This window comes from Corallococcus sp. M7, from assembly GCF_054512695.1.
The window spans coordinates 6,614,926-6,729,725 of record NZ_CM137252.1; the positions used below are offsets into that span (position 1 = coordinate 6,614,926).

A 114,800-nucleotide genomic window follows, 5' to 3' on the forward strand; every position below is an offset into this window, starting at 1 on the left:
TGCGCGAACGCCTGTTTCACCGGCCGGTAGCGCGTGATGACGAGCGACCAGCCGTCCGCGGTCTCCACGACGTAGTTCGTCTTCGAGTACAGCGCCCGGAAGTCAACCTCGTCGACGGTGGGCATCGGAGGTCCCGGAAGCGCTGATCTCCAGTCCGGCAGGCGCATGTCGCAAAGTTACTGCTGCTACCGCATCGCGCCAAGGCTTCGGTCAACCCATCGCTTCACGGCGCCTACCAGGAACAGTGAGCCTGTAGCGAGCACGACGCCATCTGGACGACCCACTGCATCGGCCCTCGCTCCGGCAAGTGCCTCCTCCAGGGAGGCGTGCGCGACGACCCGTGAACACAAAACCCGTGCTTCAGCGATGTATCGCTCCGGAGCAAGCGAGCGCGGCGTGTCCAGCGGCGTGAGGTGCACGGAGGCCGCCAGCGGAAACAGGGCCTGCATCATCGGCCCCCGGTCCTTGTCCGCCACCACCCCGAAGACGAGGTGCAGCGGCCGTCCGGCGTAGAGGGTGCGCAGGGCCTCCAGCAGCACCGCCACGCCCGCCGGGTTGTGGGCTCCGTCCACCACCATCACCGGAGCCTGGGACACCTCCTCCAGCCGCCCCGGCCAGCGCGCGGTGGCCAGGCCCTGCCGCGCGGCCTCCGGCGTCACCGCCACGCCCCGGGCCTGGAGGGCCTCCAGGCAGGCCAGGGCGACCGCCGCGTTCTGGTGCTGATACGGCCCGCGCAGCGCGAGCGTGAGGCCGTCCAGCGACCACCCGGAGCCGCGATACGAGAGCGTCCCATCGGACCCGGGGACGATGCCGAAGTCGCGGCCCTCCACCTGGACGGGCACGGCGAGCTGCTCCGCGCGGCGCAGGAGCGCGTCCAGGGCCTCCGGCTCCTGCCGGGAAAGGACCACCGGAACGCCCGGCTTGAAGATGCCGGCCTTCTCCCCGGCGATCTCGCGGAGCGTGTGGCCCAGGTACTCCATGTGGTCGAAGGAGACGGGGGTGACGCAGGTGACGACGGGGTTCGCGGCGGTGGTGGCGTCCAGCCGGCCGCCCAGCCCCGTCTCCAGCACGGCCACGTCCACGTGCTCGCGGGAGAAGTGCCAGAGCGCGACCACGGTGCCGAACTCGAAGTACGTCATCGGGTCCGACAGCGCGGAGGGGTAGCGCTCCAGGACCTCCAGGATGCGCTGTCCGAAGACGTCATCCGGGATGTCCGCGCCAGCGACGCGGATCCGCTCGTTCACGCGCACCAGGTGCGGGGACGTGTAGAGCCCCACGCGGTGCCCGGCGGCCTCCAGCGCCCGCGCCACGAAGGCGCAGGTGCTGCCCTTGCCGTTGGTGCCGGCGACGTGCAGCGCCGGATAGTCGCGCTCGGGATGGTCGAGCGCGGCGAGCGCGTCCTTCACCCGCTCCAGCCCCAGCTTGATGCCGGAGGGGTTGAGCGCCTGGAAGAAGCGCAGGGCCTCTTCGGAAGTGCGGGGCGCGTCCATGGCTTGGAGGCCCGCCGCCCTACCCCAGCATGCCGAGGATCTGTCCCAGCTTCGCGCGCAGGTCCTTGCGGTGGACGATGGCGTCGATCATGCCGTGGTCCAGCAGGAACTCCGAGCGCTGGAAGCCCTCCGGCAGCTTCTGGCGGATGGTCTGTTCAATCACGCGCGGGCCGGCGAAGCCGATGAGGGCCTTGGGCTCCGCGAGGATGATGTCGCCCAGCCAGGAGAAGGACGCGGCCACGCCGCCCGTGGTGGGGTTGAGCATCACGGAGACGTACGGCTTGCCGCTGGTGCGGAAGCGGGCAATGGCCGCGGACGTCTTCGCCATCTGCATCAGGGAGAAGATGCCCTCCTGCATGCGCGCGCCGCCGGAGGCGGAGAACACCACCGCGGGGCACTTGAGCTCGAAGGCGCGCTCGAACACGCGCGTGACCTTCTCACCGACGACGGAGCCCATGGAGCCGCCCATGAACTCGAAGACGAAGCAGCCGATGGAGACGGGGTGGCCCTCGATGCGGCCCACGCCGGAGATGAACGCGTCGTTCTCCTCCAGGTTCTTGCGCGTGGACTTGATCCGGTCCTTGTACTTCTTGGTGTCGGTGAAGCCGAGCGGGTCCTGGGGCTCCAGCTCCTTGTCGAACTCCTCGAAGGAGTCCGGATCCAACGTGGCGGCGAGCCGCGCGCGGGCCGTCCAGGCGTGGTGGTGCTCGCAGTGCATGCACACCATCCAGTTCTTCTCGAGCTCCTGGCGGTAGATGATTTCGTCGCACTGCTCGCACTTGGCCCACAGGCCCTGCATGCGGGAGGGCTGGGGCTCGGCGGCGGGCTCGGAGTCAACGGCGATGCGGGGCTTCTTGGAGAACCAGGCCATGAGGCCCGGGGGTTAATCCGGCCGCCGCGGGCCGTCAATACCTCCGTACGGCGCGGCGCGGCACGAAGGCCCCTAGAACTGGAAGGTCTCCCCCAGCTCCAGGACGTTCACGGGCAGGGGGGCCAGTTCCTTCTTGAGCTGGGTCACGAAGGCGGGCTTCAGGTGGTAGAGCATCACCTGGGCGCCGTTGCGCTCGAACTTGCGCAGCTCCGAGCCCACGGTGGCGGGCGTCAGGTGGCCGGAGATGTCCGCCAGGGCCTGGAGGCTGTTGGGGAAGCTGGTCTCCAGCAGCAGCGCCTTCAGGTTCTTCGTGGCGTTGAGCGCCTTCCACAGCTTGTCCGTGGGGCCGGTGTCGCCGCTCATGGCCAGCGCGGACTTCCCGTCGCTGATGATGAAGGCGCACGACTCCACGGGGTGGCTCACCGGGACGCTCTTCACGGTGTAGGGGCCCACCTGGAAGGTGCTGCCGGCGCGGAAGGTCTTGATGGCCAGGACGGGCTTGTGGCGCGTGGGGATGCGCGTGAAGTCCGGCCACAGCGCGTTGTTGAACATGTTCTCGCGCAGCGCCTTGGCGCACTCGCGGGAGGCATGGATGGTGACGGGCTTGTCCCTGCGGCCGATGACCAGGTCGGCCAGCAGCGGCAGGTCCTTCACGTGGTCGAAGTGGCTGTGGCCGACGAGGATGTCGTCGACCTTGCAGAGCTGATCCAACGAGAGCGTGCCGGTGAGTGCGCCCGCGTCGAGCGCGAGCACGTCGTCCACGAGGAAGCAGGTGCTCCTGCACGTGGGAAGCTCGCCGCCGTGGCACCCGAGGACTTGCAGCTTCACGCTAGAGGTCTCCGAACTTCCACTTCATCTCGAGGTAGTTGAGGAAGTCATGCAGCCGGGCCGTGTCGTACACGGTCACCCGGTCACCGCTTCGCTCGATGAGGCCCGCGCGCTCCAGGCGCTCCAGCATGCTGCGCACGGCGGGCTCGCCCACGCCGATCTGCCGGGGCATCTCCCGGATGGCGAAGTCCACCTCCACGCCCTCCTCCAACGGACGGCCGCGCGTCTGGCAGGCCTGGAGGATCTGGTGGACGACGCGGCTGGCGGGGTCGCCGTGGAGCAGGTTTTCAATCTGGGCGTCCGCCTCGGAGAGGCGCTCGGCCAGCTTCTTGATCATCCGCACGGCGATCTCCGCGTTGCCGCGGATCATCGCCTCGAAGGTCTTGGGGTCGATGACGAGCAGCTTCGCGTCGTCATGCACCACGGCGGAGGCGTTCCGGGGCTTGTTGGAGATGATGGCCATCTCACCGAAGAATTCGCCCGGGCCCAATACGGCGAGCACCTTCTCCACGTCGCGCACGCGCTTGGAGATGGCGATCTTCCCGGACTGGATGACGAACATCTCCTTGCCGATCTCTCCCTCGCGGAAGAGCTCGGTGCCCTTGGGGAACTCCTTGCCAAAACGTTGAAAGAGGGTTTCCTCGGCGCCCATCTGGCCCGCGAGTCAATCAGCCCCCACCCCACCGGTCAAATATCCCAGACCGATATCGCCTCCGTGCCCGAGGGCGTGACGGCGCCGCAAACCCGACACGTCCCTTCCGAGGCCCGAGACAGGGGCCCCCGGGAGGGGTACAAGGCCGGCCCGTGGGAACGACCTACAAGCAGTCCGGAGTAGACATCGAGGCCGGCGACGCGTTCGTCGAGAAGATCAAGCCCCATGCCGCGCGCACCACGCGCCCAGAGGTCCTGGGCGGAGTGGGCGGGTTCGGCGGCCTGTTCGCACTGCCGCCCGGCAAGTACCAGGCGCCGGTGCTGGTGGCGGGCACGGACGGGGTGGGCACCAAGCTGAAGGTGGCCTTCCTGGCCGGGCGCCACGACACGGTGGGCATCGACCTGGTCGCCATGTCGGTGAACGACATCCTCACCTGTGGCGCGGAGCCGCTCTTCTTCCTGGACTACTTCGCCACGGGGAAGCTGGAGGTGGACGCCGCGGCGGAGGTGGTCAAGGGCATCGCCCTGGGCTGCGAGCAGGCGGGGTGCGCGCTCCTGGGCGGGGAGACGGCGGAGATGCCGGGCTTCTACGCGCGGGGCGAGTACGACGTCGCGGGCTTCTGCGTGGGCGTGGTGGAGCGCTCGGCCATCATCGACGGCAAGACGGTGAAGCCGGGGGACGCGCTCATCGGCCTGACGTCGTCGGGGCTGCACAGCAACGGCTACTCGCTGGCGCGCAAGGTGCTGCTGGACGACGCGAAGCTGCCCCTGGACATGACGCCGCCGGGGCTGGACCGGCCGCTGGGTGACGCGCTCTTGGAGCCCACGCGCATCTACGTGAAGGACGCGCTCGCGCTGTGCCAGGCCGTGAAGGTGAAGGGCATGGCGCACATCACGGGCAGCGGCATCCCGGGCAACCTGCCCCGCTGCCTCCCGGACGGGACGCGCGCGGTGCTGAGCGAGTCCACGTGGAAGAAGCCGGCCATCTTCGACCTCATCGCGAAGACGGGCGGCGTGGCGCGCGACGAGATGTTCAGCACGTTCAACATGGGCCTGGGCCTCATCGTCGTGGTGGCGAAGGAGGACGTGGCGAAGGCGCTGGAGGTGCTGCGCGCCCGGGGCGTGGAGGCCTCCGAGGTGGGCCGGGTGGAAGCGGGCCAGGGCGAGGCCACGGCGGTCATCGACCCATGAGCGCGCGGCGGGCGCGGCTGGGGGTGCTCGTCAGCGGCGGCGGGAGCAACCTGCAGGCGCTGCTCGACGCGGCCGGGCAGGCGGACTACCCGGCCGAGGTGGCGTGCGTGCTGTCCAACGTGCCCACGGCGTTCGCGCTGGAGCGCGCCCGGAAGGCGGGCGTGCGCGCGGAGGTGGTGGACCACAAGGGCTTCGGGTCGAAGGCGGACTTCGAGGCGGCGGTGCTCGGCGTGCTGGCCGACGCGGGCGTCGAGTGGGTGTGCCTGGCGGGCTTCATGCGGCTGGTGAGCGCGGACTTCCTGAAGCGCTTCCCGGGGCGCGTGCTGAACATCCACCCTTCCCTGCTGCCGGCGTTCCCGGGCCTGCATGCGCAGAGGCAGGCGCTGGAGCGCGGCGTGAAGGTGGCCGGGTGCACGGTGCACTACGTGGACGCGGGCACGGACACGGGCCCCATCATCGCGCAGGCGGCGGTGCCCGTGCTCCCGGAGGACGACGAGGCGAGCCTGAGCGCGCGCATCCTCGCGGAGGAGCACCGGCTGTATCCGCTGGCCGTAAGGCTGGCGGTGACGGGCGCGGTGACGTTGGACGGGACGCGCACGAAGGTGGACGCGCGGGTGACGGGAGACGGCACGGCGCTCCGCAGCCCGGGGGCCCCGAAGTGACGAAGGCCGTTGAGCCGTCGCCTTCCGCGACGTCCGCGGAGGCGGCTGCACCGCGGCATGCCGCGCCCGAAGTGCCGAACCCGGCCGAGCAGGCGCCCTCGAACGAACGCGAAGCGTCTGCCCGTGATGCGCGACGGGAGGCGCTGCGTGCGGCCCCCACGGTGATGGTCAGCGCGTGCCTGTTGGGCGAGGCGTGCCGCTACGACGGACGCTCGCAGCGTTCGGAGCGCGTGCTCGCGGCGCTGGAGGGCAAGGCCGTCATCCCCATCTGCCCGGAGGCAGCCGCGGGCATGGGCATTCCACGGCCTCCCGTGGACCTCGCGGGTGGCACCGGCGTGGACGTCTGGGCCGGCCGAGCACGGGCCCTCACGCGCGAGACTCGCGAGGACCGCACCGCCGCGTTCCAGGATGGCGCGCGTCAGGCCCTGGAGGCCGCTCGGCGCTTCGACGTCACGGTGGCGCTCCTGAAGGAAAAGAGCCCCTCGTGCGGCAGCCAGCGCGTCTACGAAATGGGCGTGCTGCGCCCGGGTGAAGGCATCACCACCGCGCTGCTGCGCGCGGATGGACGCACCGTCGTCAGCGACGAGGACCTGTAACCTCAGCCCAGCGCGGGCAGTTCCAACTCGTCACCTGGTCGAGGCGCGAAGCACGCCTCCACCTCCGCGTCGCGCACCTCCGCGAGCGTGGCCGGGCTCCAGCGCGGCTTCTGATCCTTGTCCACCAGCACCGCGCGGATCCCCTCCTGGAAGTCCGGCCGCTGCGTCAGCGCCTGGCTCAAGCGGTACTCCATGCGCGCCGTCGCGTCGTAGTCCTGGCCGCGCCCGATGCGCAGCTGCCGCAGCGTCACCCGCAGGCTCGTGGGCGACATGCGCAGCAACGTCGCGCGAGTCTCCTGCGCCCACGCCGTCCCCTCGCGCTCCAGCGCCGTGAGGATGTCCTCCACGCGGTCCCCCTTGAAACACCGGTCGATGACCTCCGCGCGCACCGCGAGCCCCGATGCACCGGTGTCCTGATGGAAGCCCTGCAGCACGCGCGCCGCCACTTCGCGCCCCGGTCCGCTCCAGTCCGCGGCCTCCAGCGCGCCCACCACGTCCTCCAGCCGCGAGGACTCCACCCGATGCGTCGCGTAGCCCAGCCACATCGCATCCGCTGCGTCACATCGCGCACCCGTGAGCCCCAGGTACGTCCCTGCCTCGCCCGGGAAGCGCGGGAGGAACCAGCCACCGCCCACGTCCGGGAAGATGCCGATGGCCGTCTCCGGCATCGCGAGCACCAGCTTCTCCGTCACGGCGCGGAAGGTCCCGTGCACGGACAGCCCCACCCCACCGCCCATGCAGATGCCATCCACCAACGCGATGAACGGCTTCGGGAAGTGGTGGATCCGATGGTTGAGCGCGTACTCCGCGCGGAAGAACTCGCGCGACAGCGACGCGTCCGACCGTGCGACCGAACCAGCCACCGCGCGCACGTCCCCTCCCGCACAGAAGGCCCGGCCGCCGGCTCCGCGGATCACCACCGCCTTCACGGACGGATCCGTCGCCCAGGCGTCCAGCCGGGGATGCAGTGCCCGGCACATCTCCAGGGAGAGCGCGTTGAGCGCCTTCGGTCGGTTGAGGGTGACCAGGCCCACGGCCCCCCGAGTCTCCAGCAGCACGTCCTCGCTCATGCCGTGGGGGATATCAGCCCGGAAGGGGCTCGCACGGGAGATTCAGGGGTGACATGGCGGAGGAAATCGGTATTGGGGAGAACATGACTCCCGCAGCCGCCCCCCTGCTCGCCGCCGTCTTCGACATGGATGGCACGCTCGTCGACAACATGGACTTCCACAACCGCGCCTGGGTGTCGCTCGCCCGGAAACTCGGTCTGGATGGCCTGACCGCGGAACATTTCCAGAACGAGTTCGCGGGAAAGAAGAACGAAGAGATCCTCCCCGCGCTGCTGGGCCGCACCCTCTCCGTCGCGGAGCTGAACGCGCTCGCCGAGGAGAAGGAGTCCCACTATCGCGCCATCTACCGGCCGTACCTGGCGCTGCACCGGGGCGCGGAGGGCTTCCTGCACCGCCTGCGCGAAGCGAACCTGCTCCTGGCCGTGGCCACCGCCGCGCCGCACGGAAACCGCGAGCTGGTGCTGGACGGGCTCTCCGTGCGTCCGCTCTTCGCCCATGTCGTCGGCGCCGAACAGGTGACGCGCGGCAAGCCCGCGCCGGACATCTTCCTCGCGGCGGCGAAGGCCCTGCAGGTGCCCCCCGAGTCGTGCCTCGCCTTCGAGGACGCCATCAACGGCGTGCTGTCCGCGCGCGCCGCCGGCATGGTCACCGTGGGCATCACCACCACCACGACCGCGGAGGCGCTGAAGAACGCGGGGGCCCACTACACCGCCCCGGACTTCGACACGCTGCCTCCGGAGCTGCTCGCGCGCCTCTTCACGTCCAGGGCCTGAGGGGGGCACATACGCCCCACCCCGGACCCGCCCCGGGGCGCCAAAAGGGCGCCAGACGCGGTGACGTTGTGTAGTGTTCGGCGGCCATGTCGACGTCCGCCGCCAAACTCAAGCTCCCCTCGGGCCCGTCCCGGCACGTGTACGACGTCATCGTGCTGGGCAGCCAGGTCGGAGGCGCGCTCGCCGCCGCGCTCCTGGCGAAGCGCAACCACCGCGTGTTGCTGGTGGAGCACGACGGCATGGGGCCCGGCTACGAGCACGACGGCTTCGTGCTGCCCTACGCCCCCTTCGTCGCGCCGCCCCTCAAGGCGATGCCCGCCGTGGACGAGGCCCTCAACGAGCTGGGCCTGTCCACCGCCATCGGCCGCGCGCTGCGCCCCCACGCGCCGGAGCTCCAGCTCGTGCTGCCCCGGAACCGGGTGGACCTGACCGCGGACGCCGCCCGCCGCCGCGCGGAGCTGACGCGCGAGTTCGGAGAGGCCGGCGAGGGCATCCAGGGCGCGCTCGCGGGCAGCGCCGCGCAGCACGAGGCCACCGACGCCTTCTTCAAGGCCGGCCCCCAGCTGCCGCCCGACGGCTTCTTCGAGGGCTGGAAGCTCAAGGGACAGATCAAGGAACACCCGGCCCTGGACGCCACGCCCCGGCTCGCGGGCGAGGATCCGGCGCTGTCGCTGGTGCGCGGCCTCCTGCCCTTCCTCGTCCACCTGGAGAAGGCCAGCGCGCCCCTGGCGCAGACGCGGGCCCTGTCCCAGGTGCTCACCGCGCCGTCCACGTACCCCGGCGGCATGGACGCCCTGCGCGACGTGCTCACCCGGCGGCTGACGGAGCTGGGCGGCGACGTGCTGGGCCGCGACAACCCGGCGGGCTTCATCGTCGAGGAGCTCGCGTTCGACGGCAGCAAGTTCTCCGGCGTGAAGCTGGTGCGCTCGGACACGCTCTACCGCGCGTCCTGCCTGGTGACGGCCACGGACTCCGGGGCGCTGCGCCGGCTGGTGACGGACAAGAAGCACAACCGCGGCCTGCTGGAGCACCTGGATCAGTCCAACATCAAGTCGCTGCTCTTCAGCGTGAACTGGGTGGTGCCGGAGGCGGCGCTCCCGCGCGGCATGGGCGAGCTGGTGCTGGTGGACACGCAGGACCCGGAGCTGGGCCCGCTGCTCGTGCAGCAGCACCCGGCGCGCACCTCCGCGGCCTCCGGCCACAAGGACGTGGAGGGCGTGCGCGTGGTGTGCGCGGGCGCCTTCGTCCCGGCCTCCGCGCGCGAGGAGGGCGAGGAGCACCTCCAGGCGCTGGCGAAGCGCATCGACGAGCACCTGGACCGGCTGATGCCCTTCACGAAGCAGCACCGCGCGCTGCGCTCGGTCCCCTACCTGGACGCCGGGGGGGTGCGCGGCAGCCGGCTCATGCCCCACCCGCTCTACAGCTTCGAAACGGAAGCCTTCCTGGGCGTCACGGGGTTGAAGCAGCGCACGCCCGCGAAGAACGTGATCCTGGCCGGCCGCGAGGTGCTGCCCGGCCTGGGCCTGGAGGGCGAGCTGCTCGCGGGGATGCGGGCCGCGAAGCTGGTGCAGGAGATGTTGAAGAAGAAGGATCCGCTCAAGGGATAGGCCCCGGGTCGGATCCGGCTGGATTTCCGGCCTGTTTCTGGTAGGGTCCGCCGCTCTTTTATGGGCTGCTGTCGAACGCCCCAGTTTTCAAGGAGTTAGCAGTCATGGCGTGGAAGTGCGACCTCTGTGGGAAGCGTCCGCTGGTGGGTAACAACGTCAGCCACGCGAACAACAAGACCAAGAAGCGGACCCTGCCGAACCTGCAGAAGGTGCGCGCGAACGTGAGCGGCAGCATCGAGCGCGTCCTGGCCTGCACCCGCTGCATCAAGGCGGGCAAGGTGACCAAGGCCGCCTGAAGTCCGGGAGCCTTCCGGTGGGCATGACGCGCGCTCGAAAGTCCGCGCTTCCGCCCACCGAACGGCTCCATCCCCGCGCGGATGACCTGGACCTCCTCCCTGTCGAGGCGGTCGTCCGACGGTTGCATCAAGAAGACCTGATCGCGCTCCGCGCGGTCCGTGAGGCGTTGCCGTCCATCGCGGCGGCGGCCCGGGCCGTGGCGGAAGCATTTCGTGCTGGCGGCCGGCTGCTCTACGTGGGCGCGGGAACCAGCGGTCGGCTCGGCGTGCTCGACGCGAGCGAATGTCCCCCCACCTTCGGTGTCCCGGCGACGTGGGTCCAGGCGGCCATCGCGGGCGGCCGGCGGGCCCTGACGCATGCCGTGGAGGGCGCCGAGGACGACGTCGCCGCGGGGGCCCGGGCGGTGCGGGCGTTCCGGGCCACGGCGCGGGACGTGGTGTGCGGCATCTCCGCGTCGGCCTCCACGCCCTATGTCCGGGGCGCGCTGGACGAGGCCCACGAGCGTGGGGCGCGCACGGTGCTGGTGTGCTGCAACCCGCCGGGGCCGGCCATGCGCGCGGACACGGTGGTGCTGGCGCGCACGGGGCCGGAGGTGGTGGCGGGCTCCACCCGGCTGAAGGCGGGCACGGCGACGAAACTGGTGCTCAACGCCATCACCACCGCGGCCTTCGTGTCGCTGGGGCACGTGTACCGGGGGCGCATGGTGGACGTGCGCCCCACGAACACGAAGCTGCGGGCCCGGGCGGCGCGGATGGTCGCGGAGCTGACGGACCTGCCCCCGGCGCGGGCGGAGGCGCTGCTCCAGGCTGCGGGACATCACGTGAAGCTGGCGCTGGCCATGCACTTCACGGGGCTTCCGGCGGCCCAGGCCCGGCGGCGGATGAAGGACGCGGGCCTGCGAGGGCTCGAACGCCCGGCGGTGGCACGAGCGGCTGTAGTCCAAAGGCCACGTCAGCGCGCCCGCCCCTGACGCACCAGGCGCCGCACGACTCGGAGACGAGCCTCCGGAATCCGACAGGGCGGACGTCACTCCCGGACACACGGGGTGCCCTCCGGGCCGGGGTCCGGCGGGCGTGGGAGCCGGCCTTTAGACTTGGGGCATGCGCCCCGCCACGCCACCCTCCCCCTCCCTGCCGCCCCGGCTGTGCGTGGGCGTGCTGTCCGGCACCAGCGTGGACGCGGCGGACGCGGCGCTGTGCCGGGTGGACGGCACCGGCGCGGACGTGAAGCTCCAACTGCTCGCGCATGTGTCGCAGCCCTTCACGCCGGACCTCGTCGCCCGGGTGCTGGGCCCGCAGGACGCCCGGAGCCTCTGCGCCCTCAACTTCGAATTGGGGGAGCGCTTCGCCGAAGCCGTGCTGGCCGTCATTGCGCGCGCGGGCGTGAAGCGCGAGGACGTCCACGTCATCGGCTCGCACGGCCAGACGATGGCCCACCTGCCCTCGGACCTGTCCGTCATCGCCTCCACGCTCCAGATTGGCGAAGCGGCCGTCATCGCCGAGCGCACCGGCCTGCCCGTCGTCAGCGACTTCCGCACCCGCGACATGGCGGTGGGCGGCCAGGGCGCGCCGCTCGTGCCTTACCTGGACTGGGCCGTCTTCCGGAACCGCGAACGGCCGGACGTCACGCGCGCGTTCCTCAACCTGGGCGGCATCGCCAACATCAGCGTCGTGGGCGAGCACGTGGACGACACGCTCGCGTTCGACACCGGGCCCGCGAACATGGTGCTGGACGGCCTGGCGCGCCGGGTGACGCAGGGACAGCTCGCGTGCGACCGGGACGGCAGCCTGTCCTCCCGGGGCCAGGTGATTCCCGCGCTCCTTGAGGAGCTGCTCGCGCATCCGTTCCTCGCGCGGCCTCCGCCTCGCAGCGCGGGCCGCGAGGGCTTCGGCGAGCCGCTGGTGGACCGGCTCTGGGCGGCGGCCCCGGAGCGGCCCCACGACCTGATGGCCACCGCGCGCGCCTTCACCGTGGAGGCCACCGCGCGCGCCTTCGACACCTGGGTGCGTCCCCGCTTTCCCCGGCTGGAGGCCGTGTATGTCTCCGGCGGCGGGACGCGGAATCCTGTGCTCATGGCGGATCTGAAGGCGCGGCTGGCCCCGGTGCCGCTGGAGCGGCTGGACGTGCTGGGATTCCCCGAGGAGGCGAAGGAGGCGGCCCTCTTCGCCCTGCTCGCGGCCGAGCACCGGGCCGGGACGCCCGCGAATGTTCGCCCCGCAACTGGCGCCGGGCGCCGAGTCGTTCTAGGTAAGCTGACACCGTGAGCAGCGTGAACCTGATGGCCCGCGAAGTGGCCGCGAAGATCGTCTTCTACGGCCCCGGCCTGTCGGGGAAGACGACGACCCTGCGAAAGGTCTACGAGACCGTTCGCCCGGCCCACCGCGGCGAGATGATGTCCATCGCCACCGAAGGCGACCGGACGCTCTTCTTCGACTTCCTGCCGGTGAAGGTGGAGCGCGTGGGCGACTGCTCCGTGCGCCTGGCCCTCTACACCGTGCCCGGGCAGGTCTTCTACAACGCCACCCGCAAGCTGGTGCTCCAGGGCGCGGACGGCGTGGTGTTCGTGGCGGACTCGCAGGCGGAGGCCATGGACGCCAACCGCGAGTCGCTGGCCAACCTGGAGGAGAACCTCCTGGAGAACGGCATCCGCCTGGACCGCTTCCCACTGGTGATGCAGTGGAACAAGCGGGACCTGGACAACATCCTCTCCGTGGAGGAGCTGCGCCGGGAACTCAACCCGCGCGGCGTCCCCGACTTCGAGACGGCCGCCGCCAATGGCCGGGGCGTGATGGACGCGCTCAAGACCATCACCCGGCTGGTCATCAAGGACCTGCGCGCCAAGCGCATCGTCCCGCCGCCCCGCCCCGCCCCGGGCGAAACAGCCCCCGCCGCGGACCTGGAGGCGCAGCTCTCGCAGCACCTGCACCACCGCCAGCCGCCGGCCGCGACGCCGCCCGCCACCAGCCCCACCGCCGCCACCATCGCGGCCACACCCGTGCCCCGCACGCTGACAGCGCCCGCCCCGCCGCGCGTGGAGCCCGCCGCCGTGGCCCCGGTGCCGGCCACGAGCACCAAGCTCCTGGGGCCCACGAGCGCGCTGGCGCCGGGGGACCTCTTCGACCACGCCCGGGCCGCGGAGGCCGCCTTCACCGCCGGGGACTACACCACCTGCGTCACCGCCTGCACCGACGCCGTCCGCCGCGCCATGGCGTTCGCGGGTGAGGGCTCCCTGGCCCAGCAGGCCTTCCTGCTGCACGTGGACGGTTCGGACCTGCTGCGCCTCCAGGGCCTGTCCACGGTGCCGCAGCTGCGCGTGGACGACGCGGCGTTCGCGCTCTACGTCCTCATGCAGGTCTTCGTGCGGCTCAACGCCGTGGGGCTTCCGACCGCCGGGTGATTCGCGCGGGGCACGGCTTTCCGGGCCGTGCCCCCACGGGCTTCAGCGCGGGAGCGTGAGCTCCAGGAGCCCCATGCGGTGCAGCTTCGCCAGCGTCTTGAGCGTCTCCAGCTCTCGCGCGGGGCTGGCCAGCACCAGCGTGGACACGTCCCATGTCCCGCTGATGAGCCCGGCGATCTGCCGCTCCTCCGGCTTGAGCATCACCATCGCCTGCGGGGACTGGATGAGCCGCGGCACCACCAGGGGCGGCAGGTCCGCGTAGAGCGCGGCCACGTGCTCGCGCTGCACCAGGCGCGCGAACTCGCGCACGCGCCGGTCCGCGGGGTCGCTGGCCAGCAGGGACGCGCACACGATGCCGGCCGCGTCGTACTGGCCCTCGCGCATCAGCACCGCGCCCTTCTCCAGCATCTCCGCCACCGGATCCGCTTCCACCTGCGGCGCGCCGTCCACCTCCACCAGCTTCGCGCGCAACAGCTCGTGCACCCGGCGCGTCACCGACGAGCGCGACACGCCCATGGACAGCCGCAGCCGCCCCAGGTTCTGCGGCGTCGTCGTCAGCGCCAGGATGATCCGGTGCATCAGGGGCTGGCTGGGGCTGGGCGGCGACAGCGCCTTCACGCTCAGCGCGTCGATGGGCAGCGCCTTGTCCACGTCCCCCTGCTCGTCCACCCAGCGCAGGGACTCGAAGAGCAGCTCGCGGATGCTCATGTCGGACGGCACCCAGTCCTCACCGGTGCGGTCCGCGTCCTCCGTCCAGTGGAAGGTGCCCTGCCCCGCGATGGTCAGGTCCGTCATCGCCGCGAACAGCTCCTCGCGGCCCAGGTCCCGCACCCACCGCGCCTGGACGCCGTGCGCGTCGAAGGCCGCGTCCACGTCCGGCGTGCGCGTCAGCTCGTCGAACGCGGCCAGCACGCGCGTGCCCGCCGCCAGCTTCGGCAGCGACAGCAGGCGGGCCACCCGGCCGCGCAGGCCTTCGCTCGCGGTGGCCCCCACCTGGCCGGACAGGAGGAACAACTTGCGCTCGCCTGCCTCCCACGACAGCTGGAGCGTCCCCGTCTTGCGGGAGCTGTCCAGCCATTGAAGGAACTCGGGGAGCGGGTAGCTGAAGAGGTCGCCGTGGATGGCCATGCGTGTCGGATTCGAGGATACAGTTCCAGGCCGTGCGCGTCGCGGTCCTGTTCATCGACGGGGTGGGCATCGGGCGGAAGGACCCCGCCGTGAACCCGCTCGCGGACCGGGACCACCTCCTGGCCTGGTTCCAGGATGCCCCCATCCCCGCCCTGCCCCACGGGGGCATGGGCCTTCCGGTGGACCCCACCTTCGGCGTGCCCGGCCGGCCCCAGTCCGCCTCCAACCAGACGGCCATCCTCACCGGGGACCCCGCCCCCGTCATCGTGGGCGGCCACGTGCTGGGCTACCCCAACACCGCCCTGAAGGACCTCCTCGCGGAGCGCTCCATCGTGCGGCGCCTCAAGGCCGCGGGCCGCACCGCCACCTTCGCCAATGCCTACCCCGCGCCGTACCTGGACGCGCTCGGCGTCCCCCGGCGCCCGTCCACGTCCCCGCCGGAGTTCACCCTGTCGGAGCGCCACGCGCGCAAGGTGCGCCCCTCGGCCGCGAAGCTCGCCTTCGCCGCGGGAGGCGAACTGCTGCGCACGCTGGACGACGCGCGGGCCGGCGACGGCCTCACCCATGACATCACCGGGGCCGCGGCGCGCGCGCACGGACTGGACGTGCCCCACCGCACGCCCGGCGAAGCCGCGGCCCTCTTCTGGCGCATCGCGGGCCAGGCGGACTTCACCTTCTTCGAGCACTACCTCGCCGACGAGGCCGGCCACGCCCAGGACTTCACGGCCGCCCGCCTGGCGCTCGACACCTTCGACGCCTTCCTGCGCGCCGTGGCGGCCACCCGGCCGGACGACGCGCGCGTGTTGGTGTGCAGTGACCACGGCAACGTGGAGGACCTGTCGGTTCGAGGACACACCGTGCACGCCGTACCCATGCTCTACTTCGGACCCTCCGCCCCGGAGGTAGCCTCGTTCTCCACCGTCGCGGACGTGGGACGCGCGGTGATCCGCTGGCTCGGGGCCAACTAGAAGGACGTACGGATGCGGGTGGGCGGTACCGGACGATGGAGCCTGTGGCCCGCCCTGCTCGCCTTGCTCGGGACGACGCTGCTCCTTTCCGCGTGCGCCGCCGCCCCGAAGGCCATCGACCCCGCCGCCACGCTGGCGCTGCCCGGCGGTGAGTTCCGCTTCGAGCACTCCGCGAAGGACACCGAGGCCGCGGACATGGTCCGCCGCGCGGTGGAGAACGCCTTCCCCCGCCTGGCCCGCTGGGGAACCTTCCAGGAGCCCGTCACCCTGGTCATCCACCCGAACCACGCCGCCCTGGAGCGCGCGGCCCGCCGCTCCGGCTACGACTTCCTGCGCGCCTGGGCCCGCTACGAGCAGGTGGAGGTCCAGAGCCCCCGCACCTGGACGCGCGCCGGCGCCACCCAGAAGCAGGTGGACGAGCTGCTGCTGCACGAGCTCACCCACAGCCTCATGTGGCAGGCGTCCGCATCCATGTCGGACTGGACGAAGAAGGGCATCCCCCTGTGGTTCAGCGAGGGCATGGCCTCGTACACCGCCGGCCAGGGCTACCGCGTCCCCAGCCTGGAGGACCTGGCCCGCTTCCTCCACCAGCACCCCCAGGCGGATCCGCTCGCGCGCGCCGAGTCGCTCTACGAGACCGAGAACGCCACCGTCTACGGCGCCGCCCACCACGCCTTCACCTTCCTCATGGAGCGCTACGGCGAAAGGCGCGTCCGCGGCGTCCTCACCGCCATGCGCGGCGGACAGGACTTCACGGGTGGCTTCCAGCAGGCCATCGGACTGCCCGTGGACGCCTTCCTCCGCGACTTCCGCCGCTACGTGTACCTGCGTGGCTTCAAGGGGGGCCGGCTGACCCCACCCCCGGCCCTTCCGCGCCCGGAAGTACGCGGAGTTCCTGGGAATCCCCAGCCTGTACCGTCATCCGCCCCACATTCGCCCACTTCCACGCCACCGGACACAACTCCGGAGGCCCCAAGCCCGACAAGTTGAGCAAGCCCGCTATGCGTGGGCCGCCGGAGGATTGCCCCGTGACTGATTCCAAAATCAACCGCCCGAAACTCTCCTCGACCCCCGCCACGGGTAACACCACCACCTCCGCCGCCACGCTGGCGGAGCGTCAGAAGGCCGCCGCCGCGAAGGCCGCCGCCGTGAAGCGCAACCAGTCCGGCTTCGAGTCCGCGCCCGCGGCAGGCGCTCGCACCCCGGTGGCCGGCACCGGCAACCTGGCCCGCTCCGCCAACGCGAGCGCGCTCTTGGGCGCCGCGCCCACGTCCGCGGTGAAGAACGGCGCGACGGTGGCGAACCCCACGACCCGCACCATCACCTTCACGTACGACGCGGACCCGCACGCGGCGCTCACCAACCCGAAGCTCAAGGGCAGCTGGGGCGCGGACGGCCGCTACGACGCGCAGTGGTCCTCCGGCGGCATCCCCATGAAGCCGCTGGGCAACGGCAAGTACGAGGCCACGGTGAAGGTGGCGGACGACGGCCTGGCCCACAACTGGGAGTGGGGCGTCAGCGTGGACGGCCCGTCTGGCAAGGACCAGTGGGCGGTGATGGGCGAGGGCAACCTCAAGCTGGATCTGTCCAAGGCCACCGCGTCCTACTCGCCCACGACGTACCACTCGATGGGTGCGCAGAAGTCCGGCCAGGACGTGAACTTCAAGTTCTGGGCGCCGGACGCGCGGGCCGTGCAGGTGAAGGTGACGGACAAGGAAGGCCGCGAGCAGCGCATCCCCATGACGCGCGACGAGGGCGGCAACTGGACCGCGCAGGCCAAGGGCGCGTGGGCGCAGATGGAGGGCAAGGCCTACGTCTACGAGGTGGTGGACTCCACGGGCGCCGTCAGCGACCGGCCGGACCCGTACGCGCGCCGCATGATGGGCGAGCAGCGCGGCCTGGACCGGCTGTACCTGGACCCCACGCGCGGCAAGGAGGTGGACCGCTACTTCCCCGGCGCCACCGGCCTGATGCGCTTCGACATCGACAGCGCGGAGGACGCGGACAGCGCGTTCCTCATCCTCAAGGACGGCGACGGCAACCCGCTCAACAAGCAGCAGCTCCAGGAGCGCCTGGGCAAGTTCGACGACACGCTCATCGACAAGCTGCACGGCGGGAAGCTCAACGACTTCTGGTCGCGCAACGTCACCGATGACGGCCGCATCAAGATGACCAACCAGGCCGGCGCGTGGACCGCGCTCGTCAACGACCCGGACAAGCTGGCCGGCCTGCGCTACGAGTTCCAGGTGTTCGACAAGGACGCGCAGGGCAAGCTGCACCTGCGCGACGACGTGAACAACGACGGCAAGCTGTCCGACGTGGAGCGCCGGGCGTCAGCGGAGAACGACCCCTGGAGCAACCTCATCACCAAGGGCAGCGGCGTGGACTTCCGCGGCTCCATCCTCACCGACCCCACGACGTTCCAGTTCAAGAACGACGACGTGCCGCGTGAGAAGGATCCGTCCAAGTGGGTGGTGTACCAGCTCCACGCGGGCAGCTTCCTGGGCGAGGCGGGCAACGCCAACCGCTCCACCATGGAGGACCTGATCAAGAAGCTGGATTACTTCAAGGAGCTGGGCGTCACCACGCTGGAGCTGCTGCCCACCAACGAGGTGGAGGGCGCGCGCAACTGGGGCTACCTGGGCGTCAACAGCCTGGCCACGGAGAGCTCCTTCGGCTTCGAGGACGAGAACGGCCAGTGGGTGGAGGGCGACGAGGCCCTCAAGCGCTTCATCGACGCGGCCCACGGCAAGGGCCTCAACGTGGTGTCGGACGTCGTCTACAACCACGTCTTCGGCGACCACAACGGCCTGTGGAACGTGGGCGGCCCCAGCAACCCCTACTTCAACTGGTCCAAGGAGCCCGGCCAGTTCGAGCAGCGCGACACGCCGTGGGGCGCCGTGCCCGCGTACAACACGCCGCAGGTGAAGCAGCTCTTCGTGGACCACGCCGTGCAGCAGATCGCCGAGCTGAAGTTCGACGGCCTGCGCTTCGATTTCACGGAGCCCATCAAGGGCACGGGCGGCAAGGACGGTTGGGAGATGCTCCGGGAGATCAACCGCCAGGTGCACTTCCTCAACCCCAACGCGTGGACCGTGGCGGAGCAGTTCGACTACGAGCCGGACATCTCGCGCCCGGCGAAGCCGGACGGCACGGGCGGCGGCTTCGACGCCCAGTGGTACACGGAGTTCCAGCACAAGCTGGTGCGCGACAACAGCAAGCCGGGCCTCATCCAGGCCGCCGCGCGCGGGATGAAGACGGACGTGGACGCGTTCGTGAACCTGATGACGAACCCGCGCGGCCTGGACGGCTGGAAGCACGCGCTGTCCATCATCAGCAACCACGACGAGGTGGGCAACGCGGAGCGCACCCTGGACACCGCCGAGGGCGCGAACCCCACCGACTTCCCGGACGACTGGGCGCGCGGCGCCGCCCGCTTCGCCGCCGGCATCGGCATGGCCGGCCCCGGCATCCCCATGTTCTTCCAGGGTGACGAGTTCGGCGCCCAGAACCCCTTCAAGTGGGGCAACCCGTCCACCTGGGACAGCGACTGGAGCTGGCAGGACCTCGGCAAGGGCGTGGACTTCGGCAAGGTGACGTTCAACGACACCACCAAGGCCACCTACGAGCGCCTCTTCAGCCTGTCCCCGGACGCGCGCGCGAAGGACAGCGCGTACAAGGCCTTCTCCGCGGACGACAAGAAGCTGTTCGCGGAAGTGGCCGCCCTGCCCGCCTCCGAGCGCAGGGACGCGATGATCGACATCACGCGCCGGCAGTCCTTCAGCTTCTACAAGGACTCCATCGGCCTGCGTAACAGCAGCGCCGCCTTCAGCGCCGCGGCCGAGGTGAAGCGCGTCTACACCCACAACGACGACAGCGTGATGGCCTTCACGCGCAAGTCGGGCAACGAGGAGTTCCTCGTGGTGGGCAGCCTCAACAAGAAGAACCTGGAGGGCTACTCGCTGCCCCTGCCCCCGGGCCAGTGGAAGGAAGTGCTGAACAGCGACGCCGCGGTGTACGGCGGCGGCAACTTCGGCAACTACGGCGCCACGCTGAACGGCGGGAACACCCCGGTGAACATCCCCGCCGGCGGCTACGTGGTGATGAAGAAGGTCGGCTAGTCCTTCTTCGCCTCCGGTCCGGCCGTCCCCTTCTGAGGGGCGGCCGGGCTGGGCAGAAGCGGAGGCCGGTCCTTGCCCTCCATGGTGCGCTGCAACTCCAGCTCCTGGAGCAGCACCGCGGGCGCCACGGTGGACACGGGCACGTTGCCGCTCTCCGCGCCGCAGAAGCCGTTGAACACACCCAACCGCTGGCCCGTGGCGAGGATGCGGTTCACGGACGACAGCGGCGTGCCCACGATTTCCACTCCGCGCACCAGCGTCTCCTCACCGGTCTTCACGTCCACGCGGAACACCATGCGCGGCACGCCCTTGAAGGCCTGGTAGCCGTAGCTGGACGTGTTGGTGTTGCCGCCGGTGATGTCGCGGATGATGAGCCCGTACGGCTTGCCCTGCCGCTTGGCCTCCGCGATGAGCATCTTCTTCAGCTCCGCGTCGCTCACCTGCTTCGTGCTGTCGACCATCAGGTTCGCCATGCGCGCCACCGGCTGGAGCGTGCCCTGGCCGCGCCCGTGACCGTTGGACCTGGGGAAGCCCTCCACCGGGTGACGGCTCATCAGGTAACCCTTGAGCACGCCCTTCTCCACCAGGCTCACCGGCTGCCCCTTCACGCCCTCTTCGTCATAGAGGTAGTAGCCGTTGAGCGGCTCGCCGTTCACCTCGCGCCGGGATGGATCATCCCGCAGCGACAGGAACGCCGGGAGGATCTGCTTCCCCTCCTGTCCCTTGAACGTCTTGCCGTCGGTGTCGCCGTCCTGCCGGTCTGCTTCCAGCCGGTGGCCCAGCGTCTCGTGGAAGAGCACGCCCGCGGCCTCCGGCGCCAGGATGGCCGGGCCCGCGTATGGGGTGATGGCCGGCGCCTGCCGCAGCGCGAGCAGCTCATCGATGACCTTCCGCGCCGCCGCGTGCACGCGCGCCTCGTCGGGCATCCCCGCCTCCGTGGGCAGGTAGAAGCTGCGCGAGTTGTCGAGCAGCTGTCCGTCCGGCGCGCGCGTCACCGCGGAGACGTGGAACGCGTACAGCGTCTCCTCCGTGATGAGGCGCGTGCCTTCGGACGACACGAACATCCGCGTGACCTTGTCGGCGGTGATGCGGACCTCTGAGTCGAACAGCTCCGGGTGCGCGTTGAAGCGCGCGGACACGTCGCGCGCCAGCCTGCGCCACTTCGGGCGATCAAACGGGAACGCCACCGGCGGCTGCACGTAGGTGGCCGGCGTCTCCTTGGAGAAGGACGCGGGGCGCTTGGGGTCCTCCACCGAGTAGACGTCCTCGCCCTTCTTCTTCAGGTACTGGAAGAGCGCGGCCTTGTACTTCTCGTCCGTGACGAGCCACAGCGCCGTGCGCAGCGCGAGCGGCGAGTCGTCCTGCGGCCCGTCCTTGCGCGCGGTGAAGCTGGAGCCCTTGCTGGTGCTGAAGCCGAAGTCGAGCGAGTCCGCCACGGAGCTGTCGTACTCGTAGCTGCCCACGCGTACGTCCACGCCCAGCTTGCGCTCGCGATAGTCGTCGTCCTGGAACAGCGCCCCGTAGCGCGCGATGATCAACCGCGACTCGTAGTCCTTCACGCCGTAGCTCAGGAAGTACGGCGCCTCATGGCCGTTCACCTTGAGCTGCTGCTGGTTGCGCTGGAGCTCCGCGCTCATCGCGTCCAACAACGGGGCGCGCGGGTCGGGAGCGGGAGATGCGCCCATCAGGAAGGACGCGGCCACGAACAGCGGGAACAGGGGACGGGAGGAGCCAGGCACGGCTACGCACTGTAGCCAGAAACGCGGCGAGGGCCCTCCCCTCACGCTCTTGCGTGAAGCGAGGACCCTCCTGCCCGCATGCCCTGTTGGCTACAGGCTTACGCCTTGACGATCTTCTCGCGGCCCTGGGTGACGTTCTTGGTCGCGTTGCGCGTGTCGACGACGATGTTCGAGCGCTGGACCAGCTCGTTGTAGTCGATGTGCGAGTGGTCCGTGAGGATCATCACCGCGTCGTACTGGTTGAGCGTCTCCGGGTCGAGCGGGACGGACTTCATCTCCATGTTGAAGCCGTGGCCCTTGTGCAGCTCCTTCACGAACGGGTCGTGGTAGGCGATCTCCGCGCCCTTCTCCTTGAGGAGCGTCATCACGCGCAGCGACGGGGACTCGCGGTGGTCGTCGATGTCCTTCTTGTACGCCGCGCCGATGCAGAGGACCTTCGCGCCGTTGAGCACCTTCTTGTTCTGGTTGAGCGCCTCCATCGTGCGCTGCACCACGTAGTAGGGCATCTGCCAGTTCACCTCACCGGCCAGCTCGATGAACTTGGTGTGGAACTCGAACTCGCGCGCCTTCCACGTCAGGTAGAACGGATCGATGGGGATGCAGTGCCCGCCCAGGCCGGGGCCCGGGTAGAACGGCTGGAAGCCGAAGGGCTTGGTGCTGGCGGCCTGGATGACCTCCCACACGTCCACGTTCATGCGGTCGCAGAGCATCTTCATCTCGTTGACCATGGCGATGTTCACGCAGCGGTAGATGTTCTCCAGCAGCTTGGCCAGCTCCGCCACGCGCGTGGACGACACCGGAACCACTTCCTTCAGCGCGCTGCCGTAGAGGGCGACCGCCACCTCGAGGCACGCGGGCGAGTAGCCGCCCACGACCTTCGGAATCGTCTTGGTGTTGAAGCCCTTGTTGCCCGGGTCCTCGCGCTCGGGGCTGAAGGCCAGGAAGAAGTCCACGCCCGCCTTGAGGCCGTTCTTCTCCAGCAGCGGCTTGAGGACTTCCTCGGTCGTGCCCGGGTAGGTGGTGGACTCCAGGATGAAGAGCTGGCCGGGGCGCACGTACGGCGCCAGGGCCTCGCCCGTCTGGATGATGAAGGTCATGTCCGGCTCACGCGACGCGGTCAGCGGCGTGGGCACGCAGATGACCACGCAGTCCAGCTCGCGGGCCTTGGCGAAGTCATTGGTCGCCTTGAGCTTGCCGGCGTTGGTGAGCTCCGCCAGCGGCGCGCTGGGGATGTGCTTGATGTAGCTCTCACCCTTGGCGATCTTGTCGATCTTGCGCTGGTCGACGTCCAGCCCCGTGACCGGGAAGCCCGCTTCCGCGAAGGCCATGCCCAGCGGAAGACCGACGTACCCGAGACCCACCACGCCCACCTTCGCTTCCCGATTCTGAATCCGACCCAGCAACGGGTTGCCAACCATCACGCGCATTGTCGTTACTCCCAGCAGTTGACGTGCGGCCTCGCCGGCTCACACGTCCCGACCCACACCAATCACCTGAAGACGAACACCCACCCCAACCATGCCGGAGGCGTCAGCTGCCTCCGGAACTCCACCGACACCGCCGGCACCACGCGCCCATACGCGGGCGAGTAGCGAGACGGCACGAGCAGGGTCTCCAACCCCTGCCCGAAGAGCACCCAACCCGCGGGTGCATCCGCCGGACCAATCTCCAGGGCCCGTGCATCGAAGGCCTCCGGGCCCTCCTGCACGCGCCCCGCCCGCGCCACCACATCCGCCGCGGGCTGGCACCACCGCGCCTGCGCATCCGGCAGGTGCAAACGTCCGACCACCTCATGACGGCCCGTTCCGACGAGCCGGTCCCCCACGGCCAGCGCGCGCACGTGCCGGTCGAGGAAGAAAGTCCTCTCAATCCCTACCGGGGCCGGCAGGTGGCGGTAGCCGTCGTGGCGCACCACCAATCGGTCATGCTTCGCGCCGGGCCGGAAGGCCACGACGCGAGCCCGGGCATCCTCCGGCAGCGCGAACAGCCGCGCCGGATCCAACGGGGCCTGCTCCGCCCCATCCACCTGAAGCGTGTTGTGCGCCGCGGTGCTCCGCATCGCGTTGCGCAGGGCCGGATCCCGCGTGTACGAGCCCGTGCCTGAATCGACGATGACGGGGCGGCCGGCGAGGTGAAGCTCGAAGGAAAGCTTGTCGTTGTGGCTGTGTCCTCCGACGCCCCGCTGCCCCTGTTTTCCGGCCGAGACGGTGAGCACGACACCCTCACCGCGCAAGATGTGGAAGCCACCTTCCGAAAAGCTTACCGACGCGGGCGCGGGAGCCACGGGCAGCGCGTTGAAGCGCACCCGGCCCGCGTCGCCCAGGAGCCACGCCGCCTCGTCCGGGAACACGCCGCCGCCCAGCCCCGCGTCATTGAAGAGCGCCGCGCCCAGCCCCGCGAGGTAGCTGTGATCGCCGTCCTCGCGCTCCTGGAACGGGAACACGCGGCCGCTGTCGTTGTCGCCAATCTGAGGCGCCAGGCCGGCTTCCGAAGACCAGGCACGGGCCGCGACGAACATCAATCGCAGACGGGATTCATACGCGGGCCCCAGCGACACGCCCGCGCCGCGAGCGACGAGGAAGGCCAGCGTGAAAAGCTCCACCGACAGGCGGTGGTAGGGAATGGAGCCCTCGAAGGACGTGCCCTCGGGGTGGACTTGCGCCTCCATCTGCGTGCGCAGGCCGTTGGCCGCGAGCGCCACCTGACGGGGCGCACCGGGCAGCTCCGGGAAGAGCAGCCCCACCACCGCGAGCCCCACGTAGTTGGAGACCAGGTGGTTGTTGGGCACCGCGCTGGTGTCCTCCAGGTGGACCTCCACCCAGGCGCAGTGCTCCGCGAGCGCGCCCAGCACGGGCACCAGGAACTCCGGACGGCGCACCTCCGGCGCGTCCGCGAACATCGCCAGCGCCTGCGCGAGGTTGGCCGCGCGCAGGGCAATCTCCATGGGGCAGGTCCAGTGGACGCCCATGCCCACGGGGTTCGCCTGTAGGAAGTCCAGCGTCTGCGAGACGAAGGCCGTGGCGAAGCGCGAGCGCTCGGCTTCGGTGTCCGCGACCCACGCGCCCTGGGCCAGCGCCAGCGCGCTGTCCAGCCGGGCCATCACCCACGGGTACTTCGGATCCATGCCCGTCACGTGCAGCGGCATGCGCTCCACGGGATCCACCGGATAGTGCCGGCCGCTCACCGGCTCCAGGGACCAGTCCACCGGCTTGCCTTCACCGAAGGCCACCTTCGTGCCGAAGACGTCCCACTCCTGACGGAGCGCCTGCGCGGCGCGCTCCAGCGTGCGCGCCTTCGCGCCCGGAAGCTTTTCAATGGCGGCGCGAGCGGACTCGCGCTGCGACAGCTCACACCAGGCCCGCGACGTGCGGTGATCCAGCGCGAGCGTCACCAGCTCCTCGGCGCGGGTGGCGCCGAAGGACTCCAGCAGCTGCGCCTCGTCCACCTGCTCCCGGCGACGGTACAGCGCCTGCCGGGCGACCTTCTGGACCCGGCGGACCGCGCTCTTCGCGAGCGCCCCAGGCGCCATCCGAGCCATCGTCGCGTAGTAATCGAGAGTACCCATCCGCCCCTTCCCGCCCAGCCTGACGTGGGCAGGTGATAGCAAGCGGCTGGCCAAAACCTTTTCCCAGCAAGAGCAAGGGTTTGGCGCGAGGGGCCTGCCCGAACGGCGGTAAAAATGTCCGCCCGTACCGATCACCGTGGGTAAAGGATTGCTGCCTGGTGCGGAACGGAAGTGCTCCCTGATGGAGCCGTTGCGCCTCTTGACGGGCATGGCCATTCCTTGGCGCGTGCGGGCTGGGGCTTGGATGGGGCGGCGCATCGAGGACGACCTCGATGCCAGGATGGAAACGACGCTGACGGCGGTGGCCGAGCAGGCGCTGCGCGGAGGAACGCGCGCGGGCCTGGAGGCTCTCCTCAAGGCGTCCTTGCGGCTGACCGGCGCGACCGGTGCGGCCCTCTATGAAGGACGCGTGTGCGTGATGAAGGTGGGGAATGTCCCCGCCCGTCGCGCGGATGCTTCGAAGAGGCCTTCCATATTGGAGCTATGGCCCGCGCCGCTGACGACGTCGCAGCGGAGCGTGGTGAAGCGCTTCAGCGCGTTCGCCCCGGCGCTGCTCGCGGCGCACGCGAGAGAGGTGGCCCAGGGCGCGCGGCAGGCCCGCTTGCTGGAAGCGAAGCGGCGCCTGGAGCGCACCGTGGCGGTGCAGGACAAGCGGCGCTCGCGCGCGGCGCACGACCTGCGCACGCCGCTGATGGTCATCAAGGGCTACGTGGACATGATGCTCAAGGGCACCGGCGGACCGCTGGGCCCGCAGGCGCAGCGCTACCTGGAGCGGATCGCCAAGGTCGCCGCGGATCAGAAGGAGCTCATCGACCGGCGCCTGTCGCCGCCGGTGCCGGGCCTGGACGACCTGCGCCCCGTGCTGACGCAGGCCTTCGCGCCCACGCGAGGCCGCGCCGTCCCCACGCTGACGCTGCCCGCGGAACGGACCGTGCCGGTGAGAGGCGCCCGGGCGGACTGGGAGCTGCTCGCCCGCACCCTGGCGAGGGGCACCGCTGGCGCCGTGGCGGTGGATGTCCACCTGGGTCCGGCCCAGGACGCCTCCCAGTGGCTGCTGCGCGTCCGGGCCTGCCCTGGCGCGGCCCTGACGGCGCGGACGCAGGGCATGCTCCAGCAGCTCGCGGAGCGCCTGGGAGGCACGCTGGCCGTGGCCGTGGAGCCCCGGCTGGAAGTCACCCTGGTGCTTCCGGGGGAGGACGCCTTTCCCGTCCCCGCCCACCGCTGAAAGCGCCTCGCGGCCGGAAAAACACGGACGCCCTGTCCCTCGCTCCAGGCGAAGGACGGGGCGTCGTCGTCTCCAGGCCCCCTGCCCTGCTTCAGGCCGCGGAGCTGGGCAGCAGCTGGCGCACGAGCTCCAGGAGCTTGCCGCGCTCCACCTCGCGCTTGACCAGGTAGCCATCCGCGCCCGCCTCCAGGCCGGCCGCGCGGTCCTCGTTGCTGTCCAGCGACGTGACCAGGATGATGGGCGTGCGCCGGAACATGGGGTGGCCCTTGATCCGCCGCGCCAGTCCCACGCCGTCCAGCCGGGGCATCTGCCAGTCGCTGACCACCAGGTGGCAGTGGACGCGCTCCAGCACCTGCCACGCCTCCTCGCCGTCCGACGCCGTCACCACCGGGTAGCCGGCGATCTCCAGCAGGGACTTCATCGCGAAGCGCGTGGTGAGCGAGTCGTCGCACACCAGGATGCGCGGCAGCTTGGACTCGCTGCTGGAGGTGCGCGTGTCCGGCTTGGCCGCGCGCAGGAGCTCCGGCGCGTTGAGCACCGGCACCACGCGGCCGTCGTCCAGCACCGCCGCGCCCGCCAGGTGCGTGACGTCCCGCAGGTGCTTGCCCAGGGAGCGGACCACCAGCTCCTGCTGCCCCACCACCTCGTCGATGGCGTACAGCACGCGGTCCTCGCCCAGGGACAGGAGCACCGCCGTCTGCCGCCGACCCGACTCCAGCGCGAGCGGCATGCGCGGCAGGCCGATGGCCTCCGAGAGCGACAGGAACGTGAGCTGCTCGCCGTCCAGCCGCGCCACCACGCGCCCCGCCACCGTGCCCACGTCGTCCGCGTCCAGCCGCAGCACGCGCTTCACGGTGTCGGAGGGGATCGCGGTGACGGTGGTGCCGGTGCGCACCAGCAGGCCCAGCGCCGCCGCCAGCGTCAGCGGCAGGTCCACGATGAAGCGCGTGCCCTTGCCGGGCGTGTACTCCACGTCCGCGCTGCCCTGAAGCCGCTGCGCGGTGGCCAGCACCACGTCCAGGCCCACGCCGCGGCCCGAGGTGGACGTCACCTCGTCGCGCGTGGAGAAGCCCGGCTGGAAGATGAGCCGCGCGGCCTGCGCGTCCGACAGCTTGTCCGCCGCCTCCTGGTTCATCAGGCCCCGGCGCACCGCCGTCGCGCGCACGCGCACCGGATCCAGGCCCGCGCCGTCATCCTCCACGATGACGCCGATGCGCGTGCCCCGCGCCTCCACCCGCACCACCAGCCGGCCCGTCTCCGGCTTGCCCGCCGCCTTGCGCACCGCGGGCATCTCCAGCCCGTGGTCGATGGCGTTGCGCACCAGGTGCACCAGCGGATCCTTCAGCGCGTCCACGATGCGCCGGTCGAGCCGCACGTCGGTGCCGCCCAGCTCCAGCGCGACCTCCTTGCCCAGCCGCGAAGCCGTCTCGCGCACCGTGCGCCGCAAGGGCTCCAGCACCTGCGAGGCCGGCACCATGCGCAGGTCGCGCAGGTCGTCGCGGATGACCTGCCCGATGAGCGCCTGCTGCTCACCGTCTCGGTGCGCTTCCTTCGCCTGCTCCAGGAGGCGCTTCTGCATCGTGCGCATCAGGCCCACGCCCGTGCGCAGCGGCTCCAACGCGGGCCCGCCACCGGACATGGCCAACTGCGACGCGGCGCGCTCCAGGTGCAACAGCACCTCGTGCGCCTGATCCGTCAGCGACCGGAAGCCCTCCGTGCGCCGGCCCTGCTGCGACCGCCCGGACACCAGGTGCTCCACCTGGAGCGCCAGCGAGTCCAGCGTCTTCACCGACACGCGCACCGCGCGGTCCACCGTCCCGGCGCGGCCCTCGGGAGCCGGCGTGCTCGCCTTCGCCGCGGGCTTCGCCGTGGGAGCCGCCAGGGCCGGCTTCGCGGGCTCGGGCTCCCGGACCGGGTCCGCGTCCTCCGCCACGCTCAGCGCCATGCGCAGGTCCACCAGCGCGCCCGCGACCTCGGACGCCGCCTGTCCCGCCGCGTCCCCGCCCTCCTCCATGCGCGTGAAGCCCAGCGCCGCGGCCTCCGCCAGGGACGCCACCGCGTCCGCCTGGACGGCCTCCGCGCTCTGGCGCAGGGCGTGTGCCTGGTCCACCGCCGCGCGCACCGCGCCCGCCCGGTCCTCCACCTTGGGGGACACCAGCGTGCTCAGCGCGTTCTCCAGCGCCACCAGCGCCTTCAGCCCGTCCTCGCCCAACGGGCCGTTGATGGCGGCGTCGTCGGAGCCAGGGGCGGCCGGCTCCTCGTGGCCCAGGGCCTTGAGCAGCGAGGCCACGCCGTCCACCACGGGCTGTTCACCCGCGTCGCCCCGGTTGAGGGCGTTCTCGATGGCGGACAGGCCCCGGAGCATCGCCTCCACGGCGCTCCGGGAGATGGGCTGATCCACGTCGACGTGGGACAGCCCGTCCTCGATGGCGTGGACAATGCGTTCGATGTCGTCCAGCCCCAGGCTCGCCGCGGAGCCCTTGAGGCTGTGCACCACGCGCTTGAGCGACGGCAGCAGGTCCGCGTCGCGGGCGCTGGCCGGCTGCTCCAGCCCCAGCACCTTCGACCCGATGGCCTGAATCTGCTCGCGCGTCTCCGCGGCGAACACCGGCCAGATGCTGCGCAGCAACTGCGGATCCATGAAACCCCAGTCCCCTCTAGCCGCGCCGTGCGGCCGCCGGGTTGCCCAGCTGTGTGAGGTCCAGCACCGTGAGCCGGTCCGACGTCAGGAACAGGAACGGCCCCGGCGGCGGCTGGGACAGCTCCGCGCGCGGCAACTCCAGCCGTCCGTCCACGACCTCCGCCGCCAGCCCGAACGCCTCGTCCTCCACTTCCACCACCACGACCTTGCTCAGGTCGGACATGCCCCCGCCCTCCAGCCCCAGCAACTGCCGCAGGTCCAGCACCGGCACGATGCGCGAGCGCGACAAGAGCGCCCCCAGCACGTGGCGCGGCGCCCCGGGCAGCGAGCACATCCCGCGCGACTCCAGCACGTGGTCCACGTAGTCGATCTTCACCGCGTAGCGCTCGCCGCCCACGTGGAAGGCGAGCACCGTGACGACCTCCTGGCGCGTCTCGTGGCGCGAGTTGGCCAGCGCCACCGCGCGCTGGTGCAGCACCTCGCGCCGCCTGTGGGCGCTCACCACCGTGGCGCCTTCAAGCAGCATCTGGGCCGCGTCGAGCGAGGCCTTCAGCTCGTCGAAGTCGATGGGCAGGAGCTTGCGGTCTTCGTTGGACATGGGCGGGCGTATCAGTACTTCGTGGCCGGCAGCTTGAGGATGTCCCGCACCTTGGAGCGCAGGTCGTCCACGGACACCGGCTTGTTGAGGAACGCGCTCGCGCCGACGAGCTTCCCCTTCTGGCGGCTCGCGTCGTCCTTCAGCGACGTGAGCAGCATGAAGGGCGTGTCGTGCAGCTTCGGGTCGCCCCGGATGGCCGCGCACAGCGCGAAGCCGTCCATCTCCGGCATCTGCACGTCGGAGATGATGAGGTCCGGCTTCTGCTCGCGCGCCCGCTTCAGCCCCACCGCGCCGTTGGGCGCGTCCAGGAAGTCCAGCCCCCACCCCATCAGGTAGACCTGCAGGAGGTTGGTGATGGTCTTCGTGTCCTCCACGATGAGCACCTTCGCCGCCTTGCGTGCCCCACCCGTCACGTTGCTGTTCATAGCTGGTACCTGCCTACAAGTTCAGAGAAGCGCTTCGACAAGATGGAGAGGTTGCCGGCCACCTGCTCGATGCGCCGGGTGCCCTCCACCGAATCACTCATGGCGGACGTCAGCTCGCCCATCGCCGTGGCGATCTGCTCCACGCCAATGGTCTGCTGCCGCGTGTTGCCCGCGATCTGCCGCGCCGCCCCGGACGACTCGCGGATGACCTCCGACAGGCCCAGGATGGTGGAGCCCGCGCCGCGCGCAAGCTCCATCGCCGCCTGGGCGCGCCTGCTGCCCTCGTCCGTCGTGGTGACGGCCACGCGGGTGCCCTTCTGCACCTCGCCCAGGAGCACGCGCACCTGCTCGGCCGCCATGCGGGACTGCTCCGCCAGCGTGCGCATCTCCGTGGCGACCACGGCGAAGCCGCGGCCGTGCTCGCCCGCCTTCGCCGCCTCGATGGAGGCGTTGAGGGCCAGGAGGTTGGACTGCTCCGCCACGTCCTTCACCTGCCCGATGATGTCGCTGATCTGCAGCGTGCGCTCGTTCAGGTCGGTGATGGACAGGGCAATGGCCTTCACCTGCTCGCCCAGCTTCTCCATGCCCTCCACGCTCTCCGTGACGACCTTCTGTCCCTGGGCGCTGAGCGACTCCGACTTCTGGGTCTGGGCAATCACGGCGTCCGCGTAGGACGTGGCCTGCTTGGAGGTCTGGGCGATCTCCGCCACCGTGGTGCTGGTCTCGTTGATGGCGGACGCCTGCTGGTGCGCCATCGCGGACTGCTGCGTGGACGTGGCCAGCACGCCCGCGGCCTCGTGCTCCAGGTCCGTGGCCGCGCCGCGCAGGTCGTGCAGCAGGTGCACCAGCGCGTCCGCCATGGTGGCGAAACTGCGCGCCAGCTCGCCAATCTCGTCCGTGCCGGTGGTGTCGATCTGCTGGCGCAGGTCCCCCGCGGCGATGCCCACCGCCGCGCGGGCCAGCCGCTCCAGCGGCACGATGAAGAGGCTGGCCATGCCGGCCGCGGCCAGCAGGCCCAGCACCAGCACCAGCAGGCCCAGGCCCGCGGTGCGCCAGGTGCTGGAGGACAGCGACTCAGCCAGCGCCTCGCGGTCCAGCGCCAGCTGCACGGTGCCCACGCGCTTGGGCGTGCCGCCCGGCGGGCCGAAGAGGATGGGCGCCGTCGTCTCCACCACGGGCAGCGTGCCGGCCGTCAGCAGTCGGTCCACCACCCCGTCGCCGTCCGCGGGCTCCACGGCGGCGGCGGTCGAGAACTGCTCGCCCGCGGAGCGCGCCAGCACCTTGCCGCTCGCGTCGCGGATCACGATGTACGCGATGTCCGGCACGCTCTTGAGGGCCGCGTCGGTGCCCAGTTGGAGCATCGCCGCGTCGTTCGCCGCCGCGGACGCGGCCACGCTGAACGCCATGCCAATGCCCACCGCGCGCGAGCGCTTGGTGAGCTCATCCAGCAGGCCGTCGCTCATCTGCATCCAGAACGCGAAGGTCAGGATGCCGACCAGCACGATGCCGAAGATGCCCGTGCCCCCGAGGATCTTCGTCCGCAGGCTGAGCCTGGTCGAATCCGCCCCTTGAGGCGACGCCACCTTCAAACCTTTCGCTTCCACGTTGTCCCCACCTCACGTGTACCGGCGCGCTCCATGGCTTCAGCGCGCGCCCTGCCAGCCCATCTGCGAAGGACGGGGGGCCAGCGCCTGCCGCAGGCCTCCCGCCGTCATCGTCGTCTCCACGCCTCGCAGCGGGTGCTCGTCATCCAATCCATCCAGCGCTCGCAGCGCGTTCTGCCGCGCGCGCTCCGCGTCCTCGCGCCGGTCCAGGCGGCTGTAGAGCGCCACCAGCGTCGCATGTCCCAGCGCCAGCTGCGGCTCCAGGTACAACGCCTTGCGCACCGCCTCCACCGCCGCGTCCAGGTCGTTGCGCGATTCGGCCACCATCGCCAGGAGCAGGTACGCCTCCGGGGACAGCGCCCGCGCCGCCTCGCGCGCCAGCGCCTCCGCCTCCTCGAACTGGCCCGCGTGCGCCGCTTCCAGCGCCCGCGTCAGCAGGCCCGCGTCCTGGGCCGCGCGAGCCGCCGGCGTGGCGGCCTGGGCGCGCGGAGTCTCCGGCGCGGGCGTCCGCGGGGTCGCGCGCGGCGAGTAGGCCGGCATGGGCGCGGGGGTGGGACGGAGGGGCTCCACCCGCAGGCTGCCCGGCGCCGGCGTGTGGCTACGGGGCTCCAGCCGCAGGCTGCCCGGCACCGGCGTCGTCCGGCCGAGCGCGGCGGCGGTGAAGGCCGAGGGCGCGTCACGACGCGGGGCCACGGTCGCGGACTCGCCCGAGGTCCACGGCTGCTCCAGGGGCATGCGCAGGACGGGCGTGCCATCCACGTCCAGCGTCTCCAGCCCCATCCCGTTGGTGAGCGGCACCTCCGCGGGCGACACGAAGAGCAGCCCGCCCGGCGCGAGCGCGCTCACCAGCCGGCTCAGCACCGCGCGCACCAGCTCCGGCGTGAAGTAGATGAGGACGTTGCGGCAGAAGATGGCGTGGAAGCCCAGGGACGGCACCGCGTCCGTGGCCAGGTTGTGGCGGCGGAAGTCCACCGTGCGCACGACCTCCGGGGAGACGGTGTGCTGCGTGTCGTTCCCCGACGCGGCCGGGTGCGGCACCAGGAAGCGCTTCTCCAGGTCCGGCTCGATGCGCCGCAGCGACCACGGGCTGTACACGCCGGCCTTCGCGCGCTGCAGGGCCCGGCCGGACACGTCCGTCGCCAGCACGCGGAAGCGCCCGCCATTGCCCAGCCCCGCGGCCATCAGCGCCATGGCGATGCTGTAGGGCTCCTCGCCGCTCGCGCAGCCCGCGCTCCAGACGTGGAACGGGCCGCCCTGGTGCGCCTTCGCCCGCGAGGCCAGCGCGCGCAGGTGCTCCGGGTGGCGGAAGAAGTAGGTCTCGCCGATGACGGCGTGCTCGATGAACGCCTCCACCGCCGTCGGCTCGCGGATGAGCAACTGACGCAGGAAGGCCGCCTCGGACAGGTTGCGCGTCAGCGCCGCGCGGGACAGCGCGGGCTCCAGCGAGCGACGCAGGCTGCTCGCGAGCGTCAGGCCGCAGGCGCCCTGGAGCACCTCCTCGACCTTCGCGAGCGTTGCGTCATCGAGAAGCCCTTCGCTCACAGCCCCTCCGTGCCGTTCAGCAGCGCGTTCGTGCGCAGCAGCGGGCGCAGGCCTTCCGGCGTGCGGCACAGCCCGGCCATCAGCCCGGTGCCGTCCCAGGGCAGCTTCTCCTCGCCGCCCTGCGAGCCGTCCACCAGCACCGGCGTCTCCACCAGGTCCTTCACCCGGTCCACCAGCAGCGCCACCATGCGGCCCGCGTCGATCACCACCAGCAGCGAGTCCAGGTCGGGCGTGCGCTTGACGCCCATCATGCGCGCCACGTCCACCACCACCGCCGGACTGCCGCGATAGACGAATGAACCGGACACGTGCACCGGCGCGCCGGGCAGCGGATCCAACGCCACCAACCGCACCACCTCCTGCACCTGCTTCGCGGGCACGAGCGCGGTCGTGCCGCCTGCCTCCACGGTCAGATAGAGGCCCGGCAGGCGGACCTCTCCCTGCAAGGAGACGAGCTCCTGGCGCAGCTGGTTCTGCTCCGCCTCCAGCGCGCTCAGGCGCTGTTGCACGGAGAGCCGGCGCGCCTGCGGAGGAACGGGGACTCTGGGGGTTTCGGCCATCTGAAGAACTCGGCCCACCGGATGGCGGGCAGGAAGAAAAACCGTAATCCGGGAGCCCTGCCCAACGCAATGCGGGCTTACCCGAAGGTCGCGACTCACATCCCCCCCTGCGACCGGGGTCGCGCTTGCCCCGACGTGGTGGATTCCGGACCCCCTTGGCGTGCGCCGCACCGGCGAGTTGTGCTTGGATACGGATGCGCTGCTTTTGCCGGAGAAACCATGTTGCACGCAGCTTCTAGGGGACACGAATGATCAAGAGCGATTCCCCGAGCCCTGAGGCCCCGGGAACGGATCCGCTCATCGGCCGGACGTTGAACGGCCGCTTCAGCATTCTGGAGCCCCTGGGCGTGGGTGGAATGGGCAAGGTGTACCGCGCCCTGCAAGCACCGCTGGAGCGGGTGGTCGCACTCAAGGTGCTGAACCCCAACTTCCCGAGCAGCCGCGACCCCGGCTTCCAGAAGCGCTTCCTGCGCGAGGCGTCCCTGACGTCGAAGCTGCGGCACCCGAACACCGTCACCGTCATCGACTACGGGCAGACGGACGACGGCATCTATTACATCGCGATGGAGTACCTGGAGGGTCGCACGCTCCAGCAGGTGCTCGGCCAGGCCGGTCCCCTTCCCTGGGCACGCGCGGTGTCGGTGGCGCAGCAGGTGTGCCGCTCGCTGCGTGAAGCGCACGCGCTGGGCATCGTCCACCGCGACCTGAAGCCCGCGAACATCATGATCCTCAACGAGGCGGATCAGGACCTGGTGAAGGTCCTCGACTTCGGCCTCGTGAAGTCCGTGGCGCCGCAGCAGGAGGGGCCGGTCAGCCCCGAAATCACCCAGAACGGCACGTTCCTGGGCTCGCCGCAGTACATGGCGCCGGAGCAGGCGCGCAATGTCGCGGACGCGCGCAGCGACGTGTACTCGCTGGGCATCATGCTGTTCCAGATGCTGATGGGCCGGCCGCCGTTCATCGCGCGCGATCACATCGAGCTCATCTTCGCCCACTACAAGGAGCCGCCCCCCACCTTCCAGTCCGTGCGCCCGGATCTCGCGGTGCCGCCGGAGATCGAGATGGTGGTGCGCCGCTGTCTGGAGAAGGACCCGGCGCGGCGCTTCCAGACGATGGATGAGCTGCTGGAGGGCCTGCGCGAGGCGCACATGGCCGCGGGCGGCAACAGCGGCGTGTTCCGCCGGCTGGGCGGCGCCACGACGACGGGCCCCTACCCCTCTCCGCCGACGACGGGCCCCTACGCGTCCCCGCTGTTCGCCAACGTGGGCAACGCGGAGCCCGCGGACGGTGGGCTCGCGGTGGACATCAGCGTGGAGGTGCCCGCGGACGTGCAGCGCGCCCGCCAGCGCACGCTCATGATGGGCGCGCTGGGTGGCGTGATGGTGGCGGGCCTGGTGGGCATCACGCTGTTCTTCCTGCGCGGCACAAGCCCGGAGGACAAGCCCGCGCAGCCGGCGGCCCAGGCCGCGGCCCCCACGACGCAGGCCCCGGTGGCGGAGGCCCCCACGGCGGCGCCCGCGCCGGGCAAGGTGCGCTTCCGGCTGATGAGCCAGCCGTCCGGCGCGCGCGTCTACTACAAGGGCAAGGAGAAGGGCGTGACGCCCTTCGTGATGGAATTGCCCCTGGGCAGCGAGGGCAGCATCACCGCGGAGCTGACCTTCGCGCTGGAGGGCTACCAGACGGAGACCATCATCACCGGCGGCTCCGGTGAGGTGGTGCTGTCCCAGAAGCTGACCAAGCGCCGGGGCGGCGGTGAGCGCCCGAGCCGCGTGGACCTGGCCAGCGCCTCCACCCCCGAGGACTTCGAGAACGTGGCCCCGGCGACGCCGGGTGGGCTCGCGGCGCCGGTGATGATGCAGGCCACGGCCCCGACCGCCCCCGCGGCGGTCCCGGCCGCGACGTCGGACAAGGCGCTGGGCGCGCTGGGCGCGTCCGCCGCGACGCCGGTCAGCGCCGCGGGCAGCCTGGCGGTGCCGTCGCTGACGACCGGCGCGCTCGCGCCCGTCAACCCGAACGCCGTCATCCCCTTCAACGACGCCATGGAGCGGCCGATGCTGCTCGAGGAGGGCCGGGACATCGCCTACACGCGCGAGGCGCTCGCCATCAAGGCGGAGGGGCTCGTGGCGGTCCGCTGCACCATCACCAACAAGGGGCGCGTGGAGAACTGCCGCATCCTGAAGATGGTGCAGCACATGGACAAGGCGGTGCTCGACTCGCTCCAGTCGCGCGTCTACAAGCCCATCCAGTACCAGGGCCGCCCGGCGAACGTGGACTACACGTTCACCATGCGGCTCGTCTCCCCGCGCCGCTAGGGGCCGGTGGAGGGCACGAGCGGCGGCGACGGAGGGACGGACGGGGTGGCGCCTCCAGGAGGCACGCCCCAGTCCACCACCGGCCAGCCTCGCCGCCGGGCCTCACGGCGCAGCCGGTGGTCCGGGTTCACCACCACCGGGCGCCCCACCACCTCCAGCACCGGCAGGTCCGAGTACGAGTCCGTGTAGAAGGCGCACGCGGACAGCGGAAAGCCCGCCTCCTTCGCCGCGGCCTCCGCGTAGAACCGCTTGCCCTCGCCGAAACACACGGCCCCCAGCGGGCGCCCGGTGTGCAGCCCCGCGGCGTCCACTTCGAAGCGGTTGCACAGCACGCCGTCCAGGCGCAGCTCGCGCGCCACCAGGTCGGACAGGTACCCCGAGGAGGACGTCAGGAGCACCAGCCGGTCCCCGGCCTCGCGGTGGGCCTCCAGCGCCACCAGGGCCCCGGGCCGGTACTGCCCGCGCACGGCCTCCGCGTAGAAGTCCGCGGAGCGCGCCTCCAGGGCCTTCGCGTCGGAGCCCATGAGCAGCGCCGTGGCGCGCAGGAGCACGTCCTGCATCGCCACAAAGCCCAGGTGATACCGGGCGAGCAGCAGGCTGGCGCGCAGGGCCTCCCAGCGGGAGATGTGGCCCAGCGCCAGCTCGCGGCGCACCCAGAGCGACGCGGAGTTGGCGGCGAGCAGCGTCCTGTCCAGGTCGAAGAAGGCGACGGCCACGGAACAGAGTCTAACCGCGCGCTCCGCCCGGGGCAGCGCCGGGGAGGCCAGCCCGGGGGGCCGCTGAACGCCTGCCCCTGCGCAGGAGCGCCATGCTCCAGAGCAGCACAGCGGCCACGCCAGGCCCTCCCGCGGAAGCGCCGCAGCCGGTGCCCTTCCCGTCCGCCACGAGCTTCAGGCCCGGGTCCTCCGGGATGCGGCACTGCGTGGGCGGCAGGCCGCGCGGATACGCCGAGCAGAAGCCGGCCGCGGAGCCCGCGTCGATGACGCGCTTGGAGGTCTCCCCCTGGTCGGCGGTGTTCTCCATGGTGGAGCCCGCGGAGAAGACATGGTCCAGCCCGACGACGTGGCCAATCTCATGCGTCATCGTGTTCTGCACGTCCGTGGCCACGCAGTCGGTGGACGAGATGCCCGAGCACGGCGGCCCGTTCACGGTGGTGAAGAGGAACGTGGGGCCGTAGTCCGTCTCCGCCGCGTTGAGCTCGATGTCCGAGTCCACCACGTGCCCGTCCTTGAAGCTGAACGACGACGTGGTGAGCCCGATGGTGGCGCCCCCGTGCGCCCAGCACTGGTAGATGTTGCCGCACGTCTCATCCTCCCAGCACTCGTCGTTGGGAGGGGCGACGTCCTGGCAGTTGCGCTCGCGGAAGGTGACGACGTTGTAGTTGTCGAAGGGGTGCTCCTCGTCGTAGCCAATCTCGACGGTGCGCGACCAGTCCTCGCCCCGGATGAAGCGGAAGTCGCTGCACGTCGCGGACAGCGCCCGCCACGAGTCGAAGGCCGCCTCCATGGCGGCGAACTCCGTGTCCCCGGGCGTGCGCGTGCTGCCGGCCGCGTCCAGGTGGTAGACGTAGTCACGCCCCGGCCACACCAGGCACAGCGGCCGGCCCGGCACGAGCGTGCGCTTGTAGTCCTGCTGCGCGCCCGCCGCTCCCGCGCACAGCAGCACTCCCAGGAGCAGCAGGCGACAGCTCACCGTCCACTCCTCCGGCGGCGCGCCAGCAGCGAGGCCGCGGCCAACAGCGGCAGCACCGCCAGCCCGCCGGCCGCCGCGGTGCAGCCGTCGCCATCCCCGTCGCCATCGCCACTCCCGTTGCCGTTGGAGTTCGTCACCGGGAAGCAAGGCTGGCTCGCGCTGCCCTTGGGGTACGCGGCGCACACAAAGCTGCGCGAACCGGAGTCGATGTTGCGCTTGGACGTCTCGCCCGGAGGGGCGCTGGGGTTCATGGTGGAGCCCGTCGCCAGCGTGTGGTCCAGGCCCACGAAGTGGCCCACCTCATGGGTGGCCGTGTTCTGCACGTCCGTGTCCACGCAGTCCGGCGTGGCCACGATGCCGCAGGGCCCGCCGTTGCCGGTGGTGAAGTTGAAGCGCGCGGCGTTGAAGGAGATGTCCGAGTCGTAGACGACGCCCGTGCGCTCGTCGTACGTGGTGAGCGTGATGGCGATGGTGCCGTCGCTGTCATCCCAGCAGTCATACGTGTTCGCGCACGTGTCCTGGGTGAAGCAGGCGTCGTTGGCGTCCACGACCTCGCGACAGGCGCGGCCCCGGAAGAGGATGAGGTTGATGTTGTCGCCTTCGCGGCTGTAGCCCACCGTGCGCGAGTTCACGCGCGAGCCCTCCGCCAGCGTCAGGTTGCCGCAGCTGGCGAAGATGTCCTGCCAGCTCTGGAACGAGCGGGTGATGGCGTCGAACTCCGTGTGGTTCGTCACCTTCGGATTGCCCACGGTGCTCTGCTGCCAGGTGACCTTGGACTGCGTCCAGTACAGGCACTGCGTGGTCTCATCCCCGGGGGACACGCGGCTGCGCACGTACGGCGCGGAGCTCTGTCCCATCACCGCCGCCAGCACCACGAACGACGCGAGCGCGCCCATCACTTCGCCCCCTTCTTCGCGGGCGCCGCCTGCTGCGCCTGCACCGCCGCGCGCACGGAGGCCTTCAGTTCCTCCAGCGTCACCGTCTTGGCGTTGGACTCCGTCTCCTGGCGCGTCTTCGGATCAATCAGCACCGCGTCCCCGGTGGACGCCGGCACCGCCATCGCGCCCGGTCCGGTGCGCTTCACCTGGTACTTGCCCTGCGCCATGCCGGACAGCTGGAACGCGGACGCGCCGCGCTTCTCCAGGAAGACGACGACCTCCTCGCCCTCGGAGAAGGACGCCAGGCCCCCCACCACCTGCCCGATGTCCCCCACCCGGCCTCCCGGCTGGGTGACGATCACCGTGCCGCCGGTCTGCCCCTTGAGGGCCTCCGTCACCTGGATCTCCACGTCGGTGACGATGCGGCGCTTGTCCCCGCTCCAGCGGCTCTGGACGCGCCGGACGACGCCCTGCACCACCGCGTCGGACGTCTGCGCCATCTGCGGCAGGTCCGTCCGCAGCATCGTGGTGGCCCCCACCGGCAGCCCTCCGAGCAGGGTGGCCAGCACCACCGTGCGAACCGCGTGTCGAATCGACATGGATAGTCTCCTTGGCCGCGCAGCCTAACCCCAAGCGGGCGGCTTGCGTTGACCCTCGTGCACCCGTCCTGCTATCGCGCGCCTGCTCATGGCTCCGTCAAAACCCCGCGTCCGCTTCGCTCCGTCACCTACTGGATACCTCCACATCGGAGGCGCCCGTACCGCGCTCTTCAACTACCTCTACGCGAAGCGCTACGGCGGAACCTTCATCCTGCGCATGGAAGATACGGACCAGGAGCGCTCCACGCCCGAGTCCGTCCAGGCCATCCTGGATGGCCTCAACTGGCTGGGCCTGGACTGGGACGAGGGCCCCGGCAAGGAGGACCCGAAGTACGGTCCCTACTTCCAGACCCAGCGCCTGGACACGTACCGCAAGCACGCGGACCAGCTCATCGCGGAAGGAAAGGCCTTCCGGTGCTACTGCACCCGCGAGGAGATTGCCCAGCGCCGCGAGGCCGTGGAGAAGGAGAAGGGCCAGGGGTCCTACAAGTACGAGGGCACCTGCCACGACCTGAAGGCCCCGCCCCCCGGCAAGAAGCTGGAGGACGCCGTCATCCGCTTCCGCATGCCCTCCGGCGAGGGCACCGTGTCGTTCAACGACAAGGTGCTGGGCACCATCACCAAGGCGTACTCGGACCTGGATGACTGGGTGATGATGCGGGCGGACGGCATCCCGCTCTACAACTACGGCTGCGTCATCGACGACCACCTGATGGACATCACCCTGGTGTCGCGCGGCCAGGAGCACGTCAACTCCACCTTCCCGCAGCTGATGCTCTACCAGGCGCTGGGGTGGACCCCGCCGGAGTTCGCGCACCTGCCGCTCATCCTGGGGCCGGACCGCGAGAAGCTCTCCAAGCGCAAGCATCCGGAAGCGGACGTGATGCTGCACAAGCGCACGGGCATCATGCCGGAGGCCCTGCTCAACTTCGTCATCCGCCTGGGCTGGAGCCACGGCAACGACGAGGTCATCAGCCGCGAGCAGATGGTGGAGTGGTTCGACTTCGACGGCGTGGGCAGCACCTCCGGCGTGTGGAACCCGGAGAAGCTCCAGTGGCTCAACCAGCAGTGGTTCAAGCTCTTGCCCCCGGCCGTGGTCGCGGAGCGGCTCATCCCCTTCCTGGAGGCCCGCGGCTTCCAGGCGAAGGGCGATGCTCGCCTGGAGCCGCTGGTGGTCGCGCTGCGCGAGCGCTCGCGCACCCTGGAGGAGATGGCGAACACCGCGTCCATCTACTTCAAGAGCGGCGTCACCCTGGATGAGAAGGCCGCCGCCAAGCACCTGAGCGGGGACTCGCTCAACCTGCTGCGCCAGGCCCGGGAGAAGCTGGCCGCGCTGCCCGCCTGGACGGTGGAGCCGCTGGACGGCGTGGTGAAGACGGTGAGCGAGGCCGCCCAGGTGGGCATGGGCAAGGTGGCCCAGCCCATCCGCGTGGCCATCACCGGCAACACCACCAGCCCCGGCATCGGGGAGACGCTGCTGCTCGTGGGGCGCGAGGAAGCCCTCAAGCGCATCGACGCGGCGCTCGCTCGCGCGACGTGAGATTGACGGTGGACGCGGGCATCGCCGGGCCCTATCTTGGCCGGCGATGACGCGACCGCTTGACAGCCTGAGACCGCATTTCTATAAGGCGCGCCCGCTCGGGGCGGTGCTGCTGGCCCTCTGGGCAACGGCTTCCGGCGCCGAGCTGGTGAACGGCGCGCAGATTCCGGATGGTGCCCAGAAGGTGGGCGAGAACAGGTACCGGGCTTCGCGAGACTTCGAAGCGACGCTCGACTACTACAAGAACGTCTACCCGACCTCGAGCTACCCGAGGCGGTCGATCGTCAACCAGCCGGGCGTCAAGGCTGTGCACATCTCCAACCCCTCCGGGAAGAACTTCGAGGGGCTGAATATTTACGAAGCGAACGAAGAGGTTCGCATCTACGTCGTCCCGCTGCAGGGGGCGGCGAAGCCGGCGAAGAAGAACGAAGGCAAGCCGGTCAGGAAAACGAAGTAGTTGAAGTCAGCAGCAGAAGTCGGTAGTAGAAGCGCCCGCAACAACGCAGCACGCAGCGCCTTGGGGAATCGTCTAACGGCAGGACAGCAGACTCTGACTCTGCTTATCTAGGTTCGAATCCTAGTTCCCCAGCTGAAAATCTCCGGTTGACGAAGCAAAACGGAGAATGTAGGAAGCAGCAGCAGAAACGAAGCGGTTGTAGGGAAGCAAGCCGGCCCTGTCGTCTAGTGGTTAGGACGGAGCCCTCTCACGGCTCAAACTCGGGTTCGAATCCCGGCAGGGTCACTCAGAAACGCCCACCTTCGGAAACGAAGGTGGGCGTTTCGCTTTGCGGGCCACGGGTGCTGCGCCCTGCCCTCTTCCGGCCACGCCTCCGGTGGTGCCGCGCCCGGGTTTCTGGACGCGGCCCGGAGGATTCAGCTCAGTTCGGCGTCGCGATGCTCTGGCGGAAGGTGTCCAGCGCGGCGGTGAGCCGCTGCTGGGCGCGCTGGATGCCCCGGCGCATCAGCAGCATGCGCACCTTCTCCGGCAGGACGCGGGCGGCGTTGGACTGGCCGTAGCCCACCAGGTCCATGCGCAGGGTGATGGCCTCCAAGAGGTCGCTCAGGTCGGCGTCCGCGCCGGCCAGGAGCACCACGTCCGGGGAGCGGCCCTGGAGGCGCTCCGCCAGCGTGTGCCACTGCGGGTCTCCCGTCTCCACCACCACCACGTCCGCGCTCTCCAGTTGGGGCGAGTACGGCGGCAGCTCCACCACCTCGAAGGACGCGTCGCGCAGCACCTTCACGGCCTCGGCGCTGCCCACCACCGCGACGTTGCCGGTGTGGCCCAGGCGCACCGCCTGCTCGTAGTTGCGCAGCTCCGTCTCCAGCGCTTCATGCGCCGGCTCCGGGGCGTCCCGGCCCGCGTCCAGCAGCGCCGCCGCCTGCCGGGCCATCTCCCGGGCACCGTCGCGCGTGCGCACGCGCTCCGAGCGGCGCTCCAGCGCGGCGCGCACCTTGGCGCGCAGCACGCGCAAATCATCGAAGGGCTTCACGATGTAGTCGCTGGCGCCGGCGGCGAACGCGGCGATGACGGACTCGGAGCTGGCGTAGGCGGTGATCATCACCGCCTCCAGCGCGGGCTGCATCCGCCGCGCTTCCGCGATCAGCTCCACCCCGCCCATGCCGGGCAGGTTCTTGTCCGTCACCAGCACGTCGAAGCGCTGGTCCTTCAAGAGGACGAGCGCCTCCTCCGCGCTGCCCACGGGGGAGACGATGAGGTCCGCCTCCCGCCCCAACAGGCGCACGCAGATGTCGAGCACCACCGGCTCGTCATCCACCAGCAGCACCTTCGAGGCGAGCGTCCCCCGCCCTTCCCCTTCACCTTCACCGGTCTCGAACGGGAGATCCATGAATTGGGAGGATCGCACAGCTCTCGTCCAACTTCGAGGGTGGGAAACAGGCGCGACCACTATGCTCTCCCGGTGAGCTTCGAAGACGCGCTGCGGGAGAACCGCGTGCCACCGCGGCTGGGCGACGTGCGGCTGTTCTACGACGGGGGCCGGCTGGTGGGGGAATCCCTGCCGCCGCCCTGGACGCTGCGGCTGTTGCCCACGCTCCTCGTGGCCCTGGCCGCCGTGTGCACGGGGGTGGGGCTGCTGCTCGTCCTGGACAAGGCCCGGACGCCGGGCACCGCGACCCTGCTGCTCGTGCTGGCGGGGGCCCTGGTGGGCGGCGCGCTGGTGGCGGAGGCGCGGCTGCGCAGGCGGCGCTTCGTGCTGCACTTCAAGACGGAGTCACTGCGGCTGGAGACGCTCGCGTGGGCCCCGGGCGCGGCGCGCACGGAGGTGTTCCCCTTCGACGACGTGCGCGCGGTGCACATCGTCCAGCCTCCGAAGGGCGGATACGCACTGGTGGTGGAGTACGGCCCGGAAACCGCGCCCCAACGCGCACTCCTCGTGCGGAACGTGCGGCCGCAGGAGAGCGACACCCTCTACCGGGTGTGGCGCCTCTTGCACAACGCGTTCGGGCTCAAGGGAGCGGGGCTCGCTTGAAGATGAGCTCGATTTCGGTGCCCTCGCCCGGCGTGGACGACAGGCGCAGCTGACCGCCGAACTGCATCACCAGCTCGCGGCAGATGGACAGGCCCAGCCCCGTGCCGATGCCCACGGGCTTCGTGGTGAACAGCGGCTGGAACACCTTCTCCTGAAGCGCCACGGGGATGCCGCAGCCGTTGTCCGACACGGTCAGCACCACGTCCTCGTCGCGCGCCGCCCACCGCACGTCGATGCGGCCCGGACGGCCCGTGCCCTCCATGGCCTGCGCCGCGTTGACGATGAGGTTGAGCAGCACCTGGCACAGCTTCACCGGCCCGAAGACGATGCGGATGGGCTCGCCGTTGCTGGTGAGCCGCGCCCGGTCGCGCACCTCCGCTCGCGCCAGCTTCACCGCGAAGGAGACGACCTCCGCCACGTCCGCGGTGGCCTCCATGTCCTCGCCGCGCGCCTGGGCGCGCAGGCCCAGCGCCACCCCGCGCAGGTGGGTGGCGCCCTCGGACAGGTCCTTGATGAGCGACGGCAGGTCCTCGATGGTGGAGGACACCTCCGCGTCCGGATCCGTGGCCAGGTGCCGCGACACGTACTGCACCACCCGCTCCATGTCGCGCTGGAGCGACGACACGTTCTGCGTGAGGTAGCCCACCGGGCCCATCAGCTCGTGCGCGATGCCCGCCGTCACCTGCCCCAGCGTGGCCAGACGCTCGGACTTCATCATCCGGCCTTCCACTTCGCGGATGCGCAGCTCCAGCCGGGCAATCTTGAGCGCGTCCTCCAGCGCCGCCAGCAGCTCCGCGCGGTCCCACGGCTTGACGAAGTAGCGCGTCACCTGGCCGCGGTTCACCGCGTCGATGACGGCCTGCATGTCCGCGTACGCCGTCACCAGCATGCGCCGGGCGTCCGGCGCGATGGTGCGGGCGCGCTCCAGCAGCTCCACGCCCGTCATCCCCGGCATGCGCTGGTCGGACAGCACCACGCCAATCTCCGCGCGCCGCTGCTCCAACAGCGCCAGGGCCTCCGTTGGGGGACGAGCACCGGAAGATGCGAAACCGCTGCCCGAAGTTGGCGTCGAACACCCTCAGGTTGAGGGCATCGTCGTCCACGTACAGCACGGCGGGCAGGTCCGAGGCGTTCATGGAGCTCCTCCAGACCATGGCTTCCTCATCCGGAAGACAGGCTGGTCGCGCCGAAGATAACGCGCACGTCCGACCGCGCGCCTGGGGGTACCTTGTACCCAGGCCGAAAGCGAACGGCGCGAAACAGCACTCCGCCCCTCAGACGGAGGGGTTTCCGAGCGCGAGGGCCACCGTGTCCACCGACGGGAAACGGCCCCGCGGCAGCGAGCCCAGGAGCGACACCACGTGGGAGGGCGCCTCGTTCTCGCGCGCGACCCAGACCAACTGCTCCGCGGTGAGCGGATACACCGCGCCGCGCAGCGCCTGCTGCAGCGAGTGCGCCAGGGACACCGCCGGAGTCAGGGGGGCCGGTGACGGCTCCACCTCCCGCAGTCCAAGTCCCAGGCGCTCGCGAGTCATGTCGTCGTTCATTGAGTGAGAAGTTAAGCAGCGAACCGCGCCGCCTGCCGACCTTTTTTCGCCGTCCGAAGGGAGTCAGGCAGGCGGGCGCTCTGCCCCTCCATCCCACCGGGTGGCCGCGCCAGCGCGGGCATCCCACCGTACCGCCACGGAAGTCCTACCCACGCCCCCGACTCCGGGGAGGAGTAACGCACCATGGCGAACAAGAAGAACGAGGACGTGAAGCCAGTGAAGCACGTGGAAGCGACGCGTCCGGAGCCGTGGCCCGGCATCCAGGGCCGCAGCCAGGAGCACGAGGAGGACCTGGAGACGGGCACGCGCCGCGCGGAACAGGCGGACGTGACGGAAGCCCAGCGCAAGCTGGAGAAGGACGTCGAGAAGGACGAGCCGACGCGGGAGTAGCCCCAAGCCCTGCTCCGCCCCCGTGTGTGTCACACGGGGGCGGAAGCCGGCGGACCGCTCGACCGCTAGAACAGCAGCCGCGAGGGGTGCTCCAGCAGCCCCTTCAGCTCGCGGAGGTACTCCGCGCCGGTGGCCCCGTCGATGACGCGGTGGTCACCCGACAGCGTCACCGTCATCATCTTGCGAATCGCCAGCTGGCCGTCACGCACCACGGCCTTCTCCGCCACGGCGCCCACCGCGATGATGGCGGACTGGGGCGGGTTGATGACGGCGATGAACTGGTCGATGCCGTACATGCCCAGGTTGCTCACCGTGAGCGAGCCGCCGTTGTACTCGGCCGGCTTCAGGGCGCGCTTGCGGGCGCGCTCCGCCATGTCGCGGGACTCGGCGGAGATGGCCTGCAGGCCCTTGAGGTCCGCGTCGCGGATGATGGGCGTGATCAGCCCGTCCTCGATGGCGACGGCGATGCCCACGTCCACGGTGCCGTAGTGCAGCACCTGGTCGCCCTGGAGCGACACGTTCATCTTCGGTGAACGCCGCAGCGCGATGGCCGCCGCCTTCACGATGATGTCGTTGACGGACACCTTGAGGTCCAGCGCCTTGGCCTCCTCGCGGATCTTCACCGCGGCGTCCATCTCCACCTCCACCGTGAGGTAGAAGTGCGGCACGCCGGGCTTCACTTCCGACATGCGCTGGCCAATGACCTTGCGCATGGAGGACATGGGCACCGACTGCGGCTCCGGACGCGTACCGAAGGCGCGAACCTCCGGCTGCGCGGCCTTCTTCGCCGCGGGCGCCTGAGCAGGAGCCTTCGCCAGGCCCTGGCCCAGCGCCTGCTCCACGTCGCGCTTCACCACGCGGCCCAGCGGGCCGGTGCCGCGCACCTGGCTGATGTCCAGCCCGCGCTCCTGGGCCATGCGCTTCGCCAGCGGGCTGGCGCGCAGCCGGCCGCCACCACCGGCTGCCGGAGCCTGGGGCTCGCGGCGCAGCGGAACGACCTGTCCCCCGGCGGGCGCGGACGGAGCCGCGGCGGCGGGAGCCTTGGGAGCGGCCGGAGCCTGGGGCGCGGCCGCCGGAGCGGAGGCCCCGGCCTTGGCACCCTTGGGCGTGAGGAACGCGATGGGCGCGCCGACCTTGGCCATGTCACCCGCCTGCACCGTGATGCGCGCGAGCGTGCCGTCGTCGTACGCCTCCACCTCGAGGTTGGACTTGTCCGTCTCCACCTCGGCGATGGCGTCCCCGGAGGAGACCTTGTCCCCCTCCTTCTTCAGCCACTTGACGATCTTCCCCTCCGTCATCGTCGGGGAGAGGCTGGGCATCAGGATGGCAATCCCCTCGCCCGCGCCGCTGGCGGCGGGAGCCGGGGCCTGCTCGGGAGGCTTCGGGGCGGCGGCGGGAGCGGCGGCCTTGGGGGCCTCCGTCTTCTGCGGCGCGGGGGCAGCAGCAGCCCCGCCCGTGGCCTTCTCACCCTTGGCGCCGAGGAAGCCGATGGGCGAACCCACCGTGGCGACCTCGCCCTCGGGCACGGCGATTTCAATGAGGTAGCCGTCGTCGAAGGCTTCCACCTCGAGGTTGGACTTGTCCGTCTCCACCTCGGCGATGGCGTCTCCGGAGGAGATCTTGTCTCCCACCTTCTTCAGCCATTTGACGATCTTCCCCTCCTTCATCGTCGGGGAAAGGCTGGGCATCTGGATGGGCGTCGCCATACGCGTTCAGGCTCCCTCGCGGTAGAGGACCTGCTTGATGGCGGCGATGATCTTGGTCGCGTCCGGCTGGGTCGCGTTCTCCAGGTTCGCCGCATAGGACATGTTCACATCCAACCCGGTGACGCGCACGACCGGCGCGTCCAGGTCGTCGAACGCCTTGGACTGGATGATGTCCACCACGGACGCGCCGACACCGGCCAGCACCCAGCCCTCTTCACAGATGACCGCGCGGTTCGTCTTGCGCACGCTCGCGAGGATGGCCTCCTCGTCCAGGGGGCGCAGGGTGCGCAGGTCCAGCACCTCCACGCTGATGCCTTCCTTCGCCAGGGCCTCCGCGGCCTCCATGCAGAAGTAGTACATCCGGCTCCAGGTGATCAGCGTGACGTCCGTGCCCTCACGCTTCACGTCCGCCTTGCCCAGCGGAACGACGTGCTCGCCTTCCGGCACCTCGCCCTTGATGGCGTAGAGGCGCTCGCCCTCGAACATGACCACCGGGTTCTCGTCCCGGATGGCGCTCTTGAGCATGCCCTTGGCGTCCGCCGGGGTCGCCGGGGCAATCACCTTCAGGCCGGGGAAGTGCGCGTAGTTGGCCTCCAGCGCCTGGCTGTGCTGGCTGGAGAGCCGGCCGCCCGCGCCGCCCGGGCCGCGGAACACGATGGGGCAGCGCAGCTGGCCGCCGCTCATGTGGCGCAGCTTGGCGGCGTTGTTGACGATCTGGTCCATCGCCAGGATGGCGAAGTTCCAGGTCATCATCTCCACCACCGGACGCAGGCCCACCGCCGCCGCGCCCACGGAGAGGCCCGTGAAGCCCAGCTCGCTGATGGGCGCGTCGATGATGCGCGCGCTGCCGAACTTGTCCAGCAGTCCCTGGGACACCTTGAACGCGCCGTTGTAGCGGCCCACTTCCTCGCCAATGAGGAACACATTGGCGTCGCGCTCCATCTCCTCGGCGAGCGCCTGGTTCAACGCTTCGCGATACATCAACTCGGGCATCGTCGGCTCCGAACTCGAATCTCGAAAGGGTAGTGGCTTGGGAGGACGTGAGCGCTAGCGGCTCAGGCCCGCCTTCTTGTCCGCCTGCTCGGCCTCGGCGCGGGGCTCCAGGTCCCAGGTCACCTTCAGCTCCTGGCCCGACGGGTACTTCGGCCAGTTGGTGACCTTCACACCCAGCACGCGCTCGCGCGGGCGCACGTCCTCCTCGCCCGGCTCCACGATGGTGTCGCGCCACAGCTCGTCCAGGCTGGGCTCGGGCGACTCGTCGGCGAACTTCACCGCCGCGTCCACCGCGCGCTTCTCCTCCTCCTCGATGGCCTCGAAGTCCGCGTCGGTGAGCTTGAAGCCCTGCTTCATCGCGAACTCGCGCAGCTTCGGGATGGGGTCGTTCTTGCGCTCGTCCTCCACCTCCTGCTTGGTGCGGTAGTTCGCCGGGTCCGCCATCGAGTGGCCGCGGAAGCGGTACGTGTTCGCCTCCATCAGCACGGGGCCCTTGCCCGCGCGGCAGTATTCGGCGGCGTCCTTCACCGCCTCGTACATCTTGAGGACGTCCATGCCGTCCACCGCCTCACCGCGCATGCCGTACGCGGAGGCGCGCTTGTGGATCTCCGGCACCGCGGACGTGCGCGCGATGGCCGTGCCCATGCCGTAGCGGTTGTTCTCGCAGATGTAGATGACCGGCAGCTTCCACTTCTGCGCCATGTTGAAGGTCTCGTGGAACGAGCCCTGGTTGGCGGCCGCGTCGCCGAAGAAGCACACCGTGACGCGGTCTTCATTGCGGTAGCGGCTGGCGAAGGCCATGCCCGCCGCGAGCGGGATCTGCCCGCCGACGATGCCGTAGCCGCCGTAGAAGTGGTGCTCGATGTCGAAGATGTGCATCGAGCCGCCCTTGCCCTTGCTGTAGCCGGAGCCCCGGCCGAACAGCTCCGCCATGACCATCCCGGCGTCGCTGCCACGCGCCAGCGGCTGGCCGTGGTCGCGGTAGGCGGACAGCATGTAGTCATCCGGGCGGATGGCCTCGTTGCAGCCCACCGCCACGGCCTCCTGGCCGATGTAGAGGTGGCAGAAGCCGGCGATCTTCCCCAGCGTGTACTGCTGGCCGGCCCGCTCCTCGAAGCGGCGCAGGAGGTACATCTTCCGGTACATCGTCAACAACAGGTCCTTCGAGTACGCGCTGGCCACCGCGGCATGCCTCCGTCTGGGCCGCCCCTGAAGACCCGAGGGGGAAGGGCGGCGAACGCCGTGCGCCTCTTAGCGCGCGGCCATGGGACTTCCAAAGCCTTTCAGAAACCGTCGTCCATCACGCCTTTCTTTCAGGCGCGGTGCGTCACGTCCTCCATGGAGAAATGCGGCACCGACACGATGCCATCCTTCAATTCCACGGCCCGTCCCGAGTGGTCCGTGGCCAGGTGGATGACCGTCGCCTCCGGGAAGCGGTGACGGTAGTCATTGGCGTGCGTGGGTTCATTGTCGAACGCGGCCACCACGGTGCCCATGCGGCCCAGGCGCGCGTGCGCCTCGCGCTTGAAGGCGTCGTCGTTCTCCGCGAGCGTGGGCTTCATGATGAGGTGCACGCGCCCGTCCGCGCCGGGGGGCGTCACCATCCCGCAGCGCTCAAGGCATGACACGGTGCCTTCACGCATCGCTTCATGACGGCCCGTCAGGTAGACGACCTGCGCGCCGGTGGCGGCCACCGCCTGCGTGAAGGCGGCCGCCCCTTCAATCGCCTCATCGGAGACGCAGTAGGCGCTCGTGAAGAAGCGCTCCTGCCAGAAGGCGCGCGCGTCCGCGTAGCGCTGCTCCACCTCCGCGTCCTCCATGCCGCACGCGCGCATGGCGGCGCGCATGTCCCAGCCGGTGTCCCAGTGGCGCGGCTCGCACGCGGAGAGCAGGTGCAGGGACCGGGCGTCACCGTACTCGCGCAGGATGCGCGCCTGGCGGGGCCGGTTGTCGAAGAGGGTGGAGTCCAGGTCGAACGCCAGGACCGCCTGGGGGCCGAGCGAGCGGGCCTTCTCCAGGATGCTCCGGAGTGCCTCGCGCCAGTCCGGCCGCACGCGCTGCTTGAGATCTTCAAATGCCATGGACGCCGGAAGATACATGCCCCCGGCGCGGGGCTGGCCATCAAATCACGCGCCCTGGCGCCACGCGGCCGGCTGGATGGGCACCGACCCCGCGGGCTCCGAGCCCTCCGCCAGGACCTCGGGGGCCCGGACGAAGTTCTGCATGCGCTGGATGCCGTTGCGGTCCAATACCAGGCGGACCAGCTGCGCGGATTCATGACGCACGCCGTCCTCCATCACCGTGAAGCGGAAGACCAGGTCCACCGGGTAGCGCTTCGCGCCCCGGATGTGGCCCACGGAGAAGTCCCCCAGGTCCACGTACTCCAGCGCGAACTCCGGCTCGTCCATGTCGCGCAGGAAGCGCCCCACGTTCAGCCGGAGGATGTCCGTGACGCCCGTGAGGCCACGCTCGGAGCGGGGCAACAGGCGCGCGTCCAGCACGATGCGCTTCTGGTAGCGGATCACTGCTTCCGACAGCTCGCCCTGGGACACGGTGAGGAAGTCGTCCTGCAGCCGCAGCGACGACACCGCCTGCGGCACCTTCACCGCCGCGCCGTAGTCCACGCGCTCCTCGCACGTGCCGATGGCGCGCGCGGTGACGGGGTCCACCAGGTCCGTGGTGCGGTCGTACAGGTGCGTGGCGGCCACGCGGCTGAACATGCGCCGCAGCCCTTCCTTGATGCGGTCCTTCATCATGTAGCCGACCACGGCCACCAGGAAGAAGTTGAGGCTCACCTGCGTGTAGCGGACCTGCGCCCAGAGCGCCACCGACGTGGCGAAGGCCATGGCCACGCCCGCCGCGATGGCGAACAGCACCTCCTCCCAGCCCTGCCGGCGCTGACGGCGGCGCGAGGACAGGAAGAGCACGTTCATGCAGAACTTCTTCAGGAAGCCCAGCCGCTGCATGTACTCCTCGTTGTCCCCCGTGGGGCTCAACACGGAGCGCAGCCGGTGCTCCTTGCGGTAGGACTCCTCGCGCAGCACCGCCTCCATCAGCCCCTTGCGCAAGGGCAGCCACGGCCCCGTGCGCGGCAGCGAGTCCATGTCCGCGACCGCGCGGCGGAAGAACTGCTCCACCAGCAGGCTCACGTACTCGTCCACCAGCCGCAGCGACGCGCGCGTCTTCTCCTGGAGCTTCGCCTCGCCGGTGGCGCGCAGCCACGCGCGGAAGCGCTCCAGCACCACGGGCACGGAGTCCCCCGCCTGCCGCACCACCGCCTCCAGGTCCACCCTCCCCGCCTCGCCGGTCTTCGCGTCACAGCGCGTCTCCACCGTGGTGGCGAACCGGCGCAGCGCGCCGCGCAGCACGCACGAGAAGAGCTTCGCCTGGTAGACGACGTCCGACTCCGGCGCCACGCCCGCGCGCTGCCACGCCTCCAGCTTCACCAGCGGCGAGCCCTCCGACGACAGGAGCTCTCCCAGCCCCATCACCGGCGTCTTGAAGCGCACGTAGTTGTGGATGTCCGCGTAGAAGTCCGCGCGCGGGTACGTCTCCGCGTCGATGTTCAGGCTCGACGGCAGGAAGAGGTAGGCCTCCACCAGATAGCGCGTCTCGTCCGCGCCCGTGGGCTGGTACTCGAGCTTGATCTCGAACTGCTTGCGGTCGTGGACGTCGAACCGGCTGTGGAGCGCTTCAGGGACCTGGGACACAAACTCCAGTCTATGTCACAGGTCTGTCACACGGGAGCCACCCTCACCAAAGGATGGAAAAGCGTCCGGGGCGGCACACCCGGACGCACTCCCGTGGAGCCTCAACCGTTGGTGCCCGTACGAGACGACGCGCCCGGCACGGCGCCTGGGACGACGTCACCCACCGGCAGCGGGGCCGCCTTGGGCTGGGGCTTCGCGTTCCACACCCGCGACGCCAGCACCAGGCCCACGATGGCCAGGGGCAGCATGGCCAGGGGCCACGGCTTCCAGTTGGCGGGGTCCTTCATGGCGTCGCCGGTGGGCAGGATGGCCCCGTAGACGAGCGCGTGGATGGCCGTGCCCGCGTACACCGCGCCGTCGATGATGCCCACCACGATGCCCGCGTTCTTCTTGCCGCCGAAGTCCATGGTGGCCGTGCCGGACAGCATGCCGTGCACGCCGATGACGCACAGGGACATGAACACCACGGACCAGCCGGCGCCCACCGTGCCCAGGAGGAACACCGCGCCGACCGCGCCCAGCAGCAGGCCCGCGTAGAGCACCGCGGACACGGGGCCGCGGCGCGAGTCGAAGATGCGGTCGCTGATGACGCCCGCGAACATGCCGCCCAGGATGCCGGCGACGCACGACAGCATGCCCCAGTTGGAGGCCACGAAGCCGCCGGACTCTCCCACCGCCTTGGCGTACTTGGGGAACCACTGCATCACCGCGTTGCGCAGGAAGCCGCTGCAGAACTCCACGCCCAGGATGATGAGGATGACGCGGTTGCTCAGCAGCTTGCCGAACAGCTGCGGCACGGAGAGCGCCGGGCCCGTCTCCCCGCTGGACGCGTCCGCCGTGTCGAAGTCCGGGTGGCCCGTCTGGGACGGCGTGTCGCGGATGACGAAGAAGTCCAGCACCAGGAAGCCCACGAGCAGCGCCGCGGGCACGAAGAACACCCACCACACCGGCGCCGCGTCCGCGATGAAGCGGCACCAGTCGAACGCGAAGTACAGGCCCAGCGAGATGAGGATGCCGAACACGCCGCCCAGCTGGCCGCGCTCACGCACGTGGAACCACGACGCGTTCACCTTGACGATGGAGACCGCGCCGAAGCTCTGGAAGTACATGTTCACGCTGTAGAGGAACGCGAGCCACGCGACGACGCCGCCCGGCGGGGCCCAGCCGTTCTTCAGCACCGCGTACACCAGGCCGCCCATGGCGATGTTCGCCGCCGCGCTGCCGCCCGCGGACAACAGGATGGTGAAGCGGCCGCCCAGCTTGTCCGTCAGCGGGCCGTTGAGGAGGAAGGCCGCGCCGTACGTCAGCGTCCCCCAGAAGAAGATGGTGGCGAAGTCCGCGTTGGACGTCTGCGCGCCCATGGCGCTGGTCGCCACGTTGACGTTGTAGCGCCCCATGTAGAGGAACGCGTACGTCAGGCCCAGCGGGAACCAGTTGAAGAAGCGGCGGCGGCGGAACGCATCGGTGTGCCCCAGCTCCACCTTCGGCAGCCGTGAGAGCACCAGGCCAATGGCCCCGAGCAGGATGACGATGGGGAGCAGCTGGGCCAGCCACGGGGGCAGCGACGACATGCGACGAACCTCGCCTGCTAAAAGGAAGCGGAACGGGGCAGCACCCTACCCCGTCCGTCCTCGACCCGGAAACAGCAAGCGGCTTTCAGGAAAGCCGGGCGAGCAGCCGCGTGAGGGACACCTCCGTCTTCGCGTCCGCGATGTCACCGCGGCGGCACGCGTCCAGCACCGCGCTCAATGGCCGCCACTGCAGGTGGATGCCCTCCTCCAATGGAGAGCCGTCTCCCTCCACCTCGCCCTGCGTCACGCCGGTGACGTCCACCGCGGCCGGGAAGACCTTCTCCGACAGGATGCCCGGCGCGAGGAAGAACGCGCCGCCCAGCAACTGGATGTCCTCCGGCCGCACCGTGTAGCCCGCCTCCTCCTTCACCTCCTCCGCCGCGCGGCGGCGAAGCCCCTCCTCCCCCTTGTCCGCGGGCTCCAGCAGGCCCGCGACAATCTCCTCCACGCGCAGATGGCTCACCGTGTCAGGCACGGTCATGGACGCGGTCTGCTCGCGGCGGAAGTACGCCGCGGGGCGCAGGTTCATGCGCGTCAGGACTTCCACGTTTCCATCCGACGCGCGGCGGTAGATGAGCACCGACACCGCGTCCAACCGGGGCCGGTCCACCACATCCACCCGGTACACCGGAGACGACGAGCCATCCGCGCGCCGGTTGCGGCAGCGCAGCCGACGCACTCGGAGGAAGCCTTCGTCACAACGCGCCGTGGCGGAGAAATCCTCGATGATCTCGATGTCAGTCACATTGGAACTGCTGGGACGCATGTCTGCCTGCTCTCCTGATGTCCTGGTAGGTGGAGGTGCCACGGTGGCGTTGCTTGCCCGTGCACCCTTGATCCCGTAGGTTGCGCCGTCCTCAAGTCGTCACTCCCTACGAATCACGGATCCGCCACGAATGTGTCGCGCACTGCTCGGCCTCTTCTGCGCCTGCGCCCTGGCCCTCGCCTCGTGCATGCCTGTGCTGGAAGGCCAGGATTACCACCTTGAAGGTCAGGAGGTGCGGCTTACCCTCCTCCATACCTCTGACATCCACTCGCGGCTCGTCCCGTACGACTTCACGCCGCTGAAGACGGACCAGGACCTGGAGCTCATTCCCGAGGCCGGTCCCTTTGGCGGTGCCACGCGCATCGCGTCCATCCTCAAGCGCGAGCGCGCCAAGGGCGACCGCATCCTGCACCTGGATTCCGGTGACTGCTTCCAGGGCGCGCCCATCTTCAACGTGAACACGGGCGAGGCGGAGTTCCGCTTCCTCTCCGAGTCCCGTCTGGACGCCGCCGTCGTGGGCAACCACGAGTTCGACGCGGGCGCCCTCAACTTCGTCCAGAAGGCGCGCAACTTCGCCAACTTCCCGCTGCTGGCCGCCAACTACTACTGGGACGACCCGAAGACGACCGGCACCAACGGCGCCTCCATGGTGACCAACCCCTACACCATCCGGACGGTGAAGGGCCTGCGGGTGGGCGTCATCGGCATGGCGAACATCTCCTCCCTCAACTCCATCGTGGAGGGCGGCAACAGCCTGCAGGTGACGCCGCTGGAGCAGAACGAGGCCGCGCGCTCCTACGTGGAGCTGCTGCGTCCGGTGACGGACCTGATTGTCATCGTCAGCCACCTGGGCCTCACCGAGGACCAGGATCTCATCCAGGGTTATGAGGCCTATTACGAGTACGGCCGCGCGAAGCCCTTCATCAACCGCGCGCACGACGCGTGGAAGGTGCTGGAGTGGTTCGGGCCGGAAGGCAACGACAAGTCGGTGGTGCGCGTGCACATCGCGGGCGTCAACGGCATGGACGTGGTCCTGGGCGGCCACCTGCACGTGGTGCTCAACCCGCCGCAGCTGGTGACGGACCCCTCCGGCCGCAAGGTCGTGCTGTCGCACTCGGGCGCGTTCGCCAAGTACGTGGGCCGCCTGGAGCTGGTCGTGAAGATGCCGAACCAGCTGGGCGAGGAGAACGGCGCCGAGGTCATCAGCCAGGACTACCACGCGTTCCCGGTGGACGGCCTCTGGTGCAACGAGGCGATGCGCAAGTACCGCTTCGACGACAACATCTTCTGGGACCCGGGCGAGTTCATCAACGCGCCGGGCGTGCGCGAGGCCATGGCGGAGTGCGGCCGTCAGGAGGACGCGCAGACGACGGACCTGCTCATCCCGTACCTGCTGGGCATGGACGTGAAGCTGCAGCTCACCTCCATCTTCTCCTACGCGCCCCTCGACGTGCAGCGGCGCAACAACTCCAACGGCGGTGACAGCCCGCTGGGCAACATCGCCGCGGACTCCATGCGCAAGCGCAACCGCGTGGAGGCGGAGATGGCGCTCACCAACTCCCTGGGCATCCGCGACAACCTCTACGCGGGCGTGGTGACGCAGGAGGCGATGTTCAACGTGTTCCCGTTCGAGAACACCATCAACATCATGTACCTGTCCGGCGTGGAGATGCAGGAGATGTTCGACTTCGTCACCGAGCGCTCCGCGGAGCGCGGGTGCGTGAGCCAGGCGCAGATCTCCGGCGCCCGCTTCACCATGGACTGCGCCCAGGTGCAGCTCAACGACCTGCGCATCTCGTGCACCCCGGCCACGGTGGCCACGGACTGCCCCCAGGACAACCGCGAGGGCCACGCGCCCTGGACCTGCCTGGAGGACACCGCCGGTTCGCGCTGCTGGGCGCACCCGGGCATCGACATCGAGATCAACGGCAAGCCGCTGGACACCAACGGCACCTACAAGGTCGCGGTGAACGACTACATCGCCAAGGGCGGCTCCGGCTTCACGGTGCTCAAGCGCAACACCACGCGCATCGAGACGGGCATCAGCCTGCGCGACTCGCTCATCGGCTACATGCAGGGCTTCTGCAACTGCGACGACCTGCTCAACGGCCGGGAGACGTCCAGCAACGGCACGCGCTGCGGCTCGCTGGTCAACGGCCAGTGGACGGTGGACGAGAAGACGCTGAACTCCTGCAAGGTGTCCAAGGCCTTCGAGGAAGGGCTCGACAAGACCGTGGGCAGCTGCTCGTGCCGCGACCTGCTCAAGGTGACCGACGATGCCCAGGAGCAGCCGGCGGCCATGGCCCGGTGCGGTCTGCCGGACACGACGAAGCAGGCGGCCCTGGAGCAGTGCGCGCTGCCGCAGGGGCCCTACACCGGCCGCTGCACCTGCCGCGACCTCCTGGTGGGTGGCAACCCCACCTGCGGCAACGTGACGAGCCAGCTGCGTTCCTTCTGTGAGAAGCCCACAGCCATGCCCATCGCGAGCGCCATCGAGGATGGCCGCATCGGGCGGAGGGTGAAGTGATGAAGAGACTCTTCCTGCTGTCCACGCTGGCCCTGGCGGCCGGCTGCTACACGAAGGAGTCCGAGGAGCCCACCGGACTCACGTCCTTCCGCGTGGAGGTGACGAGCATCACCACCGGCGGTTCCGCCGCCACGCTGCTGCCGGTGGTGAACGCCTGCGCGTCGAAGTACGGCAACGACCAGGCGGCGGTGCCGCTCGACGTGCGCGGCACCCCGGACTGCCCCTACACCCTGCCCCGTTCGGACGTGGACATCGGTCTGTCCATCACCGCGCTGGACGGCACCGGCGGGGAGATGACGTCCTTCAACGGGCCGGTGTCCTTCCGGGTCATCCCGGGCGACCTCACCGGTGAGTACGGCCAGCGCTGGACGCAGCTGACCAACGGCAAGGGCACCGGCACCGTGCGCGTGGCCCACCTGTACGGCGAGACGCACGTCTGGGTGCAGGACCAGGACCTGGAGCTCGTCTACGCGGACGGCGGCGTCGTGGGCGACCTGTCCCAGCTGCCCCAGGAGCCGGCCACGCGCACCCTCGCGACCGGCCTGTCCCAGGGCATCCGGTTCGAGGAGCCCGCCATCGCCACCATCAACCTGCCCGAGGGCGGCTCGGAGACGAGCGTCTTCATCAAGCAGTTCATGCGCGTGGGCCGCAACCCGGAGTCCGGCGAGCCGCTGACGCAGAACTGCGACCCGTCCGACCCCAACAACGGCAAGCCGATGATGCTGCTGGTGACGGGCACGGACTCCAGCGGCTTCTACGTCACGGACATGACGGCCTGCCGCGTGGCGGAGAAGAGCGTCACGGGCGCGAACGTCCAGACCGCGGAGCCGGACGGCTTCAACCCGGGCCGCTTCAACAGCATCTACATCTACAACTACTCCTTCCCGGAAGGACTGGACTCCGGCGACCTGCTCTGGACGCTGTCCGGCACGGTGGCGGAGTTCACCAACACCACGCAGATGAGCTTCCCCGCGTGGACGCTGCGGGAGAACGTGCGCCTGTTGCCGCAGGACCAGTGGAACAAGTACCTGGACCAGGTGCCGCCCGTGGAGATCAACGGCCGGCTGTGCGGCTACAGCGGCTCGCCGTACCTGGACGACATCCTGTGCGGCTACAGCTACAAGAACTACAAGATGGAGAGCCTGGAGTCCTCGCTGGTGAAGCTGCGCCGGGTGAAGTTCCCCAAGGTGTTCCGCAACTGCGACGCCAACGGCAACAACGACATGCCCATGTTCTGCCCGGTGGGCAGCAGCGCGTCGCGCACCTGGCAGAACTGCTTCGAGGAGCCGCCGGATGATCCGGACCTGCCGGAGCGCCAGTGCGTCATCGACTGCACGCTGGGCATCGGCGAGTACGCTGGCACCATCTGCGCGGAGAAGACGACGTACACGAACTTCGGTCAGTTCGTGGTGGAGATGAACGCCACCGGCCCCGCGTCCATGGGCATGGACGAGTCCGTCCCCAACCGCATCATGAACGTCAACGTGGGCACCACGGCCGTGCGGCCGGACAAGGCGCTGCCCCAGGGCTACCGGATGAACATCATCTGCACCCAGCCGGTGCACGCGCGCTTCGGCGCGGTGAGCGTGACGGCGGACCAGACGGACACGCTCATCCCGGCGAACACCCGCTACGAGTACACGCTGAAGGGCTCCGAGGTGACGGTCGCGCTGGTGCGCGACGCCGCCGCCACGGCCAACGCCGCGTGCAAGGTCGCGCCGGACACGCGCTCGCGCATCAGCCTGCAGATCAAGGACGCGGTGCCGGATCTGAACCCGGACTGCAACGAGAACGACGCCGACGCGGCGAAGGCGCTCCAGTGCAAGCAGCTGCGGGCGGCCACCTTCGACGTCGTGGGTCACCTGAAGCACGTGGGTCCGGCGCGTCCGCGCTGGAACGTCCTGCCGCGAGACCAGGACGACCTGTGCTGCTATCCCGGGCCCGGGATGGAGTGCCCGAAGCCCATCAAGCCGTGCCCGTAGTCGCCATTCACCTTTGAGCAGTCGCATTGAGCGCCCCGGTGAAGAGCCGGGGCGCAGGGAGGAGCGGTCTCCCCCGGACCGCTTCCTGGAGGGACATTGAAAACGTTGCAGACGCTGGCCCTGGCGGGCCTCACAACCCTTTCCGCGCCCGCTTGGGCCGGGGACTTCGTGGACACCCGTTTGTCGTTCGTCTTCGCGGACGACAACGTGCTGGCGGGCGCGGGAGAGACGACTCCCAACAGCCCCAACGCGCGCTTTGGCGCGGGTAACCAGAACACGCAGTTCTACGACAACTTCAACACCCGGTTCTCCGGCTTCGAGTCCCTGTCGAACGTCGTGCTCTACAAGCGCATGCCGGCGTTCTTCGAGGGCCTCACCACGGAGGCGGCCCTCACGCTGCTGGTGCTGGAGCGCCCGTCCGGCGGTGTCGACATCTTCGACAACTCCAGCTACGTGCGCCTGAACTACCAGCCGCCGGGCTGGGGTGAGAAGGAAGGCATCTCGCTCACCGGCTTCCCGGTGTCCGCGGACCGCTTCCGTCTGGGCTACGCGTACCGCATCTCCTGGGGCGGCAGCTCCATCTTCACCAACCGCGCCACCGCGACGGGTGTGCCGGGCGCCAAGTTCCAGGTGACGCGCGACCGCTGGTACGCGTACGTGGGCGGCAAGACGGCGCTGGTGCTCAACGACCTCATCCTGGAGCAGGAGACGCTCTACGGCGTGATGGCCGGCGCGGGCTGGGACATCCTGGAGACGCTGCGCGTGGAGGCCGGCGGCGGCTACTTCCAGAAGGGCATCGTCCCGGGCCTGGCGAACCAGTCCATCGAGGCGGGCGTCAACTCGGCCGGCGTGTCCGGTCAGGTCGTCTACCACGTGGGCGTGCCGGTGGGCACGAGCGTGGACTTCCGGCTCTACAAGAACGACCCGGAAATCTACCAGCGCTTCTTCGCGCCGGAGACGTACCCGGGTGGCCTGTCGTACTCCCTCTCGCTGGAGGGCAGCTACCTCACGCAGACCCTGCAGGACCCGGACAAGTTCGGCGCCACCAAGCCCCAGGGTGCCGTGGCGCTCGCCTTCCAGGGCCGCGCGAAGCTCAACCGCTTCCGCTTCAACGCGCTGGCGCTGGTGCGCAGCCTGTCCTTCATCCAGTTCGACGTGCCGGGCTTCCCCCCGTTCCAGGACTTCCCCACGGGCACGGTGCTGAAGCCGGAAGTCTTCGGCGCGGTGGGCGTGGACTACAACATCGAGCGGCTGCACCTGACGCCGGGCTTCATCATCGGCGCGCAGCAGCCGGCGTCCTTCCGCAGCCCGGTTCCGCTCGTGGGCGGCAGCAACCCGCCCCCCAGCCTCACCGGCACGCGCACGGTCGTGGTGCGTGACGCCAACCAGCTGAGCATCCTGCCCAGCACCTGCGGAGGCACCAGCGCCTGCGAGGCGGAGCTCATCTGGTCCGCCAAGGCCACCTTCCGGTGGGACCTGTCGGAGACGGTCGCGGCCGTGGGTGAGGTCTACTACACGTACGACACCAACCGGACCACGTTCGAGGACGACGTGACGGGCATCGCGCAGCCGAACTTCGAGAAGCCGCACGCGCTGGGCTTCAACACGCTGCTGCAGGCGCGCTTCTAACAGCCGCCCTGCCCGCTTCGGGCAGCTTCGCGGGGCCCGCCGTGCTTCACGGCGGGCCCTTCGTGTTTTCAGAAGGCGGACGTCATCCGCACCACCTCGTCGAAGGCGGTGAGGCCCTGCGCCAGCTTGCGCACGGCGGCCTCGCGCAGCGTGCGCATGCCCCCGCGCCGCGCCGCTTGCACCAGGTGCTCGTAGGGCGCCTCGCGGGCGATGAGCTCGCGCACCTCGCGGGTGGTGGAGACGATTTCGAAGACGCCGGTGCGGCCGGAGAAGCCGGTGCCGCGGCAGCGCACGCACCCGGCCCCCTTGGACAGCTTCACGCCGCCGGGCAACAGCGGCAGGGGCGCTTCCAGGGCCAACAGCTCGTCCGGCGTGAGCACCGCCTCCTCCGCGCAGTGCACGCAGACGCGGCGCAACAGGCGCTGGGCCATGACGCCCAGCAGGCTCTGCGCCAGGAGGAAGGCCGGCACGCCCAGGTCCTTCATGCGCGCCACCGCGCCCAGCGCGTCGTTGGTGTGCAGCGTGGAGAGCACCAGGTGGCCGGTGAGCGCGGCCTGGATGGCGTTCTCCGCCGTCTCCGCGTCGCGGATCTCGCCCACCATGATGACGTCCGGGTCCTGGCGCAGGATGTGGCGCAGCGCCCCCGCGAAATCCAGGCCCACCTTGGGCTGCACCTGCACCTGGTTGAAGGTGTCCCACACCATTTCGATGGGGTCTTCAATCGTGGTGACGTTGACGTCCGGCCCCGCCACCGCCTTGAGCGCGGAGTAGAGCGTCGTCGTCTTGCCGCTGCCCGTGGGGCCCGTCACCAGGATGAGGCCGTGGGGCTGATCAATCCATGACTCGAAGTGGCCCTTCTCATCCGGGTCGAAGCCCAGCTGGGCGATGTCCTGCACCAGCGTCTCCGGGTCGAAGATACGGATGACCACCTTCTCACCGAAGGCGGTGGGCAGCGTGGAGACGCGGAGCTCCACCTCGCGGCCGTCGCGCTCCGTCTTGATGCGGCCGTCCTGGGGGCGGCGCTTCTCGGAGATGTCGATGCGCGACAGCATCTTCACGCGCGACACGATGGGCGGGTGCACCTGCGCGGGCAGCGTGTAGACGGGGTGCAGCACGCCGTCGATGCGCAGGCGCACCACGGCGGTGGCGCGCTTGGGCTCGATGTGGATGTCCGACGCGCGGTTGTCGAAGGCGTAGCGCAGCAGGTAGTCCACCGCCTGCACCACCGGCCTGTCGGACGCCTCCAGCTCCTGCGTGCCGCTGAGCGACACCAGCTGCTCGAAGTTGGCGATCTGCGCGTTCGCGCCGCCAAAGTCGTCCGCGGCCTTGGCCAGCGTGTTCTTGAAGCCGTAGATGTCCGCGATGGAGCGCAGGATGTCCGTCTTCGCGGACAGCACGGGCTCCACCGGCTCGCCGGTGAGCCGGTGGAAGGACTCGAAGAGCTCGCGGTCGAAGGGGTTGGCCACCGCCACGCGCAGCCGCCCCTGTTCGGTGCGCTCCAGGGGCAGCAGCACGTGCTTCTGCGCGTAGGGCCGGGACACCGTGCGGGTGGCCAGCGCCATGTCCATCTTCAGCGGATCCAGCTTCCGGTAGGCCAGCCCCGCGGCGCGCGCGGCGGCCTCCGTGACGCGGTCCTCGTCCAGCACGCCCCGCCCCCCCGGCGCCGGAACCTGGAAGGCCGCGACCACCTCCACGGGCGACACGTCATAGCGGGCCGCGTCCTTGCCCGTGCCGCCCTGCGCCTTGAGGACGCGGGCACGCGCGGCGGGCTCGCGCGCCAGCACCTCCTGCGCCTGCTGTGGCGTCAGCAGGCGCTGGGCGACCAGGGCCTCCAGCACGAAGCCCAGGGTGAAGTCCGTGGCGCTGCGCGAGGGGCCGCTGCTTCCGGGGGGCGCCGCCTGGGTCACACGTTCCTCCTTCTGCGGGTGGCCAGGAGCAACACGCCGAGCCCCACGAGGAATGCCGCGGAGGTGGGGGCGCTCTGGCAGCCGCAGCCGCCGGGGTCGTTCGTCGTGCCATCCGTGCCGCCGTCCAGCGGCGGGGGCGGCGGCGTGCCACCGTCACTGCACAGGGTGCAGGTGCCGCCGTCCGTCTGCGCGTACGGGTCGTAGCACTGGCCGCCATTGCCGCAGTACAGGCCGTTGGGGCAGTCCTGGTTGGTGCGGCAGGGGGCGATGCAGGCGGTCCCCTCCTGGAACGGCACGCACTGGAGCGGCGAGGAGCAGGTGCCCGCGCCACAGTCGCGGAAGCAGTAGCGGTCCTCGCCGGTGCCGGCCGGGCGGCAGGTGTTGCCGGGGCTGCACGTGCAGGTGGCCACCGAGCACGGCTCCGAGCACACGCCCTGCGGGTTGCCATTGAGCTTCAGGCACTTCTGGTTGAAGCCGCACTCCGAATCCTGGAGGCACGGGTCGCCAACGCTGCGCGTGCCCGAGAACTGCTGCACGCAGGCGTGGTCGCACGAGCGGCAGGCGTAGTTGGAGCCGCAGTCGTTGTTGGTGGCGCAGTCGGCGACGCACACGTCGCCGCCGTTGTCAGGCAGCGTGTTGCAGGTATAGCCCTCGCGACAGTCGCCCTTGCCCGGGCGGCAGTTCTTCAGACAGCGCTTGCCCACGGAGCCCACGGACGTGCACGTGGAGCCGGTGGGGCAGTCCGCGTTGGCGACGCAGGACTCCGTGCAGTAGCCGTCCGTCCACGCCGGGAAGGCGGTGGTCTTGTCCGTGGCCGTGAGGCAGCGCGACTCGGGCGCGCCGCACGTGGAGGCGCTGGTGCAGGGGTTGCCCACCTTGGTGCCCGTGCCAATCGCCTCCGGCAGACAGGCGTACTGCGAGCCATTGATGACGGTGGACGCGCGGCACTGGTAGGGGGCCGGGCAGGCTCCGGGCGTGCCGGAGGGGCACGGCTTGGAGCAGATCTTCATCGAGTTGCCGCTGGTGGTGGACTGCGTGGTGACGCAGGTGAGGCCGGGGCCGCACGCGGCGGTGTCACACGGCGAGCCCACCGCGCCCGTCTGGGGATAGCGCTGGCAGAACGCGCCCCGGTCATAGGACGACAGGGTGCGCCGCTGCGTGCCCGCGTTCAGCGAGAAGTACATCACCGCGTCCGGGTACTCGTACGTGCTGCCCAGGCCCAGACAGTGGCCCACCTCGCGCATCACCGCCGTCTGGATGTCCACGAAGCCCGCGGGCGTGGGGGAGAACGTCGTGAACTTGTGGCTCACGGCGTCCAGGAAGATGTCGCACTGGTACACGTTGCCGCCGTGGCTCAGCGGCACCGCGGCGGCCACGTTGGCGCCGGCGTTGAGCACGTCCTTGTACTCGGTGCTGTTCGGGTCGGTGACCCAGATGGCGGCGACGCTGAAGCCGTCCAGCCGGTCGTTCACGTCCGGGATGGGGACGATGGTGGAGCGGCCCTTGTAGGTGAAGGCGGGCCAGGCGCAGTCCACGTCCTGCCAGGCCTGGAAGGCCTTCTTCACCGCGTCTTCCACCAGCGAGATGTCATTGCCCGCGGGCTGGTTGTTGCGCGCGTCCACGTAGTACGGGAACGGGTCCTGGCTGTTGTTGAGCACCCAGTGTTCCAGGAACTGGTAGCCCCCCTGGGCGTGCGCTGTCGTGGCCAGCGCCAGCAGTCCAAGGAGGAAGACACTCCGCTGCGTCCCACGCTTCATCACCCGCACCTCTTCACGTCACGTCCGCACGGGGCGCTCCGTCTGAGCGCCCGGACGTCACCGGGCGGACAGTCTACCCGTGAACGGCGCGAACGGTGGCATCCACCAGCGCTTCGGGCGTGGGGCGCTCGGCGACGGCGGCCACGGGGATGCCCAACTGCGTCAGCGCGGTCGCCGTGGTGGGGCCAATGGCCACCACCTTCGCGGAGGCCAGCGGCTCGCGGCCCACCCCCTCCACGAAGGCCTCCGCGGTGCGCGGCGAGGCGAAGAGCACCACCTGGGGCGGGGATGCGGCCAGCTCGGCCAGCGCCTCCGGTTCGACGGTGGCCGGAGCGCTGCGGTAGGCCGTCACGCGGGTGACACGCACGCCCAGGTCGCGCAGGCCGTCCTCCAGCTCGCGCCTCCCCTCCTCCGCCGCGGGCAGGAGCACGTCGTCCTCCGGCCCCAGCACGTCGCGCAGGGCGGTGAAGAGCGCCGCGCCGGTGCCCTCGTTGGGCTCGGCCTCCACCTTCAGGCCGTAGCCCTCCACGGCCCTGGCGGTGCGCGGCCCCACGGCGGCCAGCTTCACGCGGGACAGCCGGTCCAGCGTGCCGGCGAGCCGCAGGGCCTCCAGGAAGGCCTCCACGGCGGAGGGGCTGGCGAACACCACCCAGTGGTAGCGCTGCACGTGCTCGGCGGCGGACGCGAGCGGGCGCGGGTCCTCCGGCGGATGCAGCTCCAACAGCGGCAGGCTGAGGACCTCCGCGCCCTCGTCCTCCAGGAGGAAGCACAGCTCCTCGGCCCGCTCACGCGGGCGCGTCACCAAGATTCGGATGCCATCCAGTCGCGGGTCCACGGGCCGGCACTCTAGGCGCGGGGCGCGCCTTCGCGGCGGGCGAAATCGCGCAGGATGTCTCCCGCCCCGCGCGACAGCAGCTCGTCCGCGAGCGCCTCGCCCAGCCGCTCCGCTTCCGGTACGGGGCCCTTCACCTCGCCCCGCACCACCCGCGTACCGTCCGGCCGGCCCACCAGGCCGCGCAGGTACACCTGGCCGTCCTCCACCGTGGCGTGGCCGGCCAGGGGCACGGTGCAGCCGCCCTCCAGCTTCGCCAGGAAGGCGCGCTCGGCCCGCACGGCGTTGCGCGTGGCCATGTCCTCCAGGGGCGAAAGCAGCGCGCGCACGTCCGCGTCCGCCTCGCGGCACTGGATGGCCAGCACGCCCTGCCCCACCGCCGGCAGGCTCTCCGCCACCGGCACCACCTGGGTGATGTGGTGGTCCAATCCCAGGCGCTTGAGCCCCGCCGCCGCGAGCATGGCGCCCGCGAGCTGAAGGTCGCGCGTCTTCTGCAGGCGCGTCTGCACGTTGCCGCGCAAGGAGACGATCTCCAGGTCCGGCCGGCGCGCGCGAAGAATGCAGCTGCGCCTGAGCGATGACGTGCCCACCTTCGCGCCCGCGGGCAGCATCGCCAGCGTGTGCCCCTCCGGGCTGCAGAACGCGTCGCGCGGATCCTCTCGCGTCGGCACCGCCGCCAGGATGAGCCCCTCCGGGAACACCGACGTCATGTCCTTGAGGCTGTGCACCGCCACGTCCGCGCGGCCATCGAGCAGCGCCTGTTCAATCTCCTTCACGAACAGGCCCTTGCCGCCCACCTGGGACAGCGGCGCGGACAGGAAGCGGTCGCCCTCGGTGGTCATCTTCACCAGGGTGACCTCCAGGCCGGGGTTGCGCTCCTTGAGGAGCGAGGCCACGTGATTCGCCTGCCACAGCGCCAGCGGGCTCTCCCGCGTCGCGATGCGCACCGTCTTCATCGTCGGCTCCCGGTGGCCACCACGGTGTTGCGCGCCTCCTGCGGGGGCGCGGCGTTCTCCTCCGGAGCGATGGCGGCGGCCTCCGCCTCCGTCAGCCCGAACAGCTCCGCGGCGGCGCCCGCCAGCCGGTTGCCCTCACCCTGGGGCCCCACGGCGCGCAGGCGCGCGGTGGGCTCATGCAACAGCTTGTTCACGATGGCTCGCCCCATGGCCTCGATGCTCTTCTTCTGCTTGTCGGTGAGCCCGTCGCCCAGGCCCAAGAGCGTGCGCTCCACCTCCGCGCGGGCAATGGCCTCCGCGCGCTGACGCAGGCGCGCCAGCACCGGCATGCCGTCGCGCAGCGCGCGCTCCCGGGCGAAGCGCGCCACCTCCTGCGCCACCAGCCCGCCCGCCTTGTGCGCCTCTTCCGCGCGCGCGGCGGTGTTGTCCGCGACGAACTTCTGGATGTCGTCCACGTCGTACGCGTGCACCCAGTCCAGCGTTCCCACCGCCGGGTCGATGTCTCGCGGCACCGCCAGGTCCACCATGAACAGCGGCCGGCCCTTGCGCGCCTTGCCCAGCGCGCCCACGTTGTCGCGCGTGAAGATGGGCACCGGCGACGCGGTGCTCGTCACCACCACGTCCGCGCCCGCGAGCAGCGTGAAGAGCTCCTCGTAGGGCTTCGCCACCCCGCCCACCTCCGCCACCAGCGCCTCCGCGCGGGCGAGCGTGCGGTTGGTCACGATGAGCTTCCCGGCGCCCGCGTTCTTCAGGTGCCGCGCCGCCAGTTCACCCATCTCTCCCGCGCCCACCACCAGCACGGTCTTGTCCTTGAGCCCGTCGAACACCTTGCTCGCCAGCTGCACCGCCGCGGACGCCATGGACGTCGCCGCGCGGCCCACCGCCGTCTCCGTGCGCACGCGCTTGGCGCAGCCGAACGCCGCCGCGCACGCGCGCGTCAGCTCTCCGCGCACCGCGCCCGCGCCCTGGCCGCGCTCGAAGGCGTCCTTCACCTGCCCGAGAATTTGAGCCTCGCCCAGCACCATGGAGTCCAGGCTGGACGCCACGCGGAACAGGTGCACGAGCGCCGCCTCGCCCTGGTGCTCGTACAGGTGCTCCAGCGCCTCCGCGCCGCCCAGCGAGTGCAGCGTCTCCCGCGCGCGCTCCCGCGCCAGGTCCGCGCTGGGGGCCGCCAGGTACACCTCCACGCGGTTGCACGTGGACACCCAGAGCGCCTCCACGGGCGCCTGCGCCAGGCGCTGCAACACTTCCGTCTGCCGTGCTTCAGGCAATGCCAGCCGCTCACGGACGCCCAGGGGCGCGGTGCGGTGTGACACGCCGATACAGATGAATTCCATGGCTACGGCATCCCCGGGCCAGCGGCGGACAGGTCGTAGGACGACAGGAAGGAGACCAGCACCAGGCAGAAGCCGGCCATGGTGAGCAGCGCCACCCGCCGGCCACGCCAGCCGGCGAAGATGCGCGCGTTGACGAGCGCCGCGAAGACGCCCCATGCGACGAACGTGGCCACGTGCTTGGCCTCGAGCGCCCAGCTGAGCCCCCGCAGCGTGGTGGTGAACAGGGCGCCGGTCGCCAGCGTGAGCGACAGCGCGATGAAACCCCACACCACGAGCCGCCGGTTGAGCGTGTCCAGGAACTCCAGGGACGGCAGCCGGGAGAAGAGCAGCCCGAAGTGCTTGGCCTTCACCTCCCGCTCCATCAGCAGGTACATGACGCCCACTCCCGCCGCCACGCCGAAGGCCGTCATGCCCAGGAGCGCGATGGTCACATGGACCGGCAACAGCGGCTGGCGTACCGCGTCCGGAAGCGGCGTGGACCCGCCGTGCAGCAACATGCCGATGAGCAGCACCGCCACCGCCAGCGGCGTGAGGAACGCGCCGATGACGGGCTTGCGGTAGCGCACGTCCAGCGCCAGGAACAGCGCCAGCAGCAGGAAGGCGAAGGTGGACATGCCCTGCGCGGGCCCCACCAGGCGGCCTCCCTGCGCGCTCAGCATCTCGATGAGCGCAACGCAATGCATCAGCAGCCCGGTCCCCACCAGCACCCGGCCGGTGACGGCGAGCACCTGGGACTGGCGGACCAGGAAGGCGAGGTAGACGAGCGCGGCCAGGCCGTAGGCGTGGCAGGCGAGCGAGACGAGCGTATGGCTCATGGCGGCAGGCTCATAACCCCGGCCGAGGAGGCATTCAGTCCTGCCTCAGCCCATTTTACATTTTATTGAGAATGAAGGCCGCCAGCAGGTCGGTCTCCGAATTGGGCTTGCGCTCGGGAGCGGGTGCCCCCACCTCCGCCACATAACCCGGAACCACTTCGTACGCGGAGTCCCCGACCAGGATGGAGTCGGCCATCTGCTCAGCCCCCAGCCGGCCAAGCTGCTCCTCGGTCTTCACCCGGGAGACCAGCTGGTGCGTGTCCTCCCCGGACACCAGCTGCACCACATGGACGGCGGGCGTGAGCGGCCAGGCGCTCCCACCCTCGGCGGCGACCACCAGGCGGCCCTCGCGCAGGTCTGCTTTGTCCTCCAGCGCCCACTCCTCGAGCTGGGCCTGGGACAGGAAGAGCTTCGTCACGCTCCGCAGACTACACCACCCTCATTCCCGGCGGGCCTGGAAATGGGGTGCAACCTCCGGCCAGATGCGGCATCCGTTCCACCGGAAGCCGCCCGGCCTTCCCGCCCCCCCAGGCAACGCCGGGCGCGAAGCTCAGGACGTATCCTACTCAAGCAGTCGACATGAGGTGACGACATGGCTGGCGACGTGATCAACATCGGAGACTCGGACTTCCAGACGCAGGTCCTGGACTCGCAACAACCCGTGCTCGTGGACTTCTGGGCCACCTGGTGCGCGCCCTGCCGCGCCATCGCGCCCTCCGTCGAGGCGCTGTCCGGCCAGTACAAGGGCCAGGTGAAGTTCGCGAAGATGGACATCGACGCGAACCAGGACACGCCCCAGAAGTATGGCATCCGCTCCATCCCCACCCTGCTGCTCTTCAAGGGCGGCAAGGTCGTGGACCAGATTGTCGGCGCGGTGCCGAAGTCGCGCATCGAGGACGTGGTCCGGAAGAATCTCTGAGCCCGAGTGTTCCCGGCGACGGGCCGGCATTGACGGCCGTCTCCTTATCGTCCCCTCCCACCCCCGCGCCCTCTGGCCTTCACGCCAGGGTTCGCGCCCGGTGAGAGGGGACGTTGCTTATGGGCTCCCAACCAGACACCCGGGCGTGACAGGGCTGGCGGTTCGATATGTCTGTAGAAAGACAACTCACCGCAACGGTAAGGGCTTTCACGTACCGGGTGCAGCCCGCCCCCTGACGCAGACATTTCTCTGCTCTTGAGACAAACGCCCTCCCGGCACGACTGGACGATCCTCCCGTCATGTTTTGTTCAACAGACATTGAAATTACATTACGAGTCAAACACGACCCCAACATGTCTTGTTGACAGAGTTCGCCACAACAGACACAAGTCGCGAGTACACGCCTGTCTTGATTGGCGAGTTTCTACAGGAGTTTTCATGGCACGCCTTCGCAAAGAATTGACCTCGCAAGCACCGCTGACCCCTGCCCTGACGTCGTGGGCGGAGGCCCTGGGTGATGCCATCGGCCGCGGCATGCTGCGCGCGCTGAACACGGGAATGCCGGGCATGGGCGCCGTCGCGGCGTCGCCGGGCAATGGCGCGGTGATGGCGGGTCGCCGTCGCGGCCGTCCCCCCAAGACGGTGGCGGGCGGGCCGGTGCCCATGGACCGCCGCTGCACGGTGAGCGGTTGCACCCGCGAGCAGCGCTCCAAGGGTCTGTGTTCCGCGCACTACCAGGCCGAGCGCCGCAGGCAGATTGCCACCGGCAAGCCGGCCTGATGTCCCGTCCGGGGCCCTACTCGCCGCGCCAGGGGTCTCCGGGCGTGGTGGCCTTGAGCAGCTCCCAGGCCGCCATCACGTCGATGACCCGCTCCAGCTCATTGGGCAGGGAGCGGGCGCGCTGGGACTTGAGATAGTCCTCGGTGAAGGCCCTCAGGCGCATGCCCAGGAAGAGCCGGGCGAGCGCCACCTCCGTCTGACCTGAGAAGTCCAGGAAGCGCAGGGCGAACCCGCTGCGGCCCTGGTCCTCCGGGCCCCGCTCCTCCCGGACAATCTCCGCGCGAGCCTCCACGGGGGCGGCCCCCTCCTCCAGCGCGAAGCGCGCGCGCACCACCGTGCCCATGGGCAGGAAGAAGGTGCTCGCGAGGAAGGCGCCGCTGACGCTCACGTTCACGGACGTGAGCCCCGCGGAGAAGCGCCGCCCGCCCGCCTCGTCCTCCACCCAGAGGTCGAAGTGCGTGGCCAGCTGCGCGCGCGGGAAGTGCCGGTGCTCCGGCTCCCCCTGGTTCATCTCGATGCGGGGCGCCGCGCCGGGAACGGGCACGTTGCGGGACGTCCCCACCGGCGGAACGAACGGCCGGGGTGCCTGCGCTTCCTCCGGCCCGCGGACCGCCGTGCCGGCCTTCGCCGTCGTCACACCCTTCCTCTGCACCACCATCGGAAGCCTCCGCGGCCGTCAGAACATGTGACGGCGCATGCTGATGTTCACCAGCAGCCCGATGCACAACATCACCGACAGCATCGAGGAGCCGCCGTAGCTCATGAGGGGCAGCGTGATGCCCGTCACCGGCAACAGGCCAATGACCATGCCGATGTTTTCGAACACCTGCCAGAAAAGTGTGGCCACCACCCCCACCGCAACGAACGCTCCAAAACGGTCTCGTGCGCTGAATCCCACGCCCAGCCCGAGAATGAAGATGCCGCCGTAGAGCACGAGCAACAGGAGACAGGAGAAGAAGCCGTGCTCCTCGGCCCACACGGAGAAGATGAAATCCGTGTGCTGTTCCGGCAGGAAGCGCAGACCTGTCTGGGTTCCCTCACGCCAGCCCTTGCCGGTGAGGCCGCCGGAGCCCACGGCAATCTTGGATTGCGCGGCGTGATACCCGCTGCCGCGCAGGTCCGCCTCCGGGTCCAACCATCCGGAGATGCGCTGGCTCTGGTGTTTCTTCAGGTGGTGGCGCACGACGGTGGTGCGCGGCTCGGGCATCTCCCGGACGTAGTCGTTCCAGATGATGAGGCCGCCCACCAGCAGGCCCGCCACGATGGTGGCGGCCAGGTACCAGCGCACCTTGCCGAAGAGGATGACGGTGCCGGAGGACAGGAAGATCATCAGCGCCGTGCCCAGGTCCGGCTGCACCAGCACCAGCGTGAAGGGCACCATCACCACCAGCACCGGCTTCCACAGCCGGACGAGCCCGTAGGACGGCTGATTGGGCTGGAAGTCGTCGTGGTAGACCTTGGCCAGCATCAGCACGACGCCAATCTTCATGAACTCGGCGGGCTGCAGGCGGAACGGGCCAATGACGAACCAGCTCTCCGCGCCCTTCGCGGTGTGCCCCACCAGCCGCAACGCCAGCAGCGCCAGGATGTTGATCACGTAGATGGGGAAGGCCATCCGCTGGATCCAGCGGTAGTCCACCAGGCACACCATCAGCACCGCGCCCAGGCCCACGCCCAGGTAGAGCGCCTGGCTGGTCCACACCGGCGCCATGGGGGGCCGGGACGCGGACGCCAGGTTCCAGATGCCCAGCGCGCACACGCCCAGCACGCACACGATGAGCCCCCACGGCACGTGGGGCATCATCCGGCGCTCAATCCGCAGTTGCACTGTCGTCTCCGGTTTCCGAGGGCGGCTGGATGGGCTCTCCCGGCAGGTTCACCTTCGGCGGGGGCACCACGCGCGTGAGCGACGCTTCATCCAGGCTGGGCGCCGGCGGCAAGGACGGCGTGTAGGGCTGGTTGGCGCGGGGCGGCGGTGACGTGGCGTCCTGCGCCTTCAATTCGAAGTACTTCTTCATCACGGCCAGCGCCGTGGGCGCCGCGTCCACGCCGCCGTGGCCGCCGTGCTCGTTGAGCACCACCACGGCCAGCTCCGGCTTGTCCGCGGGCGCGAAGCCGGCGAACCACGCGTGGTCGCGCTCGAAGTAGCTCATCTGGTGCGTCTTCAGACGCACCGTGCCGATGCGCGCCACCTGCGCGGTGCCCGTCTTGGCCGCCACCAGGAAGTCCGCGGGCAGGCCCGACTTGAGCTTCGCGCGGTACGCGGTGCCGCCGGGCTCCTGCGCCACGGCCTCCAGGCCTTCGACAATGGCCTTCAGGTGCGCGGGGTTGATGTCCACCTTCGACACCACCTCCGGCTTGAACTCCTCCATCACCTGCCCGTCCAGGTTCTCCAGCCGCTGCACCATCTGCGGCTTGTAGAGCTTCCCGCCGTTGGCCACGGCCGCGTACACGAGGGCCAATTGCAGGGGCGTCACGTTGTCGTCGCCCTGCCCGATTGCGCTGTTGAGCGCCATGCCCTTGGTGTAGCCGCCCGGCGAGGCTTTGTCGTGGTACGCGCTGGACGGCATGATGCCCGGCACCTCCGCCACCACGCCGATGCCGGTGGGGCGGCCCAGGCCCAGCGACTTGCCCATCTCCGCGATGGGGTCCAGGCCGATGGTGTCCGCCACCTTGTAGAACCACGCGTCGCACGACGCCTTCATGGCGCCCCGGCCGTCCAGGGGCCCGTGGCCGCTGTCCTTGTGGCAGCGCCACACGCGCGCGCCCAGCCGGTAGCCGCCGGAGCAGTGCACCACCGTCTCCGGACGGAACGCGCCGGACTTGAAGGCCGCCAGCTGCGTCACGACCTTGAACGTGGAGCCCGGGCTGTAGTGCTCCGCGGCCACGCGGTTGATCATCGGGTGGAGCGGATCGCGCGCCAGCGTGGCCATCTGCGTCGGCGTCACGCGGCCCGTCAGGAGGTTGGGGTCGAAGCCGGGGCGGGACACCAGCGCCTTGATGAAGCCGGTGTTCACGTCGATGGCCACCACCGCGCCCGTCACGCCCGGGAACGCGCGCTCGGCCTCCTCCTGCAGGCGCATGTCGATGGAGAGCACCACGTTGCTGCCGGCCGTGGGAGGAACGACCGCGTTCTCCCCCAGCTTGTCGTTGAGCTCTTCAATCGTCTGGCCGCGCGCGTTCACCACTTCCTTGCGCACGCCGTCCTGTCCGCGCAGCTTGGACTCGAAGTAGCGCTCCAGGCCGCGCCGGCCGATGTAGTCGCCCAGCGCGTACTTCGCGCCGTCCCCGTTGAGGCGCTCCAGCTCCTCCTGGGTGATTTCATTCATGTAGCCCAGCACGTGCGACAGCACCGTGTCCGCGCGGTAGTTGCGGTGCGGCACGGGCACCACCTCCACGCCGTCCAGGATGTCTCGCCGGGCGTTGAGCCGGTCGTACTCGTCGCGCGTCAGGTCCACGCGCACCGGCACTGGCTGGAAGGGCGCGTTGCGGCGGCTCGCGCGGACCAGGTCTTCAATCTTCTTGCGCTGCTCGGGGTCCCACTGGAGCAGCTCGCCCAGGCGCGGAATCACCTGCTCGAAGCAGTCCGTGCAGAAGGCCGGCGTGACGAAGGCGTCGAACGACGGACGGCTGTCCACCAGGATGGTGCCGCGCGCGTCCTTGATGACGCCGCGGTCGGCGCGCAGGCGCACCTCCTTCACGAAGTTCGCCACGCTCTTGGCGGCGTACTCCTCATGACGGATGAGCTGGAGCCGGTACAGCTGGATGGCCAGCGCCACCAGGCCCAGCGACATGGCCAGGCCCAGCCACAGGAAGCGGCGCTTCAGGTCCCGGCCCGGCGTGGTGTTGCCAATGGTGGGAGGCGTCAACGGAGCAACCCCGCCGGGCGCTCCTGCGCCACCTCAAACCGCTTGAACAACGGGAAGAGCAACAGGGCCGCCACGCCCGTGAGCGCCAGCTGCACCGGCATGCCGGAGAGCAGCGGCGCCGTGGAGCCGTCCTTCACCGTGAGCCAGGTGAAGAACGTGGACAGGAGGCCGTGCCCCAGGTCCGCGCCCATGGCGAACAGCGCGAAGGCCACCGGGCCACGCACGTCCACGAACGACGCCACCAGCCGGCCCACCAGGAAGGTGAACACCGCGAGGAACGTGAACAGGCCCGTGGGCTGGCCGCTCATCAGGTCCAGCAGGTAGCCCACCGCGAAGGCGGAGCACGCCCCTTCCGTGAGGCTCGCCCGGAGCGCGAGGAAGGCCACCAGCACCACCGTGACGTCCACGCGGCCCAGCACCAGCCCCGCCTGCTGGACGAACACCGACTCCAGCGTGAGCAGCACCAGCGCCAGGATGACGGTCACCAGGAACTTCATTTCTGCGCGCCCTCCGTGGAGGCCCCGCCGGTGGCGGCCATTTCACTGTACGGACTGCCCACCACCAGGACCTCCTCCAGCCGGCTGGTGTCCACCGCGGGCGTGATGTCCGCGCCCTGGAACATGCCGTGCTCCTTCTTCTCCAGCTGCGTCACCCGCCCCACCACCAGCCCCGGAGGATAGATGCCGTCCGTGCCGGAGGTGATGATGAGGTCGCCGTTCTCCACATCTTCCGTGCGCAGCATGTTCTCCAGCGTCAGGGGGCCGTTGCCCGCGCCCGCCGCCGTGCCGCGCGCCCTGGAGCGCTGCACCCGCACCGCCACCCGGCTCTGCGGATCCGTCACCAGCGCCACGTCCGCGTAGCCGCCCGTGGACCGGATGACCTGCCCGACGATGCCGTCCGGCGTCACCACCGACATGCCGCGGAACACGCCGTCCTTCTCCCCGCTGCTGATCCGCACCGACAGGAGCTTCGCCACCGGATTGACGCCCACCACCCGCGCCGGAATCTCCGGCCCGGGCGCGGCCTCCGCGTACGCCAGCAGCTTGCGCAGCCGCCCGTTCTCCGAACGGGCCTCGCCCAGGGCCTGCACCGTCGCCCGCAGCTGGAGGTTCTCCAGTCGCAACGCGTCATTGTCCTGACGGACGCCACGCAGATCCAGGTAGTTGCGCACCGCGGCCACGGCGCCGTCGATGCCGGCGGTGAGCCCCTGCTGCACGGGGGCTGTGAGCGCGATGACGCCCCGGTCGACGAAGTTCGGGTCGCGGCCCCGCCGCCCGCCCAGCAGGAAGGCGCCGAGCGGGTACAAGAGGAGGGCGGCTACGAGGAGGAAGCGGCGGTACCGCTTGAGAAGAGACAACACGGACGGGGGCTTTCCCGGGGTGGGCGAAGGACGCGGATGGAAGGGGGAGAGGGTCGGGCTAAGCTGGCTGAATCGCTTGCATTTTCCGGTCTGTTGTCCTAGGCAGTCAAGGCCCGGATGAGGGGGTGTTGACACTCATGCATCCCCACCGGCCGGGCTACCAACAACACGGCGCCGCGAGACCTTCCGCAAGGTGATTCGCGGGCGCTTCCGACCGTGAAGTGACGACAATGGACGGTTTGAATCCCCGGAAGGTCTTCTCCCTCCTGTTCATCATCGGCATCGCCGTGGTGTTCACGCTCCAGTTCGGCCCTGGCAGCAACGGGTTCGCGGACACGGGCAGCCAGGCGCCCACCGCCGGCGCGGTGGCCACGGTGAACGGGAAGGAGATTCCTGTGCGCGACTTCAGCATGGCCTGGTCGCGGCAGATGAACTTCCTGCGCTCGCAGGGCAACCCCATCCCGGAGTCGGTGGCCCGCCAGTTCGGCCTGGACAAGCAGGTGCTCGACCGGCTGGTGAACGCGGAGCTGCTCGCCCAGTCGGCGGAGCGCCACGGCATCACCCCGTCGGATGAGGAGCTGCGCAAGCTCATCCACGAGAACACCGACTTCCACACCAAGGAAGGCGCGTTCGACTTCGCCCGCTACCAGCAGGTGCTGCGCGACTTCTACCGCCGCACGCCGCAGGAGTACGAGCAGGAGCTGCGCCGCCAGATGGCCGCCCAGAAGATGCTGGACGTGGTGCGCACGGGTGCCGTGGTGTCGGACGACGAGGTCCGCGCCCGCTACGAGAAGGAAGGCAACCAGGCGAAGCTGGTGTTCGCCCGCTTCCTGCCCACGATGTTCGCGGACAAGGTCCCCGCGCCCACGCCCGCGAAGCTCGCGGAGTTCCAGAAGACGCACGAGAAGGAGATTGCCGACTATTACGCGGCGAACAGCTTCGTCTACAACGTGCCGGAGCGGATCCGCGCCCGTCAGATCCTCGTGAAGGTGGCCCCGGACGCCACGCCCGAGCAGAAGGCCCAGGCGAAGGCGAAGGCGGAGGGCCTGCGCAAGGAGCTGGACGGCGGCAAGGACTTCGCCACGCTGGCCAGGGCGAGCAGCGACGATGACGCCACCAAGGCGAAGGGCGGCGAGCTGGGCTGGGTGGAGCGCACCACGTGGGACCCGGCGCTGGCCGACGCGGCGTTCGCGCTGAAGGCCGGGGAAGTCACGCAGCCGGTGGAGTCCGCGCTGGGCGTGCACCTGGTGAAGGTGGAGGAGAAGAAGGAGGCCCAGGCCAGGAAGCTGGAGGACGTGAAGGGCGAGATCGCCACCACGCTCTTCAAGCAGGAAGAGGCCAAGGGGCTGGCGAAGGCGGAGGCCGAGAAGGCCCTGGCCGCGGCGAAGGCCGGCAAGTCCCTGAAGGAGCAGTTCCCGGTCCCCGCCGGCCAGCAGCCCGCGCTGCTGCGCTTCGAGGCGGAGACGAAGCCGGAGGCCGTGGAGACGGACAGCTTCACCGCGCAGGGTGACTCCGTGCCGCACCTGGGTCCGGCGCCGGCCCTGGTGAAGGCCACCTTCGAGGCCAACGGCCCGGTGGTGCTGGGCGAGGTCTTCACCGTGGGCGAGGCGTACATCGTCGCGCAGGTGGTGGAGCGCGAGAAGCCGGACACCGCGGGCTTCGACAAGCGCAAGGAGGAGCTGCGCACCCAGGCCCGTCAGGCCAAGCAGATCGAGCTGACGGAGTCCTTCCTCAAGTCGCTGAAGAAGAGCGGCAACGTCGTCACCAACACCGAGGCCATCGACTCGGTGCTGGGCTCCGCGGGGTAGTCACCCGCCGGAGCGGGCGTAGGGGACCTCCATGGGGGTCCCCTCTCCCGAAGGGGCCTCGGCGACGGCGATGCCGTCCCGGCCCCGGCCCTTGGCCGCGTACATGGCGAAGTCCGCCGCGCGGATGAGGTCCGTGGAAGTGGTGGCGTGCTCCGGGAAGGAGGCCACCCCGACGCTCGCGGTGAGCGCCACGTCCAGCCCCTGCTCGCGCAGGAAGCGCTGGCCGCGGAACGCCTCGCAGATGCGCTGGGCGATGACCTGGGCCCCGGCCTTGTCCGTCTCAATCAACATCACCGCGAACTCGTCGCCGCCGTAGCGGAAGACGGCGTCCAGGTTGTGGCGGCCCAGGCTGATGAGCAGGTCCCCCACCTCCTTGAGCGTGGCGCTGCCCACCAGGTGCCCGTGCCGGTCGTTGATGGACTTGAAGTGGTCCAGGTCCAGGAACACGAGCGACAGCGGGTGGCGGAAGCGCGCCGAGCGCTTCACCTCCTGCTCCAGCTGCGCGCGCAGGTGCCGCGCGTTGAAGCAGCCGGTGTGCTCATCCGTGATGGTGAGCTCCTGGACGCGGCGGAAGTTGCGCGCGTTCTCGATGGCGATGGCCGCGTAGTCCGCGATGGCGGACAGGGCGGTGAGGTCGTCATGCGTGAAGCCGGGCTCGGTGGGGCCGTTGACCAGCTCGATGACGCCCAGCACGCGCTCGCGCGCCACCAGGGGCACGGCGAGCAGCGAGCGGGTGTGGAAGGCGGAGGCTTCGTCGAAGCGGGGCGCGAAGCTGGAGTCGCCGGCCACGTCGTGAACGAGCCGCGCGACGCCGGAGGAGAACACCGCCCCGGCGATGCCTTCACCGGGGTTGAGCTGGAGGCCCTTGAGCGCCTCGGCGCCCTCCCCTACCGCGATTTCGAAGTAGAGCTTTCCGCTGCGCTCGTCCTGGAGGATGAGCGACCAGTTGCGCGGCTTGAGCAGCGCGCTGACCTTCTGCATCACCAGCGCGAGCACTTCGCGCAGCTCCAGCGTGGAGGTCAGCGCCTTGGCCATCTCGTTGTAGGCGGCCAGTTGCTCCACTGTCCGCTTCATGGCCGACAGGAGGTCCGCGGGGTTCATCGAGGTGCCCTCTGGAGCGCAAGTCTGCTAAGGCCCGCGAGCGCGAAACATCCCGCACCCGCCCATGGATCCAACCGCTCGCTTCGTTCTCGCCTCCGCATCGCCCCGGCGCAAGGATTTATTGGCCCAGTTGGGCCTTCGCTTCACCGTGGCGGCGGCGGATATCGATGAAACGCCGATGGCCGGAGAAATTGCGTCGGACTACGTGCTCCGGCTGGCCGTGGAGAAGGCCCGCACGGTCGCCACCCGACACCCGGACGCATGGGTGCTGGCCGCGGACACCACCGTGGCCCTGGGGTCGGAGCTGCTCGGCAAACCCCGGGACGCCGAGGAGGCGCGGCGGATGATCGGCCGCCTGTCCGGCCGGGTCCATGAGGTCTTCACCGGCATCGCGGTGGCGGGCCGCGCCCAGGCTTCTCAGGTGGTGCGCACGCAGGTGACCTTTCGCAGCCTCTCGCCAGATGAGATTGCCTGGTACGCGGACACCGGCGAGCCCCTGGACAAGGCGGGCGCGTACGCCATCCAGGGCAAGGGCGGCTTCCTGGTGCAGGGCATCGAGGGCAGCCACTCCAACGTCGTGGGCCTGCCCCTGGGCGAGACGCTGGCGTTACTGAAGAGCGTGGGCATGCCGCTGCCCTGGACGGAGACTCAGCGATGAGCAGCGTGGCGGACAACCTGGCGCGGGTGCGCGAGCGCGTGGCGAAGGCCTGCGCGAGCGCGGGGCGGCCGGAGTCGTCGGTGACGCTGGTGGCCGTGTCCAAGCTCAAGCCCGCGGCGCTCATCCGCGAGGCGTATGCCGCGGGGCAGCGCGACTTCGGGGAGAACTACGCCCAGGAGCTGCGGGACAAGGCCGAGGAGCTCAAGGACCTGGACGGCCTGCGCTGGCACGCCATCGGCTCGCTGCAGACGAACAAGGTGAAGTACGTGGCCCGCGTCGCGCACGCCTTCCACGCGCTGGAGCGGCTGGACGTCGCCCGCGAGTTGTCCAAGCGTCGCGAGGGCACCCCTTCCCTGCCCTGCTACGTGGAGCTGAACCTGGGCGGCGAGGACACCAAGCACGGGCTCACCCCCGAAGCCTTGGGGGACTTCCTCGCCCAGGTGCGCGAGCTGCCGAACCTCCAGGTGGTGGGGCTGATGGCGCTGCCGCCGCCCACGGACGACGTGGCGCGGATGCGCGAGGGCTTCGCCCGGCTGCGCGAGCTGGCGCGCTCGCATGCGCTGACGGCCCTCTCCATGGGCACCACGCACGACTTCGAGCAGGCCATCATGGAAGGCGCCACCGTCGTTCGCGTGGGCACCGCCATCTTCGGCGAGCGCGCCTGAAGCCCGCTCACAGCTCCCGGAAGCGGACTTTCCCCTCCTGGTTGATGAGCGCCTTGTACTCGCAGCCGCAGTAGTTGCAGCGCACCTCGTCCCCGTCGGTGAACGTCTCGTCCACGGGGTTGTTGGCGTTGCAGCCGGGACAGTCGAACTCCTTCAACACGCGGCTGCCGCCGGCGCCCGAGTCCTTGGCGAAGTCGTCGTCGTCGAACTGGAAGTCGTTGGCCATGGCCCCTGACGCTAGCACCGGGCCGGGCGTCCCGGGGTGCCCTGCCGGGCATCCAGGCGGGCGTGCCGGACTGTCCGCCATTTGTCAGCGGGCCTTGCGGGCGTGTACCCCTGCGGGCCGTCATTTCCGTCCCCTGCCAGTCTTTCGCAGGCGCGTCCGGAGGGCGGCCGGACGGCTTTGAATGCTGTCCCACGGCCGTCCGTCCTGGAAATGTCCGGTGGCGGGGGCGGTTGAGCGGCACGGTTGGCTTGGGCGGGCCGGCCACCTAACTTGCAAGCAAGGGAGCACACCCGATGCGCGGTCTGTCCAGGTGGGGGTTCACGGCGGCGGTGGTGGGACTCATGGGGTCCACGCTGGCGCATGCCCAGGAGCCCACCGGTTCGGCGTTCGGCCCGGGTGAGCAGGCCCAGTACCGGGTGCGCTACCTGGGGCTGACGGCCGGCACGGCGACGGTGACGGTGGGCGCGCCCATGACGCAGTGGGGCCAGAGCGTGTGGCCCATCGTGTCCACGGCGAAGTCGGATGACCTGGTGGGCGTCTACCCCATCAAGAGCCGCTTCGTGTCGTACTGGGACGCGGGCACGCAACGGGTGACGGGGAGCGACCTGCACTCGGAGGAGAACCGCAAGCGCCGCCGCCAGCGCATCCAGTTGTCGGCGGACGGAGCGGGCGCGAAGGTCATCAAGCAGAAGGAGAGCGACCCGCCGCGCGAGTCCGAGCACACGCTGCCCGAGGGCACCATGGACGTGGCGGGCGCGACGTTCGCGCTGCGCGGCCAGGAGCTGGTGGTGGGCCGCTCCTACTCCTACCCGGTGTTCACCGGCAGCAAGCAGTTCACCATGAGCGCCACGGTGGAGGGCCGCGAGACGGTGACGACGCCCGCGGGGGCTCGGGACGCCTGGCGCGTGCGCGTGCACACCGACTTCGGCGGCAAGCTGGAATCCAAGCGCGACATGGTGGCGTACCTCAGCGCGGATGCGCATCAGGTGCCGGTGCGAATCGAAGCGGACTTCGCGCTGGGCACCGTCGTGGCGGAGCTGACGGACTACAAGCCGGGCCGCGTGGTGACGGTGGCCCGGGCGGACAACTCGGGCGACTGAAGAAGCGTCGTCCGCCAACCAGGGGAAGGCAGGGGGCATGGGCGTGGGTTGGGCATGGGCAGTGGCGGCGGCGCTTTCCGCCGCGCCGGGCGGCGTGCAGGTCGTGTCGCCGCTGGTGAAGGCGCGGCCGGACGCGACGCCGAAGGGCGCGAAGGAGGCCCGCCTCAGCGCGGCCCGGGGTGAATGCGAGGGCACGCAGCTGGTGCTCCCCCAGGGCGTGACGCGCGTGACGATGAAGCCCCTGGCCCTCACGGGGCCGGGCGCGCCGCTCACCGTGGACGCGTGGCGCGAGGCCTACCTCGACGTGAAGACGCCCTCCAACGGCGAGGGCAAGACGGGCTTGTGGCCCGACGCGCTGGTGCCCCTGTCCGCGCCCGCCAATCCCAGACATCCGACGGTCGTCTACGCGGAGGTCTGCGTCCCTGCGAAGCAGGCCCCGGGCACCTATACGGGGAGCCTGAGCGCGGCGGTGGATGGCAAGGAGCTACCGGCCGTTCCCTTCAGCGTGGAGGTGCAGCCGTTCGAAATCCCCGCGACGTCGTCCCTGCCCAACAGCTTCGGCATCTCGCTGTACAGCATCGCGAAGGGGCACGGCATCCCGGCGGAGTCCCCGCAGGCGAAGGCGCTGCTGCGCGAGTACGGCAAGACGCTGCTGGAGCACCGCGTGAGCGCGCACGGCATGGGCATGGACCCGCCGCCGGTGAAGTTCCAGGACGGCCGCGCGGTGCTGGACTGGACCGCGTACGACGCGGAGATGGCGCCCTTCCTGGACGGGAGCGTGCTGCCCTCCGGCGCGCGCTTCACCACCGTGGACGTGCGTGACAACCGCAAGGCCTCCACGGACGCGGAGAAGTCCGCGTACTACCGCGCGTTCCAGAAACACTTCGCGGACAAGGGCTGGAAGGCGCAGCTCTTCTTCTACGCCAAGGACGAACCCAAGCCCGCGGACTTCCCGCTGGTGAAGGCGCAGTCCAAGCGCGTGCGCGACGCGGGGGCGGACATCCCGGTGCTCGTCACCACCGCGCTGAACCCGGCGCTCCAGGGCTCGGTGGACATCCTCACGCCCATCATCAACTGCTTCTACCCGCGCGAGGGTCCGCAGACGTGCCACAACGTGGTCAACGCCCAGGCCGCTCGCACGAAGCTGAGCTCGCGCGCGAAGGTGTGGTGGTACCAGAGCTGTATGTCCCACGGCTGCACGGGCGGCCCGCCCGAGGACAAGTCGCTGGACAAGGCGTACAGCGACTGGGCGTCGTACATGGTGGACCACCCCGCCCCGCTCAACCGCGCCATGGGCCCGCTGGCCTTCGACAGCGGCGTGGACGGCGAGCTCTATTTCGACACCGTCTTCGCCTACAACACGAAGAAGGATGTCTGGTCGGACCTCTTCGAGTTCGGCGGCAACGGCGACGGCACCCTCTTCTACCCGGGCACGCCCGCGAAGCTGGGGGGCACCGAGCACCAACCCGTGGTGTCCCTGCGGCTGAAACACATCCGTGACGGCCTGGAGGACTACGAATACCTGCGCCTGCTCACCTCGCTGGGCGACGGTGCCTTCGCGAAGACGGCGGCGAAGCGGCTGGCGAAGTCCGGGTACGAAATCTCCCGGGACCCGGCGGAATGGGAAGCGGTGCGCAAGGAAGTGACCGAGCGCATCGTGAAGCGTCAATCGGCTGAACAAGCGAAGCGCTCCGGACGTCGGACTTCCGGGGGAACCCCGTAGTCACTCCCCCCTGGGAGGAAGCAGAATGAAACCCATGCGCACCCTCGTCGTGGCCTGCCTCGCCTTCAGCGCCCTTGGCGCCATCCCGGGACAGGCCCAGGAGGCCCAGCCCCGCCCCATCAACATCCTGAGCCCGTCCAGGCTCCCGACGGTGACGGAGCCCGGCGACCCGGCGAAGCCTGCGGCGAACGCGGAGAACACCGGCGACGCGTCCTCCACCGCGGCCCCCGACGAGCCCGTCGTCGCGGTGAAGCCGTGCGAGCAGGGCCTGCCCGTGCTGCGCTCGCCGCTGGCCTTCAAGCCGGGGGAGTTGCTCGAGTTCGACATGGACGCCATGGGCGCCAAGGCGGGCAAGCTCACCATGCGCGTGCAGCGCCCCGCCAACGGCTCGCTGCCGGTGCTGGTGGAGGCGCAGACGAACACGCTGTTCTCCAAGGTGCGCCGGGTGCGCGGCAGCGCGACCAGCTACCTGCACCCCAAGACGCTGCGCCCCTCGCGCTACACCGAGGAGGCCGTGGAGAACGAGCAGCGCCGCAAGGTGAACGTGGACTTCGGCGCGCAGGACAAGAGCGTCAAGGTGGACTACCAGATCGGGGACCGCCCCAAGGGCCACTTCGACTACGCCTACGACAAGGACGGCCTGGACGTCGCGGGCGCCATCTACCTCATCCGCCAACTGCCCCTGAAGAAGGATCTGCCGGTGTGCTTCGACGTGTACGGCATCCGCCGCATGTGGCGCATGACGGCCACCGTGGTGGAGCGCGAGCACGTGTCGCTGCCCCTGGGCGAGTTCGACGCCTGGCACCTGGCCGGCACCGCCGTGCGCCTGGACCGGCCGTCGCAGACGCGCGACGTGCACGTCTGGATCACCGACGACGACCGCCGCCTCCCGCTGGCCGCCGTGGGCGCCATCGACCTGGGCGCGGTGCGGCTGACGCTGTCCGGCGTGAAGCGCCCCGGTGAAAAACCCATGGAGGCGCAGGGCAAGGAAGATCTCAAGTGGTGACGCGGGGTTGAGCCCCCGCCCCAGGCCCGCCTCCCACCGGGAGCGCGGGCTTTTCATTGCCCTCGAATTGAGACTGATTTGCAAAGTCAAAAATCCGAGCGTAGGGTGCGCGCCGCTCGATGCGCCCCCATCTCCTGAATCCGCTCCTGAGTCTGCTGTGTGCCCCCCTGTTCCTGATTCCCTCCGCGGTCCGCGCCGACGAGGGCCGCATCGGTGAGGACGAGAAGGACCGCGTCCTGACCGTCGGCAGCAAGCCGAAGCTGGACGTGAGCGTGAACGCGTACGCGGACCTCCAGTTCGCGTACTTCAACTACGGCGAGAACCAGAACCGGGCGAACGGCTCGCAGAAGGACTCGCGGCTCGTGTTCGACACGACGCGCCTGGTGCTGGAGCTGGAGGCGGGGCTGCCGGAGTACGGGCTCGAGGCCGAGTTCGAGGTGGAGTTCGAGCACGGCGGCGCGGGCGCGGCGCTGGAGCTGGAGTACGAGGAGTTCGGCGAGTTCGACACCGACGTGGAGAAGGCCGGTGAGGCGCTCGTCGAGGAGCTGTACCTGACGAAGAAGCTGGGCCGGAACGTGGAGCTGTCCGTGGGCCGCTTCTACGTCGCGGTGGGCACGCTCTTCTCCGACTACCTGCCCACGTCCTATCTGGGCACCATCCGCTCCGAGGCGGAGACGCGCATCATCCCCAACACGTGGAACGACATGGGGATGCAGTTGCGCTGGGACATCCCCTGGGGCGTGCGGCTCACCGGGCAGGTGGTGAACGGGCTGGACTCCACGGGCTTCAATTCGAACACGTGGGTGGCCACGGGCCTGCAGCAGCGCTTCGAATTGGTGCGCGCGTCGGACCTGGCGGCGGTGCTGCGCGCGGACGTGCGGCGCTTCGACGGCTTCAACTTCGGCGTGTCCGCGTACTACGGCGGCACCACGCGCAACCGGCCCAAGCCGGACCTGGTGAAGCAGTGTGACGACGCGAACCCCAACGTGGTGGCGCCGTGCGGCTACGTGAGCGCGCCCCTGTTCGTCGCGGACGCGCACCTGTCGGTGAACCGCGACCGGTGGCGCGCGCACGCGATGGTGATGTTCGGCCACCTGGGCAACGCCGCGGCGGTGTCCGCGCGCAATGCGCGTCTGTCCAACCTGCTCAACGTGCTGCGCACGCCGGTGTCCGACAACGCCCTCTCCGCGTGGGGCGAGCTGGGCTACGACATCGCGCCCTGGCTGGGGCTGGACGGCAACCACCGGTTGGAGCCGTACGTCCGCTTCGACTACATGGATTCGCAGTTCAAGCCCCGCCCCGAGCTGTTCGACAACCCCCGCTTCGAGCGCACCGTCTACACGGTGGGCACCAACTACACGCTCGCGGGGCTCGCCGTGCTGAAGGTCGATTTCAGCCAGCGGCGCATGGGCAGCTCCGCCTTCCGTCCGGAGAACGCGCTCCGGATGTCGACGGGCTTTGTCTACTGATTCATCCCCCCCGGCTGTCCCGAACGCTGTCGCAAAGAAAGGCATTGAAGGTACACCCCATGTCTCGTTCCCTGAAACTCTCCCTGCTGGTGGGCGGCGCGCTCCTGATGGCCGCCTGTGGCGATGACGACGACACGAATCTGGAGTCGTTGGATCAAGAGCTCGTCGTGAACTTCGCGGACAACGTGGTGGTGCCCACGTACAACCTGCTCGCCACGCGCATGATTGAGCTGGACGCGGCGGCGCAGGCGCTGAAGAACGCACCCAGCGCGACGACGTTGAAGGCGGCGCAGGACGCGTGGTTCGCCGCGCGCGTGCCGTGGGAGCAGAGCGAGGCCTTCCTGTTCGGGCCGGTGGACAGCAACGGGTGGGATCCGGCGATGGACAGCTGGCCAGTGAACCGCACGGACCTGGACGCGGTGCTCGGCAACAACGACACGCTGTCGCAGCAGTACGTGAGCAACCTTCAGGAGACGCAGAAGGGCTACCACACGACGGAGTACCTGCTCTTCGGCGAGGGCCAGGTGAAGAAGCCGGAGGACTTCAACGCGCGCCAGTTCGAGTACCTGCTCGCGCTGACGGCGGAGCTGAAGACGGTGTCCGGCAACCTGGCGGCCTCGTGGACGACGGGCGTGAACGGTCAGGCGCCGTACCGCGACACGCTGGCGAAGGCGGGCGAGTCCGGCAACACGGCGTACCCCACGGTGGAGGCGGGCGCGCAGGAGATGCTGGGCGGCATCCTGACCATCCTGGACGAGGTGGCCAACGGGAAGATCGCCGACCCGTACGACGCGAAGGACGCGAACCTGGTGGAGAGCCAGTTCGCGCTCAACTCGCTGTCTGACTTCACCAACAACATGCGCAGCGTGGAGAACGTCTACCTGGGCCACCGCCCGGAGGCCGCGCAGAAGGCCCTGTCCATGTCGGACGTGGTGAAGGAGCGCGACGCGGCGCTGGACACGCGCGTGAAGGCGGAGCTCGCGGCGGCCATCGCGGCGCTGGGCAAGGTGCCGGAGCCGTTCCCGCTGTCCATCAAGGACCCGGCCTCCGCGGATGAAATCGAGGGTGCGCAGGCCGCCATCCGCAAGCTGCACGACACCTTCCAGGTGGACGTGAAGGCTGTCGTCCTTCCCTGATGTGGGCGCGGGGGAACGCGATGCGACAGGCGCTGGGACTCGGGCTGTTGTTGTGGCTCGCGGGCTGCGGCACGGAGGCCGAGGCCCCGGAGGCTTCGCCGCGCGCGGGGGGCGACACCACCATCGACGACCGCACGTCGCGGGCGTTCGCGCAGCCCGCCCCCAACCTCACCGCGGAGCATGAAGCGCTCCACCGCGAGGGCGACGCCGCCTTCGCAGCCGTCTTCGTGCCCGGCCCCGCCCCGGTGAACCCGGGGTTGGGGCCCGCGTACAACAACGCCTCCTGCAATGGCTGTCACCTGCGCAACGGGCGGGGCATGCCGGTGATGGGGGGCGGACCGACGCGCACGCAATTGCTGGTGCGCGTGAGCCTTCCGGAGGGCACGCCCGAGCACCCGAACGGCGCGGTGCCGGTGCCCGGGCTGGGGCTCCAGATTCAGGACCAGGCCGTCTACGGCGCGTCGCCGGAGGCCACCGTGACGCTCGCGTGGGAGGAGCGCGAGGGGAAGTACGCGGACGGGACGGCATATGGCCTGCGTTCACCGCGCATCACCATCGTGATGCCGGACGGGTCGTCTCCGCCCGCGGACATGCTCACGTCGCTGCGCCTGCCGCCGCCGGTGGTGGGCCTGGGGCTGCTGGAAGCGGTGGACCTGGCCACGCTGCGGGCGCTGGAGGACGCCACGGATGCGAACGGCGACGGAATCTCCGGGCGGATGAACACCGTGTGGGACGTGCAGGCGCTCGCGCTGGTGCCGGGGCGCTTCGGGTGGAAGGCGAACAGCCCCAACCTGCGGCAGCAGTCAGCGGAGGCCTACTTCAACGACATGGGGATTACGAATCCCCTCTTCCCGGACGCGGGCGGCGGTTTCGAGCTGCCCATGGACACGCTGGACGCGGCGGTGTTCTACGCGCAGTCGCTTGGGGTGCCGGCGCGCACGGCGCTGGACGACGCGGCGGTGAAGCGCGGCGAGGCGAAGTTCAAGGACCTGGGCTGCGTGACGTGCCACCGCGACACGCTGGAGACCGGGGAGCACCCGGTGGCGGAGCTGTCGCATCAGCGCATCCACCCGTACACGGACCTGCTGCTGCACGACCTGGGCGCGGACCTGGCGGACGGGCGGCCGGATGGGGACGCCACCGGCACCGAGTGGCGCACGGCGCCCCTGTGGGGCCTGGGGCTGACGCAGACGATCCTTCCGTACTCGGGCTACCTGCACGACGGGCGGGCCCGGACACTGGAAGAGGCCGTGCTGTGGCACGGCGGTGAGGCGGAGCGGGCGCGGGAGGGGTTCCGCAACCTGTCCGCCAGCGACCGGGGCGCGCTGGTGCGCTTCCTCCAGTCGCTGTAGCGAGCGGCCTTCAGCCGTTGCGAATCATCCCGGCGGCCTGCGACAGACGGCGGCGCAGCTGGGTCACCACCTCGTGCAGGTCCTCCAGGCGCTGGAGCACGTGCAGGTTGTCGCCCGCGTTCATTACGGCGACCGGCGTGAGCGTCTCGCGGTGGAGGGCCAGGAGCAGGTCGTAGAAGTGAGCCTGCACGTCGCCCAGGGCATCCAGACCCTCGCGGAGGTCGTCCTCCAGGAAGTCCAGGAGGACGGTGGCGTCCTCGCGAGCGGGCAGCGTCCGGGCCAGGCGCTCCACCGCCCCACGGACAGGGTCGGTACGGCGCAACATCGCGGGGGTGGCGAGGGCTGCGACGGGAGGGGACATGCCCAGGACGCTACAGGCCCGTAGCATCCGGTCAATTTTCCCACCCCCTGCCCGCCGGTGCGAAGGGCCCCCCGCCAGGGGAGCCCACCGCGAACCTGTCCGACTGTCGGACCGGGTTGAAGCGCATCGGCCCGGCAGGGGCGCATGTCGCGAACCTGTCCGACCGTCGGAGCAGCTTGAATCACGCCGGCTCGTCGGGGCGCCTGTCGCGAACCTGTCCGACTGTCGGACCAGCTTGAAGCGCATTGGCCCGGCAGGAGCACACCTGGCGAGCCTGTCCGGCGGTCGGACCGGTTTGAAGGACATCGGCCCGTCGGAGGCTCATGTCGCGAACCCGTCCGACTGCCGAACCGGTTTGAAGCGCATCGGCCCGGCGGGGCGCACCTCGCGAACCTGTTCGACTGCCGGACCAGATTGAAACGCGCCGGCCCGGCAGATGCGCCGCATCCCGGGCCGGGCCTGGCGCGGCGCTCTCTCAGCGCGCGGGCGGCGCGACACCACCTGCCGGAAGCCGCAAGGGCTACCGCATGGAACCGACGCTGGCGCGGCGCTTCCTCAGCCCGGGCGCGGCGGCACTGCCCGTCGGAGCCACCGCAGGAGATGCCGCTGGCGCGGCGCTTCCTCAGGCGCGGGCGCCGCGGTACTGCCCGTCGGAGCCACCGCTAGAATGCCGCTGGCGCGGCGCTTCCTCAGGCGCGGGCATCGCGGCACTGCCCGCCGGAGCCGCCGGGCCGCCACTGGAGATGCCGCGGGCGCGGCGGCGATTCCTCAACGCGCGGACGCCGCGGCACCACCTGCCGGAGCCGCCGGGGCCGCCGCTGGAGATGCCGCAGGCGCGGCGTTGGCCGGGGACGGGGTGGCCGGCAGCGCGGTGCTCGGCGCGGAGTTGAGCGGCGGAGGCGTCCCCAGGAGCGGCGCCGGCGTGCCGGTGTTGAGCGGCGCGGGCGTCCCCAGGATGGGCGACGCCGGGGTGCCGGAGGTCTGCGACAGCGGCGGCACCGTGGAGAGAATGCCCGGGCTCACCTGGCTCGTGCCCACGAAGTTGTTGAAGTCCGGCGCGGGCAGCTGCGGCGTGGTGAAGCCCCCCACGGACACACCCGCCACCGTCGGCGGCGTGGTGAACGTCCCCTGCCCCACCGTGTTCGCGGTGCCCGGCGACGCGCCCGACACCACCGCGGGCGGCTCGGCCGGCGCGGAGGGCGTGAACGAACCGCTGATCGTCGCAGGCCCCTCCGTGGGCAACGCGGGCGCCGAAGGCACGCTGACCGTCGTCGTCCCCGCCGCGCCCACGCCTGTGTTCGCCGCGCTGGGATTCACGCCCGCCGTGCCGCTGCCTCCCGTGCCCTGCGCGAAGCGAGGCGCGGACATGGGGGCCACCGCCGCCGGGAACGCCGTGGGCGACACCGGCGTCAGCGTCCCGAGCGCCACGGGCAACTCACCCGTCGTGGGCACCACCGCCACCGATGGCACCCGCGTCCCCTCCACGTCGATGGACACGTTGTCGAAGAGGAACTGGATGAACCCGCGCGGCTCCGCCTGCGGCGGCAGGTTCCACACCACCACCACCAGTTCCGCGTCCCCCGGCCGCGCCTCGCGCAACAGCCGCTTCGTGTCGTCATCCGCGTACGTGCCCGCGTCCAACGCCGCCGCGTGCACCAGCGCGGAGTCCGTCAGCAGCGTCCCGTTGCGCCACACGCTGCCAATGCCCCAGACGGCCATCGCCGCGTGCGCGCGCGTCGTGGCGCGCCAGCCAATGCCGGTTTCACCGTAGATGGGTGTGCCCATCAGCACCCCGCCCTCGATGAGATGCGGAGGCGGCTGAGGGAGCGGCCCGGCGGGCGCTGGAGACATCGCCTGCGCGGGCGGGAAGCCCGTCTGCGTCAATTCCACCCGGTAATCGGCGCCACCGAGGCGCAGGCTCGCTGAGAGTCGCGCCTTGTCGCCGAAGGTCGCGTTCGCCACGCCCACCCGGTCCTGCACGGAGAGCGACGCCTGCCCCGTGCCGCGCTCGGTCAGGTCACCAAACGGAAGCGTACCCTGGAAGTAGTAACCGTCCGGCTGCTCGGTCCTCGCGCTGGCCTCCCGGCCCTCGAACGTGACCCCTTCGCCCCCTGGCGCCGCCGCCAGGACACCGGACAGCAAGATGCTCGTGATTGGACCCGCCATCGACGCTGCCTCCCTTGAACTTGAAGGTAGGCAGCGGAGCGGGCCGTGGCACGCCCCGGGACTAAATCAGACCGCGGGCGCGGCGGATCTGCTCGACCGTCTTGTTGTACTCGATGTCGAAGGCGCTCGTGCCTTCCTGCAGGTGCTTCAGCCGCGAGCGGGCCTCCCGGTCGATCTCGTCGTCGACGTCCAGGTGCTTCTTCATGCCCTGGAACATCTTCTGACGCAGCACGTTGTCGGGGGAGTAGACCTCCTCGACGTTCCGGCTGATGAGGAGGAACTCAATCATCTGGTTGATGACGTACTCGATGCCCTCGTCCCCCATCTTGAAGCCGCGCACGTCCGCCATCTCGCGCTTCACCTGGTTGAACTTGGAGTAGTCATATCCCCGACGCTCCAGGGCCTCGCGCGTCGCCTGGTTCACACGCTCTTCGTTGGCGAGGTACTCGCGCATGATGGCGGAGAGATCCATCTCGGCGTCGGCCACGCGCATCGGCTCCACCTCGATGTCCCCGTCCTGCATGAGCTGCTGAATGGCCTCGCGCGAGATGATCGGGATCACCTTCGGATACAGCCTCATGTCGGTCCCTCGTCCTCTTCAAACGTGCTCGGATCTTCAACCGCTATAAATCAGCGCCGAGCATGGTCGCAATGAAAAACCCTAGGAACGTCGCGGGTTCCAGCGGCCAGTCCCCCCGGCGTCCGAAGCGGAACTTAATCATGCCGCACCGGGTGGCGACCCTCCATCCGCTTTTTCGTGCACGGGTTCGGAAGCGTCATCCAGGGACGCCTCGCGCACCGGGTCCTCGGTGTCGTCCTCGGGGTCGCCATGCAGGTCCGCGTGGACGCGCTCGGCCATCGCCGGGCCCACGACCTCGGTCAGCTCCTCGATGCTGGCCTCGCCCACCCGCTTGAGAGAACCGAAGTGGCGCAGCAACATCTTCCGCCGGCCTTCGCCCACGCCGGGAATGTCCTCCAGCGCCGAACGCAAGGAACTCTTGCGCATGGATTTGCCCTGGAAGGTGATGGCGAAGCGGTGGGCTTCGTCCCGCATGCGCGTGAGCATGAACATTTCCGCTGAATTCTGCGGCAGGACGATGGGGTCCTTGCGGCCCAGGACGAAGACGCGCTCGGGGCTCCTGGCGCTCTCCGCGTCCCGGTCGAAGACCTCCTGATCGCGGCTCTTGGCCAGGCCCACCACGTCCACGCCCTCCACGCCCAGGTCCTTCATGGCCGCGTGCGCGCTGGCGAGCTGGCCCTTGCCGCCGTCGATGACGAGCAGGTCCGGCAGGTCGTTGTCCTCCAGCCCGCGCTTGAGCCGGCGGGTGATGACCTCGTACATGCTGGCGAAGTCGTCCTGCTTCTCCACCGACTTGATCTTGTATTTGCGGTAGCGCGACTTGTCCGTCTCCCCGTCCGTCACGGCCACCTGGGACGCCACGATGGAGGAGCTCTGGAAGTGGGAGATGTCGTAGCACTCCATGCGACGCGGGAAGTTGCGCAGCCCCAGCTTGGACTGGAGCCGTGACAGGACCGTGTCGGTTTCGTCCTTGGTGCGCTTTCGCTCCACGAACGCCTGCTCCGCGTTCTTCACCGCCATGTTCACCAGCTCATGCTTCTCCCCGCGCTTGGGGATGAAGACGCGCACGCGCTCGCCCTTGCGCTCCGTGAGCAGGGCCTCCAGGCCCTCCGTGCCGTCGCCGGGCTCCAGGGGCAAGAGGACCTCCTCCGGCACGAAGCCGCCCTGGTCGTAGTAGAGGTTCACGAACGAGGCGAGCAGCTCGTCGTCCGGGAACTCCTGGCTGCCGAAGGGGAAGGCCTGGCCGCCGTTGAGCCGGCCCTGCCGCACGTGCAGCACGTAGAACAAGATGCGGTCGCCCTCGCGATACAGGGCGAACACGTCCTGGTCCTTGAAGTCCGTGGTGGCCACCTTCTGGCGCTCCAGGCTGCGCTCGATGGCGAGCAACTGGTCGCGCACCCGCGCGGCCTCCTCGAACTTCAGCTCCATGGAGGCGCGCTTCATCCGCAAGCGCAGCCCTTCGATGAGCTGCCCCGCCTTGCCCTCCAGGAACATGGCCACTTCATCCACGCTCTTGCGGTACTCCTCCGGGGGCACCGGATGGACGCACGGGGCCGGACACCGTCCGATTTGATACAGCAGGCACGGCCGCTTGCGGTTGGCGAGCACGTGGTCCGTGCAGGTGCGCAGGCGGAAGAAGCGGTTGATGAGGCGCAGCGTTTCGCGGATGGCGCCCGCGCTGGAGTACGGCCCGAAGTAGCGCGCGCCGTCCTTCTCGTACTTGCGCACCACCTCCAGCCGGGGGAACGGCTGGGTGCGGTCCAGGCGCAGGGAGATGAACTGCTTGTCGTCCTTGAGCAGGACGTTGAAGCGCGGCTTGTGCTTCTTGATCAGCTCGTTTTCAAGAAGGAGGGCCTCCTTCTCGTTGTGGACGAGCACCGTCTCCAGGTCGCCCAGCATCGTGTCCAACAGGGACACGAAGACGCGGGTGTCTCCGGAGCGGTTGAAGTAGCTGCGCACGCGGCTGCGCAGGTTGATGGCCTTGCCCACGTAGATGATGGTCCCGCGCTTGTCCTTCATCAGGTACACGCCGGGCTCGGTGGGCAGCGCGTCCAGCTTCTCCTGCAGCCGGATGTCCATGGCGGGGCCTCTCGCTAGCTCTTGCGTGACCGCGAACGGGCCGCGGGCTTCGCCGCCCCGGAGGAACCGGCAGACGAACCGCTGCCAGACGAGGACGGACGCCCGCGTCCGCGTCCCTTCTTCGGCGTGGTGCCGGGCTGATCCGCGGCCTTGGCCGGCGCGCGCAGGAGCGAACGCGAGGCGGGCTTGAGCCCCAGGTCCATGTCCTTGAGCAGCTGGACGCGGTCGCGGAACTCGGCGGCCTTCTCGAACTGCATCTCGTCCGCGGCCTTGAGCATGTCGGCGGTGAACTCCTCGATGAGGCGTTTGATCTCCTTGGGCTCCAGGAGGTCGTTCTCCCCTTCCGCCGCCATGGGCAAAGCGCCCGCACCCGCGTCGTAGTCCGGGATGTTCTCCGTGAAGTCGGAGATGTTGCTCTTCACCGTGCGCGGCGTGATGCCGTGTTCCTGGTTGTACGCGCGCTGGATGTCGCGGCGGCGCGTCGTCTCCTCCATGGCTCGCTTCATGGAGTCGGTCATCTGATCCGAATACATGATGACGCGCCCGTTCACGTTGCGCGCCGCGCGGCCAATGGTCTGGATGAGCGACACGTGGCTGCGCAGGAAGCCTTCCTTGTCCGCGTCCAGGATGGCCACGAGCGACACCTCGGGGATGTCCAGGCCTTCACGCAGCAGGTTGATGCCCACGAGCACGTCGAACTCGCCCCGGCGCAGGTCACGGATGATGGCCATGCGCTGGATGGCGTCGATGTCCGAGTGCAGGTAGCGGACCTTCACTCCCACGTCGCTGTAGTACTCGGTGAGGTCCTCCGCCATGCGCTTGGTGAGCGTCGTCACCAGCACGCGCTCGTTGCGCGACACGCGCACGCGGACCTCTTCCAGGAGGTCATCCACCTGGTTGCCCGCGGGGCGCGTCTCCACCTCGGGGTCGGTCAGGCCCGTGGGGCGGATGATCTGCTCCACCACCACGCCCTTGGACTTCTGCAGTTCGTACTCGGCGGGGGTCGCGGAGACGAAGACGGCCTGGGGGACCATCTCCTCGAACTCGCCGAACTTCAGCGGCCGGTTGTCCAACGCGCTGGGCATGCGGAAGCCGAAGTTGACCAGCGTCTCCTTGCGGGCGCGGTCGCCGCGGTACATGGCGCCAATCTGGGACACCGTCTGGTGGCTCTCGTCGATGAGCACCAGCAGGTCGCGCGGGAAGTAGTCGATGAGGCACGGGGCCGGCTCCCCCGGCGCGCGCCCGGTGAAGTGGCGCGAGTAGTTCTCGATGCCGTTGCAGTAGCCGACCTGTTCAATCATCTCCAGGTCGAACATGGTGCGCTGCTCCAGCCGCTGCGCCTCCAGGAGCTTGCCCTCCGCCTTGAACTTCTGGAGCTGTTCGGCCAGCTCCTCGCGGATGGTGCGCATGGCGTTCTGACGCGCGTCGGCGCCGGCGACGTAGTGGCTGGCGGGGAAGATGACGATCTTCTCCAACTGGCCCAGCGTCTGGCCGCGCAGCGGGTCGAACTCGGTGATGCGCTCCACCTCGTCGCCGAAGAAGCTGACGCGCACGGCGCGCTCTTCTTCGTACGCGGGGAACACCTCCACGGTGTCGCCGCGGGCGCGGAAGGTCCCGCGGTGGAAGTCCAGGTCATTGCGCTCGTACTGGGCTTCCACCAGCTTGCGCATGAAGCCGTCACGGCCCATGTCCTCGCCCACGGAGGCGCGGATGGCCAGGTCCACGTAGCTGCGCGCGGCGCCCAGGCCGTAGATGCAGGACACGCTGGCCACGATGATGACGTCGTTGCGGGTGCGCAGGCTGTGCGTCGCCGAGTGGCGCATCCGCTCGATGTTGTCGTTGATGGACGAGTCCTTCTCGATGAAGGTGTCCGTCGACGGGACGTAGGCCTCGGGCTGGTAGTAGTCGTAGTACGAGACGAAGTACTCGACGGCGTTGTTCGGGAAGAGCGCTTTGAACTCGCCGTACAGCTGCGCCGCCAGCGTCTTGTTGTGCGCGATGACCAGCGAGGGGCGCTTCACGTTGGCGATGAGGTTCGCCATCGTGAACGTCTTGCCCGAGCCGGTGACGCCCAGCAGGGTCTGGTAGCGGTCGCCGCGAAGCAGGCCCTCGGTCAGCTCCCCAATGGCCCTTGGCTGGTCGCCCTGCGGCTTGTGCTCACTGACGATTTCGAAGTCCGGCATAGAGGACAGATCTAACATCCCCGCTGCCTGTGTACTGAACCTTCGTGCACGTCCGTCCGACAAAGGACGGGGCGCCCCCCTACTTCGCGGCCGGGGCCTTCAGTGCCTCCAGGGACTTCAGGCGAGCAGCCTCGAATTCGTCCCCCTTGTTCCACACGGGCATCTCCGGGGCCTTCGCCACCTGGGCGCCCACCAGGAAGAACAGCCGCGTGTCCTCCACGGCGCCGGACAGGTCCCACTCCGGGCGGACCTCGTCGGAAGGCTGGTGGTAGTGCTTCGCCTCCCACTGGCCGCGCTGCTGCTTGCCCCAGCCCTCCGGCCGGCCGATGAAGTCCATGCCGCTGCCGAAATAGGCGGCGGGGATGCCCTGCCGCGCGAAGTTGAATTGATCCGAGCGGTAGAAGAACCCGCGGTCGGAGAGCTGATCCGCCTTCACCGTGCGGCCCTGGGTCTTCGCCATCGCGGTGACGAAGGTGTCCAGGGAGGACTTGCCCAGGCCGATGACGGTGATGTCCCGCGTGCGGCCCAGCACGTTGCCACCGTCCACGTTGATGTTCGCGGCGATGCGGCCCGGGGGCACGGGAGGATGCGCCGCGAGGTACGCGGAGCCGAGCAGGCCGTACTCCTCCGCGGCCACCGCGGCGAAGAGGATGGAGCGGCGCGGAGGCGTGGGCAGCGCGGTGAAGGCGCGGGCCACGGACAGCATCGAGGCCACGCCGGCCGCGTTGTCCAGCGCGCCGTTGTAGATGACGTCCTCGCCGGGCTTGCCGTCGTCCTTCTTGCCCAGGTGATCATGGTGCGCGCTGTAGAGCACCACTTCCTTCGCGAGCGTGGGATCGCTGCCGGGCAGGAGGCCCAGCACGTTGGCGGTGGGCCGGCGGCGCACTTCGTTGGTGAGGCCCAGGGACACCTTCACGCCCAGGGGCACCGGGCGGAAGTCGCGCTTCTGGGCGGCGGCGCGCAGCGCGTCCAGGTCCTGCCCCGCGAGCTTCATCACCTGCTTCGTGGCGTCCTCGGTCGTCCAGGCCTTCACCTGGAGGCGGGGCGCGTCGCCCGCGGGCAGTTCGAACTGCTCGCCGGTCCACGACGTGCGCACCACCTGCCACGGATAGCCCGCGCTGGGCGTGGTGTGGATGATGATGGCGCCCGCCGCGCCCGTCTTCGCCGCCTGCTCGTATTTGTAGTCCCAGCGGCCGTACCAGAGGCGCGCCTTGCCGCCGAAGAGGCGCGGGTCGTCCTCCGGATCATTGTTGAGGATGACCAGCGTCTTGCCCTTCAGGTCCGCGCCCTTGAAGTCGTCCCACTGGAACTCCGGCGCGACGATGCCGTAGCCCACGAAGACGAGCTCGGAAGCTTCCAGCTTCGCCTCGGGCGCCTGCACGCCAGAGACGGCGATGAAGTCCTCGCGCGGCTGGAGCTCCACGCGGCCCGCCTTCGCCTGGAAGGTCATGGTGCCGGGGCGGCTGTGGATGCCCATCAGGTCGAAGCGCTGGAGGTAGCCGCCGTCCCCGGCGCCCGGCTTGAGGCCCAGGCCCTCGAACTGCGTGGCGATGTACTCCTGCGCCAGCGCGTCGCCGCGCGTGCCGGGGCCTCGGCCCTCCAGCAGGTCGCTCGCGAGGAAGCGCACGTGCGCGCGCAGGAGGTCCGCCGTGATGGCCTGTTCGGCCGTCTTCTCCTGCGGCGTGACGGTGGGCGCGCCCGCCGCCAGGACGGGCACCGGGCCCAGGGAGCACAGCGAGACGAACAGCGCGGGGAGGAGCTTCATGAGCCCCGTGCGTAGCATGGCCGCACGGGGCCCCCCAGCGGGTTTTCAGGAGGCTGTCGCCGCCACCTTCCAGGAGGTGCCGGCAGGCGTGTCCATGATGTCCACGCCCAGGGCCTTGAGGGCGCCTCGCACCTGGTCCGCCCTGGCGAAGTCCTTCGCGGCGCGCGCGGCGGTCCGCTCGGAGAGCAGCCGCTCCACCTCCACCACGTCGATGCCGCGCTCACGCACCGCGCGGTCACGGCGGCGCAGCAGCCACGCGCCCGGGTCGTCCTCGAAGACCCCCAGGACGCGGGACGTCTCACGCACCTGCTCGCGCAGCGCCTGGAGCGTGCGGCCCACCAGCGGCTTGTCCTTCACGGGCGGCTTGTCGGTGAGCTCGTTCATGAAGCCGAAGAGCCCGGACAGGGCACCCAGCGCGCCCGCGGTGTTGAAGTCGTCGTCCATGGCGGACTCGAACTCCGTGAGGAAACGCGCGGGGTCGCCGTGCAGCGGGCCCTTGCCGAAGTCCTTGCCCGCCACGCGCTCGTCCACCTTGCGCAGCGTTTCGTAGAAGTACTCCATGCGCCCTTCGGCGTCCTGGAGCGCCTTCTCCCCGAAGTTGAGCGGGTGGCGGTAGTGCGTGGAGAGGAAGAAGAAGCGCAGGGCCTCCGCGTCCACCTTGGCGAGCGCGTCGCGCAGGCGCACCACGTTGCCCAGCGACTTGGACATCTTCGCGCCTTCCAGGTCGAGGAAGCCGCAGTGCATCCAGTACTTCGCCATCGTCTGGCCGGTGGCGGACTCGCTCTGGGCGATCTCGTTCTCGTGGTGGGGGAAGATGAGGTCCAACGCCCCGCCGTGGATGTCGAACGTGCGGCCCAGGAACTTCTCGCTCATCGCGGAGCACTCGATGTGCCAGCCCGGACGGCCCTTGCCCCACGGGCTGTCCCACGACGGCTCTCCGGGCTTCGCCGCCTTCCACAGCGCGAAGTCCAGAGACTGGCGCTTGAGGTCGCCGGGCTGCACGCGCTCGCCCTGGCACAGCTCGTCCAGGTTGCGCTTGGACAGCTTCGCGTAGTCCTCGTCCTTGTCGACGGCGAAGTACACGTCGCCCTTCGCCTCGTAGGCGTAGCCCTTGTCCACGAGCGTCTGGATGAGGGCGACGATCTCCGGGATGGTCTCGCTCACGCGCGGGGACACGTCCGGTTCGCGCAGGTGCAGCGCGCGGGCGTCCTCGCGGAAGGCCTCCACGAAGCGCGAGGCCAGGTCCACGGGCGCCTCACCCGTTTCGTGCGCGGCCTTGATGATCTTGTCGTCGACGTCCGTGAAGTTGCGCACGTACGTCACCTTGAAGCCCCGGTAGCGCAGGTAGCGGACCACCACGTCAAATGACGTGAAGGTACGCGCGTTCCCGATATGGATGTAACTGTAGACCGTGGGCCCACAGACGTAGACCTTCACTTCGCCGGGCACGAGCGGCTCCAGCGGCTCCTTCTGCATGGACATCGTGTTGAAGAGCCGGATGGATGGGGGGGCCACGGTGGAAGGTCCTCCTTTGGGAACAGGGCGGGCGCGGCACTTGCGCAACGCGATACACACTCTAGGATCCCGGGTCCCACACAGGCCAGCACTTGGCGTTGGAAGCGTCGGATAGGGAGAATCGCCGCATGGCTCCGCCGAATCCGAAGCGTCCGCCGCGCCCTCCCCGCCCTCCTGGGCAGCAGGCGTCGTCGGATGACCCGTCGGAGGAGCTCCCGTTCGACGACGACGAGGTGGCGCCCCTGCAGGCGGATGATCCACGCCCGCAGCGCGTGCCCCAGTATCCGGCGGGCCCCCGGAAGGCGAAGCGGCGAGGCCCGGGCGAGCGCAGCCGGTCCGACCGTGAGCTGTCGCCCCGGTATGACTGGGCGAAGGAGTACTCGGATCCGGGCCTGACGCCCGCGTTCGTCTACGTGGAGCGCGGGCCCGGGGCCGGGCAGCTCGTGCCCCTGCGCCAGGGTTCCATCACGCTGGGGCGGTCCTCCACGTCGGACCTGCGGCTACAGCACGCGTCCATCAGCCGGCGCCATGCGCAGCTGACCCGGCGGGGCAATGTGTTCATGGTGCGCGACCTGGGCAGCCAGAACGGCACCTTCGTCAACCGCCTGCGCATCAAGGGCGAGGTGGAGATCAAGCCCGGGGACGAGCTGAGCCTGGGCAACGCGACGCTGCGGCTGCGCGGTTCGGGGGCCGGGCCAACAATGAGCCGGACGGCGCTGGATCCATTGCTGCCTCGCGGGGCACAGCGCCGGCTGAACGGGGTCGCCGTGGCGGTGGTCGCGGCGGTCGTGGGCTCCGCGGTCGCGGCGTTGATCAGCGTGGTGGCCATGCGCATGGGGGACCGGGCTCCCGCGCGGGCTTCGGCGGAAGGTGCACCCGCCAAGGAACCTGGTGCTCCGGCGGCGCCCACGAAGGAGGTCCAGGAGACCGAGGCGGCGCCACCCGCGAAGGAGGCCACAGGTGTCGATGTGGAGGCCCACGCGACGGGCTCGACTCACGGGAGTCCGGGAGCGGCGAAGGTCATCAGCGCTTCGGACATCGCGCGAAAGGGGCAGTCGGGACAGGTGACTCCGAGTGCCTCGGACATCGCTCGCGGCCTGCATCCGACCACCGGGGCGACGACGAAGGACGCGGCTCCGAGCGCCTTGGAGGTCGCGAAGGGCACGGGGACCACGAAGGCGAGCGAACCCCATGCGGATGCGTCGGTCGTTGCCGTGTCCGGACGGAAGGCCGTGTCCTCAAGCGAGCCGGCAGGGCCTCCGGACGAGCGCCAGCGCGCTGACATCCTCGCTCGCTACGAGTCCGGTGACGTCTCCGGCGCGTTGGCCCAGGCGAAGCGAGCGAACCTCACGCCCCTGGTGCAGCAGCTCACCCGCTTCCAGACCGCCGAGGCCGCGGCCCGGACCGCGCTGGCGCAGCAGGACCGTCCCCGGGCGCTCGATGCGCTCAGCGCCGCCGTGCGGGCGGACGGGGAGCTGTCCCAGGGCTGGAGCCGCCAGGGCATCAGCCTCCGCCGCCAGCTCGCCGGGATGTACGTGCGCACGGGCCAGGAGGCCGTTCGCGCCCAGCGCTTCGACGAAGCCCGCGAGGCCTTCACCACGGCCCTCAAGTACGACGCCGACAACGCCGAGGCCCGCTCGCAGCTGGCGGCACTGCCTACCCAGGCGCCCTGATTGAGCGGTCCCGCCGAGCGCCACGGATGAGGGCCATTGCGCCTGGTCTCCTGACATCCCGGTCGCCCACCGCCCTCCTCGATGCGGTTCTGCAAGACCTGTCCAACTGTCGGACCGGTTTCCACCGCTCGGCCCGGGTGGAGGTCCCGGCCTCTGAGTTCCAAAACGTGTCCGACAGTCGGACAGGTTTCCACCGCTCGGCCCGGGTGGAGGTCCCGGCCTCTGAGTTCCAAAACGTGTCCGACAGTCGGACAGGTTTTCTTGGCTCGGCGGGGGCGGAGGCTCTTCCGGCCTCTGAGTTCCAAAACGTGTCCGACAGTCGGACAGGTTTCTTGGCCCGGCTGGGGCGGAGGCCCTCCGCCACGGGAGGGGCAAACTTGTCCGACAGTCCGACAGGTTTCTGCTGCCCGGGTGACGAGGCCGGCCTTGGCCGCGACGCTCCAAACTTGTCCGACAGTCGGACGGGTTTCCGCTGCCCGGTCGGAGGGACCGTCCTTGGCGATGACTCCCCGAACTTGTCCGACTGTCCGACAGGTTTGTGCGGCGCGGAGCGGCTGGGCGTCCGAGGAGGCTTGGCGCATGCCTGGCCCTGGAAACACGACGCCCCGGATTCCATCGAGGGAACCCGGGGCGCGAACGCGGCGGCTTGAGGCCGCGCGTCACGCGGAGACTCAGGCGAGGTTGAAGATCTTCTTCAGGTCGGACTCGACCTCTTCCTCGGAGCAGTCCTTGGCCAACGACAGCTCCTTGATCAGCAGCGAGCGCGCCGTGTCCAGCATCTTGCGCTCGCCGAACGACAGGTCCTTGTCGCCCTTGAGCAGGTACAGGTCGCGGAGCACCTCGGCGATTTCGAAGACGGAGCCCGTCTTGATCTTCTCCATGTACTCGCGGTACCGGCGGTTCCACGTGGTGGAGTCGACGGAGATGTCCTTCTCGCGGAGGATGGAATAGACCTGCTTGACGTCCTCCTCGCTGATGATCTCCCGGAGGCCGACCGACCCGACCTTGTTGATCGGGATCATGATCCGCATCCCGTTCTCCAGGATGCGCAGCACGTAGAACGACTGGCGCTGCCCGGCGACCTCGGTGTGCTCGATGCCCATCACCTCACCGACGCCCTGGCCCGGATAAACCGCCTTGTCACCAGTCTTGAAGCTGGTCTGCACTAACTGCCTCCTTGGAGAAAGCTTCGACCCCGGCCTTCACGCCCGCCACTACTACCACAAACCACATCCACGGGCAACGAAATCGCCTTGACCACCCGATGACAGCCGCACTACGGTGTCCGGTTTTGTGTGCGGTGTCGCTCGGTGTGTGAGCGCCGCGAGACGGACGGGGCGGTGGGTGGGGGTGGGTGTTGGTTCGTTATTCGTGGCGCGACCTGGGTGCGCGTCCGTTGTTCTTTCCAGCGCTGAGCCTCTTGCTCGGCGCCCTTTGGCCAACCGGAACAGAGAGCTTCGCCGGGGTATTTCTCCTCTGCGCGCTTTGTCTGGGTGGGTTGGGAATGGCGCTCGGCCCGTTGCCTGGAGCACACCTCGCGGTGCTCGGCGCGCTGGCCCTGACGGGCGCGGGGCTTTCCGCTCTGGAGGCTCGGGTCGACCTCCCTTCGTCCCTCAAGGAAGGCGGCAGCGCGGTCCTCGAAGGTGAGTTGGAGCGCGTGGAGCGCTTCGATGATGCCGTGAGGCTGCGGCTCGCGGTGGCCTGCGCGGGGCCGGTTCCGGAGCCTCCGGTGGCCGCTCGATTCCGCGTCAGCCTTTCCGGGCGGGGTGAAGGTCTGGAATTGCACCCCGGGCAGCGCGTGCGGGTGGAGGCGCGGCTCGTGCCAGATGCGCCTCCTTCGAATCCGGGCGAGCGGGACTTCTCGTCGGCGCGGCGGCGGCAGGGCGTGGCCTTCACGGGCGGCTTCGTTCCGGGGCGCGTGCTGGTGCTCTCCCCTGCCCCGTCGTGGCGGCTCGCGCTGGAGGACGTGCGCGGGCGGCTGACGACGGCGGTGCATGGAGTCGCGCCCTCCGCGGACGCGGCGGCCCTGTTCCTCACGCTGGCCGCCGGACAGCGCGCCGACCTGGACGCCTCGTGGGAGGACGCGTTCTCGCGGGCTGGGCTTGCCCATGTGCTCAGCGTCAGCGGACTCCACGTGGCGGCGCTCGCGTTGATGACGCTCGCGCTGCTCAGGCGGGGGCTCGTGCGGTTGGGTGGACGCTGGCGGACGCTGGAAGCGCGGCGGTGGGCGGCTCCGGCGGCGATCCCCTTCGTTTGGGCCTACGTCCTCTTCACAGGGAACCAGGCGCCTGCGGTGCGCTCGGCGGTGATGGCGTCGGCGGTGCTGGTGGGCCTGTCGCTATGGCGGCGCGCGGATGGGTTGAATGGCCTGTCGCTGGCGGCCCTGGTGCTCGTGGCCTGGGCGCCCTCGAGCGTCGTGGACCTTTCGCTCCGGCTGTCATTCCTCGCGGTGCTGGGGCTGGTGCTGCTGTCCCCAGCGCTGCGCGAGGCCCTGCCCCTGGACCGGCCGGCTCCTTCCGAGCCCCGGCTGCTGAAGCGGTGGGCTGCCCAGGCGCGGGAGACCGTGGCGCAGACGTTGTGCGCGAGCGGCGCGGCGACGCTCGTGGGGCTGCCCGTGGTGGCGGCGGCGTTCGGCCGGGTCAGCCTGGCGGGGCTCGTGTCCAACATCGTCGCCCTGCCCCTGTGCGGACTGCTCACCGGGCTCGCGGCGGGCGGCGCGGCCCTCTTCGTCGTGGCGCCGGTCGTGGCGACTCCTGTGCTGTGGGCAGGCTCCTGGGCGTCTGAATTTCTCCTCGTGCTGACGCGGGGCTTCGCGGCCGTGCCCTTCGCGGCGGTGGAGGTGCCGGGCCTGGGGCCGTGGCTCGGCGGGGCGTACGCGGTGGGGCTGGGCGTCTGGGCACTGGGTTCGGGGCGCTGGCGATGGCTGGGCCTGCTCGTTCCGGGGGCCGTGCTGGGCACACTGCTCTTGCCCGTGCTCGCTCCGGAGCCCGCGCTGCGGATCACCTTCCTCTCCGTGGGCCAGGGAGACGCGGTGGTGCTGCGCTCCCAGGGCCACCATGCGTTGGTGGATGCGGGCGGCGTTCCGGAGGGCGCGGATACCGGGGAGCGGTTCGTCCTGCCCTTCCTCAAGGCCGAGGGCGTGTCGCGGTTGGACCTCGCGGTGCTCTCCCATCCGCATCCGGACCATGCGCTCGGGCTCGTGTCGACGCTGGCCCAGGTGCCCACCGAACGTCTGTGGCTGTCCGCGGGGAGCGCGGACGGGCCTCTGTCCCGGCGGATCATCTCCGCCGCGAAGGGCGCCACGGTCGAGGAGGTGGAGGTGGGGCATCCCGCGTTTGTCCTGGGCGAGGCGACGCTGGAGGTGCTGGGGCCGCCCGTGGACCGGGAGCTGATGGAGGGCGCGAACGACCGGAGCGTGGTGCTGCGCGTGCGCCATGGCGACGTCACCGTGCTGCTGGCGGGCGATGTGGAGGCGGAGGGCGAGGCCGCGCTCGAGGAGGCCCTGGGCCCGGTGACGGTGTTGAAGGTTCCGCACCATGGCTCGCGCACGTCTTCCACCGCGCCGCTTCTGGAGCGCACCCGGCCGCGTCACGCGGTGTTCTGCGTGGGCCGGCGCAACCGCTACGGGTTCCCCCATCCGGAGGTGGAGGCCCGCTACAGGGCGCTGGGCACGGAGTGCTGGCGCACCGACCGCGACGGGGCCATCACCCTGGAGAGCGACGGTGAGGACGTCCGGCTGGTGTCCTTCCTGCCGCGCGCGGATTCCGCACCGCTCCCCGTTGCCGGGAGTGGGGAGCAGGCCCAGCTTGAGCGGTGATGATCTCCGACGACCTGGACCTCCGGCAGCTCACGACCCAACTCAAGGCCCGCCTGGGCCCTGGCGAGCCCGTGGGCTACCTGCGCGGCAAGTCCCTCATGCGCGACCTGCTGCTCGACATGCGGGAGAACCGGTTCTCCGAGCTGGAGGCCGAGGAGCTCGTCGACACGCTGGAGGCCCGGGGCTTCGTGCGCTTCCTGGGCGACCCGGCGGAGCGCTCCGTGGCGGATGCGCCGTGGGACATCTCGCCCCACGCCTGACGTGCCGGCCTACTGGAAGACGAGCCAACCGAAGCGCGGCAGCGCATGGAAGTCGCCGATGAAGAGCGGCGAGAAGGACTGGCCTTCCACCTGCCGGCGGTCGAGGTGCTCCAACCGGTAGAGGTTGAAGCGCCAGCGCTCACCCGGCTGGGGCGGAATGTGTGGCACCTCCGCGAGCCGGTTGAACGGGATGGCCATCTCCACCGTCCAGCCCTCGTCGCGGTCGGACGCGTCGTCCAGCGTGCCGCGCACCTTCACCGCCGTCTTCATGCCTGAGTCCCACGAGCGGTCCATGCCCTGGCGCCGCGCGGGGAAGTACGCGTCGAAGATGACGTTGTGGGGAGACACCTGCAGCTCGTTGTACGTGCGCCCGTCCGCGTTGGCGTCGAGGAACACCTCCACGACCTCCTGCTCGTAGATGGAGTCGTCGCGGTTGCGCATCGTGCCCCAGATGTCCGGGTCCTCCACGTCGAAGGCCACGTACAGGTTCGTGTCGTCGTAGACGAGTCGCGCCTGGGTGCGCAGCCGCACGGGCCGGCCATCGAAGCTGCCCGCCAGCGTCACGGCCTTCGCGCCCTTCCAGGCCTCGTCGTCCAGCGCGCCGTCAATCACAGGCGCCTTCTTCACGCGCGTGACGGTGTACTCCGGCAGCGCGGGAGGCTCGCCGCCCAGGAGCGGGCCGCGCATCCGGTTTTCACCCAGCTGCATGCGCGGATCATCCACCGTGAGTCGCCCGTCATCATTCCAGAAGCCCAACGCGAGCCGGACGGGCGTGGCGGGCATGGCGACGGTGTGCACGTCCTCCAGCACCCGGCCCACGGGCCAGGTCTCCAGCGGCGCGGCGCCGTCCTGGAACTCGTGATCCGCGTTGGCCAGCATCTGGCCGCTCTCCGGATCCACCACGTGCACGAAGAAGTGGAAGCCCTTGGGCGGCGGGCGCACGGCCTGGAAGTAGTGCGCGATGCGCACCGGCTGCCCCGCGGTGGGCTTCTCCGGCGTCACGCGCGCGCCCAGGTAGACGATGGCGCCTCCAGCGAAGGTGGCGCCGCTGCGGAAGGTGAGCGCCTCCGGGGCCGCGTCGAGCGTCCGCAGCGTCGTGGGCGCGGGCAGCTTGGGCGTACGGTGGGCAGGGCCCGCCTGTTCATCGCGGCAGGCGCCACCCATGAACAGGACGGAGGACAGCAACGGGACGAGGGCAAGGGAGCGCGGACGCATCGAAGGCGCGGAGTCTACCCTCCCCCGTCTTCCGGGAAGCGTTCTTCCTCGGGTGGGCAGCGCGCTTCCCGTGCCTGGGCAACCCGTCCGCAAGGGAGGGCGGCCGAGCCGGCGGGCCCCCGGGGCCCGGTTGGCATGGACGAAGGTACACCCCACTTTTCGGTCCAACACAGGGAGGGGACCACATGAGCAAGGGATTGTTGGCTGGCGCGGCGGCGGTGGCGGTGTTGGCGGCGGGTTCCGCACAGGCGGCGTCGACGGAGTTGCGCAGGTCGGCGGACATGCGCGGCCTGACGTTCCTCGTGGGCGGCGGTGTGGAGGGCTACACCAGTGGCCTGCGCGACCAGATTGATCCAGGCCTGGGCTACGGCGTCACGGTGGCCATCAAGCCGACCAACGTGCTGGGCCTGGAGCTGGCCTACACGGGCGCCATCAGCAACTTCAACGACAGCCGCGTGCTGGCGACGGACACCAGCGGACCGGACATCGTGCGCAACGGCGCGCAGGCGGCGGTGACGCTGGGCCTGTCGGCCACGCCGCTCCAGCCGTACGTCATGGGCGGCCTGGGCCTGAGCCGCTACAACGTGCGCTCCGCCGCCCTGGGCTTCCAGGACGACACGGTGGGCAGCGTGCCGGTGGGCGCGGGCCTGCGCCTGCACATCGGCAGCTTCACCGCGGACGCGCGCGTGAACTACAACTTCCTGTTCGACCAGGAGTTCGCGCTCACCGTGCCGCCGTCCGACGTGGACCTGGGCGGCGACGAGACGTTCAGCAGCGGCGGCCGCTACGTGGGCACCATCAACCTGGGCGCCACGTTCTAAATCGAAGCCATGGCCACCGCCGTCCCGGCCTCCGGACATGGGAGGCCGGGGCTGGATGGGGCCTGGGGGCAACCTCGCGAAAACGCGACGTCCGGTGGCAGGCGTGACGCTTGCTGCCGGGCGTCCGCATGCGTTTCGAATTCGAGCACCTGGGCACCCCCACCCCGTTCGAGCTGACCGAGGGCCACCACCTGCTGGGCGGTGGCCCCGACGACCATGTCCACCTGGAGGGCCTTCCTCCGGGGCTGTTGACCCTGCGCATCAAGTCCGGGCGGCTCATGGTGGAGGCGGTGCGCAGCTTCACCGTGAACGCGGTGCGCGTGCTGCCCGGCGTGTCGCGCCTGGTGGTGCCCGGCGAGGTGCTGGGCCTTCCGGACGGCATGTGCCTGCGCGTGCTCGCCGAGCCGAGCGCCCCCGGGCGCGAAGTGGGCACCGTCGCGGTGCTCAAGGGCCTGCTGACGGACGGGGACATCCCGCCCTCGCGCGCCGCTACCCTCACCTGCCTCACCGGACTGGACGTGGGCCGCTGTCACGCGCTCGCGGAGGCGTGCACGGACATTGGCCGGGGCGACGGCATGTCCCTGCGGCTGCGCGACCGGGCCGTGTCGCGGATGCACGCGCGGGTCCGCCGCGAGGACCCGGGGTTCGTGCTGGAGGACCTGGGGACGCCCAATGGCGTGTTCCTCAACGGCGTGCGGCTGGAGGCCCCCGCGCATCTGGCGGACGGGGACGTCGTGGAGTTGGGGCGCTCGCTGCTCCGCTTCCAGGCGGCGTTCGACGAGGCCTCAGGGGAGGCTCGACCCGTGCCCCGGCCGGTGGCCGTCGTGGAGGCGCACGCGGATGCAGGAACGCCGCGGCCTCCCGCGGGAGGGCCACGGCGCCTGGAGGGGTGGATCATCGCCGGGGCCGTCACGCTGGCCCTGGGTGCGCTGCTCGTCACCTCCCTGGTGGCGGCGACAGGCTGACGAAGCGCGCGCCCTACGCCGGCAGGGGCGAGAGGCCCGCGCGCTCCACCAGGAGCCGGGCCAGGTACCGATGGTGACGGAAGAAGCTGGTGAAGTGCACGAAGCCCTTGCTGCCCCGGATGGCGTAGACCGTCACCGGGCCGGGAAGGACGTCCAGCTTGCGGATGTCCGCGAACGAGAAGCGCCGCGTGCGCACCATGCCCCGGCAGGTGATGCCCCGGGAATCCACTTCAATGCGGGTGCGACCGTAGTAGGTGACGGCCACCCCGAAGAAGACGACGAAGAAGGCCGCGGACAGGAACGTCTGCAGCGGCACTCCGTCGAAGTGGAACAGCCAGGCGAAGATGCCCAGCCATAACAGGCCTGCCGCCGCCATCACGGCGGCGAGCACCCTGCGCGGGCGAAAGACCTGGTGCGGCTGCTTCCCCTCCACCGTCCGATCGCGTCCGTCCATGCCCTTCAAAATAGTGGGCCGGACAGTCCCTCGGACCATGCCCGTCTGCTCTCCAGGCAGACGGTCAGCGCAGGCGCTCGGCCTTCTGGCGGGACTCCTCTTTCAGCTCGGGCCGCACGTCGGCGGCGGTGGAGCGCGCGTAGCGCTCGTAGAGGTCGCGGGCCTCCAGGTTGCGGCCCAGCGCGCGGTACGCCTCCGCGAGCCCGTACAGCGGCGAGGCCGCGTCCGGCTCCAGCTTCAATGCGAACTGGTAGTCCGCCGCGGCCTCCGCGTAGCGCCTCAGCCCGATGTTCGCGCTGCCCCGAGCGATGTACGCCACGGTCAGGAGCGGCTCCTGCTGCAGGGCCTGCGTCAGCGTCTGGAGCGCGGGAGCGTAGGCGCGCTGGCTGATGTGCTGGACGCCCTGCTCGTAGGCGCGGCGCGCCTGGGCCCGAGTGGTGTCCGCCACCGGCCCCGAGCCGGGCGGCTGCCCAACGGCCTGAGGCGACGCTCCGAGCTCGCCCTGCTTCACGCGAGCGCGGGTGATGTTGTCCTGCGCGCTCTGACGGATGGCGGCGTCCTGGGTGAGACGCGACGCGGCCTCCCACTCCTCGATGGCGCGCGCGTAGTAGCCGAGCACCGCCAGCGCGTTGCCCAGCTTGAAGCGCGCCTCCACGTGATCCGGGGCCGCGTGCTCCGCGTCGAGGAAGGCGAAGGCCGCCTCGCGGTAGCGGCGCTCGCGCATCAGCGCGTCTCCGTCGCGGATCCGCGTGGCCGCCAGCACGGCCTGCGACGTGCGCTGGGGCTCCACGGCGCCGGGAGGCGTGTCGGTGGCCGGGCCCGGGGCGCGTGCGGCCGGGGCGGCGGACTTCGCCTCGGAGGCCGGGGGCTGTGCGCTGGGGCCCTGCGCCCAGGCCGGCACCGCCAACGTGCCGAGCCACACCACCGCCGAGACCCCGAGCTGGAACCTGCGCGTGCGAACCATGTCCCTCTCCCGTCCTGGCCCCCGGCGGGCCAGGACCACTGCGGCCTGCGTCCTTCCTAGCTGCGGAAGGGGTTCTGCAGGAGCACCGTCTCGCCGCGGTCGGCGCCCACGGAGACGCACACCACGGGCACGCCGCTGACCTCTTCCACGCGGCGCACGTAGCGCTTGGCGGCTTCCGGCAGCTCGTCGAAGGTGCGCACGCCGGCGATCTTCTCGTCCCAGCCGGGCAGCGTCTCGTAGATGGGCTTCACGCGCGCGAGGTCCTCGTAGTCACCGGGCAGCTCGGTGACGCGCTGGCCGTCCAGCTCGTACGCGTTGCAGATGCTGAGCGTCTTGATGCCGCTGAGCACGTCCAGCTTGGTGAGCGCCAGGCCCCACAGGCCGTTGACGCGCACCGCGTAGCGCAGCACCACGCCGTCCAGCCAGCCGCAGCGGCGCGGGCGGCCCGTGGTGGCGCCGAACTCGTCGCCCACCTTGCGCAGCCGGTCTCCCAGCTCGTCGCTGAGCTCCGTGGGGAACGGGCCTCCGCCGACGCGCGTGGTGTACGCCTTGCTGATGCCCATCACCTTGTCGATGGCCGTGGGCCCCAGGCCCGAGCCCACCGCGGCATTGCCCGCCACGCAGTTGGAGCTGGTGACGAACGGATAGGTGCCGTGGTCCACGTCCAGGAGCGTGCCCTGCGCGCCCTCGAAGAGGATGCGGGCGCCGCGGCGGACCTGCTCGGAGAGGAAGAGGGACACGTCGTGCACGTAGGGACGCAGGCGCTCGCCCAGGGCGGAGAACTCCGCCAGGATTTGCGGCGTCTCCAGGGTCGGCACGTCCACGCCCGCCTGGGCGCAGAGGTCCTTGAGCTCCTCCAGCGCGGCGGGGAGGCGCTCGTCGATGCGGCGGCGCAGGCGCTCCGGGTGGAGCAGGTCGCGCACGCGGATGCCCCGGCGGGCCACCTTGTCCTCGTACGCCGGACCGATGCCCCGCCCCGTGGTGCCGATGGCGCTGCCACCGCGCGCCTTCTCCCGGAAGCTGTCCAACAGCTTGTGCCACGGGAAGATGACGTGGGCGTTGTCGGAGATGAGCAGCTGGGCGTCATCCTTGAGGAAGCCGCGCGGCTTGAGCGCGTCGATCTCCCGGACGAGGACGGCGGGATCCACCACCACCCCGTTGCCAATGACACACGTCTTGCCCGGGTGAAGGATGCCGGACGGAATCAGGTGCAGGACGGTCTTCTGCCCACCCACCACCAGCGTGTGGCCCGCGTTGTTGCCGCCCTGGAAACGGACGACCACCTGGGCGTGCTCGGTGAGAAGGTCGACGACCTTGCCCTTCCCCTCATCTCCCCACTGCGCTCCGATGACGACGACGTTCGGCATGGTGCCCGCCGCTTAGCACGCGGGAGGGGCCGGGTGACAGTGTTCCGCGAAGCCGCAGTGAAGGGCCTGGCAGGCCGCCTTGTCCCACCCCGGCCGTGCCCGCGACATTTCGGCCTGGACAAGCGCTCGGACGCCCTCGGCCAGCCGGCGCACCGCCCCGGCGTCGGCGGATCCGGCCGGGAGGAATTCCGGCTCCGGGGACGCGTCTCCCAGGAAGGCCACGCCCACCCGCACCGGCACGCCGTCGCGCACCATGCGCGCGGACGCCAGGGCCAGGGCTGTCAGCTCATGGACGCACGCGGCCGTGCCCAGGGGGTGGCGGGCGCCCGGGCGCAGGAGCACCGCCACGGCCTCTCCGTCCGGCGACTCCCAGAGCAGATCCACGGCGCCCTCCACGCTGGCGCTGTCGTCCAGGTCCAGCACGAAGTCCAGCCCCCGGTGGATGGTGGACGCGGGCGCCACCGCGAGTTGGCGGGCGAACGTCGTGTCCAGGAAGCGCTCCACCGTGGCGAGCACCTCGCTCAGCTCATCCTCGTCCGGATCCCGGCCCGCGCCGCGCAGCAGGTTCTCCAGGTGCGCGCGGCGCTCGGAGGCCTCCGCGTCCGGTCCCGCGAGCGACAGGTCCACCTCGCGTAACAGTCGCGTCACGAGCTGGTCCGGACGCTCCACGGGCAGCCAGCCGTCAGGCTCCACGAAGAGGGGCGCGGCGCGCACGGGGGCCTCCCATGGTTCGGATCCGGCGGCGAGCCCCAGCCGGTGGAGCTGGTGGTAGCGGCGCGGGCAGGTGAGGAAGTCCTGGACCGCGCGCACGGAGGCGACCACAGGGGCATCGGTGAACAACGCGGCACCCGCGCCCGAGGCTTCGTCGGACATCCGCTCCAGCGCGGACTCCAGGCGGAGCCGCGCCTGTTCGAGCTGCTCCTCCGTGGGCGGCTCCGGATCCGCGGGCGGAGGCAGCTCTTCCACGTCCACGTCGTTGGCGAGCGCGCGCAGGTCCGGATCCACGTCCAGCCGGCGGTCCACGCGGTGCCACCAGGTGTCGGTGCCCGCGCGCTTCTCCTCGCCGCCGGACAGCACGAGCAGGTCCTTGGCGCGCGTGAGGGCCACGTAGAGCAGGCGCAGGTATTCGGCGTCCTCGCGGGCCTTCAGCTCGGCGCGCACGGCCTCGAAGCGTTCGGAGGTGAAGGTGTCCAGCGAGTCGGGCATCCACGGCCGCAGGGCCAGGCCGAAGGAGCGCTCGAAGTACGCCCGGGCGGACGTGGTGCGCCGGCGTCCGCCCATTCCAGGCACGATGACCACCGGCCACTCCAGGCCCTTGGCACGGTGGATGGTGAGCAGTTGCACGGCGCGCGGGTCGCCCTCGTCCAGCAGGTCCGCCTGGGCCTCGTTGGGGTCGGAGTCCGCCAACTGGCGCAGCTCGCGCGCGAAGGCCACGCAGCCTCCCGTGCCGCGCTCGTCCCGGCGCGCCGCCAGCGACAGGAGCTTCTCCACGTTGGCGCTCGCCTGCTCCGCGTAGGGCGAACCCGCGAGGGCTTCACGGTAGCCCGTCGCTTCCAGCGCGGCCTGCAAGAGGGCGTGCACGCCCAGCCGATCCCGCTCGCGCCGCAGCACGGGGATGAGCTCCAGGAAGCGCGCGAGCCTCGACTGCTCGCGCGCGGACATGGCGGCGCGGACCTCTTCATCCACCAGGCGCGGTGAGCCGAGCGACAGCGGCAGGTCCCCCGCGAGCCGGAACAGCGACGCGTCCGAAAGGCCCACCAGCGGCGAGCGCAGTACCGCGGCGAACGCCAGCGCGTCGTCCGCGTCCGCGAGCAGCGCCAGCAACGAGGCGAGGTCGCGCACCTCCTGGGCCCCGTAGAAACCGCGGCCTCGCAGCACCCGGTGCGGCACGCCGTGGCGGATCAACGCCTGCCGGTACTCCTCCAGGTGCGTGAAGGTCCGGAAGAGGATGGCCACGTCGCCGCCGCGCGCGGGACGCAGGCCCTTCTTGTCCTCGGCCATCACCGTCGGCGGGGCACCCGGCGCGAGCATCACCCGCAGCCTGCGGGCCACCGCGTCCGCTTCGTACTCGCGCAGCTCCGGGGCGGTGTCGGCCTCCGGCAGGGTGAGCCGCTCCACCACGGGCCCTTCGGCCAGATTCGGGCGCGTGGGGGACAGGTCGTCCGTCTCGGGTTCGTAGACGACTTCAAAGGGACGGGGCGTCGACTCCTTCGCCACGAGCAGCCCGGCGAACGCGCGGTTGAAGAAGGACAGGACGCCCGGCAGCGAACGGTAGTTGTTCTGGAGGAAGCCGCGCATGCCGCCCTCGGCTTCGATCTTGTCCGCGAGGACCTTGAACACGGACACGTCCGCGCCACGGAACTCGTAGATGGACTGCTTGCGGTCACCCACCGCGCACAGGAACGCGGGCTCCAGGGGCAGCGAGGCCACGAGGTCCGCGTCCGGCGCCAGCTCGCGCGGGCCGCCTTCGCGCTTCTCCGCCAGGAGCAGCACCAGCTCCAATTGCAGCCGGTTGGTGTCCTGGAACTCGTCCACGAGCAGCGCGCCCAGCCGCTCCTGCACCTGCTGGCGGAACTCCGGATGGTCGCGCAGGAGGTCGCGCGCCTTCACCAGCAACGAGGTGAAATCGAACACGTTGCGCCGGGTCAGCTCCGCGTCGTGCCGCTCCTCCACCTGGGTCAGGAGGTCGCGGAAGGTCGCCTCGAAGGGCGCCGTGCGCCACGCGGCGTAGGCATCCTCCAGCCGCCGCACGGAGCCGTCGCTCTTGCCCTTCACCCTCCAGAGCAGCTCCTTCAGGCACGCGCCCGCGCCCTTGCGCAGGTTGGCCAGGTTGCGCGGCTCCGACAGCAGCACGGACCGCAGCAGCGGGAAGTGGCCCGGCTGCATGAACGTGTCTGGCGTCATGGCCTTCAACGCGGGCTCGCACGCGTTCAAGAGCCCGCTCCATTCGCCCTTGGTGTCCTGGGCGCGGGCGTCCAGGCACAGGCGGCGGCAATCCTCGATGAGTGCCTCGAGCTGCGCCTTGTCCGCCACGCCGTCGCCCACGCGCGCCGTGGCGGCCTTGAGGCCCTCTTCGCGCAGCGTGCCGTAGACGTTCATCAGCGCGGCCACGAGCCCGTCGGAGAAGCCAGAGCCGGAGAAGCCCAGCTCCGCGCACAGCTCACGCACGCGCGCGTCGCCGCCCTCCAGCGCGTCCAGGACGACGCGTTCGGTGACGTCCTCCAGCAGGCCCGCGGCCTCCAGTTCGTCCAGCACCTCGAAGGCAGAGTCGATGCCCACCGCGGGCGGCGCGCGGCGCAGGAGCTGACCGCAGAGCGAGTGGAACGTGCCCACCGTCGCGGCGCCCAGCTCCTCGCGCACCTTGCGCCACTGGTCCTGCGTGGGGAACGGGCGCTCCAGCCTCGCGAGCGACGCGCGCAGCTCCTTCTCCGCGTCGTGCGGGACATCCCCCTGGGCCAGCGCGTCCAGGCGCTCGCGGACGCGCTTGCGCATTTCGGCGGCGGCCTTGTCCGTGAACGTGAGCATGCACAGCCGCGAAGGACGCAGCGGCTCCGCCTGCCGCGCTCCCGCGAACAGGTGCAGCGTCATCGTCACCAGGCTGTACGTCTTGCCCGCGCCGGCGCCCGCCATCAGGGCCAGGTTCTTCTCCAGCGCGAGCATGTGGGGCGCGGTGTCGCTCATCCGCTCCCCTCGTCCGAGATGCGGCGCTCGGTGATGCGGCACACGGCGCGGTAGCCGCACTTGCCGCAGTCATTGGGCCGCGCCGGGAAGTCGCCCTTGCGCAGCTGGCGCACCAGCGACTCCACCGCGTTGGGCAGGTTGAGGCCGGCGGCCTCCGCTACACGCTGGCGCACCTCCGGGTCGGTGGACAGCAGGTCCTCCAGCTCCGCGGCCGGCAGCACGGAGGACAGGTGGATGGCGTCGCCCGTGCGCAGTGAGAACCACGCCGCGTTCTTCGCGCCCACGTGGCCCGCGACGCGCGCGGCATAGAGGTACAGCGGGAGCTGGAAGTCCGAGCGCAGCAGGTTCTCCTTCAGCGTGCGTTTGTCCAGGCGGCCCGTCTTGTAATCGATGACGCCCACTTCCGGGCCGGCCGTGTCCAGCCGGTCGATCTGTCCTTCGAAGACGATGGCGTCCTCGGCCACCATCAGCTTCACGTCGCTCCAGCGCTTGTCCTCGGCCGCGGGGCCGAAGCGCAGCTCGAAGCCTTCGGGTACCAGCGGATCGAACGGCAGGCCACGTCGCGGATCCGCGAGGATGCGCCGGGCCATGGCCTGGGCCTTCTCACCCGCGAGCTTCCACAGCTCATGGTGGCCCACGTGATACAGCTCCGCGAAGTGCCGGCTGGCCTTCTTGACCGCCTTCTCCAGCACCTCTTCGGGGATGTCCTCCGGCGCCTGGCCCAGGAGCTTCTTCTCCTTGAGCGCCTGGAAGACCTCCTCCATCACGCGGTGCCAGAAGGTGCCTCGGCCCCGGGCGTCGAACTCCTCGTTGGCCACCACGGGCTCGGCCACCTTCAGGCCGTACGCGATGAAGCCCTGGAAGCCGCAGTTGCCGAACTTCGACAGGGCGCTCGCGGACAGCGGGCGCTCCAGGCCGAAGTGGAACGTGTCGCGCAGCTTCTGCTCCAGTTGGGGACCTTGCACGCCGCCGGTGAACTCGCCGGGCAGCTCATCCTCGCGGCCGAAGAAGCGCAGGCGCGCGGCCTCCATGTGGGCCAGCTCCCGTGCGCTGCGGAACCAGTCGTCCGTGCCGAAGCGCTCCTTGAGCACCTGTCCCGCGGGGTCCGGCTCCGTGACGCGCAACGAGGGGAACGTCAGGCCCGCCAGCGCCTCCAGCGCCACGGTGCGCCGCAGCTCAGACGGCGTGAGCACTTCGTCCAGCGGCAGCACCGGGGGCAGCGTGCGCGTGGACCACTTGTGGCCGGTGAGCCTGCGCACCTCCTCCAGGAACGCGGAGGGCACCTGCTCCTGTCCGCCCGCGGCCTTCACCGCGAACGACAGGCTCAACGAACCCTCCGCCGCCGCGAGCGCGCTGGCGAAGAGCAGCCGGTCCTCCGTGAGACGCCAGGGCGCCCGGTCGTCGAATTCGCCGCCGGTGAGGCGGAACACGTCCCGGGTCAGGTGCTGGTTGAGCGCCACGCGCTCCGCGTCTCCCAGCAGCGGCGACGGCGGGTCGCGCCCGGGGAGCCGTCCTTCGGTGAGCCCGGCGACGAAGAGGTGCCGGAAGGTGCGGCCGGGCACCTCCGCCAGGTCCAGCACCTCCACCGCGCCCGTGGACGGGCCACGCGCGGGCAGGTGCACGTCGCGCAGCGCGTCCGCCAGCCACCGGCCCAGCACGCGCCGGGTGATGCGGGGACCTCCGCCCACGGCGCGCAGCGAGCGCAGCAGCGCTTCCATCCGCTGGCGGAACGCCGCGAGCGCCGCGTCGTCGCGGGCCCTCGCGTCCTCGATGCGCGCGCCCAGGGTCCCGGCCTCGCGAGCCTCCAGGGGCCCCGAGGAGTCCAGCAGGCCCAGCCGCTCCACGACCTTCCACCACGCGGCGATCGATTCCGCGGCGGGGGCCTCCTGGGGAATGTGGCGGCATTCGTCGATGAGCCGCATCACGCGGTCGCGAAGCGCGCGCACGGCCATCACCTTGACCGCGTCCTCCTTGCGCTTGCCACCCTGCGCGGCCATCCGGCGCGCGAGCCCATCCAGGCGCACGTCGTAGGCGCCCTTCCCTCGCGTGGCACCCAGGCGGTCGTCACGCGCGGCGGCGAGCGCGAAGAGGGTCGCGGGCGCATCCGGTCCCCCGCGCGACAGCGAAGGCACGTAGCGGCTGGAGACGAGCTCCGCCACGCGCTCGGCCGGGAAGCCGTCCTCCATCAGCACCGGCAGCTCCAGCGCCAGCCGCACCGGCCCCGCGAGCGCGAGCGGTTCCCCCCACGGCAGGCGCACCGGCACGCCCAGGTCGCCCA

General features: G+C 70.2%; 94 protein-coding genes, 2 tRNA genes and 1 pseudogene (2 of these 97 only partly in view). 39 read left to right on the forward strand and 58 right to left on the reverse strand.

Annotated features, from left to right (window positions below):
- From ACX114_RS26565 to ACX114_RS26585, 5 genes are all read right to left on the reverse strand, one after another.
- Nucleotides 1-167 carry the beginning of an alpha/beta hydrolase gene (locus ACX114_RS26565; RefSeq protein WP_459288993.1) on the reverse strand. It extends 1,105 nt beyond the left edge of the window, so the window shows 167 of its 1,272 coding nt (coding positions 1-167); it begins with the start codon at nt 165-167; its stop codon lies off the left edge, out of view.
- A gap of 18 nt (nt 168-185) precedes the next feature.
- The gene (locus tag ACX114_RS26570) at nt 186-1,490 is read right to left on the reverse strand and encodes a bifunctional folylpolyglutamate synthase/dihydrofolate synthase (RefSeq protein ID WP_459288995.1); all 1,305 of its coding nucleotides are present in this window, start codon (nt 1,488-1,490) and stop codon (nt 186-188) included.
- A 19-nt stretch (nt 1,491-1,509) separates the two neighbouring features.
- A complete protein-coding gene (gene accD / locus ACX114_RS26575; RefSeq protein WP_459288996.1) occupies nt 1,510-2,361 on the reverse strand; it encodes an acetyl-CoA carboxylase, carboxyltransferase subunit beta in 852 nt (283 codons plus the stop codon).
- A gap of 72 nt (nt 2,362-2,433) precedes the next feature.
- Nucleotides 2,434-3,189 (reverse strand): MBL fold metallo-hydrolase, encoded by a 756-nt coding sequence (locus tag ACX114_RS26580; protein WP_120621281.1) that lies wholly within the window; start codon nt 3,187-3,189, stop codon nt 2,434-2,436.
- A 1-nt stretch (nt 3,190) separates the two neighbouring features.
- Nucleotides 3,191-3,841, reverse strand: coding sequence for a Crp/Fnr family transcriptional regulator (locus ACX114_RS26585; RefSeq protein WP_014398127.1), 651 nt, complete (start codon nt 3,839-3,841; stop codon nt 3,191-3,193).
- 152 nt (nt 3,842-3,993) lie between these two features.
- Here ACX114_RS26585 and purM point away from each other — a divergent pair, with 152 nt between their 5' ends.
- Genes purM through ACX114_RS26600 form a run of 3 tightly spaced genes read left to right on the forward strand, consistent with a single transcriptional unit; the run spans nt 3,994 to nt 6,289 of the window.
- Nucleotides 3,994-5,031 (forward strand): phosphoribosylformylglycinamidine cyclo-ligase, encoded by a 1,038-nt coding sequence (gene purM, locus ACX114_RS26590; protein WP_206792430.1) that lies wholly within the window; start codon nt 3,994-3,996, stop codon nt 5,029-5,031.
- Nucleotides 5,028-5,693, forward strand: a complete 666-nt coding sequence (purN, locus tag ACX114_RS26595) for a phosphoribosylglycinamide formyltransferase (protein ID WP_459288998.1) — start codon at nt 5,028-5,030, stop codon at nt 5,691-5,693. Before purM ends, purN begins: the two co-directional genes overlap by 4 nt.
- Complete coding sequence (locus tag ACX114_RS26600; RefSeq protein WP_459288999.1) at nt 5,690-6,289, forward strand: 2-thiouracil desulfurase family protein; 600 nt, start codon at nt 5,690-5,692, stop codon at nt 6,287-6,289. The genes purN and ACX114_RS26600 overlap by 4 nt, the downstream gene beginning before the upstream one ends.
- 2 nt (nt 6,290-6,291) lie before the next feature.
- Here ACX114_RS26600 and ACX114_RS26605 read toward each other — a convergent pair whose 3' ends face one another.
- Complete coding sequence (locus ACX114_RS26605; RefSeq protein ID WP_459289000.1) at nt 6,292-7,359, reverse strand: enoyl-CoA hydratase/isomerase family protein; 1,068 nt, start codon at nt 7,357-7,359, stop codon at nt 6,292-6,294.
- An 83-nt stretch (nt 7,360-7,442) separates the two neighbouring features.
- On the opposite strand from ACX114_RS26605, the gene ACX114_RS26610 reads away from it, so the two are divergent.
- From ACX114_RS26610 to ACX114_RS26635, 6 genes are all read left to right on the forward strand, one after another.
- Complete coding sequence (locus ACX114_RS26610; protein WP_459289002.1) at nt 7,443-8,132, forward strand: HAD family hydrolase; 690 nt, start codon at nt 7,443-7,445, stop codon at nt 8,130-8,132.
- Nucleotides 8,133-8,218: 86 nt separating this feature from the next.
- The gene (locus ACX114_RS26615; RefSeq protein WP_459289004.1) at nt 8,219-9,739 is read left to right on the forward strand and encodes an NAD(P)-binding protein; all 1,521 of its coding nucleotides are present in this window, start codon (nt 8,219-8,221) and stop codon (nt 9,737-9,739) included.
- A 104-nt stretch (nt 9,740-9,843) separates the two neighbouring features.
- Nucleotides 9,844-10,035, forward strand: a complete 192-nt coding sequence (gene rpmB / locus ACX114_RS26620) for a 50S ribosomal protein L28 (protein WP_014398134.1) — start codon at nt 9,844-9,846, stop codon at nt 10,033-10,035.
- Nucleotides 10,036-10,058: 23 nt separating this feature from the next.
- Nucleotides 10,059-11,006 carry an N-acetylmuramic acid 6-phosphate etherase gene (gene murQ, locus ACX114_RS26625; protein WP_459289006.1) on the forward strand — a complete coding sequence of 316 codons (948 nt, stop codon included), beginning with the start codon at nt 10,059-10,061 and terminating at the stop codon, nt 11,004-11,006.
- A gap of 130 nt (nt 11,007-11,136) precedes the next feature.
- Nucleotides 11,137-12,300, forward strand: coding sequence for an anhydro-N-acetylmuramic acid kinase (locus tag ACX114_RS26630; protein ID WP_459289008.1), 1,164 nt, complete (start codon nt 11,137-11,139; stop codon nt 12,298-12,300).
- On the forward strand, nt 12,297-13,433 hold the full coding sequence (locus tag ACX114_RS26635) for a GTP-binding protein (protein WP_459289010.1): 1,137 nt from the start codon (nt 12,297-12,299) through the stop codon (nt 13,431-13,433). The genes ACX114_RS26630 and ACX114_RS26635 overlap by 4 nt, the downstream gene beginning before the upstream one ends.
- Nucleotides 13,434-13,475: 42 nt before the next feature.
- Here the strand turns inward: ACX114_RS26635 and ACX114_RS26640 are convergent, their stop codons facing one another.
- Nucleotides 13,476-14,561: a DUF4388 domain-containing protein gene (locus tag ACX114_RS26640; RefSeq protein ID WP_459289012.1), complete on the reverse strand. Its 1,086-nt coding sequence runs from the start codon at nt 14,559-14,561 to the stop codon at nt 13,476-13,478.
- 32 nt (nt 14,562-14,593) lie between these two features.
- Here ACX114_RS26640 and ACX114_RS26645 point away from each other — a divergent pair, with 32 nt between their 5' ends.
- From ACX114_RS26645 to ACX114_RS26655, 3 genes are read left to right on the forward strand one after another with little or no spacing between them, the layout of a single operon-like run.
- Nucleotides 14,594-15,529 carry a metalloenzyme gene (locus ACX114_RS26645; protein ID WP_459289014.1) on the forward strand — a complete coding sequence of 312 codons (936 nt, stop codon included), beginning with the start codon at nt 14,594-14,596 and terminating at the stop codon, nt 15,527-15,529.
- A 12-nt stretch (nt 15,530-15,541) separates the two neighbouring features.
- Nucleotides 15,542-16,519, forward strand: coding sequence for a gluzincin family metallopeptidase (locus ACX114_RS26650; protein WP_459289016.1), 978 nt, complete (start codon nt 15,542-15,544; stop codon nt 16,517-16,519).
- A gap of 38 nt (nt 16,520-16,557) precedes the next feature.
- The gene (locus ACX114_RS26655) at nt 16,558-19,650 is read left to right on the forward strand and encodes an alpha amylase C-terminal domain-containing protein (RefSeq protein ID WP_459289018.1); all 3,093 of its coding nucleotides are present in this window, start codon (nt 16,558-16,560) and stop codon (nt 19,648-19,650) included.
- On the opposite strand, the gene ACX114_RS26660 is transcribed toward ACX114_RS26655, so the two are convergent.
- The 3 genes from ACX114_RS26660 to ACX114_RS26670 form a co-directional block, all read right to left on the reverse strand.
- Nucleotides 19,647-21,335, reverse strand: a complete 1,689-nt coding sequence (locus ACX114_RS26660) for a TldD/PmbA family protein (RefSeq protein ID WP_459300295.1) — start codon at nt 21,333-21,335, stop codon at nt 19,647-19,649. The genes ACX114_RS26655 and ACX114_RS26660 overlap by 4 nt on opposite strands.
- Before the next feature lie 152 nt (nt 21,336-21,487).
- A complete protein-coding gene (locus ACX114_RS26665; RefSeq protein WP_375746568.1) occupies nt 21,488-22,807 on the reverse strand; it encodes a nucleotide sugar dehydrogenase in 1,320 nt (439 codons plus the stop codon).
- 71 nt (nt 22,808-22,878) lie between these two features.
- Nucleotides 22,879-24,954, reverse strand: coding sequence for a heparinase II/III family protein (locus ACX114_RS26670; RefSeq protein WP_459289020.1), 2,076 nt, complete (start codon nt 24,952-24,954; stop codon nt 22,879-22,881).
- Between the two features lie 280 nt (nt 24,955-25,234).
- On the opposite strand from ACX114_RS26670, the gene ACX114_RS26675 reads away from it, so the two are divergent.
- Nucleotides 25,235-26,179 (forward strand): histidine kinase dimerization/phospho-acceptor domain-containing protein, encoded by a 945-nt coding sequence (locus tag ACX114_RS26675; protein ID WP_459289022.1) that lies wholly within the window; start codon nt 25,235-25,237, stop codon nt 26,177-26,179.
- A gap of 91 nt (nt 26,180-26,270) precedes the next feature.
- Here ACX114_RS26675 and ACX114_RS26680 read toward each other — a convergent pair whose 3' ends face one another.
- From ACX114_RS26680 to ACX114_RS26705, 6 genes are read right to left on the reverse strand one after another with little or no spacing between them, the layout of a single operon-like run.
- Nucleotides 26,271-28,820, reverse strand: coding sequence for a hybrid sensor histidine kinase/response regulator (locus ACX114_RS26680; RefSeq protein ID WP_459289024.1), 2,550 nt, complete (start codon nt 28,818-28,820; stop codon nt 26,271-26,273).
- Between the two features lie 16 nt (nt 28,821-28,836).
- Nucleotides 28,837-29,418 carry a chemotaxis protein CheW gene (locus ACX114_RS26685; RefSeq protein WP_206792399.1) on the reverse strand — a complete coding sequence of 194 codons (582 nt, stop codon included), beginning with the start codon at nt 29,416-29,418 and terminating at the stop codon, nt 28,837-28,839.
- Nucleotides 29,419-29,429: 11 nt separating this feature from the next.
- On the reverse strand, nt 29,430-29,843 hold the full coding sequence (locus ACX114_RS26690; RefSeq protein ID WP_014398150.1) for a response regulator: 414 nt from the start codon (nt 29,841-29,843) through the stop codon (nt 29,430-29,432).
- Nucleotides 29,840-31,447 (reverse strand): methyl-accepting chemotaxis protein, encoded by a 1,608-nt coding sequence (locus tag ACX114_RS26695; protein WP_459289026.1) that lies wholly within the window; start codon nt 31,445-31,447, stop codon nt 29,840-29,842. Before ACX114_RS26695 ends, ACX114_RS26690 begins: the two co-directional genes overlap by 4 nt.
- A 39-nt stretch (nt 31,448-31,486) precedes the next feature.
- Complete coding sequence (locus ACX114_RS26700) at nt 31,487-32,989, reverse strand: CheR family methyltransferase (protein ID WP_459289028.1); 1,503 nt, start codon at nt 32,987-32,989, stop codon at nt 31,487-31,489.
- Nucleotides 32,986-33,549, reverse strand: a complete 564-nt coding sequence (locus tag ACX114_RS26705) for a chemotaxis protein CheW (RefSeq protein ID WP_459289030.1) — start codon at nt 33,547-33,549, stop codon at nt 32,986-32,988. Before ACX114_RS26705 ends, ACX114_RS26700 begins: the two co-directional genes overlap by 4 nt.
- A gap of 248 nt (nt 33,550-33,797) precedes the next feature.
- Between ACX114_RS26705 and ACX114_RS26710 the strand changes: the two genes are divergently transcribed.
- Entirely contained in the window at nt 33,798-35,861 is a 2,064-nt protein-coding gene (locus ACX114_RS26710) for a TonB family protein (RefSeq protein ID WP_459289032.1), read from the forward strand.
- On the opposite strand, the gene ACX114_RS26715 is transcribed toward ACX114_RS26710, so the two are convergent.
- From ACX114_RS26715 to ACX114_RS26730, 4 genes are read right to left on the reverse strand one after another with little or no spacing between them, the layout of a single operon-like run.
- Entirely contained in the window at nt 35,858-36,577 is a 720-nt protein-coding gene (locus tag ACX114_RS26715) for an HAD family hydrolase (protein WP_459289034.1), read from the reverse strand. The two genes, ACX114_RS26710 and ACX114_RS26715, sit on opposite strands and share 4 nt — an antisense overlap.
- 10 nt (nt 36,578-36,587) lie before the next feature.
- The gene (locus tag ACX114_RS26720; RefSeq protein WP_459289036.1) at nt 36,588-37,553 is read right to left on the reverse strand and encodes a myxosortase-dependent metalloprotease, MXAN_2677/MXAN_2678 family; all 966 of its coding nucleotides are present in this window, start codon (nt 37,551-37,553) and stop codon (nt 36,588-36,590) included.
- Nucleotides 37,550-38,449 carry a myxosortase-dependent metalloprotease, MXAN_2677/MXAN_2678 family gene (locus ACX114_RS26725; RefSeq protein ID WP_459289038.1) on the reverse strand — a complete coding sequence of 300 codons (900 nt, stop codon included), beginning with the start codon at nt 38,447-38,449 and terminating at the stop codon, nt 37,550-37,552. Before ACX114_RS26725 ends, ACX114_RS26720 begins: the two co-directional genes overlap by 4 nt.
- Nucleotides 38,449-39,030 carry a hypothetical protein gene (locus tag ACX114_RS26730; RefSeq protein ID WP_459289039.1) on the reverse strand — a complete coding sequence of 194 codons (582 nt, stop codon included), beginning with the start codon at nt 39,028-39,030 and terminating at the stop codon, nt 38,449-38,451. The genes ACX114_RS26725 and ACX114_RS26730 overlap by 1 nt, the downstream gene beginning before the upstream one ends.
- 88 nt (nt 39,031-39,118) lie before the next feature.
- Here ACX114_RS26730 and gltX point away from each other — a divergent pair, with 88 nt between their 5' ends.
- The 4 genes from gltX to ACX114_RS26750 all read left to right on the forward strand — a co-directional run bounded on the left by gltX (nt 39,119) and on the right by ACX114_RS26750 (nt 41,312).
- Entirely contained in the window at nt 39,119-40,570 is a 1,452-nt protein-coding gene (gene gltX / locus ACX114_RS26735) for a glutamate--tRNA ligase (protein WP_459289041.1), read from the forward strand.
- Between the two features lie 46 nt (nt 40,571-40,616).
- Nucleotides 40,617-41,027, forward strand: coding sequence for a hypothetical protein (locus ACX114_RS26740; RefSeq protein WP_014398160.1), 411 nt, complete (start codon nt 40,617-40,619; stop codon nt 41,025-41,027).
- A gap of 61 nt (nt 41,028-41,088) precedes the next feature.
- Nucleotides 41,089-41,159: transfer RNA gene (locus tag ACX114_RS26745), tRNA-Gln, on the forward strand.
- Between the two features lie 81 nt (nt 41,160-41,240).
- Nucleotides 41,241-41,312 (forward strand) — tRNA-Glu (locus ACX114_RS26750).
- Nucleotides 41,313-41,448: 136 nt separating this feature from the next.
- Here ACX114_RS26750 and ACX114_RS26755 read toward each other — a convergent pair.
- Complete coding sequence (locus tag ACX114_RS26755) at nt 41,449-42,417, reverse strand: response regulator (RefSeq protein WP_459289043.1); 969 nt, start codon at nt 42,415-42,417, stop codon at nt 41,449-41,451.
- A gap of 72 nt (nt 42,418-42,489) precedes the next feature.
- Between ACX114_RS26755 and ACX114_RS26760 the strand changes: the two genes are divergently transcribed.
- Nucleotides 42,490-43,059: a hypothetical protein gene (locus ACX114_RS26760; RefSeq protein ID WP_459289045.1), complete on the forward strand. Its 570-nt coding sequence runs from the start codon at nt 42,490-42,492 to the stop codon at nt 43,057-43,059.
- On the opposite strand, the pseudogene ACX114_RS26765 reads toward ACX114_RS26760, so the two are convergent.
- Both ACX114_RS26765 and ACX114_RS26770 read right to left on the reverse strand, forming a co-directional pair.
- A pseudogene (locus ACX114_RS26765) lies at nt 43,037-44,195 on the reverse strand (sensor histidine kinase). The gene ACX114_RS26760 and the pseudogene ACX114_RS26765 overlap by 23 nt on opposite strands.
- A 138-nt stretch (nt 44,196-44,333) precedes the next feature.
- Nucleotides 44,334-44,594: a DUF2795 domain-containing protein gene (locus ACX114_RS26770; RefSeq protein WP_459289047.1), complete on the reverse strand. Its 261-nt coding sequence runs from the start codon at nt 44,592-44,594 to the stop codon at nt 44,334-44,336.
- Between the two features lie 195 nt (nt 44,595-44,789).
- On the opposite strand from ACX114_RS26770, the gene ACX114_RS26775 reads away from it, so the two are divergent.
- Nucleotides 44,790-44,996, forward strand: coding sequence for a hypothetical protein (locus ACX114_RS26775; protein ID WP_459289049.1), 207 nt, complete (start codon nt 44,790-44,792; stop codon nt 44,994-44,996).
- 65 nt (nt 44,997-45,061) lie between these two features.
- On the opposite strand, the gene ACX114_RS26780 is transcribed toward ACX114_RS26775, so the two are convergent.
- From ACX114_RS26780 to ACX114_RS26810, 7 genes are all read right to left on the reverse strand, one after another.
- Nucleotides 45,062-46,702: a pyruvate dehydrogenase complex dihydrolipoamide acetyltransferase gene (locus ACX114_RS26780; RefSeq protein ID WP_459289051.1), complete on the reverse strand. Its 1,641-nt coding sequence runs from the start codon at nt 46,700-46,702 to the stop codon at nt 45,062-45,064.
- A 6-nt stretch (nt 46,703-46,708) separates the two neighbouring features.
- Nucleotides 46,709-47,695, reverse strand: coding sequence for a pyruvate dehydrogenase complex E1 component subunit beta (locus tag ACX114_RS26785; protein ID WP_459289053.1), 987 nt, complete (start codon nt 47,693-47,695; stop codon nt 46,709-46,711).
- Between the two features lie 54 nt (nt 47,696-47,749).
- Nucleotides 47,750-48,877: a pyruvate dehydrogenase (acetyl-transferring) E1 component subunit alpha gene (gene pdhA, locus ACX114_RS26790; protein WP_459289055.1), complete on the reverse strand. Its 1,128-nt coding sequence runs from the start codon at nt 48,875-48,877 to the stop codon at nt 47,750-47,752.
- Between the two features lie 131 nt (nt 48,878-49,008).
- On the reverse strand, nt 49,009-49,776 hold the full coding sequence (locus ACX114_RS26795) for a hypothetical protein (RefSeq protein WP_459289057.1): 768 nt from the start codon (nt 49,774-49,776) through the stop codon (nt 49,009-49,011).
- 45 nt (nt 49,777-49,821) lie between these two features.
- Nucleotides 49,822-51,405, reverse strand: a complete 1,584-nt coding sequence (locus tag ACX114_RS26800; RefSeq protein WP_459289059.1) for a hypothetical protein — start codon at nt 51,403-51,405, stop codon at nt 49,822-49,824.
- A 101-nt stretch (nt 51,406-51,506) separates the two neighbouring features.
- Nucleotides 51,507-52,976 carry an MFS transporter gene (locus ACX114_RS26805; protein WP_459289061.1) on the reverse strand — a complete coding sequence of 490 codons (1,470 nt, stop codon included), beginning with the start codon at nt 52,974-52,976 and terminating at the stop codon, nt 51,507-51,509.
- 85 nt (nt 52,977-53,061) lie between these two features.
- Nucleotides 53,062-53,742 carry an NUDIX hydrolase gene (locus ACX114_RS26810; RefSeq protein WP_459289063.1) on the reverse strand — a complete coding sequence of 227 codons (681 nt, stop codon included), beginning with the start codon at nt 53,740-53,742 and terminating at the stop codon, nt 53,062-53,064.
- A 232-nt stretch (nt 53,743-53,974) separates the two neighbouring features.
- Between ACX114_RS26810 and ACX114_RS26815 the strand changes: the two genes are divergently transcribed.
- The 3 genes from ACX114_RS26815 (at nt 53,975) to ACX114_RS26825 (ending at nt 59,880) form a co-directional block, all read left to right on the forward strand.
- On the forward strand, nt 53,975-56,269 hold the full coding sequence (locus ACX114_RS26815) for a bifunctional metallophosphatase/5'-nucleotidase (protein WP_459289065.1): 2,295 nt from the start codon (nt 53,975-53,977) through the stop codon (nt 56,267-56,269).
- Nucleotides 56,269-58,251, forward strand: a complete 1,983-nt coding sequence (locus tag ACX114_RS26820; protein ID WP_459289067.1) for a hypothetical protein — start codon at nt 56,269-56,271, stop codon at nt 58,249-58,251. Before ACX114_RS26815 ends, ACX114_RS26820 begins: the two co-directional genes overlap by 1 nt.
- Before the next feature lie 96 nt (nt 58,252-58,347).
- On the forward strand, nt 58,348-59,880 hold the full coding sequence (locus tag ACX114_RS26825) for a hypothetical protein (protein ID WP_459289069.1): 1,533 nt from the start codon (nt 58,348-58,350) through the stop codon (nt 59,878-59,880).
- Nucleotides 59,881-59,948: 68 nt separating this feature from the next.
- On the opposite strand, the gene ACX114_RS26830 is transcribed toward ACX114_RS26825, so the two are convergent.
- The 7 genes from ACX114_RS26830 to ACX114_RS26860 form a co-directional block, all read right to left on the reverse strand.
- Nucleotides 59,949-61,787: a GspE/PulE family protein gene (locus ACX114_RS26830; protein ID WP_459289071.1), complete on the reverse strand. Its 1,839-nt coding sequence runs from the start codon at nt 61,785-61,787 to the stop codon at nt 59,949-59,951.
- Nucleotides 61,784-63,544: an MYXO-CTERM sorting domain-containing protein gene (locus ACX114_RS26835; protein ID WP_459289073.1), complete on the reverse strand. Its 1,761-nt coding sequence runs from the start codon at nt 63,542-63,544 to the stop codon at nt 61,784-61,786. Before ACX114_RS26835 ends, ACX114_RS26830 begins: the two co-directional genes overlap by 4 nt.
- Nucleotides 63,545-63,617: 73 nt before the next feature.
- Complete coding sequence (locus ACX114_RS26840) at nt 63,618-64,379, reverse strand: uroporphyrinogen-III synthase (RefSeq protein ID WP_459289075.1); 762 nt, start codon at nt 64,377-64,379, stop codon at nt 63,618-63,620.
- Between the two features lie 11 nt (nt 64,380-64,390).
- Nucleotides 64,391-65,332 carry a hydroxymethylbilane synthase gene (gene hemC / locus ACX114_RS26845; protein WP_459289077.1) on the reverse strand — a complete coding sequence of 314 codons (942 nt, stop codon included), beginning with the start codon at nt 65,330-65,332 and terminating at the stop codon, nt 64,391-64,393.
- Complete coding sequence (hemA, locus tag ACX114_RS26850) at nt 65,329-66,669, reverse strand: glutamyl-tRNA reductase (RefSeq protein WP_459289079.1); 1,341 nt, start codon at nt 66,667-66,669, stop codon at nt 65,329-65,331. Before hemA ends, hemC begins: the two co-directional genes overlap by 4 nt.
- A gap of 2 nt (nt 66,670-66,671) precedes the next feature.
- Complete coding sequence (locus ACX114_RS26855; protein WP_459289081.1) at nt 66,672-67,484, reverse strand: cytochrome C assembly family protein; 813 nt, start codon at nt 67,482-67,484, stop codon at nt 66,672-66,674.
- A gap of 55 nt (nt 67,485-67,539) precedes the next feature.
- Nucleotides 67,540-67,902, reverse strand: coding sequence for a hypothetical protein (locus ACX114_RS26860; RefSeq protein WP_014398182.1), 363 nt, complete (start codon nt 67,900-67,902; stop codon nt 67,540-67,542).
- Nucleotides 67,903-68,076: 174 nt separating this feature from the next.
- Here ACX114_RS26860 and trxA point away from each other — a divergent pair, with 174 nt between their 5' ends.
- Both trxA and ACX114_RS26870 read left to right on the forward strand, forming a co-directional pair.
- A complete protein-coding gene (gene trxA, locus ACX114_RS26865) occupies nt 68,077-68,403 on the forward strand; it encodes a thioredoxin (RefSeq protein ID WP_206792337.1) in 327 nt (108 codons plus the stop codon).
- 438 nt (nt 68,404-68,841) lie between these two features.
- Nucleotides 68,842-69,183, forward strand: coding sequence for a hypothetical protein (locus ACX114_RS26870; RefSeq protein ID WP_120566465.1), 342 nt, complete (start codon nt 68,842-68,844; stop codon nt 69,181-69,183).
- 16 nt (nt 69,184-69,199) lie between these two features.
- Here ACX114_RS26870 and ACX114_RS26875 read toward each other — a convergent pair whose 3' ends face one another.
- The 5 genes from ACX114_RS26875 to mreC are packed head-to-tail and all read right to left on the reverse strand — an operon-like array spanning nt 69,200 to nt 74,412.
- Nucleotides 69,200-69,841, reverse strand: coding sequence for a PilZ domain-containing protein (locus ACX114_RS26875; protein ID WP_459289084.1), 642 nt, complete (start codon nt 69,839-69,841; stop codon nt 69,200-69,202).
- 18 nt (nt 69,842-69,859) lie between these two features.
- On the reverse strand, nt 69,860-70,987 hold the full coding sequence (gene rodA, locus ACX114_RS26880; RefSeq protein WP_459300297.1) for a rod shape-determining protein RodA: 1,128 nt from the start codon (nt 70,985-70,987) through the stop codon (nt 69,860-69,862).
- A 7-nt stretch (nt 70,988-70,994) separates the two neighbouring features.
- Entirely contained in the window at nt 70,995-73,052 is a 2,058-nt protein-coding gene (mrdA, locus tag ACX114_RS26885; protein ID WP_459289086.1) for a penicillin-binding protein 2, read from the reverse strand.
- Complete coding sequence (locus ACX114_RS26890; RefSeq protein WP_459289087.1) at nt 73,049-73,549, reverse strand: hypothetical protein; 501 nt, start codon at nt 73,547-73,549, stop codon at nt 73,049-73,051. Before ACX114_RS26890 ends, mrdA begins: the two co-directional genes overlap by 4 nt.
- Complete coding sequence (mreC, locus tag ACX114_RS26895; RefSeq protein ID WP_459289089.1) at nt 73,546-74,412, reverse strand: rod shape-determining protein MreC; 867 nt, start codon at nt 74,410-74,412, stop codon at nt 73,546-73,548. The genes ACX114_RS26890 and mreC overlap by 4 nt, the downstream gene beginning before the upstream one ends.
- Before the next feature lie 230 nt (nt 74,413-74,642).
- On the opposite strand from mreC, the gene ACX114_RS26900 reads away from it, so the two are divergent.
- Nucleotides 74,643-76,220 (forward strand): peptidylprolyl isomerase, encoded by a 1,578-nt coding sequence (locus ACX114_RS26900; protein WP_459289091.1) that lies wholly within the window; start codon nt 74,643-74,645, stop codon nt 76,218-76,220.
- Here the strand turns inward: ACX114_RS26900 and ACX114_RS26905 are convergent, their stop codons facing one another.
- Nucleotides 76,221-77,321, reverse strand: coding sequence for a GGDEF domain-containing protein (locus ACX114_RS26905; RefSeq protein WP_459289093.1), 1,101 nt, complete (start codon nt 77,319-77,321; stop codon nt 76,221-76,223).
- A gap of 64 nt (nt 77,322-77,385) precedes the next feature.
- Here ACX114_RS26905 and ACX114_RS26910 point away from each other — a divergent pair, with 64 nt between their 5' ends.
- Together ACX114_RS26910 and ACX114_RS26915 are read left to right on the forward strand one after the other, a co-directional pair.
- Nucleotides 77,386-77,979 carry a Maf family protein gene (locus tag ACX114_RS26910; RefSeq protein WP_459289094.1) on the forward strand — a complete coding sequence of 198 codons (594 nt, stop codon included), beginning with the start codon at nt 77,386-77,388 and terminating at the stop codon, nt 77,977-77,979.
- On the forward strand, nt 77,976-78,644 hold the full coding sequence (locus tag ACX114_RS26915; RefSeq protein ID WP_459289096.1) for a YggS family pyridoxal phosphate-dependent enzyme: 669 nt from the start codon (nt 77,976-77,978) through the stop codon (nt 78,642-78,644). The genes ACX114_RS26910 and ACX114_RS26915 overlap by 4 nt, the downstream gene beginning before the upstream one ends.
- A gap of 7 nt (nt 78,645-78,651) precedes the next feature.
- Here ACX114_RS26915 and ACX114_RS26920 read toward each other — a convergent pair whose 3' ends face one another.
- A complete protein-coding gene (locus ACX114_RS26920; protein WP_459289098.1) occupies nt 78,652-78,870 on the reverse strand; it encodes a hypothetical protein in 219 nt (72 codons plus the stop codon).
- Between the two features lie 293 nt (nt 78,871-79,163).
- Between ACX114_RS26920 and ACX114_RS26925 the strand changes: the two genes are divergently transcribed.
- From ACX114_RS26925 to ACX114_RS26950, 6 genes are all read left to right on the forward strand, one after another.
- Nucleotides 79,164-79,970 carry a DUF3108 domain-containing protein gene (locus ACX114_RS26925; protein ID WP_459289100.1) on the forward strand — a complete coding sequence of 269 codons (807 nt, stop codon included), beginning with the start codon at nt 79,164-79,166 and terminating at the stop codon, nt 79,968-79,970.
- Nucleotides 79,971-80,007: 37 nt separating this feature from the next.
- Nucleotides 80,008-81,693: a DUF4091 domain-containing protein gene (locus tag ACX114_RS26930; RefSeq protein WP_459289102.1), complete on the forward strand. Its 1,686-nt coding sequence runs from the start codon at nt 80,008-80,010 to the stop codon at nt 81,691-81,693.
- Between the two features lie 25 nt (nt 81,694-81,718).
- Complete coding sequence (locus tag ACX114_RS26935) at nt 81,719-82,699, forward strand: DUF3108 domain-containing protein (RefSeq protein ID WP_459289104.1); 981 nt, start codon at nt 81,719-81,721, stop codon at nt 82,697-82,699.
- A 119-nt stretch (nt 82,700-82,818) separates the two neighbouring features.
- Complete coding sequence (locus tag ACX114_RS26940; RefSeq protein ID WP_459289106.1) at nt 82,819-84,168, forward strand: hypothetical protein; 1,350 nt, start codon at nt 82,819-82,821, stop codon at nt 84,166-84,168.
- A gap of 59 nt (nt 84,169-84,227) precedes the next feature.
- Nucleotides 84,228-85,304 carry an imelysin family protein gene (locus tag ACX114_RS26945; protein ID WP_459289108.1) on the forward strand — a complete coding sequence of 359 codons (1,077 nt, stop codon included), beginning with the start codon at nt 84,228-84,230 and terminating at the stop codon, nt 85,302-85,304.
- A gap of 20 nt (nt 85,305-85,324) precedes the next feature.
- Nucleotides 85,325-86,656: a di-heme oxidoreductase family protein gene (locus tag ACX114_RS26950; protein ID WP_459289109.1), complete on the forward strand. Its 1,332-nt coding sequence runs from the start codon at nt 85,325-85,327 to the stop codon at nt 86,654-86,656.
- Nucleotides 86,657-86,666: 10 nt separating this feature from the next.
- On the opposite strand, the gene ACX114_RS26955 is transcribed toward ACX114_RS26950, so the two are convergent.
- The 7 genes from ACX114_RS26955 to cysS all read right to left on the reverse strand — a co-directional run bounded on the left by ACX114_RS26955 (nt 86,667) and on the right by cysS (nt 97,305).
- Entirely contained in the window at nt 86,667-87,017 is a 351-nt protein-coding gene (locus tag ACX114_RS26955; RefSeq protein WP_459289111.1) for a hypothetical protein, read from the reverse strand.
- 768 nt (nt 87,018-87,785) lie between these two features.
- Nucleotides 87,786-89,183 carry a hypothetical protein gene (locus ACX114_RS26960; protein ID WP_459289112.1) on the reverse strand — a complete coding sequence of 466 codons (1,398 nt, stop codon included), beginning with the start codon at nt 89,181-89,183 and terminating at the stop codon, nt 87,786-87,788.
- Between the two features lie 61 nt (nt 89,184-89,244).
- Entirely contained in the window at nt 89,245-89,763 is a 519-nt protein-coding gene (locus tag ACX114_RS26965; RefSeq protein WP_014398200.1) for a DUF507 family protein, read from the reverse strand.
- A 138-nt stretch (nt 89,764-89,901) separates the two neighbouring features.
- Entirely contained in the window at nt 89,902-91,842 is a 1,941-nt protein-coding gene (gene uvrC, locus ACX114_RS26970) for an excinuclease ABC subunit UvrC (RefSeq protein WP_459289114.1), read from the reverse strand.
- A gap of 14 nt (nt 91,843-91,856) precedes the next feature.
- Nucleotides 91,857-94,025, reverse strand: a complete 2,169-nt coding sequence (gene uvrB, locus ACX114_RS26975; protein ID WP_459289116.1) for an excinuclease ABC subunit UvrB — start codon at nt 94,023-94,025, stop codon at nt 91,857-91,859.
- A gap of 79 nt (nt 94,026-94,104) precedes the next feature.
- Entirely contained in the window at nt 94,105-95,790 is a 1,686-nt protein-coding gene (locus tag ACX114_RS26980) for a M28 family metallopeptidase (protein ID WP_459289118.1), read from the reverse strand.
- A 45-nt stretch (nt 95,791-95,835) separates the two neighbouring features.
- Entirely contained in the window at nt 95,836-97,305 is a 1,470-nt protein-coding gene (gene cysS / locus ACX114_RS26985) for a cysteine--tRNA ligase (protein WP_459289120.1), read from the reverse strand.
- 128 nt (nt 97,306-97,433) lie between these two features.
- On the opposite strand from cysS, the gene ACX114_RS26990 reads away from it, so the two are divergent.
- On the forward strand, nt 97,434-98,978 hold the full coding sequence (locus ACX114_RS26990) for an FHA domain-containing protein (protein WP_459289122.1): 1,545 nt from the start codon (nt 97,434-97,436) through the stop codon (nt 98,976-98,978).
- Between the two features lie 671 nt (nt 98,979-99,649).
- Here ACX114_RS26990 and ACX114_RS26995 read toward each other — a convergent pair.
- Nucleotides 99,650-100,144, reverse strand: coding sequence for a CarD family transcriptional regulator (locus ACX114_RS26995; protein WP_014398206.1), 495 nt, complete (start codon nt 100,142-100,144; stop codon nt 99,650-99,652).
- A gap of 338 nt (nt 100,145-100,482) precedes the next feature.
- Between ACX114_RS26995 and ACX114_RS27000 the strand changes: the two genes are divergently transcribed.
- Together ACX114_RS27000 and ACX114_RS27005 are read left to right on the forward strand one after the other, a co-directional pair.
- A complete protein-coding gene (locus ACX114_RS27000; RefSeq protein WP_459289125.1) occupies nt 100,483-102,795 on the forward strand; it encodes a DNA internalization-related competence protein ComEC/Rec2 in 2,313 nt (770 codons plus the stop codon).
- Nucleotides 102,795-103,055, forward strand: a complete 261-nt coding sequence (locus ACX114_RS27005) for a hypothetical protein (protein ID WP_014398208.1) — start codon at nt 102,795-102,797, stop codon at nt 103,053-103,055. The genes ACX114_RS27000 and ACX114_RS27005 overlap by 1 nt, the downstream gene beginning before the upstream one ends.
- Before the next feature lie 9 nt (nt 103,056-103,064).
- Here the strand turns inward: ACX114_RS27005 and ACX114_RS27010 are convergent, their stop codons facing one another.
- Nucleotides 103,065-104,270, reverse strand: a complete 1,206-nt coding sequence (locus ACX114_RS27010; protein ID WP_459289127.1) for a carbohydrate-binding family 9-like protein — start codon at nt 104,268-104,270, stop codon at nt 103,065-103,067.
- Between the two features lie 185 nt (nt 104,271-104,455).
- Between ACX114_RS27010 and ACX114_RS27015 the strand changes: the two genes are divergently transcribed.
- Both ACX114_RS27015 and ACX114_RS27020 read left to right on the forward strand, forming a co-directional pair.
- A complete protein-coding gene (locus ACX114_RS27015) occupies nt 104,456-105,091 on the forward strand; it encodes an outer membrane beta-barrel protein (RefSeq protein ID WP_459289129.1) in 636 nt (211 codons plus the stop codon).
- 128 nt (nt 105,092-105,219) lie between these two features.
- Complete coding sequence (locus tag ACX114_RS27020) at nt 105,220-106,056, forward strand: FHA domain-containing protein (protein WP_459289131.1); 837 nt, start codon at nt 105,220-105,222, stop codon at nt 106,054-106,056.
- Nucleotides 106,057-106,069: 13 nt separating this feature from the next.
- On the opposite strand, the gene ACX114_RS27025 is transcribed toward ACX114_RS27020, so the two are convergent.
- From ACX114_RS27025 to ACX114_RS27045, 5 genes are all read right to left on the reverse strand, one after another.
- Complete coding sequence (locus ACX114_RS27025; protein ID WP_459289133.1) at nt 106,070-106,510, reverse strand: PH domain-containing protein; 441 nt, start codon at nt 106,508-106,510, stop codon at nt 106,070-106,072.
- Nucleotides 106,511-106,574: 64 nt separating this feature from the next.
- Nucleotides 106,575-107,474: a tetratricopeptide repeat protein gene (locus ACX114_RS27030; RefSeq protein ID WP_459289135.1), complete on the reverse strand. Its 900-nt coding sequence runs from the start codon at nt 107,472-107,474 to the stop codon at nt 106,575-106,577.
- A gap of 56 nt (nt 107,475-107,530) precedes the next feature.
- Entirely contained in the window at nt 107,531-108,841 is a 1,311-nt protein-coding gene (locus ACX114_RS27035) for an adenylosuccinate synthase (protein ID WP_459289137.1), read from the reverse strand.
- A 12-nt stretch (nt 108,842-108,853) separates the two neighbouring features.
- A complete protein-coding gene (locus ACX114_RS27040; protein WP_459289139.1) occupies nt 108,854-112,522 on the reverse strand; it encodes a UvrD-helicase domain-containing protein in 3,669 nt (1,222 codons plus the stop codon).
- Nucleotides 112,519-114,800, reverse strand: the 3' portion of a protein-coding gene (locus ACX114_RS27045; protein WP_459289141.1) for a PD-(D/E)XK nuclease family protein. It continues 964 nt past the right edge of the window; 2,282 of the gene's 3,246 nt are visible here — the last part of the coding sequence; the start codon falls outside the window, past its right edge — the gene reads right to left on this strand; its stop codon occupies nt 112,519-112,521. The genes ACX114_RS27040 and ACX114_RS27045 overlap by 4 nt, the downstream gene beginning before the upstream one ends.

Excerpts from the sequence above, each read along its gene's own strand:
- ACX114_RS26570 (WP_459288995.1), bottom strand. The coding sequence starts at position 1,490 with ATGGACGCGCCCCGCACTTCCGAAGAGGCCCTGCGCTTCTTCCAGGCG.
- accD (WP_459288996.1), bottom strand. The coding sequence starts at position 2,361 with ATGGCCTGGTTCTCCAAGAAGCCCCGCATCGCCGTTGACTCCGAGCCC.
- ACX114_RS26585 (WP_014398127.1), bottom strand. The coding sequence starts at position 3,841 with ATGGGCGCCGAGGAAACCCTCTTTCAACGTTTTGGCAAGGAGTTCCCC.
- purN (WP_459288998.1), top strand. The coding sequence starts at position 5,028 with ATGAGCGCGCGGCGGGCGCGGCTGGGGGTGCTCGTCAGCGGCGGCGGG.
- ACX114_RS26605 (WP_459289000.1), bottom strand. The coding sequence starts at position 7,359 with ATGAGCGAGGACGTGCTGCTGGAGACTCGGGGGGCCGTGGGCCTGGTC.
- ACX114_RS26610 (WP_459289002.1), top strand. The coding sequence starts at position 7,443 with ATGACTCCCGCAGCCGCCCCCCTGCTCGCCGCCGTCTTCGACATGGAT.
- ACX114_RS26615 (WP_459289004.1), top strand. The coding sequence starts at position 8,219 with ATGTCGACGTCCGCCGCCAAACTCAAGCTCCCCTCGGGCCCGTCCCGG.
- rpmB (WP_014398134.1), top strand. The coding sequence starts at position 9,844 with ATGGCGTGGAAGTGCGACCTCTGTGGGAAGCGTCCGCTGGTGGGTAAC.
- murQ (WP_459289006.1), top strand. The coding sequence starts at position 10,059 with ATGACGCGCGCTCGAAAGTCCGCGCTTCCGCCCACCGAACGGCTCCAT.
- ACX114_RS26630 (WP_459289008.1), top strand. The coding sequence starts at position 11,137 with ATGCGCCCCGCCACGCCACCCTCCCCCTCCCTGCCGCCCCGGCTGTGC.
- ACX114_RS26640 (WP_459289012.1), bottom strand. The coding sequence starts at position 14,561 with ATGGCCATCCACGGCGACCTCTTCAGCTACCCGCTCCCCGAGTTCCTT.
- ACX114_RS26650 (WP_459289016.1), top strand. The coding sequence starts at position 15,542 with ATGCGGGTGGGCGGTACCGGACGATGGAGCCTGTGGCCCGCCCTGCTC.
- ACX114_RS26660 (WP_459300295.1), bottom strand. The coding sequence starts at position 21,335 with ATGGGCGCATCTCCCGCTCCCGACCCGCGCGCCCCGTTGTTGGACGCG.
- ACX114_RS26665 (WP_375746568.1), bottom strand. The coding sequence starts at position 22,807 with ATGGTTGGCAACCCGTTGCTGGGTCGGATTCAGAATCGGGAAGCGAAG.
- ACX114_RS26670 (WP_459289020.1), bottom strand. The coding sequence starts at position 24,954 with ATGGGTACTCTCGATTACTACGCGACGATGGCTCGGATGGCGCCTGGG.
- ACX114_RS26675 (WP_459289022.1), top strand. The coding sequence starts at position 25,235 with ATGGAAACGACGCTGACGGCGGTGGCCGAGCAGGCGCTGCGCGGAGGA.
- ACX114_RS26680 (WP_459289024.1), bottom strand. The coding sequence starts at position 28,820 with ATGGATCCGCAGTTGCTGCGCAGCATCTGGCCGGTGTTCGCCGCGGAG.
- ACX114_RS26685 (WP_206792399.1), bottom strand. The coding sequence starts at position 29,418 with ATGTCCAACGAAGACCGCAAGCTCCTGCCCATCGACTTCGACGAGCTG.
- ACX114_RS26690 (WP_014398150.1), bottom strand. The coding sequence starts at position 29,843 with ATGAACAGCAACGTGACGGGTGGGGCACGCAAGGCGGCGAAGGTGCTC.
- ACX114_RS26705 (WP_459289030.1), bottom strand. The coding sequence starts at position 33,549 with ATGGCCGAAACCCCCAGAGTCCCCGTTCCTCCGCAGGCGCGCCGGCTC.
- ACX114_RS26710 (WP_459289032.1), top strand. The coding sequence starts at position 33,798 with ATGATCAAGAGCGATTCCCCGAGCCCTGAGGCCCCGGGAACGGATCCG.
- ACX114_RS26725 (WP_459289038.1), bottom strand. The coding sequence starts at position 38,449 with ATGGGCGCGCTCGCGTCGTTCGTGGTGCTGGCGGCGGTGATGGGACAG.
- ACX114_RS26730 (WP_459289039.1), bottom strand. The coding sequence starts at position 39,030 with ATGTCGATTCGACACGCGGTTCGCACGGTGGTGCTGGCCACCCTGCTC.
- gltX (WP_459289041.1), top strand. The coding sequence starts at position 39,119 with ATGGCTCCGTCAAAACCCCGCGTCCGCTTCGCTCCGTCACCTACTGGA.
- ACX114_RS26740 (WP_014398160.1), top strand. The coding sequence starts at position 40,617 with ATGACGCGACCGCTTGACAGCCTGAGACCGCATTTCTATAAGGCGCGC.
- ACX114_RS26755 (WP_459289043.1), bottom strand. The coding sequence starts at position 42,417 with ATGGATCTCCCGTTCGAGACCGGTGAAGGTGAAGGGGAAGGGCGGGGG.
- ACX114_RS26770 (WP_459289047.1), bottom strand. The coding sequence starts at position 44,594 with ATGACTCGCGAGCGCCTGGGACTTGGACTGCGGGAGGTGGAGCCGTCA.
- ACX114_RS26775 (WP_459289049.1), top strand. The coding sequence starts at position 44,790 with ATGGCGAACAAGAAGAACGAGGACGTGAAGCCAGTGAAGCACGTGGAA.
- ACX114_RS26780 (WP_459289051.1), bottom strand. The coding sequence starts at position 46,702 with ATGGCGACGCCCATCCAGATGCCCAGCCTTTCCCCGACGATGAAGGAG.
- ACX114_RS26785 (WP_459289053.1), bottom strand. The coding sequence starts at position 47,695 with ATGCCCGAGTTGATGTATCGCGAAGCGTTGAACCAGGCGCTCGCCGAG.
- ACX114_RS26795 (WP_459289057.1), bottom strand. The coding sequence starts at position 49,776 with ATGGCATTTGAAGATCTCAAGCAGCGCGTGCGGCCGGACTGGCGCGAG.
- ACX114_RS26805 (WP_459289061.1), bottom strand. The coding sequence starts at position 52,976 with ATGTCGTCGCTGCCCCCGTGGCTGGCCCAGCTGCTCCCCATCGTCATC.
- ACX114_RS26810 (WP_459289063.1), bottom strand. The coding sequence starts at position 53,742 with ATGCGTCCCAGCAGTTCCAATGTGACTGACATCGAGATCATCGAGGAT.
- ACX114_RS26820 (WP_459289067.1), top strand. The coding sequence starts at position 56,269 with ATGAAGAGACTCTTCCTGCTGTCCACGCTGGCCCTGGCGGCCGGCTGC.
- ACX114_RS26835 (WP_459289073.1), bottom strand. The coding sequence starts at position 63,544 with ATGAAGCGTGGGACGCAGCGGAGTGTCTTCCTCCTTGGACTGCTGGCG.
- hemC (WP_459289077.1), bottom strand. The coding sequence starts at position 65,332 with ATGAAGACGGTGCGCATCGCGACGCGGGAGAGCCCGCTGGCGCTGTGG.
- hemA (WP_459289079.1), bottom strand. The coding sequence starts at position 66,669 with ATGGAATTCATCTGTATCGGCGTGTCACACCGCACCGCGCCCCTGGGC.
- ACX114_RS26855 (WP_459289081.1), bottom strand. The coding sequence starts at position 67,484 with ATGAGCCATACGCTCGTCTCGCTCGCCTGCCACGCCTACGGCCTGGCC.
- trxA (WP_206792337.1), top strand. The coding sequence starts at position 68,077 with ATGGCTGGCGACGTGATCAACATCGGAGACTCGGACTTCCAGACGCAG.
- ACX114_RS26870 (WP_120566465.1), top strand. The coding sequence starts at position 68,842 with ATGGCACGCCTTCGCAAAGAATTGACCTCGCAAGCACCGCTGACCCCT.
- ACX114_RS26875 (WP_459289084.1), bottom strand. The coding sequence starts at position 69,841 with ATGGTGGTGCAGAGGAAGGGTGTGACGACGGCGAAGGCCGGCACGGCG.
- rodA (WP_459300297.1), bottom strand. The coding sequence starts at position 70,987 with ATGATGCCCCACGTGCCGTGGGGGCTCATCGTGTGCGTGCTGGGCGTG.
- ACX114_RS26890 (WP_459289087.1), bottom strand. The coding sequence starts at position 73,549 with ATGAAGTTCCTGGTGACCGTCATCCTGGCGCTGGTGCTGCTCACGCTG.
- ACX114_RS26900 (WP_459289091.1), top strand. The coding sequence starts at position 74,643 with ATGGACGGTTTGAATCCCCGGAAGGTCTTCTCCCTCCTGTTCATCATC.
- ACX114_RS26905 (WP_459289093.1), bottom strand. The coding sequence starts at position 77,321 with ATGAACCCCGCGGACCTCCTGTCGGCCATGAAGCGGACAGTGGAGCAA.
- ACX114_RS26910 (WP_459289094.1), top strand. The coding sequence starts at position 77,386 with ATGGATCCAACCGCTCGCTTCGTTCTCGCCTCCGCATCGCCCCGGCGC.
- ACX114_RS26915 (WP_459289096.1), top strand. The coding sequence starts at position 77,976 with ATGAGCAGCGTGGCGGACAACCTGGCGCGGGTGCGCGAGCGCGTGGCG.
- ACX114_RS26920 (WP_459289098.1), bottom strand. The coding sequence starts at position 78,870 with ATGGCCAACGACTTCCAGTTCGACGACGACGACTTCGCCAAGGACTCG.
- ACX114_RS26925 (WP_459289100.1), top strand. The coding sequence starts at position 79,164 with ATGCGCGGTCTGTCCAGGTGGGGGTTCACGGCGGCGGTGGTGGGACTC.
- ACX114_RS26930 (WP_459289102.1), top strand. The coding sequence starts at position 80,008 with ATGGGCGTGGGTTGGGCATGGGCAGTGGCGGCGGCGCTTTCCGCCGCG.
- ACX114_RS26935 (WP_459289104.1), top strand. The coding sequence starts at position 81,719 with ATGAAACCCATGCGCACCCTCGTCGTGGCCTGCCTCGCCTTCAGCGCC.
- ACX114_RS26940 (WP_459289106.1), top strand. The coding sequence starts at position 82,819 with ATGCGCCCCCATCTCCTGAATCCGCTCCTGAGTCTGCTGTGTGCCCCC.
- ACX114_RS26945 (WP_459289108.1), top strand. The coding sequence starts at position 84,228 with ATGTCTCGTTCCCTGAAACTCTCCCTGCTGGTGGGCGGCGCGCTCCTG.
- ACX114_RS26950 (WP_459289109.1), top strand. The coding sequence starts at position 85,325 with ATGCGACAGGCGCTGGGACTCGGGCTGTTGTTGTGGCTCGCGGGCTGC.
- ACX114_RS26955 (WP_459289111.1), bottom strand. The coding sequence starts at position 87,017 with ATGTCCCCTCCCGTCGCAGCCCTCGCCACCCCCGCGATGTTGCGCCGT.
- ACX114_RS26960 (WP_459289112.1), bottom strand. The coding sequence starts at position 89,183 with ATGGCGGGTCCAATCACGAGCATCTTGCTGTCCGGTGTCCTGGCGGCG.
- ACX114_RS26965 (WP_014398200.1), bottom strand. The coding sequence starts at position 89,763 with ATGAGGCTGTATCCGAAGGTGATCCCGATCATCTCGCGCGAGGCCATT.
- uvrC (WP_459289114.1), bottom strand. The coding sequence starts at position 91,842 with ATGGACATCCGGCTGCAGGAGAAGCTGGACGCGCTGCCCACCGAGCCC.
- uvrB (WP_459289116.1), bottom strand. The coding sequence starts at position 94,025 with ATGCCGGACTTCGAAATCGTCAGTGAGCACAAGCCGCAGGGCGACCAG.
- ACX114_RS26980 (WP_459289118.1), bottom strand. The coding sequence starts at position 95,790 with ATGAAGCTCCTCCCCGCGCTGTTCGTCTCGCTGTGCTCCCTGGGCCCG.
- ACX114_RS26990 (WP_459289122.1), top strand. The coding sequence starts at position 97,434 with ATGGCTCCGCCGAATCCGAAGCGTCCGCCGCGCCCTCCCCGCCCTCCT.
- ACX114_RS27000 (WP_459289125.1), top strand. The coding sequence starts at position 100,483 with ATGGCGCTCGGCCCGTTGCCTGGAGCACACCTCGCGGTGCTCGGCGCG.
- ACX114_RS27005 (WP_014398208.1), top strand. The coding sequence starts at position 102,795 with ATGATCTCCGACGACCTGGACCTCCGGCAGCTCACGACCCAACTCAAG.
- ACX114_RS27010 (WP_459289127.1), bottom strand. The coding sequence starts at position 104,270 with ATGCGTCCGCGCTCCCTTGCCCTCGTCCCGTTGCTGTCCTCCGTCCTG.
- ACX114_RS27015 (WP_459289129.1), top strand. The coding sequence starts at position 104,456 with ATGAGCAAGGGATTGTTGGCTGGCGCGGCGGCGGTGGCGGTGTTGGCG.
- ACX114_RS27020 (WP_459289131.1), top strand. The coding sequence starts at position 105,220 with ATGCGTTTCGAATTCGAGCACCTGGGCACCCCCACCCCGTTCGAGCTG.
- ACX114_RS27025 (WP_459289133.1), bottom strand. The coding sequence starts at position 106,510 with ATGGACGGACGCGATCGGACGGTGGAGGGGAAGCAGCCGCACCAGGTC.
- ACX114_RS27030 (WP_459289135.1), bottom strand. The coding sequence starts at position 107,474 with ATGGTTCGCACGCGCAGGTTCCAGCTCGGGGTCTCGGCGGTGGTGTGG.
- ACX114_RS27035 (WP_459289137.1), bottom strand. The coding sequence starts at position 108,841 with ATGCCGAACGTCGTCGTCATCGGAGCGCAGTGGGGAGATGAGGGGAAG.
- ACX114_RS27040 (WP_459289139.1), bottom strand. The coding sequence starts at position 112,522 with ATGAGCGACACCGCGCCCCACATGCTCGCGCTGGAGAAGAACCTGGCC.